At 67.3% G+C, this 113413-nt stretch carries 104 protein-coding genes and 1 pseudogene (1 of these 105 cut by a window edge); 60 read left to right on the top strand and 45 right to left on the bottom strand.

From position 1 onward, the window contains the following. Nucleotides 1-260, bottom strand: a 260-nt coding sequence (gene vgrG / locus ASE30_RS29485) for a type VI secretion system tip protein VgrG (protein WP_369819312.1), incomplete at its 3' end; no start/stop codon positions are given. A gap of 29 nt (nucleotides 261-289) precedes the next feature. Continuing rightward, nucleotides 290-1426, bottom strand: a pseudogene (gene tssI / locus ASE30_RS09225) (type VI secretion system tip protein TssI/VgrG); the annotation flags it as partial. Between the two features lie 660 nt (nucleotides 1427-2086). Between tssI and ASE30_RS28940 the strand changes: the two are divergent. The 3 genes from ASE30_RS28940 to ASE30_RS09235 all read left to right on the top strand — a co-directional run bounded on the left by ASE30_RS28940 (nucleotide 2087) and on the right by ASE30_RS09235 (nucleotide 4362). Then, on the top strand, nucleotides 2087-2257 hold the full coding sequence (locus ASE30_RS28940; RefSeq protein ID WP_156407598.1) for a hypothetical protein: 171 nt from the start codon (nucleotides 2087-2089) through the stop codon (nucleotides 2255-2257). A gap of 104 nt (nucleotides 2258-2361) precedes the next feature. Further along, nucleotides 2362-2832, top strand: coding sequence for a tripartite tricarboxylate transporter TctB family protein (locus tag ASE30_RS09230; protein ID WP_057284015.1), 471 nt, complete (start codon nucleotides 2362-2364; stop codon nucleotides 2830-2832). A 3-nt stretch (nucleotides 2833-2835) separates the two neighbouring features. Then, on the top strand, nucleotides 2836-4362 hold the full coding sequence (locus tag ASE30_RS09235; RefSeq protein WP_057284016.1) for a tripartite tricarboxylate transporter permease: 1527 nt from the start codon (nucleotides 2836-2838) through the stop codon (nucleotides 4360-4362). 79 nt (nucleotides 4363-4441) lie between these two features. On the opposite strand, the gene ASE30_RS09240 is transcribed toward ASE30_RS09235, so the two are convergent. Next, nucleotides 4442-4762, bottom strand: coding sequence for a SelT/SelW/SelH family protein (locus ASE30_RS09240; protein ID WP_057284017.1), 321 nt, complete (start codon nucleotides 4760-4762; stop codon nucleotides 4442-4444). Between the two features lie 88 nt (nucleotides 4763-4850). Between ASE30_RS09240 and ASE30_RS09245 the strand changes: the two genes are divergently transcribed. Continuing rightward, nucleotides 4851-6053: a multidrug effflux MFS transporter gene (locus tag ASE30_RS09245; protein ID WP_057284018.1), complete on the top strand. Its 1203-nt coding sequence runs from the start codon at nucleotides 4851-4853 to the stop codon at nucleotides 6051-6053. Nucleotides 6054-6114: 61 nt separating this feature from the next. Here ASE30_RS09245 and chrA read toward each other — a convergent pair whose 3' ends face one another. Then, the gene (gene chrA, locus ASE30_RS09250; RefSeq protein WP_057284110.1) at nucleotides 6115-7371 is read right to left on the bottom strand and encodes a chromate efflux transporter; all 1257 of its coding nucleotides are present in this window, start codon (nucleotides 7369-7371) and stop codon (nucleotides 6115-6117) included. A 240-nt stretch (nucleotides 7372-7611) separates the two neighbouring features. Between chrA and ASE30_RS09255 the strand changes: the two genes are divergently transcribed. Then, nucleotides 7612-8091, top strand: coding sequence for a carboxymuconolactone decarboxylase family protein (locus tag ASE30_RS09255; RefSeq protein WP_057284019.1), 480 nt, complete (start codon nucleotides 7612-7614; stop codon nucleotides 8089-8091). A 30-nt stretch (nucleotides 8092-8121) separates the two neighbouring features. On the opposite strand, the gene ASE30_RS09260 is transcribed toward ASE30_RS09255, so the two are convergent. After that, entirely contained in the window at nucleotides 8122-9546 is a 1425-nt protein-coding gene (locus ASE30_RS09260) for a PLP-dependent aminotransferase family protein (protein ID WP_057284020.1), read from the bottom strand. Nucleotides 9547-9673: 127 nt separating this feature from the next. Between ASE30_RS09260 and ASE30_RS09265 the strand changes: the two genes are divergently transcribed. From ASE30_RS09265 to ASE30_RS09275, 3 genes are all read left to right on the top strand, one after another. Continuing rightward, nucleotides 9674-10120 (top strand): GNAT family N-acetyltransferase, encoded by a 447-nt coding sequence (locus ASE30_RS09265; protein ID WP_057284111.1) that lies wholly within the window; start codon nucleotides 9674-9676, stop codon nucleotides 10118-10120. Further along, nucleotides 10117-10761, top strand: coding sequence for an FMN-dependent NADH-azoreductase (locus ASE30_RS09270; RefSeq protein WP_057284021.1), 645 nt, complete (start codon nucleotides 10117-10119; stop codon nucleotides 10759-10761). Before ASE30_RS09265 ends, ASE30_RS09270 begins: the two co-directional genes overlap by 4 nt. Nucleotides 10762-11006: 245 nt before the next feature. Beyond that, nucleotides 11007-11519 carry a hypothetical protein gene (locus tag ASE30_RS09275; RefSeq protein WP_057284022.1) on the top strand — a complete coding sequence of 171 codons (513 nt, stop codon included), beginning with the start codon at nucleotides 11007-11009 and terminating at the stop codon, nucleotides 11517-11519. A gap of 14 nt (nucleotides 11520-11533) precedes the next feature. On the opposite strand, the gene ASE30_RS09280 is transcribed toward ASE30_RS09275, so the two are convergent. Further along, nucleotides 11534-13111 (bottom strand): TerC family protein, encoded by a 1578-nt coding sequence (locus tag ASE30_RS09280; protein ID WP_057284023.1) that lies wholly within the window; start codon nucleotides 13109-13111, stop codon nucleotides 11534-11536. Between the two features lie 463 nt (nucleotides 13112-13574). Here ASE30_RS09280 and ASE30_RS09290 point away from each other — a divergent pair, with 463 nt between their 5' ends. The 7 genes from ASE30_RS09290 (at nucleotide 13575) to ASE30_RS09320 (ending at nucleotide 21098) form a co-directional block, all read left to right on the top strand. Further along, nucleotides 13575-13976 carry a DUF2946 family protein gene (locus tag ASE30_RS09290; protein ID WP_057284112.1) on the top strand — a complete coding sequence of 134 codons (402 nt, stop codon included), beginning with the start codon at nucleotides 13575-13577 and terminating at the stop codon, nucleotides 13974-13976. A gap of 48 nt (nucleotides 13977-14024) precedes the next feature. Next, nucleotides 14025-16160, top strand: coding sequence for a TonB-dependent siderophore receptor (locus tag ASE30_RS09295; RefSeq protein ID WP_082601532.1), 2136 nt, complete (start codon nucleotides 14025-14027; stop codon nucleotides 16158-16160). A 98-nt stretch (nucleotides 16161-16258) separates the two neighbouring features. Then, a complete protein-coding gene (locus ASE30_RS09300) occupies nucleotides 16259-17023 on the top strand; it encodes an endonuclease/exonuclease/phosphatase family protein (protein ID WP_057284025.1) in 765 nt (254 codons plus the stop codon). Next, nucleotides 17020-18213: a cardiolipin synthase ClsB gene (gene clsB, locus ASE30_RS09305; RefSeq protein ID WP_057284026.1), complete on the top strand. Its 1194-nt coding sequence runs from the start codon at nucleotides 17020-17022 to the stop codon at nucleotides 18211-18213. The genes ASE30_RS09300 and clsB overlap by 4 nt, the downstream gene beginning before the upstream one ends. Then, nucleotides 18210-19220: a lysylphosphatidylglycerol synthase domain-containing protein gene (locus tag ASE30_RS09310; protein ID WP_082601533.1), complete on the top strand. Its 1011-nt coding sequence runs from the start codon at nucleotides 18210-18212 to the stop codon at nucleotides 19218-19220. The genes clsB and ASE30_RS09310 overlap by 4 nt, the downstream gene beginning before the upstream one ends. Before the next feature lie 8 nt (nucleotides 19221-19228). Next, nucleotides 19229-20353, top strand: coding sequence for a DUF3182 family protein (locus ASE30_RS09315; RefSeq protein WP_057284028.1), 1125 nt, complete (start codon nucleotides 19229-19231; stop codon nucleotides 20351-20353). Beyond that, a complete protein-coding gene (locus ASE30_RS09320) occupies nucleotides 20340-21098 on the top strand; it encodes a S9 family peptidase (protein WP_057284029.1) in 759 nt (252 codons plus the stop codon). The genes ASE30_RS09315 and ASE30_RS09320 overlap by 14 nt, the downstream gene beginning before the upstream one ends. A 6-nt stretch (nucleotides 21099-21104) precedes the next feature. On the opposite strand, the gene ASE30_RS09325 is transcribed toward ASE30_RS09320, so the two are convergent. From ASE30_RS09325 to ASE30_RS29750, 7 genes are all read right to left on the bottom strand, one after another. After that, complete coding sequence (locus ASE30_RS09325; protein ID WP_057284030.1) at nucleotides 21105-22217, bottom strand: DUF748 domain-containing protein; 1113 nt, start codon at nucleotides 22215-22217, stop codon at nucleotides 21105-21107. A gap of 202 nt (nucleotides 22218-22419) precedes the next feature. Next, nucleotides 22420-23112: a PIG-L family deacetylase gene (locus ASE30_RS09330; RefSeq protein WP_057284031.1), complete on the bottom strand. Its 693-nt coding sequence runs from the start codon at nucleotides 23110-23112 to the stop codon at nucleotides 22420-22422. Between the two features lie 16 nt (nucleotides 23113-23128). After that, nucleotides 23129-23557, bottom strand: a complete 429-nt coding sequence (locus ASE30_RS09335) for a PRC-barrel domain-containing protein (RefSeq protein WP_082601534.1) — start codon at nucleotides 23555-23557, stop codon at nucleotides 23129-23131. 210 nt (nucleotides 23558-23767) lie between these two features. Then, complete coding sequence (locus ASE30_RS09340) at nucleotides 23768-24106, bottom strand: YqjD family protein (RefSeq protein ID WP_057284033.1); 339 nt, start codon at nucleotides 24104-24106, stop codon at nucleotides 23768-23770. 51 nt (nucleotides 24107-24157) lie between these two features. Then, nucleotides 24158-24382: a hypothetical protein gene (locus tag ASE30_RS09345; protein WP_057284034.1), complete on the bottom strand. Its 225-nt coding sequence runs from the start codon at nucleotides 24380-24382 to the stop codon at nucleotides 24158-24160. Nucleotides 24383-24419: 37 nt separating this feature from the next. Next, complete coding sequence (locus ASE30_RS09350) at nucleotides 24420-26189, bottom strand: thiamine pyrophosphate-requiring protein (RefSeq protein ID WP_057284035.1); 1770 nt, start codon at nucleotides 26187-26189, stop codon at nucleotides 24420-24422. Between the two features lie 133 nt (nucleotides 26190-26322). Then, on the bottom strand, nucleotides 26323-26445 hold the full coding sequence (locus ASE30_RS29750) for a hypothetical protein (protein ID WP_255366936.1): 123 nt from the start codon (nucleotides 26443-26445) through the stop codon (nucleotides 26323-26325). 31 nt (nucleotides 26446-26476) lie between these two features. On the opposite strand from ASE30_RS29750, the gene glgA reads away from it, so the two are divergent. The 8 genes from glgA to treY are packed head-to-tail and all read left to right on the top strand — an operon-like array spanning nucleotide 26477 to nucleotide 45588. After that, nucleotides 26477-28042: a glycogen synthase GlgA gene (glgA, locus tag ASE30_RS09355; RefSeq protein ID WP_057284036.1), complete on the top strand. Its 1566-nt coding sequence runs from the start codon at nucleotides 26477-26479 to the stop codon at nucleotides 28040-28042. A 12-nt stretch (nucleotides 28043-28054) separates the two neighbouring features. After that, nucleotides 28055-31249, top strand: coding sequence for an alpha-1,4-glucan--maltose-1-phosphate maltosyltransferase (locus ASE30_RS09360; RefSeq protein WP_057284037.1), 3195 nt, complete (start codon nucleotides 28055-28057; stop codon nucleotides 31247-31249). 17 nt (nucleotides 31250-31266) lie between these two features. Next, a complete protein-coding gene (gene treS / locus ASE30_RS09365; protein ID WP_057284114.1) occupies nucleotides 31267-34623 on the top strand; it encodes a maltose alpha-D-glucosyltransferase in 3357 nt (1118 codons plus the stop codon). Next, complete coding sequence (glgB, locus tag ASE30_RS09370) at nucleotides 34620-36824, top strand: 1,4-alpha-glucan branching protein GlgB (protein WP_082601535.1); 2205 nt, start codon at nucleotides 34620-34622, stop codon at nucleotides 36822-36824. Before treS ends, glgB begins: the two co-directional genes overlap by 4 nt. Nucleotides 36825-36828: 4 nt before the next feature. Continuing rightward, nucleotides 36829-38940 (top strand): glycogen debranching protein GlgX, encoded by a 2112-nt coding sequence (glgX, locus tag ASE30_RS09375; RefSeq protein ID WP_057284038.1) that lies wholly within the window; start codon nucleotides 36829-36831, stop codon nucleotides 38938-38940. After that, nucleotides 38937-40724, top strand: a complete 1788-nt coding sequence (gene treZ, locus ASE30_RS09380; protein ID WP_057284039.1) for a malto-oligosyltrehalose trehalohydrolase — start codon at nucleotides 38937-38939, stop codon at nucleotides 40722-40724. The genes glgX and treZ overlap by 4 nt, the downstream gene beginning before the upstream one ends. Next, nucleotides 40721-42961: a 4-alpha-glucanotransferase gene (malQ, locus tag ASE30_RS09385; protein ID WP_057284040.1), complete on the top strand. Its 2241-nt coding sequence runs from the start codon at nucleotides 40721-40723 to the stop codon at nucleotides 42959-42961. Before treZ ends, malQ begins: the two co-directional genes overlap by 4 nt. Further along, nucleotides 42958-45588: a malto-oligosyltrehalose synthase gene (gene treY / locus ASE30_RS09390; RefSeq protein WP_057284041.1), complete on the top strand. Its 2631-nt coding sequence runs from the start codon at nucleotides 42958-42960 to the stop codon at nucleotides 45586-45588. Before malQ ends, treY begins: the two co-directional genes overlap by 4 nt. Before the next feature lie 121 nt (nucleotides 45589-45709). Here treY and ASE30_RS09395 read toward each other — a convergent pair whose 3' ends face one another. Then, entirely contained in the window at nucleotides 45710-45889 is a 180-nt protein-coding gene (locus ASE30_RS09395; protein WP_057284042.1) for a hypothetical protein, read from the bottom strand. Nucleotides 45890-46050: 161 nt separating this feature from the next. After that, on the bottom strand, nucleotides 46051-46965 hold the full coding sequence (locus tag ASE30_RS09400; RefSeq protein ID WP_057284043.1) for an EAL domain-containing protein: 915 nt from the start codon (nucleotides 46963-46965) through the stop codon (nucleotides 46051-46053). Between the two features lie 253 nt (nucleotides 46966-47218). Here ASE30_RS09400 and ASE30_RS09405 point away from each other — a divergent pair, with 253 nt between their 5' ends. Both ASE30_RS09405 and ASE30_RS09410 read left to right on the top strand, forming a co-directional pair. Continuing rightward, nucleotides 47219-49345, top strand: coding sequence for an FUSC family protein (locus ASE30_RS09405; RefSeq protein ID WP_235515237.1), 2127 nt, complete (start codon nucleotides 47219-47221; stop codon nucleotides 49343-49345). Between the two features lie 113 nt (nucleotides 49346-49458). Further along, nucleotides 49459-50295, top strand: coding sequence for a universal stress protein (locus tag ASE30_RS09410; protein ID WP_057284045.1), 837 nt, complete (start codon nucleotides 49459-49461; stop codon nucleotides 50293-50295). A gap of 20 nt (nucleotides 50296-50315) precedes the next feature. On the opposite strand, the gene ASE30_RS09415 is transcribed toward ASE30_RS09410, so the two are convergent. From ASE30_RS09415 to ASE30_RS29255, 3 genes are all read right to left on the bottom strand, one after another. Further along, nucleotides 50316-51272, bottom strand: a complete 957-nt coding sequence (locus ASE30_RS09415; RefSeq protein WP_057284046.1) for a 2-hydroxyacid dehydrogenase — start codon at nucleotides 51270-51272, stop codon at nucleotides 50316-50318. A 197-nt stretch (nucleotides 51273-51469) separates the two neighbouring features. Continuing rightward, nucleotides 51470-51622: a DUF3309 family protein gene (locus ASE30_RS28465; protein WP_008165865.1), complete on the bottom strand. Its 153-nt coding sequence runs from the start codon at nucleotides 51620-51622 to the stop codon at nucleotides 51470-51472. A gap of 49 nt (nucleotides 51623-51671) precedes the next feature. Beyond that, nucleotides 51672-51833 (bottom strand): hypothetical protein, encoded by a 162-nt coding sequence (locus ASE30_RS29255; RefSeq protein ID WP_171662524.1) that lies wholly within the window; start codon nucleotides 51831-51833, stop codon nucleotides 51672-51674. A 186-nt stretch (nucleotides 51834-52019) separates the two neighbouring features. Between ASE30_RS29255 and ASE30_RS09420 the strand changes: the two genes are divergently transcribed. Beyond that, nucleotides 52020-53084 (top strand): DNA topoisomerase IB, encoded by a 1065-nt coding sequence (locus ASE30_RS09420; protein WP_057284047.1) that lies wholly within the window; start codon nucleotides 52020-52022, stop codon nucleotides 53082-53084. On the opposite strand, the gene ASE30_RS09425 is transcribed toward ASE30_RS09420, so the two are convergent. After that, on the bottom strand, nucleotides 53073-53324 hold the full coding sequence (locus ASE30_RS09425) for a hypothetical protein (protein WP_057284048.1): 252 nt from the start codon (nucleotides 53322-53324) through the stop codon (nucleotides 53073-53075). The genes ASE30_RS09420 and ASE30_RS09425 overlap by 12 nt on opposite strands. Nucleotides 53325-53473: 149 nt before the next feature. Here ASE30_RS09425 and ASE30_RS09430 point away from each other — a divergent pair, with 149 nt between their 5' ends. Together ASE30_RS09430 and ASE30_RS09435 are read left to right on the top strand one after the other, a co-directional pair. Continuing rightward, entirely contained in the window at nucleotides 53474-53803 is a 330-nt protein-coding gene (locus tag ASE30_RS09430; protein WP_057284049.1) for a four-helix bundle copper-binding protein, read from the top strand. 75 nt (nucleotides 53804-53878) lie between these two features. Beyond that, nucleotides 53879-54220, top strand: a complete 342-nt coding sequence (locus ASE30_RS09435) for a YqjD family protein (protein ID WP_057284050.1) — start codon at nucleotides 53879-53881, stop codon at nucleotides 54218-54220. Nucleotides 54221-54247: 27 nt separating this feature from the next. Here ASE30_RS09435 and ASE30_RS09440 read toward each other — a convergent pair whose 3' ends face one another. Beyond that, complete coding sequence (locus tag ASE30_RS09440) at nucleotides 54248-54424, bottom strand: CsbD family protein (protein ID WP_057284051.1); 177 nt, start codon at nucleotides 54422-54424, stop codon at nucleotides 54248-54250. A 167-nt stretch (nucleotides 54425-54591) separates the two neighbouring features. Between ASE30_RS09440 and ASE30_RS09445 the strand changes: the two genes are divergently transcribed. Beyond that, entirely contained in the window at nucleotides 54592-55479 is an 888-nt protein-coding gene (locus ASE30_RS09445) for an SDR family oxidoreductase (protein WP_057284052.1), read from the top strand. Nucleotides 55480-55501: 22 nt separating this feature from the next. Here the strand turns inward: ASE30_RS09445 and ASE30_RS09450 are convergent, their stop codons facing one another. Both ASE30_RS09450 and ASE30_RS09455 read right to left on the bottom strand, forming a co-directional pair. After that, nucleotides 55502-56122 (bottom strand): DUF4142 domain-containing protein, encoded by a 621-nt coding sequence (locus ASE30_RS09450; RefSeq protein WP_057284053.1) that lies wholly within the window; start codon nucleotides 56120-56122, stop codon nucleotides 55502-55504. A gap of 32 nt (nucleotides 56123-56154) precedes the next feature. Then, entirely contained in the window at nucleotides 56155-56745 is a 591-nt protein-coding gene (locus ASE30_RS09455; protein WP_057284054.1) for a hypothetical protein, read from the bottom strand. A 147-nt stretch (nucleotides 56746-56892) separates the two neighbouring features. Here ASE30_RS09455 and ASE30_RS09460 point away from each other — a divergent pair, with 147 nt between their 5' ends. Both ASE30_RS09460 and ASE30_RS09465 read left to right on the top strand, forming a co-directional pair. Then, nucleotides 56893-57162 carry a hypothetical protein gene (locus ASE30_RS09460; protein WP_057284055.1) on the top strand — a complete coding sequence of 90 codons (270 nt, stop codon included), beginning with the start codon at nucleotides 56893-56895 and terminating at the stop codon, nucleotides 57160-57162. Beyond that, nucleotides 57152-57514 carry a DUF378 domain-containing protein gene (locus ASE30_RS09465; protein ID WP_235515238.1) on the top strand — a complete coding sequence of 121 codons (363 nt, stop codon included), beginning with the start codon at nucleotides 57152-57154 and terminating at the stop codon, nucleotides 57512-57514. The genes ASE30_RS09460 and ASE30_RS09465 overlap by 11 nt, the downstream gene beginning before the upstream one ends. Nucleotides 57515-57527: 13 nt before the next feature. On the opposite strand, the gene ASE30_RS09470 is transcribed toward ASE30_RS09465, so the two are convergent. Next, entirely contained in the window at nucleotides 57528-57743 is a 216-nt protein-coding gene (locus tag ASE30_RS09470; protein ID WP_057284057.1) for a hypothetical protein, read from the bottom strand. Between the two features lie 127 nt (nucleotides 57744-57870). Here ASE30_RS09470 and ASE30_RS09475 point away from each other — a divergent pair, with 127 nt between their 5' ends. Then, nucleotides 57871-58245 (top strand): hypothetical protein, encoded by a 375-nt coding sequence (locus ASE30_RS09475; RefSeq protein WP_057284058.1) that lies wholly within the window; start codon nucleotides 57871-57873, stop codon nucleotides 58243-58245. A 9-nt stretch (nucleotides 58246-58254) separates the two neighbouring features. On the opposite strand, the gene ASE30_RS09480 is transcribed toward ASE30_RS09475, so the two are convergent. Beyond that, on the bottom strand, nucleotides 58255-59640 hold the full coding sequence (locus tag ASE30_RS09480; RefSeq protein WP_057284059.1) for a sigma-54 dependent transcriptional regulator: 1386 nt from the start codon (nucleotides 59638-59640) through the stop codon (nucleotides 58255-58257). A 172-nt stretch (nucleotides 59641-59812) separates the two neighbouring features. Between ASE30_RS09480 and ASE30_RS09485 the strand changes: the two genes are divergently transcribed. Further along, nucleotides 59813-60817 carry a sigma-54-dependent Fis family transcriptional regulator gene (locus ASE30_RS09485; RefSeq protein ID WP_082601538.1) on the top strand — a complete coding sequence of 335 codons (1005 nt, stop codon included), beginning with the start codon at nucleotides 59813-59815 and terminating at the stop codon, nucleotides 60815-60817. Between the two features lie 104 nt (nucleotides 60818-60921). Beyond that, complete coding sequence (locus ASE30_RS09490) at nucleotides 60922-62415, top strand: RNA polymerase factor sigma-54 (protein WP_057284060.1); 1494 nt, start codon at nucleotides 60922-60924, stop codon at nucleotides 62413-62415. Between the two features lie 61 nt (nucleotides 62416-62476). Here ASE30_RS09490 and ASE30_RS09495 read toward each other — a convergent pair whose 3' ends face one another. The 3 genes from ASE30_RS09495 to ASE30_RS09505 form a co-directional block, all read right to left on the bottom strand. Beyond that, nucleotides 62477-62842, bottom strand: coding sequence for a hypothetical protein (locus ASE30_RS09495; RefSeq protein ID WP_057284061.1), 366 nt, complete (start codon nucleotides 62840-62842; stop codon nucleotides 62477-62479). Between the two features lie 126 nt (nucleotides 62843-62968). After that, nucleotides 62969-65965 carry a PAS domain S-box protein gene (locus tag ASE30_RS09500; RefSeq protein WP_057284062.1) on the bottom strand — a complete coding sequence of 999 codons (2997 nt, stop codon included), beginning with the start codon at nucleotides 65963-65965 and terminating at the stop codon, nucleotides 62969-62971. Nucleotides 65966-66097: 132 nt separating this feature from the next. After that, on the bottom strand, nucleotides 66098-67414 hold the full coding sequence (locus ASE30_RS09505) for an MFS transporter (protein ID WP_057284063.1): 1317 nt from the start codon (nucleotides 67412-67414) through the stop codon (nucleotides 66098-66100). A 105-nt stretch (nucleotides 67415-67519) separates the two neighbouring features. Here ASE30_RS09505 and ASE30_RS09510 point away from each other — a divergent pair, with 105 nt between their 5' ends. Together ASE30_RS09510 and ASE30_RS09515 are read left to right on the top strand one after the other, a co-directional pair. After that, nucleotides 67520-68419 (top strand): LysR substrate-binding domain-containing protein, encoded by a 900-nt coding sequence (locus ASE30_RS09510; protein ID WP_057284064.1) that lies wholly within the window; start codon nucleotides 67520-67522, stop codon nucleotides 68417-68419. Nucleotides 68420-68572: 153 nt separating this feature from the next. Beyond that, nucleotides 68573-70228 (top strand): mucoidy inhibitor MuiA family protein, encoded by a 1656-nt coding sequence (locus tag ASE30_RS09515; RefSeq protein ID WP_057284065.1) that lies wholly within the window; start codon nucleotides 68573-68575, stop codon nucleotides 70226-70228. Nucleotides 70229-70285: 57 nt separating this feature from the next. Here ASE30_RS09515 and ASE30_RS09520 read toward each other — a convergent pair whose 3' ends face one another. After that, entirely contained in the window at nucleotides 70286-71515 is a 1230-nt protein-coding gene (locus tag ASE30_RS09520; protein WP_057284066.1) for an EAL domain-containing protein, read from the bottom strand. A 237-nt stretch (nucleotides 71516-71752) separates the two neighbouring features. On the opposite strand from ASE30_RS09520, the gene ASE30_RS09525 reads away from it, so the two are divergent. Next, nucleotides 71753-72883, top strand: a complete 1131-nt coding sequence (locus ASE30_RS09525; RefSeq protein ID WP_057284067.1) for a 3-deoxy-7-phosphoheptulonate synthase — start codon at nucleotides 71753-71755, stop codon at nucleotides 72881-72883. 17 nt (nucleotides 72884-72900) lie between these two features. Here the strand turns inward: ASE30_RS09525 and ASE30_RS09530 are convergent, their stop codons facing one another. After that, nucleotides 72901-74136 (bottom strand): FAD-binding oxidoreductase, encoded by a 1236-nt coding sequence (locus tag ASE30_RS09530; protein WP_057284117.1) that lies wholly within the window; start codon nucleotides 74134-74136, stop codon nucleotides 72901-72903. A gap of 85 nt (nucleotides 74137-74221) precedes the next feature. Here ASE30_RS09530 and ASE30_RS09535 point away from each other — a divergent pair, with 85 nt between their 5' ends. The 8 genes from ASE30_RS09535 (at nucleotide 74222) to ASE30_RS09570 (ending at nucleotide 82920) form a co-directional block, all read left to right on the top strand. After that, nucleotides 74222-74821: a GNAT family N-acetyltransferase gene (locus tag ASE30_RS09535; protein WP_057284068.1), complete on the top strand. Its 600-nt coding sequence runs from the start codon at nucleotides 74222-74224 to the stop codon at nucleotides 74819-74821. 68 nt (nucleotides 74822-74889) lie between these two features. Continuing rightward, nucleotides 74890-75384 carry a hypothetical protein gene (locus ASE30_RS09540; RefSeq protein WP_057284069.1) on the top strand — a complete coding sequence of 165 codons (495 nt, stop codon included), beginning with the start codon at nucleotides 74890-74892 and terminating at the stop codon, nucleotides 75382-75384. Between the two features lie 348 nt (nucleotides 75385-75732). Further along, on the top strand, nucleotides 75733-76455 hold the full coding sequence (locus ASE30_RS09545) for a response regulator transcription factor (RefSeq protein WP_057284070.1): 723 nt from the start codon (nucleotides 75733-75735) through the stop codon (nucleotides 76453-76455). A 13-nt stretch (nucleotides 76456-76468) separates the two neighbouring features. Continuing rightward, on the top strand, nucleotides 76469-77338 hold the full coding sequence (locus ASE30_RS09550) for a CoA ester lyase (RefSeq protein ID WP_057284071.1): 870 nt from the start codon (nucleotides 76469-76471) through the stop codon (nucleotides 77336-77338). Between the two features lie 227 nt (nucleotides 77339-77565). Continuing rightward, nucleotides 77566-79197, top strand: coding sequence for an ATP-binding cassette domain-containing protein (locus ASE30_RS09555; RefSeq protein WP_057284072.1), 1632 nt, complete (start codon nucleotides 77566-77568; stop codon nucleotides 79195-79197). Nucleotides 79198-79330: 133 nt separating this feature from the next. Further along, a complete protein-coding gene (asd, locus tag ASE30_RS09560) occupies nucleotides 79331-80200 on the top strand; it encodes an archaetidylserine decarboxylase (RefSeq protein ID WP_057284073.1) in 870 nt (289 codons plus the stop codon). A gap of 231 nt (nucleotides 80201-80431) precedes the next feature. Further along, nucleotides 80432-81652 (top strand): alpha-hydroxy acid oxidase, encoded by a 1221-nt coding sequence (locus tag ASE30_RS09565; RefSeq protein WP_057284074.1) that lies wholly within the window; start codon nucleotides 80432-80434, stop codon nucleotides 81650-81652. A gap of 98 nt (nucleotides 81653-81750) precedes the next feature. After that, nucleotides 81751-82920, top strand: a complete 1170-nt coding sequence (locus ASE30_RS09570) for a metallophosphoesterase (RefSeq protein ID WP_057284075.1) — start codon at nucleotides 81751-81753, stop codon at nucleotides 82918-82920. 73 nt (nucleotides 82921-82993) lie between these two features. Here ASE30_RS09570 and ASE30_RS09575 read toward each other — a convergent pair whose 3' ends face one another. Together ASE30_RS09575 and ASE30_RS09580 are read right to left on the bottom strand one after the other, a co-directional pair. Further along, entirely contained in the window at nucleotides 82994-83449 is a 456-nt protein-coding gene (locus tag ASE30_RS09575) for an Lrp/AsnC family transcriptional regulator (RefSeq protein WP_057284076.1), read from the bottom strand. A 242-nt stretch (nucleotides 83450-83691) separates the two neighbouring features. Further along, complete coding sequence (locus ASE30_RS09580; protein WP_057284118.1) at nucleotides 83692-84513, bottom strand: MetQ/NlpA family ABC transporter substrate-binding protein; 822 nt, start codon at nucleotides 84511-84513, stop codon at nucleotides 83692-83694. 163 nt (nucleotides 84514-84676) lie between these two features. Between ASE30_RS09580 and rocD the strand changes: the two genes are divergently transcribed. Next, a complete protein-coding gene (rocD, locus tag ASE30_RS09585) occupies nucleotides 84677-85912 on the top strand; it encodes an ornithine--oxo-acid transaminase (protein ID WP_057284077.1) in 1236 nt (411 codons plus the stop codon). Nucleotides 85913-85973: 61 nt separating this feature from the next. After that, nucleotides 85974-86897, top strand: a complete 924-nt coding sequence (gene rocF / locus ASE30_RS09590) for an arginase (RefSeq protein ID WP_057284119.1) — start codon at nucleotides 85974-85976, stop codon at nucleotides 86895-86897. On the opposite strand, the gene ASE30_RS09595 is transcribed toward rocF, so the two are convergent. Beyond that, nucleotides 86894-87640 carry an IclR family transcriptional regulator gene (locus tag ASE30_RS09595; RefSeq protein WP_057284078.1) on the bottom strand — a complete coding sequence of 249 codons (747 nt, stop codon included), beginning with the start codon at nucleotides 87638-87640 and terminating at the stop codon, nucleotides 86894-86896. The two genes, rocF and ASE30_RS09595, sit on opposite strands and share 4 nt — an antisense overlap. A 222-nt stretch (nucleotides 87641-87862) precedes the next feature. Between ASE30_RS09595 and ASE30_RS09600 the strand changes: the two genes are divergently transcribed. Together ASE30_RS09600 and ASE30_RS09605 are read left to right on the top strand one after the other, a co-directional pair. Then, complete coding sequence (locus ASE30_RS09600) at nucleotides 87863-89071, top strand: ABC transporter substrate-binding protein (RefSeq protein ID WP_057284079.1); 1209 nt, start codon at nucleotides 87863-87865, stop codon at nucleotides 89069-89071. Nucleotides 89072-89127: 56 nt separating this feature from the next. Then, entirely contained in the window at nucleotides 89128-90189 is a 1062-nt protein-coding gene (locus tag ASE30_RS09605) for an alcohol dehydrogenase (RefSeq protein WP_057284080.1), read from the top strand. A gap of 5 nt (nucleotides 90190-90194) precedes the next feature. Here the strand turns inward: ASE30_RS09605 and ASE30_RS09610 are convergent, their stop codons facing one another. Continuing rightward, on the bottom strand, nucleotides 90195-90707 hold the full coding sequence (locus ASE30_RS09610) for an RES family NAD+ phosphorylase (protein WP_057284081.1): 513 nt from the start codon (nucleotides 90705-90707) through the stop codon (nucleotides 90195-90197). Continuing rightward, complete coding sequence (locus ASE30_RS09615) at nucleotides 90704-91189, bottom strand: antitoxin Xre/MbcA/ParS toxin-binding domain-containing protein (RefSeq protein ID WP_057284082.1); 486 nt, start codon at nucleotides 91187-91189, stop codon at nucleotides 90704-90706. The genes ASE30_RS09610 and ASE30_RS09615 overlap by 4 nt, the downstream gene beginning before the upstream one ends. A 210-nt stretch (nucleotides 91190-91399) precedes the next feature. On the opposite strand from ASE30_RS09615, the gene ASE30_RS09620 reads away from it, so the two are divergent. Beyond that, nucleotides 91400-91777, top strand: coding sequence for a DUF423 domain-containing protein (locus ASE30_RS09620; protein ID WP_057284083.1), 378 nt, complete (start codon nucleotides 91400-91402; stop codon nucleotides 91775-91777). 62 nt (nucleotides 91778-91839) lie between these two features. Then, the gene (locus ASE30_RS09625; RefSeq protein ID WP_057284084.1) at nucleotides 91840-92748 is read left to right on the top strand and encodes a DMT family transporter; all 909 of its coding nucleotides are present in this window, start codon (nucleotides 91840-91842) and stop codon (nucleotides 92746-92748) included. A gap of 22 nt (nucleotides 92749-92770) precedes the next feature. Here the strand turns inward: ASE30_RS09625 and ASE30_RS09630 are convergent, their stop codons facing one another. Together ASE30_RS09630 and ASE30_RS09635 are read right to left on the bottom strand one after the other, a co-directional pair. Then, the gene (locus tag ASE30_RS09630) at nucleotides 92771-93409 is read right to left on the bottom strand and encodes a glutathione S-transferase family protein (protein ID WP_057284120.1); all 639 of its coding nucleotides are present in this window, start codon (nucleotides 93407-93409) and stop codon (nucleotides 92771-92773) included. 5 nt (nucleotides 93410-93414) lie between these two features. Next, on the bottom strand, nucleotides 93415-94590 hold the full coding sequence (locus ASE30_RS09635; RefSeq protein ID WP_057284085.1) for a PQQ-dependent sugar dehydrogenase: 1176 nt from the start codon (nucleotides 94588-94590) through the stop codon (nucleotides 93415-93417). Between the two features lie 136 nt (nucleotides 94591-94726). On the opposite strand from ASE30_RS09635, the gene ASE30_RS09640 reads away from it, so the two are divergent. Further along, nucleotides 94727-95338 carry a glutathione S-transferase family protein gene (locus tag ASE30_RS09640; RefSeq protein ID WP_057284086.1) on the top strand — a complete coding sequence of 204 codons (612 nt, stop codon included), beginning with the start codon at nucleotides 94727-94729 and terminating at the stop codon, nucleotides 95336-95338. Nucleotides 95339-95415: 77 nt separating this feature from the next. On the opposite strand, the gene ASE30_RS09645 is transcribed toward ASE30_RS09640, so the two are convergent. Then, complete coding sequence (locus ASE30_RS09645; protein ID WP_057284087.1) at nucleotides 95416-96381, bottom strand: LysR family transcriptional regulator; 966 nt, start codon at nucleotides 96379-96381, stop codon at nucleotides 95416-95418. A 118-nt stretch (nucleotides 96382-96499) separates the two neighbouring features. Between ASE30_RS09645 and ASE30_RS09650 the strand changes: the two genes are divergently transcribed. The 3 genes from ASE30_RS09650 to ASE30_RS09660 are packed head-to-tail and all read left to right on the top strand — an operon-like array spanning nucleotide 96500 to nucleotide 99695. Further along, nucleotides 96500-97477 carry a tripartite tricarboxylate transporter substrate binding protein gene (locus tag ASE30_RS09650; protein WP_057284088.1) on the top strand — a complete coding sequence of 326 codons (978 nt, stop codon included), beginning with the start codon at nucleotides 96500-96502 and terminating at the stop codon, nucleotides 97475-97477. An 8-nt stretch (nucleotides 97478-97485) separates the two neighbouring features. Continuing rightward, a complete protein-coding gene (locus ASE30_RS09655) occupies nucleotides 97486-98955 on the top strand; it encodes an amidohydrolase family protein (protein ID WP_057284089.1) in 1470 nt (489 codons plus the stop codon). Continuing rightward, a complete protein-coding gene (locus tag ASE30_RS09660) occupies nucleotides 98952-99695 on the top strand; it encodes an aspartate/glutamate racemase family protein (protein WP_057284090.1) in 744 nt (247 codons plus the stop codon). Before ASE30_RS09655 ends, ASE30_RS09660 begins: the two co-directional genes overlap by 4 nt. Before the next feature lie 241 nt (nucleotides 99696-99936). Here the strand turns inward: ASE30_RS09660 and ASE30_RS09665 are convergent, their stop codons facing one another. The 7 genes from ASE30_RS09665 to proC form a co-directional block, all read right to left on the bottom strand. Then, a complete protein-coding gene (locus ASE30_RS09665) occupies nucleotides 99937-100638 on the bottom strand; it encodes an ABC transporter ATP-binding protein (RefSeq protein WP_057284091.1) in 702 nt (233 codons plus the stop codon). Continuing rightward, nucleotides 100638-101405, bottom strand: a complete 768-nt coding sequence (gene livG / locus ASE30_RS09670; RefSeq protein WP_057284092.1) for a high-affinity branched-chain amino acid ABC transporter ATP-binding protein LivG — start codon at nucleotides 101403-101405, stop codon at nucleotides 100638-100640. The genes ASE30_RS09665 and livG overlap by 1 nt, the downstream gene beginning before the upstream one ends. After that, complete coding sequence (locus ASE30_RS09675) at nucleotides 101402-102637, bottom strand: high-affinity branched-chain amino acid ABC transporter permease LivM (RefSeq protein ID WP_057284093.1); 1236 nt, start codon at nucleotides 102635-102637, stop codon at nucleotides 101402-101404. Before ASE30_RS09675 ends, livG begins: the two co-directional genes overlap by 4 nt. After that, the gene (livH, locus tag ASE30_RS09680) at nucleotides 102637-103563 is read right to left on the bottom strand and encodes a high-affinity branched-chain amino acid ABC transporter permease LivH (protein WP_057284094.1); all 927 of its coding nucleotides are present in this window, start codon (nucleotides 103561-103563) and stop codon (nucleotides 102637-102639) included. The genes ASE30_RS09675 and livH overlap by 1 nt, the downstream gene beginning before the upstream one ends. A gap of 191 nt (nucleotides 103564-103754) precedes the next feature. Beyond that, entirely contained in the window at nucleotides 103755-104870 is a 1116-nt protein-coding gene (locus tag ASE30_RS09685; RefSeq protein WP_057284095.1) for a high-affinity branched-chain amino acid ABC transporter substrate-binding protein, read from the bottom strand. A gap of 394 nt (nucleotides 104871-105264) precedes the next feature. Further along, the gene (locus ASE30_RS09690; RefSeq protein WP_057284096.1) at nucleotides 105265-105819 is read right to left on the bottom strand and encodes a queuosine precursor transporter; all 555 of its coding nucleotides are present in this window, start codon (nucleotides 105817-105819) and stop codon (nucleotides 105265-105267) included. Then, nucleotides 105816-106649, bottom strand: a complete 834-nt coding sequence (gene proC, locus ASE30_RS09695) for a pyrroline-5-carboxylate reductase (RefSeq protein ID WP_057284097.1) — start codon at nucleotides 106647-106649, stop codon at nucleotides 105816-105818. The genes ASE30_RS09690 and proC overlap by 4 nt, the downstream gene beginning before the upstream one ends. Before the next feature lie 193 nt (nucleotides 106650-106842). On the opposite strand from proC, the gene ugpB reads away from it, so the two are divergent. From ugpB to ASE30_RS09715, 4 genes are all read left to right on the top strand, one after another. Then, nucleotides 106843-108156 carry a sn-glycerol-3-phosphate ABC transporter substrate-binding protein UgpB gene (gene ugpB / locus ASE30_RS09700; protein WP_057284098.1) on the top strand — a complete coding sequence of 438 codons (1314 nt, stop codon included), beginning with the start codon at nucleotides 106843-106845 and terminating at the stop codon, nucleotides 108154-108156. Nucleotides 108157-108405: 249 nt separating this feature from the next. Next, nucleotides 108406-109287 (top strand): sn-glycerol-3-phosphate ABC transporter permease UgpA, encoded by an 882-nt coding sequence (gene ugpA / locus ASE30_RS09705; protein ID WP_057284099.1) that lies wholly within the window; start codon nucleotides 108406-108408, stop codon nucleotides 109285-109287. Between the two features lie 21 nt (nucleotides 109288-109308). Beyond that, complete coding sequence (ugpE, locus tag ASE30_RS09710) at nucleotides 109309-110160, top strand: sn-glycerol-3-phosphate ABC transporter permease UgpE (protein WP_057284100.1); 852 nt, start codon at nucleotides 109309-109311, stop codon at nucleotides 110158-110160. A 49-nt stretch (nucleotides 110161-110209) separates the two neighbouring features. Next, nucleotides 110210-111298 carry a sn-glycerol-3-phosphate import ATP-binding protein UgpC gene (locus tag ASE30_RS09715; protein ID WP_057284101.1) on the top strand — a complete coding sequence of 363 codons (1089 nt, stop codon included), beginning with the start codon at nucleotides 110210-110212 and terminating at the stop codon, nucleotides 111296-111298. A 124-nt stretch (nucleotides 111299-111422) separates the two neighbouring features. Here the strand turns inward: ASE30_RS09715 and ASE30_RS09720 are convergent, their stop codons facing one another. After that, nucleotides 111423-112550, bottom strand: a complete 1128-nt coding sequence (locus ASE30_RS09720) for a branched-chain amino acid ABC transporter substrate-binding protein (protein WP_057284102.1) — start codon at nucleotides 112548-112550, stop codon at nucleotides 111423-111425. 268 nt (nucleotides 112551-112818) lie between these two features. On the opposite strand from ASE30_RS09720, the gene ASE30_RS09725 reads away from it, so the two are divergent. Then, on the top strand, nucleotides 112819-113413 hold the 5' portion of the coding sequence (locus ASE30_RS09725; RefSeq protein WP_057284103.1) for an alpha/beta hydrolase. 11 nt of this gene lie beyond the right edge of the window; only the first 595 of its 606 coding nucleotides appear in the window; the start codon lies at nucleotides 112819-112821; its stop codon lies off the right edge, out of view.

The raw sequence follows: 113413 nt of genomic DNA on the forward strand, positions 1-113413 counted from the left end.
TTGACGATCACTTCCTGCCCGATGCGCGGGATCGCCATGTGGCCCCAGGCCGCGCCCGCCCAGTTCTGCGACACGCGGATCCAGCACGAGCTGTGTTCGTCGTGCTGGCCCAGCCGGTCCCAGGGAAACTGGACCTTTACGCGTCCGTAATCGTCGCAATAGATCTCTTCGTTGGCCGGGCCCACCACTGAAGCGATCTGCGGGCCGTCGATGCGCGGCTTGGCGGCGGGTTCGGGCTTCCAGTCCACGCGGTCGGGCACGATGTCGGCGGTGTAGCGGTATTGCGTGNCGGGCCCACCACTGAAGCGATCTGCGGGCCGTCGATGCGCGGCTTGGCGGCGGGTTCGGGCTTCCAGTCCACGCGGTCGGGCACGATGTCGGCGGTGTAGCGGTATTGCGTGCCCTGCGAGGCATCGGCCGCTTCCTCTTGCTGACTCGTGTGCTGCACGCCATGGTGCCGCATGCGCACAGGGCGCCAGCCGTGGTTCCAGTCCTCGCGGGGATGGCCCGTCAGGTCGAAGGCTACGCCGGGAACGAGGCGCGCATCGTCGCCTTCGACTCGCGCCATGCGAGCGTCGCGGCGCAGTCCCAGCAAACGGCTCTGCGTGAATGGTTTGCCCGCCTCGTCGCGCTTGTAGCGGCCGGGGTAGTCATAGCGCTCGTATCGCGGGTTCTGATGATCCAGGTCTGTCGCGACCGGTGAATGCTCCTGGTCGTATTGCGGGTGTGTATAGGTGTAGTCGCGCTGCGTCTGGCGCGCCGTGCGGACCTGTTCTGCGTAGGTGAACCGACGCAGCGCGGGCGCCGGCTGGTCGCCGCCGGGCGACGGGTTGTATTCAACCGGCCCGCCTTCGATCGCGCCGTGGACATATATCCGGTCGCCGTGGATCAAGCGATGTCCCTTCTCCGTGTGCGCAAAGCGGTGGAAGAATCCCTCTTCGGCGGCCAGGCGGGCCAGAAACGCGAGATCGGTTTCTCCAGCCTGCACGCAGTACTCGCGCGGCAGGTGCGGGTTGGTCGTGACCTGTTCGTAATCCGTGATGCCGTGCGACTTGATGATCTGCTCAAGGATCTCGGGAACCGATTGCTGCTGGAAGATGCGCCAATCCGAGCACAATTCAGCGCGTGCCAACGCGGGTTCCACCACGGCCCGGTAGCGCGTTCTTCTGAAGCCTGTGTCGCCCTGCTCGAAGCTGGAGACAACGCCATGGACATGTCGCACGGGCATATCCCCGCGCCAGATCGTGAACAGCGCCGGTTGATCCAGCATCGCACCAAAATCCACCGCCGGATCGAAGCTCGATAATTCCACGCGCAGGACGAAGGTCTCGGACAAGGCTTCATCGAGCGTGAACTCAAGCACCTCGAAGTCCGCGCCCGCGGCGGACGGCACAAAGGTAAACCGCACATCGGATAAACGGGGCATATCCACATCCTGAACAACCGGAACAACGGAANAGCACCTCGAAGTCCGCGCCCGCGGCGGACGGCACAAAGGTAAACCGCACATCGGATAAACGGGGCATATCCACATCCTGAACAACCGGAACAACGGAAGAAGGCGTTTCGGCTGCATGGGAAAGACAAGCGGCCACGGCGAATGACGTTTCGCGGCGGCAAGTATCTGCTAACGCTGCCGCTTTCGATTTAATATTTATTCGAAAAATCAGATTTGAAGGTGTGATTATCTTTAGTCTGTCGGCCGCGCTCTTCTTAATTTCCAGGCGAGTGTATTCAGAACTTTTTCACTTCCATAGGTCGAATATGGAATGACGGTATAGGTTGAATGCATACCCGCGACGACGGGATTTAAATCAACAGGCAGTGGAGGTATCTTTTACGTCCGAGTACGAAAGCGTAAAGGCGTGCCGTTCACCGCGGAGCGGCAAGAGAAATTCTGAAGCGCTGGATGGCACAATCCGCGGCCTGCATCAGGTCAAGCAGAACAAGAGCGGGAGCCTTGCCATGAAGGCGTTGTTTGTTCCAATAGCCAGTTTTGCGGAATTTTCGACGGCAAAATCTGGCGGCGATGGGCGAGGCTCGTCCATAAGATGCTCGATGGCTTCGCAAAGAGCTGCCGTGGGGCATGCGCACCAAACCCACCCAAGATTTCGAACCCTTGAGCGTCAGTACTGACCATCAGCCGCCTAAGCCCGATGAGCTGTCGTTTGCCTGGCGCATTGATCAAAATTCCCTAGGGATTTCCCCCGGTTTAGGCATTAAAAACGCAGCCTTGCGCAATTTCCGCTTGCCTTGAAAGGTGAACGGAAGTTTGGATTTTTAGACTCCCGCATTCATTGCAATGTCAGCTTTTTTTCAGACGCCAGTCAGATGAAAGCACAACAACGGGAGGACAAGACCATGCAATCAAAACGCAGTGCCGCCAGACGCGAGGCGTGGGCCGCGGGCACGATGATCGTGCTGGGCCTGGGCGCCATCGCGCAGGCATCCACATACACCTTGGGCAGCCTGGCGCGCATGGGGCCGGGCATGTTTCCGGCGATCCTTGGCGCGCTGCTGGTCATGCTGGGCCTGGTCATCGCGAAGATGGCGGCTTCGCCCGCCGTGGCCGAGGAAGACGCCGAAGAGGTGGCGCCGCCCGAATGGCGCGGCTGGGGCTGCATCATCGGCGGGCTGCTGGCGTTCATCCTGGTCGGCAAGTTCGGCGGCCTGGTGCCCGCCACCTTCGTGCTGGTCTTCATCTCCGCCATGGGCGACCGCCAGCACACGTGGCGCACCGCGGCCTTGCTGGCGGTGGGCGTAACGATCCTGGGCGTGGCCGTTTTCTCCTGGGCGCTGCAGTTGCAGTTTCCGCTGTTCCGCTGGGGCTGATCCATGGAAATCTTCAATAACCTGATGCACGGATTCTCTGTCGCCTTCGCGCTGGACAATCTGATGTGGGCCGTGTTCGGCGTGTTCATGGGCAACCTGATCGGCGTGCTGCCGGGCATGGGCGTGCTGGCCGCCATTTCCATTCTGCTGCCGCTGACCTACACCATGACGCCCACGGCGGCGCTGGTGATGCTGTCCGGCATCTACTACGGTTCGCAGTATGGCGGCGGCATTACGTCGATCATGCTGAATCTGCCCGGGACCGCGTCGCACGCGGTGGCGTGCCTGGACGGCAATCCGCTGGCCCGCAACGGCAAGGCCGGTTCCGCGTTGTTCATGCTGATGTTCTCGTCGTTCTGCGGCGCATCCGTGGGCATTCTGGCGATGATCCTGTTTTCGCCGCTGCTGGTGGACGTGGCCTTCAAGTTCGGGCCGGCCGAGTATTTCTCGATGATGATGCTGGGCCTGCTGGCTGGGGCGACGCTGGCCAAGGGTTCCGCGATCAAGGGCGTGGCGATGGTGGTGGTCGGCCTGCTGCTCGGCGTGGTGGGCACCGACGTCAACACCGGCACGATGCGCTTTCACTTCGGCATCCTGGAGCTCTCTGACGGGCTGCAGATCGTGGCGCTGGCGATGGGCCTGTTCGGCGTGGCGGACTTCCTGAAGAACATCAACCGCATCGGCGGCGACAGCAAGGTCACCACCGCGAAGGTCAGCATGAAGTCGATGCGTCCGGAAGCGGGCGACATCAAGCAGTCGCGCGGCGCGCTCGTGCGCGGCACGGCGATCGGCGCGGCGTTCGGCATCCTGCCGGGCACGGGTCCGACGATCGCGTCGTTCATTTCGTATGCCGTGGAAAAGAAGGTCGCGCGCGAACCGCGCCGCTTCGGACGCGGCGCCATCGAAGGCATCGCGGGGCCGGAGGCGGCGACCAGCGCGTCGACGCAGACCAGCTTCATCCCGACCATGAGCCTGGGCATCCCGGGAGATCCGGTGATGGCGCTGATGCTGGGCGCGCTGATCATCCACGGCATCCAGCCGGGGCCGCAGATGATGATCGAACACGCCGACATGTTCTGGGGGCTGATTGCCAGCTTCTGGGTGGGCAACGTGCTGCTGTTGCTGCTGAACCTGCCGTTGATCGGCATGTGGGTGCGCATGCTCACCGTGCCGTTCCGCTACCTGTTCCCGGCGGCGCTGTTCTTTGTGTGCGTTGGCGTCTACAGCACCAACAACAACCTGTTCGACGTGGGGATGGTGACCTTGTTCGGCGCCGCGGGCTATGCGCTGATCCGCCTGCGCTTCGAGCCCGCGCCGCTGTTGCTCGGCTTTGTGCTGGGGCCCATGGTGGAAGAGAACTTCCGCCGCGCCCTGCTGCTGTCGCGAGGCGAGCTGTCGATCTTTGTGTCGCGGCCCATCAGCCTGGGTTTCATCCTGGCATGCGTGGCGCTGATCGCGCTGCTGGCGGTGTCGGCGCTGCGGCAGCGCAAGGCGCGGGAAGCCCTGCGCCACTCGGAATCCGCGGCGTAGCCGGGCAATCCGTATCGGGGTAGTGCTGCTTTGGCCGGTCTCTCGGGACCGGCCTTTTTTTCGTCCGGGCCAGACGGCGTCAGAGATCCGGCGCGGTCCCTGGTCCGACCGAATGGCCGTCGATATGCCCCAGCGGCCTGCCCGGGTCCAGGCGGTCGCGCACGCGCTGCTTGAGGACCTTGGCCTCGGGGAATCCGCCGTCGCGCTTGCGGTCCCAGATCAGGTCGCCGTTATAGGTGATCTGAAAAATGCCGCCGGTGCCCGGCTGGAGCACCACTTCGCCGAGGTCGGTTGAAAAAGTGGACAGCAGTTCCTGGGCCATCCAGCCGGCGCGCAGCAGCCACTGGCACTGGGTGCAATAGAGAATGACGATACGAGGACGCAAGGCGGGCGGGTTCATGGGGAAAATATTCTACGCCAGCCCGAAGCCGGTCGATCATGGATAATGTCGGGTTTTCCCGGGCTCGCAATGAGCCCCGAGCCTGCCCATGAAGTCTGCTTTAACTCCCCGGGGCCAGCGCTGGCTGATCGGTCTCTTGATGGGGCTGGTCACGCTTACGCCGATGGCCATCGACATCTATCTGCCTTCCCTGCCCGCCATGGCCCATGGCTTTGGCGAGCCCGTCAGCGCGCTGCAAGCCAGCATCACGCTGTTCATCTTCGCGGTTGGCGTGGGCCAGATGCTGATCGGTCCGCTGGCCGACCGCTATGGCCGCCGGCCGGTCGCGCTGTGCGGCGTCCTGGCCTATCTGGTGGGATCGGCGCTGGGCGCGGCCGCCTCGTCGCTTGAAGCGTTCTACGTGGCGCGCATTGTCCAGGGATTGGGCGCATGCTCCGCGTCGCTGGTGGCGTTTGCCGCGGTGCGGGATTGCTTCAGCCCGGCCGTCGGCGCTCGCGTGTACAGCTACCTGAACGGCGCGCTTTGCACGGTGCCGGCGTTGGCGCCAATGCTGGGCGGCGTGCTGGCGCTGCAGGCGGGCTGGCGCAGCACCTTTGTATTCATGGCAGTGTTTTCGCTGGCGCTTGCCGCGCTGCTGGCGGCCCGCTTCGAAGAAACGCGGGCCAGGCCTACGCAGCCCCATGGCGCTCTTTACAGCCTGCGCCGCTATGCGCCCATCGTCGCGAGCGGGCGCTTTCTTTATTTCGCGATGTTCGGCATGGCGGGCATGGCCATGATCCTGGTGTTCGTGTCCGCCGCGCCCGTGGTGCTGGTGCAGCAGCTCGGGTATTCCGAACTGGGATTCTCCGCGTGGTTCGGCGGCAATGCCGCGATCAACATCGCGGCCTTCTTTCTTGCGCCCGCCTTCATTTCGCGCTTTGGCCGCCACACGATGGTGCGCGTCGGCATGGCGGCGCTGCTGCTGGCGTCTGCCATGCATGTCTGCGCCTGGCTGTGGGCGCCCTTGTCGGCCTGGATCTTCATGCTGCCGGTGGCCGTGCTGACCGTGGGGTTTTCGCTGGCGCTGGGGTCGGGGTTGAGCCTGGCGCTGGAACCCTTCGCCGAGCGCGCCGGCACCGCCGCCGCGGTTTACGGCCTGTTCCAGATGAGCGGTTCGGCCGTTGTCGCGACCCTGCTGCTGGACAGCGGCATGGCGCCGCAGGCGGCGATGGCGTTGATCGGCGCGGTCATCGTGGCGCCGCTGATGTGCCTGTCGCCGGCCATCGCGCGGGGTCTTGGCCGCAGCGCGTGATCCGCAGGGCATGAGGCGCAGCGCGTGATCCGCCCTGCGGCGAACACCTTTGCCCAGTGTTCTAGACGAGCCAGCCCAGCGTCCACCCGCCCGCCGCCGCCAGCAATACCACCCAGACGGGCGACCAGCGCGCATAGACCAGCAGCGCGAACAGCAGCAGGGCCAGGCCGAAATCGGCCTTGCTGAGGATGGCGCTGGTCCAGACGGGGTCATACAGGGCGGCGAGCAGGATGCCGACGACGCTGGCGTTGACGCCGGCGACCAGGTTGCGCACGCCGGGCCGGCGGCGCAGGTTTTCCCAGAAAGGCAGCGCCGCCACCACCAGCAAGGCGCCCGGCAGGAAGATGGCGGCGAGCAGCGTCAGGCCGCCCGCCCAGCCCGACACCGGCCCGGAGGACAGCGCGCCCAGGAACGCCGCGAAGGCGAACAAAGGCCCTGGCATGGCCTGCGCGGCGCCGTAACCCGCCAGGAAGTCGGTGCTGGACACCATGCCGGACGATACCGATGCCGTTTCGAGCAGGGGCAGCACCACGTGCCCGCCGCCGAACACCAGGGCGCCCGCGCGGTAGAACCCGGCGATCTGGCCCGCCAGCGCGCTATCCGAGACCAGGGCCCAGGCAGGCAGCCCCGCCATCAGCGCGACGAAGATGCCCAGGCTGATCAGGCCGACGGCGCTGGGGACACGCGATGGGGAATTGGCCAGTACCGGCCGCGCAGGCACCTGCAGGAGGGCCGCGCCCACCATGGCGCCCAGCAGGACGGCCCCCAGTTGGGCAAGCGCGGTGGGCAGGACCACCGTGATCAGGGCCGCGGCGACCGCCAGCGCGGCGCGGGGCCGATCCGGACAGAGCGACCGCCCCATGCCCCAGACCGCTTGCGCGACGATGGCGACGGCGGCCACTTTCAGACCGTGGATGGCCGCGGACCCCGCCAGCCACCCGAAATGGGCCAAGCCCAGCGCGAAGCCGATCAGCACAAGCGCGGAAGGAAGGGTGAATGCCACCCAGGCGGCCAGCATGCCGGCCCACCCCGCGCGCTGCAGGCCGATCGCCATGCCCACCTGGCTGCTGGCCGGTCCGGGCAGGAATTGGCACATCGCGACCAGATCCGAATAGGCGTAGTCGTCCAGCCAGCGGCGGCGGTCCACGAATTCGGTGCGGAAATACGCCAGATGCGCGACCGGACCGCCGAACGACGTCAGGCCCAGGCGCAGGAAAACCAGGAACACTTCCAGCCAGGACCCCCGTCCGGCCTGCGCGCGCGCATCGGCGGCGGGAGTGCTGGCGACGTGTTCGTCATGCGGTGAAGGGTGCGGCATGGGTTTCAGCTTCGTGGCGGCGGGGCGCGGGATTTCAGGCCCTTGCACCAAGCTTATAGCCGGGCCGCGCTGGCGATTCAATCGGATTAACGACAAAAACCGGTCTTCGCGCCGCAGGTTGGCACCCAAATCATGGCCCATACCAAAATGACATCCATGGCACTTTTGGTGTGAGCCAATAGGCCGCATGCTTCGTACTCGTGACTTACCCGAAACCGCAACCCTTAGAAAGGCAAATCCATGAGCCAGCGTTTGAATTATTTCCAGGTCTCCGAAGCCCTGTCCAAGAAGTACCTCGACTACAGCATGGCGGTGAAGCGGTCCCCCGTGGTCCAGGAATTCGGCCATCTGGTCGACATCCGCGCGTCGCAGATCAACGGTTGCGGCTTCTGCCTGGACATGCACGTCAAAGAGGCAACCATCCATGGCGAACGCGCGCTGCGCCTGCACCACGTCGCCATCTGGCGCGAATCTCCCTTATTCTCGCCGCGCGAACGCGCCGCGCTGGAATGGACCGAGGCGCTGACCACCCTGTCGCCGCAGGGCGTGTCCGATGCGGTGTATGAATCCGTGCGCGCGGAACTGTCGGAAAGCGAGATCTCCGACCTGACCTTTCTCGTTGTCGGCATCAATGGCTGGAATCGGCTCAACGTGGCGTTTCGCACCGTGCCGGGTTCGGCCGACCAGGCCTATGGGCTGGACAAGGCCGGCCTGAACTGAGTCCGCTTGTCCCGCCGCCCCGCCGGGGCGTCACATCATCCGCAGGATCCGGTGGGCGTATTGCTCGGCCTGTTCGGCGGATGCGATGTTCGTGAAGCTCATCAAGAGGCCGGATTGCGCGTCCGGCGCGTCCGACCAATGCGACAAGGCGTGCGCGTACAGGCCGTCTTCGAACATGCGCGCCGCCACCGCCCGATCGGTCTGGTAGCCCTCCATGCGCGCCACCAGATGCATGCCGCCGGGCTGTGGCTCGATGCGCAGGCGCGCGCCCAGCACGGCGCTCAGGCCGGCCGCCGTCGCGTCGCGGCGGACGCTGTAGAGGCGGCGCATGCGCTGGATGTGGCGGCCGAAATGCCCCTCGTTGATGAAGGACGCCAAGATGCCCTGCGTCAGCGCGGGCGCGCCGCCCGCGAGCAGCATGCACAGGCGGCGGAAACGGGATGCCTGTTCTTCCGGCACCACCAGGTAAGCCAGCCGCATGCCGGGAAACAGCACCTTGCTGAACGTGCCGGCATACAGCACCCGCCCCTGCCGATCCAGGCTCTTCAAGGCGGGCAGCGGCCTGCCGACGTAGCGGTATTCGCCGTCGTAGTCATCTTCGACGATCCAGGCGTTGCTGCGCTCGGCCCAGTCCAGCAGCGCCTGCCGGCGCGGCAGCGACAGCGACAGGCAGAGCGGGCTCTGATGCGCGGGCGTGACCACGGCCGCGCGGGCGCGCGGTTCGGCGGCAAGGCCCGCGTCCACCACCATCCCCTCTTCGTCCACGCGCACGGGCACGGCCTGCATGCCCGCTTGCGCCAGCAGCGCGCGCGTGGGCGGATAGCCGGGGTCCTCCACCCATACCGAGTCTCCCGGCTTGAACAGCGCATGCAGGACGAGTTGCATCGTGTTGTTGTAGCCCGACGTAATGAACACCTGAGATGCGGTGCATTGGATGCCGCGCGCCACCTGCAGGTAGGCCGCGGTGGCGGTCCGCAGCGATAGCAGGCCGGCGGGGTCGGGATAGGCCAGGTCCGGCGGGTGCATCCCGCGCAGGTGGCGCGCGCCCAAGCGCGCCCAGATCTTGCGCGGGAAGGCGTCGAGCGCGGGCAGCCCCATCTGGAAAGGCAGCGGCGCGGGCGGACGCAGCCAGGTGTCGTCCGGTTTCTCGACGGCTTTGGGCGCGGACGCGCGAGCGCCCAGGGACTGCGGTTGCAGGTTCGGGGCGACGATGGTGCCGGCCTGCCCGCGCGCGAGTATGTAGCCTTCGGCGGCCAGCAGCGAATAGGCGACCTCGATGGTGCCCCGCGCCACGCCGATGTCCTTGGCGAGCGCGCGCGCGGACGGGATGCGGTCGCCGGGCTTCAGGGTGCCCTCGGCGATGGCGCCACGGAACCGTTCGTACACCTGCCGGTATAGCGGTTCGCCACTGGCGTCGGAAAGGGTCAGCAGGCCATCGGGGCGGGCAGGAATCATGGCATAGTCCGGAACAGCATTCTTGGTCCTTCAAATTATGGCATGTGCTTTCTAAGATGCGTACTGACGTAGGAGCGGAACATTCGCGGCCGCCCCGCTTTCAGATACTGACCGAATGGACACAACCATGACAGAAACGGCTTTGCGCCACCTAGAGACGACGGAAGAACTGCGCGCCTGCCTGCCGCTGATGCGCCAGCTTCGTCCCCACCTGGACCAGGAAGACGACTTCCTCGAGCGCATCGCCCGCATGCGGCATGAACGCTATCGCCTCCTTGCCGCGATGCACGGCGACGAGGCGGTCGCCCTGGCGGGCTACCGCTACCAGGAGAACCTGATCTACGGGCGCTTCATTTATGTGGACGATCTGGTGGTGGCCGATGGGCGCCGCGGCGAGCGCTGGGGGGCAAAGCTGCTGGAATATCTGGACGGCGCTGCCCACGCCGCCGGTTGCAAGCGGCTGGTGCTGGATACCGGCCTGTCCAACGCGCTGGCTCAACGTTTCTATTTCAGGTTTGGCCTGCTGACCAGCGCCATCCGTTTCTGCAAGGCCCCGGGAGACATCCAGGCATGAATATTCTGCGTATCAATTGCAGCCCGAGGGGCCGCGCATCCGAAAGCTACCGCCTGTCGCAACGGCTGGTCGACCGCCTGGCCCGGGCGGCCGGTGTGCCGGAACCCCGCATCACCGAGGTCGACGCCACCGCCCTGCCCCACGTGGACGACGATTACGCTGCCGCCCTGAGCGCGCGGGTCGACCCGGACGGCGACACGCTTGGCCGTGGCGCGCTGCGCCAGTCGACGGAGCTCATCGAAAGCCTGCGCAACGCCAGCCACATCATCATTGCGACACCCATGCACAACTTCACGGTGCCCTCGTCGCTGAAGGTCTGGATCGATCATGTGGTGCGGGTGCGCAGCACGTTCGAGATCACGCCCCAAGGCAAGGTGGGGACGCTGGCGGACCGTCCGGTCTACGTGGCGATCTCATCGGGCGGAGAGTTCTCGGGCGAGGCCGCGCGGCAGTCCGACTTTCTGACGCCGTATCTGGGCTACCTGTTGGGAACGATCGGACTGCACGACGTGAATTTCTTTTCGGTGCAGGGAACGGCGCGGGGCGCAGAGGCGCTGGAAGCGGCGCGGGCCCGCGCCGAGGCGCAGATCGCGGCGCATGTCTTTACCGGGTTCGCGCGCAAGGAGCCCGCGCTGGCCTGAGCCGGCAGTCCGATCCCGCTTGATGTGTTTGGAACGTTGCGGGGTTACCAGCCCCGCCCCGCGAACGGTTCGAACGCACCGAGCCGCCAACACCAGTCTTGGAACACGGGCGCGGCGCGCCCGTTTTTCAATTATCCGGACCGCATTGACACCGCGGAATGCAGGGCACTACGCTAGCCCGCAAACCAGACCTGTCACACAAACGGAGTATTTTCCGATCCGCATCCTGGTGCCGGAGGCGTGTAATGACACTGCATAGACCAGGCGTGTTCGCCGCCGCTGTTTTTGTCGTCATCAGCCTGTCCACGTCCAATGCCGACGCGGCATGCAGCGAAAAGAAGATCGTCGCCATGGCAAAGGAGGGACGGTCGATCAAATCGATCGCCAAGTCCTGCAACATGCCGGCCGCCAAGGTGCGGGAAGCGGCCGGAGACGCCGGCGCCGAGCCATCCAAGCCGCAGGCCGCGACGCAGAACCCGCCGCAATCCTCGCCCCAAACTCCGTCCCAAACGCCGCCGCAAGCCCCGGCGCAAACCCCGGCCAAGGGCAAACCCAAGGCCGTTGCTCCGCCCGAGCCCGAGCCGGCGCCGGGCCTGCCCTCGGGTGCCGGGCTCGCAAGCTGCGACTGCAAGGGTTCCGTGCCGTATGGCAAGCGGGCGCCCGAGCTTCGCTGCCAGAGCGGCATGTCCATCGCCACGCCCTGCCCCGGATACTGTTCACCCCATGGCATAGCGCCCTGGCGCCGGATCTGCAGCTGAGCGCAGGCCGCCCGTCAACCGGGCTGGGGCGACGCCTGCCCGATCGGGCGCGCATGCACCTGGTCGATCCGCAGCCCGTCGCGGCGGGTGACTTCGAACCCCCAGTCGCGCAGCAGGACGGTGTCGCCGGTGTCGGGAATGCGGCCGCCGGCGCGCAGCAGGCAGCCGGCCAGCGTGGCGTCGGGGTAGTCGTCGGCCAGGGCCGGCGCGTCCAGCAGACGCGCCGCTTCGTCGACGGACAGGCGGCCTTCCAGCAGCCAGGAACCGTCTGAAAGCTGCAGCGCCTCGGGCTGGTCTTCGCGGTGTTCGGGCAGATCGCCGCCCACCGCCGTCAGCACGTCGAGCGGCGTCACCAGGCCTTCGCACACGCCGTGCTCGTCCACGACGATCAGCATGTGGTCGCGCGAGGCACGGAGTTCCTCCAGCACCTTGAGCACCGGCGTGGTTTCCAGGACATAGCGCGGCTCGCGGGCAAGCTCCACGAGGTCGATGGGACCGGGGTTTTGCAACAGCGGCAGCACATCCTTGAAGTGCAGCACGCCCAGCACGTTGGCCGGATCACCCGCGCAAAGCGGCAGGCGCGAGTGGCCGGTGGCGAACTTGCGGACGATGGCGTCCGGCGTGTCGGCCACGTCCAGCCAGGTCATGTCGCCGCGAGGCACCATGATGGACCGCACGTCGCGGCCGCCGATGGACAGTACGCGCTCGATCATGGAGCTTTCCTCGGGCGCGAAGGCGGGTTCGTCGCCCGCGCCGTCGACCAGCGCCACCACGTCGTCCACCTGCTGCCCCGGCTGGCCGGCGCGGCCGCCGCGCAGCAGCCGCAGCACCGCCTGCGCCGTGCGCTGGCGGCGCCCCAGGGCATGGGTGCCGCGCGCGCGGTTGCGGCGGGCAAGCTGGTTGCAGAGCTCGATCAGGATCGAGAAGCCGATGGCGGCGTACAGGTAGCCCTTGGGCACATGGAAGCCCAGGCCTTCGGCCACCAGGCTGAAGCCGATCATCAGCAACAGGCCCAGGCACAGGATCACGACCGTGGGGTGGCGGCCCACGAAAGCCATCAGCGGACGGCTGGCCAGCATCATGACGGCCATTGCCAGCACCACGGCGATCATCATGATGCTCAGGTCCTGCACCATGCCCACGGCGGTGATGACGGAGTCCAGCGAGAACACGGCGTCGAGCACCACGATCTGCAGGATCACCTGCCAGAACACCGCATGCTGCGGCTTCTGGCCCTGGTCGTGGCTGGCGCTGCCTTCCACGCGCTCATGCAGTTCCATCGTGCCCTTGAAGAGCAGGAACATGCCGCCCAGGATCAGGATGAGGTCCCGTCCTGAAATCTCCGCGCCCAGCACGGTGAACAGGGGCGCGGTCAGGGTCACCACCCAGGCGATGCTGGCCAGCAGGCCCAGCCGCATCACCAGCGCGAGCGTCAGGCCGATCAGGCGCGCGCGGTTGCGCTGGTCGGGCGGCAGTTTGTCCGCCAGGATGGCGATGAACACCAGGTTGTCGATACCCAGCACAATCTCGAGCACAACCAGGGTCGCCAGGCCAAGCCAGGCGGTGGGGTCGGACATCCAATCGAAAATCATCAGGTTTCCACGGAAAGCGTGAGCGGGCGCGCGCGGGCGCCGCATAGGTGGGAAGGGAATGCGTGGGGCGCGCCGGCAAGGCATTGCGGAGGCGCGCGGTGCAGCCGGGCGGCCGGCGGCGGAGCGCGGCAGCCCAGGCGCGGCGTGGCCGCGATGGCGCTGAGGGAAGTGGCGGGCAGGCGCAAGGCCTCTGCCACGGCAATACTGGGAGGGGGCATCGGGCGCCGGCGAGGTTGCGGCGCCCTGCTAGAGGGTGGGTCTTCGGTCATAGTTGGCGGAAGGCTCCGGCTGCGCGGGGCAGCATGGGTCGGAGGGTCCGCCGTGCTCTCTTTCTTACTGGAAACTGAATAATACCTGAAACTGGCGGACGGTCGATTGGGGCGTACCCGCGATGACGCAGCGCAAATGGGCGCATCGCGCAGGGGGACGCATCACCGCAAACCTTATAGAATGGGCGCCGACCATGCGCAGTCCGCCTTCCCTGCCCCGCAACGCCGCGAGCCTTTGGCTGGTGCTGGTTCTGTTCGTGCTGAAGGCGATGGTGCCGCAGGGCTTCATGCCCGCCACGCAGCAAAGCGGCACCCTGATCCAATTGTGCTCGGCGGCCGGCCCCATCTGGGTGGCGGGCCCCGCCAAGTCCGACGACGCACCTGACCAGCGGCACGCGGCGCAGGCCGCGAGCTGCCCGATGGGCGCGGCGTTCGCTTCGGTGCCGCTGCCACCTTCGCCCGTCCTGGTGGCCGTGGCCGCGTCCGTCATGGCGCATCCGCTGGCGGCCCGGGCGCCGCCCCGCGCCGCCAACGGCTCGGTTTCCGGGGCGCCGCTGGGCGCCCGCGCCCCGCCTGCCTACTCGGTATTTCGCTAACCATCGCGCCGCCGCCGTGCGGCAATTCTTAGCTTACCGAGAGTACCCATGTCTTCCATTTCCGCCAGGACGCATCGCGTCCTGAAGCGGCGCGCGGCCATCTGGACCGCGCTCGCCTTCACGCCCGCGCTGTATGCGCAACCGGCGCCTGTCGCCACCCTGCCCAGCATTTCCGTGTCCGGCGACACGCCGCCCCTTACGCTGCTGGAAACCGCCGCCACCGGCACCCTGCTGGGACTGACGCCCTTCGAAACGCCGGCCAGCATCGAGATCATCAGCAACGAGCAATTGCGCGAACGGGGCGCCGTGACCGTCACCGACGCCATCATCCAGGCGGCCGGCATCACCGCCATGCGCCACCCCGGCAACGGCGGCTCGTCGCTGTCGGCGCGCGGCTTCACCGATTCCAATTCCATCGCACAGCTCTACGACGGTGTGCGCCAGTACGGCGGCGTCGGCCAGACTTTTATCTATGACCCCTGGGCCGTGGACCGCATCGAAGTGCTGCGCGGGCCCGCTTCGGTGCTGTATGGCGAAGGCGCCATCGGCGGCGTGGTCAACGTGATCCCCAAAAAACCCACGCGCGGACCGATTGAAAACGAGATCCAGGCCACGGTGGGCACGCACGATACCCAACGCCTGGGCATTGGCAGCGGCGGCGCGCTGGATGAAAAATGGTCGTACCGCCTGGACGTCAGCGGCAACCATACCGATTCGGGCATCAGCCTGGGCGATTCGCGCGACGCCGCCATCACCGCGGCGCTGCGGCTGGACGTGTCGCCCGAGCTGAACTTCACCCTGACGCAAGCCCTGGCCTGGCAGGAACCCACACGCTACTTCGGCACGCCGCTGCGCGACGGGACGATGGACTACGGCCTGCGCCACCAGAACTACAACGTGGCCGACAGCAAGATCATCTACCGCGACAGCCGCAGCGAGCTGAAAGCCGAGTGGTCGCCCAATGCCGCCACGCTGGTGAGAAGCCGCGTGTACTACCTGGGCAGTGACCGCGACTATCGCAACGCCGAAAATTACGCGTGGACGCCCGCGGCGATGATCGAACGCACCGGCTACACCGACATCCGCCACGACCAGGAACAGACCGGCATGATCACGGACGCCACGTTCGATGGCCGCCTGCTGGGCCTGGCAAACAAGGTGGCGGTGGGCTTCGAGGTGAACCGCTCCTCGCTCAAGCACACCAACAATTCCCCCTACTCCGGGACCTCGCTGGTCGATCCCTGGGAGCCGGATCACGGACGCTTCATCAACGTGGCCGGCACCACGCCGCGCTACCGCAACACGGCCAGCCAGTACGCGCTGTTCGCCGAAGACCGCCTGATGCTGACGTCGCGCTGGTCCCTGCTGGGCGGCCTGCGCTACGACCATATCGACTTGACGCGGCGTGACCTGGTGGCCGGCCAGACCGCCTACCGGACCACGTTCAACAACGTGGGCTGGCGCGTCGGCACGGTTTACGACGTGCTGCCGACCCTGTCCGTCTATGGGCAGTACGCCGAAGCCGCGGACCCGGTCGCCAGCCTGCTCCTGCTGTCCCCGGCCAACAAGAACTTCGACCTGTCCAAGGGCAAGCAGATCGAGGTGGGCGTGAAACAGACCTTCTGGGATAACAAGGGCCAGTGGACGCTCGCGGCGTATCACATCCAGAAGGACAATCTGGTGACGCGCGATCCGAACGACCCGGCGCTGCGCATCCAGGTGGGCGAGCAGTCCTCGCGCGGCGTGGAGGCCACCCTGAGCGTGGAACTGACGCCCGCGTGGCGCGTGGACCTGAACGCCGTGGCGCTGCGCGCGCGCTATGACGACTTCAACGAATCGGTCAACGGCGTCAGCGTGTCGCGCAACGGCAACGTGCCGTCGGACGTGCCGGAACGCGTGGCCAACGCCTGGGTAAGCTGGAAGTTCGCGCCGCAGTGGACCGCCAGCGCGGGCGTGCGCTATGTGGGCAAACGCTATGCGGATTCCGCCAACCGGATCGAGATGGCGGGCTACACGACCACCAACCTGGCCCTGCAATGGGAGGCGCGCCGCGATCTGAGCCTGGCGCTGCGCGCTTTCAATGTGTTCGACCGGCAGTATGCGGAAACCGCCTACTACAACCAGACGCAATGGCTGCTGGGCGAAGGCCGGCGCGTGGAGCTGAGCGCCAACTACCGCTTCTAGAAATCGCAGGACCCGCGCCGCTCCCGTGGACTGACGTTTTGTTACGCCGCGGGAACGGCGCTTGCTTGGGCGGACAGGCCATCCATACCGGAGCTTTCATGCCCTCGCACTATATCGACGCCACGACGCTGACGGTGTTGACCGTGAATACCCACAAGGGCTTCACCAGTTTCAACCGCCGGTTCATGTTGCACGAATTGCGGGAAGCGCTGCGCACGGCGGCCCCCGACGTGGTTTTTCTACAAGAAGTGCTGGGCGAGCATCAGGCCCACGCCGGACGCCACGAATCGTGGCCGGCCCAATCCCAGTACGAATTCCTGGCGGACACCCTGTGGACGGACTTTGCCTATGGCCGCAACGCCGTCTATCCCGAAGGCCACCACGGCAACGCGATCCTGTCGCGCTATCCGATCGAACGGCACGATAACCATGATGTCAGCGTCGACGGCCATGAGGGCCGCGGCCTGCTGCACTGCGTGCTGCGCCCGCCTTCCCTGCGCGCCCCGGTCCATGCGATCTGCGTGCATCTGGGGCTGCTGGAGCGCCACCGCAGCCAGCAACTGCGCCGCTTGTGCGACCTGGTGGCGCACGAGGTGCCCCCGGACGAGCCGCTGCTGATCGCGGGCGACTTCAACGATTGGCGCCTGCGCGCCGAGCGCCTGATGAGCCGTTGCGGGACGCGCGAGGTATTCACGTCGCGCCTGGGCCGGCCCGCCAGGACCTTTCCCGCGCGCTGGCCCTTGCTGCGCCTGGATCGCATCTATGTGCGCAGCGTGCGCGACTGGCAGCCTGTGCCCCTCGCCTCGCGGGTGTGGTCACGGCTGTCCGACCACGTGCCGATCTGCGCGGAGATCGCGCTATGAACCTGGGCTGGCGCGAACACAACCGGTACACGCTGCTTGAAAACGGCACGGAATACTTTCCCGCCGTGATCAAGGCCATCGAGGCCGCGCAGAGCGAAGTGCTGGTGGAGACCTTCATTCTTTTTGACGACGCGGTGGGCCAGGACATACAACGCGCCCTGATCGCGGCGGCGCGGCGTGGCGTCAGCGTGGATCTGACGGTGGACGGCTACGGATCCGACGAGCTGGGAGACGCCTTCGTGGGAGCCATGACGGAAAGCGGCATCCGCTTCCACGTGTTCGACCCCCGTCCCCGCCTGTTGGGCGTGCGCACCAATGTGTTCCGGCGCATGCACCGCAAGATCGTGGCGGTGGACCGGAAGCTCGCGTTCGTCGGCGGCATCAATTTTTCCGCGGACCACCTGCCCGAGTTCGGCCCCGAGGCCAAGCAGGACTACGCCGTGGTGCTGGAGGGGCCGCTGGCCGAGGACATTGCGGATTTTGCTCGGGCCGCGTTGAACGGCGGCGGGCCGCGGCGGCAGCGCCGGCGCCCTGCCCGCCTGGACCCCTTGCCGGACGGCGACGGCGGCGGCCGCCTGGTGGTGCGCGACAACGTCGGCCACCAGAATGACATCGAACGCTATTACCGGGCGGGCGTGCGCTCGGCCCGCCAGGACGTGCTGATCGCCAACGCCTACTTCTTTCCCGGCTACCACCTGCTGCGCGACCTGGCCAACGCGGCGCGCCGCGGGGTGCGCGTCAGGTTGTTGCTGCAGGGCGAGCCGGATGTGCTGGTGGCCCGCCTGGCCGCCACCATGCTGTATGACTACCTGATCGACGCCGGGGTGGAGATCCACGAATACTGCAAGCGGCCGCTGCACGGCAAGGTGGCCTGCTTTGATGACGACTGGTCGACGATAGGCTCCAGCAATCTGGACCCGCTGAGCCTGGCGCTGAACCTGGAGGCCAACGTGGTGGCACGGGACGCATCGCTGAATGCGGCGCTGCGGCGCAGCCTGGACCGACTGATCGCGCAGGATTGCCGCCCGGTGGAACTGCCCAAGAACTCCAAGCGCCGCCTGCGCCGCTTGTGGATCGGGGTGGTGGTGTTTCACTTCCTGCGGCGCTTCCCGGCCTGGGCCGGCAGCCTGCCCGCGCACAAGCCCCGGCTGCACTCCGTGGCTGCCGAACCTGGCGGGGACACCGCATGAGAATCTTCCGCACTTCGTGGATGCGGGCCGTGCGGCACCGCTGGCCCCGCATCAAGCGCATTCTGCCCATCCTCGTCCTGCTGGTGGTGGGCGGGCTGCTGTATTACTTCGGCCGCTCGGTGGACTGGCCCCAGGTCTGGATCGCCATGCGCAAGATTCCCGCCGAGCGGATCGCGGTGGCGGCGGGATTGGTGCTGGCGGGCTATCTGGCTTACGGCAGCCTGGATCTGTTGGGAAAACGGTATACGCACCATACCCTGGCGGCCCCCAAGGCCCTGGGCGTCGCCATCGTCAGCTACGCGTTGAATCTGAACCTGGGCGTGCTGGTGGGCGGCCTGGGCGCACGGCTGCGGCTGTATACGCGGCTGGGGTGCCGCAAGTCCGTCGCGACGCGCGTAGCCCTGTTTTCCGCGGCGTCGAACTGGATCGGCTACGGCTGGCTGGCGGGCGCGCTGTTCGTGTGGGGCGTCGTGCCCGTGCCCGCCGGGTGGGAAATCGGTTCGGGCATGCTGCGCTTGCTGGGCGTGGGACTGCTCGCGCTGGCTGGCGCTTATGTGCTGACCTGCGCGAAATCCCGCCGGCGCAATTGGACCTGGATGGGGCAGCGCGTGACCCTGCCCGGCGCGGGCATGGCCTTGGCCCAGAGCGCCGTGGCCGCGCTGTCCTGGGCGATCATGGGCGGCATCATCTATGTATTGCTGCAAGGCAAGGCGGACTACCCCGCGGTGCTGGGCATCCTGCTCTGCACCAGTTTCGCGGCGGTCATCACCCGCGTGCCGGGCGGGCTGGGTACGACCGAGGCTATTTTCGTGGCCGCGCTGGCGCCGCAGATCCCGGCCGCCGAAGTCCTGGGCGCGGCGCTCGCCTACCGCGCGCTCTACGCCCTGGCGCCCCTTTGCCTGGCGCTGGCGGCCTTTCCCCTGATCGAACTTCGGCTGGGACTGCGCCGCCGCAAAACGCCCGCGCCGCCCGCCCCGCCTGGTGGCGCGGCACGCCGCTTGCTGTAAGGCCGCCCATGAACCGTCCCCTTGCACCCCACACCGTCGCCGCCTATCCACGGCGCGCGGGCGCGTCCGAACATGAAATCGCTTCGCAGGAAGCGCTGGCGCTACGGCTGGCCGCCCTGCTGGGGCTGCGATTCGTGCCCGGGTTCCGGCCCAGCCGCCACCGCGGCGAACCTCCACCCTACTACGTGCCCGACCGCAGCATTACCAGTCTGGCGCGCGCCGCCAAACTGGGCATCTCGCGGGCGGCGGATCTGTACGGCGGCGTGACGCCGCACGCCTTCGTCGCGTCGAAGTCCATCACCCATGGTGTGTTCGATGCGCGGGCCAAGGCGCCCGAGGGCTGGGTGCGCAACCTGGCCGAGGAGCTGCGCGAGGTGGTGCTCAAGGGATATTCCGCCTTTACGCTGGAGGACGCGCAGCGCGCCGGAGAACGCATGCTGCGCGATGGAGCACTGCGCATCAAGCCGGCGGACGCCAATGCGGGCCGTGGGCAGATAGTCGTACGCACGCCGGAAGAACTGCGCAAGGGGCTAGCCCTGCAGCATGCCGCGTCCGTGCGCCGGCTGGGGCTGGTGCTGGAGGAAGACCTGGCGGAAATCTCCACCTACAGCGTGGGCTGGACCCGCGTGGGCAAGCTGGAAACCTCGTATGTGGGCACGCAGCGCCTGACGCCGGACAACGACGGGGTGTCGGTCTATGGCGGTTCGACGCTCTGCTTTGCCCGGGGCGGCTTCGACGAGTTGCGGGCGCTGGACCTGTCCGACGAAGAGCGGCTCGCCGTCGATATGGCCTGCCGCTACGACACGGCGGTGTCCACCGCCTACCCTGATTTCTTTGCTTCGCGCCGCAACTACGACGTCGCCATCGGGCGCACGGCGGCGGGCGAACCGCGATCCGGCGTGCTGGAACAGTCCTGGCGCGCGGGCGGCGCGAGCATTGCCGAGCTTGCGGCGCTGCAGGCATTCCTGCTGTCGCCCTCGTTGAAGACGGTGCTTGCCGCCACCCGCGAACGCTATGGCCACGACGAACCCCTGCCGACGCCGCAGCGCTGCGTCTACCGGGGCGAGGATTCCGCCGTGGGTATGATTACCAAGTCGGGTGGCATTCTGGAGGAGGACAATGGCGGCGTTTAGCGATCCCATCGACATCGAGGTGGCGGACCAGCGCCTGGCGGGCACCTTCCTCACCCCCGAGAACAAGGTGCCCGGGGTCCTCTTCATCCACGGCTGGGGCGGCGACCAGGCGTTCGACCTGGCGCGCGCCAAGGGGATTGCGGCGCTGGGCTGCGTCTGCCTGACCTTCGATCTGCGCGGGCATGCGGCCACGCAGGCGCAGCAGATGCAGGTGTCGCGCGACGACAATCTGCGCGACGTGATGGCCGCGTATGACCGGCTGGCGTCCCATCCGTCGCTGGACAGCGGTTCGGTCGCGGTCGTGGGCAGCAGCTACGGCGGCTACCTGGCCGCCATCCTGAGCGGGCTGCGGCGGGTGCGGTGGCTGGCGCTGCACGTGCCCGCCCTGTACCGGGACGACGAGTGGATGCTGCCCAAGAACCAGCTCAATCGCGACACGCTGCGCGCCTACCGCAACAGCCATGTGGAACCCGAAAGCAACCGGGCCCTGTCCGCGTGCGCGGAATTTCCGGGCGACGTGCTGATCGTCGAAGCCGAGCACGACCTTTATATTCCGCACTCCACCATCATGAGCTACCGCTCGGCATTCCGGCGTTCGCATTCGCTGACGCACCGCATCCTCGACGGGGCGGACCACGGGCTGAGCGACAAGGCCTCGCAGCAGGCCTATACGTCGATCCTGGTGAATTGGGTCACGGAGATGGTCATGGGCGCGCGGATCGGCCGGGCCCGGCCCGCGCCGTGATCGGCCTCAGGGCTTGCCGGGGCTGAGCAGATCCGACAGCGCGTTGCCCAGTTCCTTGACCGCGCCGGAGACGCCCTCGGCGGCACCTTCCGCGCCGACACCGATGGCGTGACCAAAGCCTTGCGCCACCTGGGCCGAGAAGCCGCGCGTCACGGAAAATTTGGGATTGTCCAGCCGGCCAGCCAGCGCGAAATCAAAGCGGATCGTGCCGCTCTTGTCCTTCAGCGCGGCCAGCACGGCCTTGCGCGGCAGCGAGAACAGGTTGCCGTCTCCGCCGAACTTCAGGCCGTGCAGCGCCACGGCGCCGGAGGCGCGCAATTCCCGGCCCTTGATGGCGGTTTTCATGTCGAGGTCCATAGACCCTGCCGTCAGCGAGCCCGCGCCATTGTCCGATAGATACGGCGCCGCATAGCGGATGTCCATGTTGCGCACGGCGACCGTCATGTCGGCGTCCGTGCCGCCGACGACCACCTTGCCTTGCGCCCGCACCGTCGATTCGCCATTACGGTTTTCTTCGACCTTGCCGCTGAATTCCATGTCGCTGGCGGTGCCGTCGCCCGGGATCATCACGGGATGCAGGCGCGCCTGGACGTCGGTGAACGGAATCCGGTGCGGCGGCTTCGCCACCTCGCCATCCAAATATTGCAGGCGGCCATCGCGCAGCACCAGGTCCGCGACGCGGATGGGCTCGTTTCGACGAGACTTGCCGTCGCCGCCGTCGCCGGCCCGCAGCGCGGCTTGCACGGCCGGCGATATCTGCATGGCGCCGTCCGCGCCCCGGACGACGGCGAAATCGAAATCTTCGATCGTGATGCGCTTGAAGACGGCCTCGTGCCGCAGGAAGGCGGACCATTCCGGTTCGAGCACGATGCGGCGCGCCCGCGCGCCTGGCTGACCCGAGGCGCCGGGCACGGCGACGTCGGTCAGGACCACCTGCCTGAACCCGACCTGCACGTTGCCCACCTGGCTGCGCGGCCCCAGCATGCTTGCGATGCGCTGTTCGGCGATGCGGGTGGCCGCCAGCGCAAGCACGCCGGCGATCGCCGCGATCAGAAGCAGGATGGCCAGGACGTTGCCCCAGCCCGACCGGCCTCGCCGGGCGTCTGCGTTCAAGCTCATTGTGTTTCCCGAAGTCTGGAGTGGCGATGGCGCCTTGCGCGCCGCATTCCTTTCACCATAGCGAGGCGCGGCGCCCTGTGCAACCCGAGCATCGTCCTGGATGCGCAATCGTTCATCAATGGTCAAAAAGGATGAGGCCACTCACGAACGAGGCTTGCGCCAGCGCGGCAAGCAAGCGGCGTGCCCAGCCGGAGGACGCGCGTCAACGGAACCTGTCGCGCTTCCAGGACAGGCGCCAATAGCGCTCCATCTGCTCGTCCTCGAAGGGCGAGCCATATCCGGAGCCCTCGGCCCCGGCCAGGCTGGCATGGGCAGCCGCCGCGCGCTGCCTGGCGCCATCGGCGTCGCCTTCCGCGAGGCGGATCGGGGTCGCGACGATATGCTGATGCAGCAGGAAGGCAAGCCGCTCCTGCACGGCCCCCGGGCGGCCTCGGTCCGAGGCTTCCTCGTAGGCCACCCAGCTCACTCGGCGAAACAGGCCGCGGATCGTCAGCGCCGCGTCGCAGACCCGCACATGGGCCGAATGGAACAGCCCCAAGGGCATGAGGATGATGCGGGGACGCAGGGTGGAGAGCGCGGCGGCCAGCGCGCCGGTCAGGCGCCCCTCTTCGCCGACGTCCAGATATTGTTCGTCCAGCAGGTCCATCTGTACGCCTTGCACGCCCAGCAGGGCCAGCGCCCGATCGCTTTGCGCGTGCCGGACCAGGACCGCCTGCCTGCCGTCCTTGAAGCCGCTGCGGCGGTCCCTGTCGCTCAGTTGGCCCGCGCCGAGCGGCATGCCGGAAAAAACGGTGAGGACGGTGCTGTCCGGGCGTCCCGCGAGCAAGCTCCCGCAACTGACGACGGCGTCGTTGAAGTACGGGGAGATCGCAATCAGTCTGCCTTCGGCCAGCATACCGTCCTCTCCGGGGCTACCAGTACGGCGGCTGGTTGTAGTACTGGTGAATGCCGCGCGCCCAGGTCTCGTCCGCCATGCTCGGCCAATTGTCCTTATCGAAGCCTTCGGCATTCTTGAGCGTGTCCTTGTCCACGTTCAGGACGAAGCACTTGCGATCGGTATCCAGCGTCAGCGCGCCCCAGGGAATGGCATACAGCTTGTCGCCGATACCCAGGATGCCGCCGCGCGACAGCACCGCGTAGGCGATACGGCCGTGGGGCACATCCAGCATGATGTCCTGGATGCTGCCCAGCGATTCGCCCGCGGGGTTGTAGACGTCGTTGCCTTCCAGCGTGCCCGCCGCCATCACTTGCGGACCGGGTCCGCTGGGGTCGCTTTTTGGCCCGCCCACGATGTTGGTCTGGCTTTGCGCCTGTCCGGCGCCTGTCAATGGTTGGTTCATCGTTTTCTCCATGGATGGAATGTGCCGCGAGGCTAACGGTTCGCCCCGCGGCCTTCCCTACGCAAGCGATGTGCCGCACGGCTTAGCCGGGGCCGCGAGCACGGAAAGCCGGCCGAGGGCGGCATTTTTTACACGCAAGGCCGATAAAGCCGGGACCGGCCCCGCGTGCTGCTAGGCCCGGCCCCGCCGGCGTGCGTGGTGCGCACGGCATCAACGCCGGCGATGGTCCGACATCATGCAGATGCCGGCCAGCACGCCGATCAACGCGGCGCCCGCCACGCTCTTCCAGGCGTTCTCATGCACATATTCGTCGGTGGCGTGCGAGACCTCCCGGGCCCGGTCCCACGCGGCGCGCTCCCAGCCCTTGGCCTGCTCCCGCGCCGCGTCCAACTGATGCTTGAGCTTGTCGCGCGCGGCTTCGATCTCGGACCCGCTATAGCTGGCGGTGCTGCGCAGCAGGTCCTCCGTGCCGGTTATCAGGTCGCGCACGGTGCGCGTTGAACTGTCCGACGGTTGAAACATATTGCGCAGCCTCTCTTGCTTGTTCATGTGCTCTCCTTGGTAAGTGGGGATCATGCTTGCGGCATGGCCTGGACGGACTCAGCCGCAAGCGGCATGCCGTCCGCCCAGCCGGTCGATGCCGGGCGTCTGTTGCGGGTCTACGCCCGGCATGGGGTTGGGAATGCTGTCGGGCGGCCACCGCCCCTTCTCGTCCTTCTCATGGCCGGACGAATCCGGCTTGGGTTGTTCGGCGGGCGCCTGTTCGGGCGCGGGGCGCCCGCCCTGCCCGGGCTTGGGGGAATTGGTTGCGCCTGCATTGCTCATGTTGTGCTCCTGACATCGTGAAATCCGGCGGCGGCGGTCAAGCCCACCACTGTTTGATCGTGGCGCGGAGGGCCGCGCCGCCCGCCTCGCCGTTTTCCTTGCGCAGGGCCTGAAAGTACGCGCCGATCTGCTTGGCGGGGATATGCGGGGGTAATGGCGGCATCTCCGGGTCGGTCACCATTTCAAGGACCACGGGACGCGTCGCCGATAGCGCGCGATCCCACGCGGGGCCCACCGCTTCCGGGCTGTCGACGCGGATGCCTTCCAGCCCCAACAGCCGGCCGTAGTCGGCATACGAGAACTCCGGCAACCATTGCGAGTCCGCGAAGCGCGGGTCGCCGCCCATCACGCGCTGCTCCCAGGTGACCAGGTTCAGGTCGCCGTTATTGAGCACCATCACGACCAGCGTGGGATTTGCCCAGTCTTTCCAGCGATGGGCGATGGTGATCAGTTCGTTGATGCCCAGCATCTGCATGGCGCCATCGCCCACCAGCGCGATCACGGGGCGGTCGGGATAGGCCAGCTTGGCCGCCAAGGCATAAGGCACGCCGCAACCCATGGTGGCCAGCCCGCCCGACACCGAGCCCATCATTCCTTCCCGCAAGTCGATGTCGCGCGCGTACCAGTTCGCGGCGGACCCGGAATCGCAGGCGATGATGGTTTGCGGTGGCAGGCGCCTGGACAGTTCAAGAAACGGCCGCTGCGGGTTCAGCGGCTTGGCGTCCACCATGGCGCGCGCATGCACCGTGTCGCGCCAGTTGGCCACCTGCTTTTCGATACGCTCGCGCCAGCGCCGCGCTTTCTTGTGCTCCAGCAGCGGGATCAGGGCCTGCAGGGTCAGCCTGCTGTCTCCGACCAGGCCCACCTCGACGGGGTAGCGCAGGCTGAGCTTGCGCCCGTCGCGGTCGATCTGCACCCCGCGCGCCTGCCCTTCCTTGGGCAGGAATTCGGCGTAGGGAAACGAGGTTCCCACCATCAGCAGCGTGTCGCACTCGTTCATCATTTCCCAACTGGGCTGGGTGCCCAGCAGCCCGATGGCGCCGGTGACATACGGCAGGCTGTCGGGCAGGACGGCCTTGCCCAGCAGCGCCTTGGCCACCCCGGCGCCCAACAGTTCGGCGACCTGGCTGACCTCCGGGCCCGCCTCCAGCGCGCCCGCGCCCACCAGCATCGCGACCCGCTCTCCCCGGTTCAGGATGTCGGCGGCATTTCGCAGCGCATCCGCGCCGGGCACGCTGGCGTGCGAGGTCAGCCCGATGCCGGTATGAACCGTGCCGTGCTCGCGCGGCGGAACCTCCACCGCGGGCAGATCCTGCACATCGTTGGGAAATATCAGGCAGGTGACGCTGCGGCGTTCCATGGCGATGCGCACGGCGCGGTCCACCATGTGGCGCGCCTGCTCGGCGGTAGTGGCCATATGCACGAAATCGTGCGCCACGTCCTTGAACAGGCTGACGAGGTCAACCTCTTGCTGGTAATCGCCGCCCAGCGCGCTGCGGGCCTGCTGCCCCACCAGCGCGACCACGGGCTGGTGGTCCAGCTTGGCGTCATACAAGCCATTGAGCAAGTGGATGGCGCCGGGGCCGGACGTGGCCAGGCATACACCCACCTGGCCGGTGAATTTGGCGTGGGCGCAGGCCATGAACGCCGCGCTTTCCTCGTGCCGGGCCTGAATGAATTCCAGCGGCTCCTGCGTGCGGCCGAAGGCGCCGATCAACCCGTTTATCCCGTCGCCAGGGTAGCCAAAGACCCGTCTGACACCCCATTGCGACAGCCGCTTCAACACGAAGTCGGACACTGATTCCATACGTTTCTCCCGCGTTCGTCACTGAAAGCAAGTGCAGGCAGCAATCGCCGTTCCTGCCCGCAAAGGGAAATCGGGCGCATGCGGGGCACAAAAATTACAAAGCGGGCGCCGGGCGGCGCCTACACCTTCCGTCCTAGCCGTCTTTCGGAGGAAAGCGCGGGCGGATTTTCTGCTGCACTGCGGCATTTTCTTGGCCGCGCTCGGGTTTGGGCACACCGCTTGCGTATACGCAGGCTTCGGCGGGATCGCGGTTCATGTCCGTGGCCTGCCACCCACCTGGAGCAAGCATGGCGAAGACGAGAACCCTGATCGTGGCGGGGGAAGCGTTCCCCCTGGCCAAAACGGGCGGCCTGGGCGATGCCATCACGGGCATGGCTCGCGCATTGAGCGAGGCGCGGGTGCCACTGACCGTGATGCTGCCGGCGTACCGGGGCGTAACCGCCAAACTCAAGCGCGTCCACACCGTCGCGACGCTGACGGACATGCCGGGCGGCGACGCCTCGCTTCTGGCCGGCACATGTCCGCAATCCGGACTGGACTATCTGCTGGTGCAGAACGATGCCCTGTACGACCGCGCGGGCATCTATGCCGACGAAAGCGGCGCCGAGCATCCCGACAACGGTACGCGCTACGCGGCCCTGGCGCATGCGGCGGTGCGCGTGGCGGCCGGCCTGCCCGGCGTACTCCGCCCCACGCTGGTGCACGCCCACGACTGGCACGCCGGACTGGTGCCGCTACTGCTGCGCGCGGCCCGCCTGCATGACGTGAAGAGCGTGATGACCATACACAACCTGGCATTCCAGGGCTTGTTCCCCATGGAATGCGCGGACCTGTACGGCGTGCCCGATTGGGCGCGCAACGACGACGGCGCCCAGGCTTGGGGCAAGCTGAACTTCCTGAAGGCCGGCATCCGCTACGCGGACCGCGTCACGACAGTCAGCCACACCTATTCCCGCGAGATCATGACGCCCGCCTTCGGCTGCGGGCTGGATGAATTGCTGAGAAGCCGCGCGGGCGATCTGCTGCCGATTCCGAACGGCATCGACGACGTGCTCTGGAATCCCGCGCGGGATCCCTATCTGCGCAGCCACCGCTACTCGGTCCGCGACCTGGCGAACAAGGCCTATTGCAAGGCGGCCCTGCAGCGTGAATTCGGGCTGCGTCCGGATCTGGGCGCCACCCTGATGGCCATGGGCAACCGCCTGACCGAGCAGAAAATGGTGGATGTGGCCGTGCAGGCGCTGCCCGAGGCGCTGGACCGGCATCCCGGGCTGCAGATCGCGATCCTGGGCCAGGGCGACCACCGTCTGGAACAGGCCCTGCTGGAGATTGTCGACCGGTATCCGGGTCGTTGCGCGGCCCACATTGGCTACGACGAGGGTATCGCCCACCGGCTGCACGCGGGCGCGGACATCCTGCTGCACGCCAGCCGCTTCGAGCCCTTTGGCCTGACCCCGCTCTATGCCATGCGTTATGGCGCGTTGCCGATCGGTTCGCGCGTGGGCGGCATGGCCGACACGATCGAAGATCCCGGTCCGCGCGCGCCGCTGTCCGCGATGGCATCGGCCAACGGGCTGCTGTTCGATGGCGACGCTCCGCAAGCCATGAGCGCCGCCATCGAACGGGCGGTGAATCTGCGTGGGCACCACTTGTTGTGGCGGATCATGCAGCGCAACGCCATGACAGCCGACTTCGGCTGGCGGTCTGCGGTCGGACTCTATGCGAGCCTGTACCGCTCGCTGGTCGAGCCGGAATCCGCCAACGCGCCCGCTGCGCCCGCCGGTCAACAGGTCGGGCGCGGCGCCGTCGCCCGCCTTCCCCGTTCCGGCGGCGCCATGCCGGCGACCATCTAAGGAGAACGCCCGGTGCCTACACCCAGCGCCGTTCCGCACCCCCGCACGCCTTTGCGCCTGTACCACGCCCGCCATGGCCTGGACGCCGGCCCCGCGGGCGGCGCGCCAGGCCTGTATGCCAGGCTGGAGCAGCGCGGGTTCAATGCCGTCATGATTCCCGCCCCATGGCTCGTGTCTCCCGACGGCGGTTCCGGCGCCCCACTGGATGCCGACACCGCCGTGATGGATGGCGTGGAGGTTCCCCTTACCCACTGGTACGCGCAGGCGGCCAGGCAGCTATCCGCGCACCGGCTAGGTCTGTACGTGGATGTGATCCTGGACCGCTGCGCCCGCGATGCGGTCGCGGCCACCGCGGCGCCGGGCTGGTACCAGTCGCGCCATGACGATCCGGCGCGCGATCCCCGTCTGTCCGCCGAGGCGCGCAGCGTACTGCATTTGCAAGACGGGCCCTTGCCGCCCGGCTTTCTGGCGGCGTGGACCGAAAGGCTGTCACGCTGGCTCAGCCATGGCGTCGACGGCGTGGTCTTCCAGGCGCCGCATCGCCTGCCCGCTTCGGCCTGGCGCGATCTGTTCGCGGCATTGCGCCGGCAGCGCCCCGACGTGCGGCTGCTGGCATGGACCCCGGGTCTCGCGCCCGAGAGCCTGGCGGCCTTGCGCGACGCGGGCTTTGACGCCTCTTTCTCTTCCCTGCCCTGGTGGGATTTCAAGTCCGCCTGGCTGGCCGACGAAGACGCCAGGCTGCGGGCCATGGGCGGCGTGATCGCATCGCCGCCCCAAGTCGGCGCGGCGCGGCCCAAGGTCGATGGCAAGCGCGCGCTGTGGAGCGCGGCCGTATCGGGCGACGGCTTGATGTTCAACGACGATGACGAACGCCTGCTGCCCGGTGTCGCCATGGTGAACCGCTGGTTCGCCGACACCCGCCTGCAGGGCCCGTTGCGCCTGCTGGGCGGCCGCGATGGCGGCTGCAGCGTGCTGTTGCGCGGCACGGAGGATGGCGCGTCAGCCGCGCTGGCCATCAATCCGTCGGATGCCCGCGAGGCGGACCTGGACTGGGATGCGCTTGCGCCCCTGCTGCCCCCCGCCGACCTGGTGCCGCACACGCCGCCCGAGGGGCTGCAGGCGGACGGCAATGCGCTGGCGCCGGGCGAATGCGCTCTGCTGATGCTGGCCCCCACGGAACCGGTGCGCGATGTCGCGCGCCACCAGAGGACTCGCGCCGACGACGCGGCGAACCTGCGTATCGCGCTGGAAAACGTCAGCCCCGCGGTCGATGGAGGCGCCTTCCCGGTCAAGAGCATTCCGCATGCGAGCATCGCCGTGCAGGCGGACATCTTCATGGACGGCCACGACCAGCTTGCCGCCGAGCTGCGCTGGCGGGCCAAGGACGAGCCCCGCTGGCGCACGGTGCCGATGGAGCGCGGCCTGAACGACCGCTGGGAGGCCGCGTTTCGGCCGCGGCGCGTGGGCGCGCACGAATTCGCCGTCGCCGCCTGGTTCGACGCCTGGCACACCTTTCGCCACGACATCGAGTTGAAGCATCAGGCCGGCCGCGACCTGAGCCTGGAGGTGCACGAGGGCCTGGCGCTGTTGCGCGACGCCCTGGCGCGCGCGCAAGCCGGATCGCCGGGTGACGCCGCGCCCGTGCAGCGTGCTCTGGACGCTTTCGCGGACGCCGACCTGGCGCGGCCGGCCCCGCCCACGCTCGAACAGGTGGTCGCGCTGCTGGATCCGGAACTGGCGCGCGCCATGCGTGACCTGGACGATCATCCGTTCGAAGCCGTCAGCCCCCTGGCCTATCCCGTCTGGGTGGACCGCAGCCAGGCCTGCCATTCAAGCTGGTATGAACTGTTCCCGCGATCCCAGGCCGCCGAGCCGGGCCGGCACGGCACCTTCGACGATGTGATCGCCCGGCTGCCGGACGTGCGCGAGATGGGCTTCGACGTGCTGTACCTGCCCCCCATCCATCCGATCGGCCAGCGCAACCGCAAGGGGCGCAACAACAGCCTGCGTGCCGAGCCGGACGATGTCGGCAGCCCCTACGCCATCGGCGCGGCCAGCGGCGGCCATGACGCCATCGAACCCCAGCTTGGCACCCTGCCCGATTTCCTGCGGCTGGTGGACGCCGCGGCCCGGCAGGGCATGGAGATCGCGCTGGACTTCGCCATCCAGTGTTCGCCCGACCATCCGTGGCTGGCGCAGCATCCCGACTGGTTCTCGTGGCGGCCCGACGGCTCGCTGCGATACGCCGAGAATCCGCCCAAGAAGTATGAGGACATCGTCAACGTCGCCTTCTACGGCGCGCCGGCGCGGCGCGCGCGCAAGCTGGGCCTGTGGCGGGCGCTGCGCGACATCGTGCTGTTCTGGGTCGGGCACGGCGTGCGCATCTTTCGCGTGGACAACCCGCATACCAAGCCGCTGCCCTTCTGGCAGTGGATGATCGGGGAAGTGCATGCGCAGCATCCCGACGTGATATTCCTGTCCGAGGCGTTCACGCGGCCAAAAATGATGTACCGCCTGGCGAAGATCGGCTTCACGCAGTCGTATACCTACTTCACCTGGCGCAACGAAAAAGCGGAGCTTGCGGCCTACCTGGAAGAAATATCGTCGCCGCCCGCGGCCGACTTCTTCCGGCCGCATTTCTTCGTGAACACGCCCGACATCAACCCCTTCTTCCTGCAGACATCGGGCCGCCCCGGTTTCCTGATACGCGCCGCGCTGGCGGCGTTGGGGTCCGGATTGTGGGGCGTCTACAGCGGCTTCGAGCTGTGCGAGGGCGCCGCCTTGCCGGGCAAGGAGGAATACCTGGACTCCGAGAAGTACGAACTGCGGCAACGCGACTGGCATCGCCCCGGCAACATCCGCGCCGAGATCACCCGCCTGAACCAGATCCGCCGCGCCAATCCCGCGCTGCAGACCCACGCGGGGCTGACGCTTGCGGCCAGCGGCAACGACCGCGTGCTGGCGTTCTACAAGTCCACGCCGGGCCACGGCAATGTGGTGCTGGTGGCCATCAGCCTGGACCCGTTCCTGCCCCAGTCCGCCCGCATCGAAGCGCCCTTCTGGCTGTTTGGCGAGGCCGATAGTGGACAACTGGCCGCCGAAGACCTCCTGACCGAAAGCCGCGAGACCTGGCATACGAAGACCCGCGCGCTGACGCTGTCGCCCGATCAACCCTATCGCGTGTGGCGCCTGTCGCTGCATGGATGACGCCCACGCCCCTTGCCATGATCAGTGAAATCCAAACCATTCAAGACGATGCGCTCTGGTACAAGGATGCCGTCATCTACCAGTTGCATGTGAAGTCGTTCTTCGACTCGAACGGGGATGGCGTCGGCGACCTGCCAGGCCTGATCTCCAAGCTGGACTACATCGCCAGCCTGGGCGTCAACACCATCTGGCTGCTGCCCTTCTACCCCTCTCCCCGGCGGGACGACGGCTACGACATCGCGGACTATCGCGGCGTGCATTCCGACTACGGCACGATTGCCGACGTGCGCAAGCTGATCCGCTCGGCGCATGCCCGCGGACTGCGCGTCATCACGGAACTGGTCGTGAACCATACGTCGGACCAGCACCCGTGGTTCCAGCGGGCGCGCGCCGCCAAACCCGGGTCCGCCGCCCGCAATTTCTACGTGTGGTCGGACAACGACAAGGCCTACGCGGGCACGCGCATCATCTTTTGCGACACCGAGAAATCGAACTGGACCTGGGATCCGGTCGCGAACGCGTACTTCTGGCACCGCTTCTATTCGCACCAGCCCGACCTGAATTACGACAATCCGCAAGTCCTGAAGGAAGTGCTGTCCGTGATGCGCTACTGGCTGGACATGGGCGTGGATGGCCTGAGACTGGACGCTGTGCCCTATCTGGTCGAGCGCGAAGGCACCAACAACGAGAACCTGCCCGAGACGCACCAGGTGCTCAAGGAGATCCGCGCCGTGATCGAGGCCGAGTATCCCGGCCGCCTGCTCCTGGCCGAGGCCAACCAATGGCCCGAAGACGCGCAGGAATATTTTGGCGCGGGCGACGAATGCCATATGTCGTTTCACTTCCCGCTGATGCCGCGCATGTACATGGCGATCGCCCAGGAAGACCGCTTCCCGATCACCGACATCATCCGGCAGACGCCGGATATTCCCGCCACCTGCCAGTGGGCCATCTTCCTGCGCAACCATGACGAACTTACGCTGGAGATGGTGACCAGCCGCGAGCGCGACTACCTCTGGAATGTGTACGCGGCCGAGCCGCGCGCCCGCATCAACCTGGGCATCCGCCGCCGGCTGGCGCCGCTGCTCGAACGCGACCGCCGCCGTGTCGAACTGATGAACAGCCTGCTGCTGTCCATGCCAGGCACGCCGGTGCTGTACTACGGCGACGAACTCGGCATGGGTGACAACGTCCACCTGGGCGACCGCGACGGCGTGCGCACGCCGATGCAATGGTCGCCGGACCGCAACGGCGGATTCTCGCGCGCCGATCCCGAGCGGCTGCCGCTGCCGGTGCTGATGGGCCCGCTGTACGGCTATGAGGCGGTGAACGTCGAAGCGCAGCAGCGCGATCCGCATTCGCTGTTGAACTGGACCCGCCGCCTGCTGGCCCAGCGCCGTCAAAGCCATGCCTTCGGGCGCGGCACGCTGCGCTTCATCTTTACCGGCAACCGCAAGATCCTGGCGTATCTGCGCCAATGGCAGGACACGACCATCCTGTGCGTCGCCAACCTGTCCAATGCCGCGCAGCCGGTGGAACTGCACATGCAGGAGTTCGCCGGCCGGGTGCCGGTGGAGATGCTGGGGGGCACGCCCTTCCCCGCCATCGGCGAACTGCCCTATCTGCTGACGCTGCCGCCCTACGCGTTCTACTGGATGGACCTGAGCGTGGACGCCGCGCCGCCGGGATGGCATGCCACGGCCCCCGCGCAGATGCCCGAGCTGGTCACGCTGGTGCTCAGGTCGCGCGGCGGCGCCGCCCTGACGGATGGCTCGCGCGCCACACTGGAAAACGAAATCCTGCCCCAGTACCTGGCCCGTCAGCGCTGGTATCCGGGCACCGAGCCGCCCTCGCGCGCGCGGCTGGCCTATGCCACGCCGTTCGCGTCGGCGGACGGCGAATACTACTGGGCCGAGGTCGAACCGCAGGACGGCGTGGAGGGCATGCGGGCGCAAGCGCCGTTCGTGCTGGTCTGGGATGAAACCGCCGTCATCCAATACGCCATCGCCCGGGTGCGGCGCGGCCCGGAGGTCGGCATCCTGGCCGACGCCTTCCTGCAGCCGGGCTTCGTCACGGGCACCCTGAAGGCCATGCAGGCCGGCGCCGAACTGGACGGCCGCAGCGCCGGCAAGCCCGGCGACAAGCCGGGCATCATCCGCTTCATTCCGGAAGCGGGCCTGGTCGAAATGGCGCTGGCCGACAACCCCGAACTGCAATGGCTGACGGCCGAGCAGTCGAACAGCTCGGTCATCGTTGACGGCCAGCTGATATTGAAGCTGATCCGCAGCGTGCAGCCTGGCGTTTCGCCCGAAGCCGAGATGACGCGCTATCTGACGCGCGCCGGCTACACCAATATTCCCGCCCTGTTGGGCGAGGTGCAGCGCGTGGACGCGGAAGGCGTGATCCACACGCTGGCCGTCGCCCACCGCTATGTCGTCAACGAGGGCGACGCCTGGAGCTGGACGCTGGACTATCTGAAGCGCACGCTGGCCAACGCGCTGCTGGTGGGCAACAGCCCCGAGGAATTCGAGGAGAGCCTGCAGGGCTACGCCGTCATGGCCGCCACCATCGGCGAGCGCCTGGCGCAGATGCACGCGCTGCTGGCCGCGCCCACGGACGATCCGGACTTCCAGCCGCGGCTCGCCAGCCAGGCGGATTCCGATGCGCGCGCGGAGCATATCCGCGGGCTGCTGGACCGCGCGGAACAAGCTTTGCGCGCCCAGTTCGACAAGCTTGAAGCGCCGTCGCGGGCGTGCGCCGAATGGTTCTTCGACCATCATGCCCGCCTGTCGGACCGGGTCGCCACCATGGCGCAGGCCGAAATCGGCACAACGTGCCTGCGCGTGCATGGCGACTTCCATCTGGGACAGGTTCTGGTGGCGCAGACTGACGCCTACCTGATCGACTTCGAAGGTGAACCCATCAGCAGCCTGCAAGCGCGCCGGGCCCTGGCCTCGCCCTACAAGGACGTGGCCGGCATGCTCCGGTCGTTCGACTATGCGGCCGCCTCCATCGCGCGGACCGACCTGATGGGCGGCGCGCACATGGACGCCAATGCCGGCGCGGACGACAGCCCGGCCGCGTCCGTCGCGCCCGCCGAACAACGCGACGCGCTGCTGACGCGCTTCAGGCACCAGGCCTCTGACGCCTTCCTGCGAGGCTATCGCGGCGCCCGAGGCGAGGCATTGACGCCAGCGGGCGGCGAAGAAGGCACGCTGCTGTCGCTCGCCCAGCTTGAAAAGGCAGCCTATGAAGTCGGCTACGAGGCGGCCCACCGCCCCGACTGGATCTCGATTCCCCTATGCGCGTTGACCGAATTGGCGCGAAACGTCCTGCTGTCGGCGGCGATAGACGCCGAAGGAAAAGCGCCATGACCGAAGTGTTCACCCCCCACGCCCCGGCCGCCGCGGACGGCGGCCGTATCGACGCCATGGAGCTGACGGCCCTGGCTTGCGGCCTGCATGACAATCCCTTCGCGGTCCTGGGACCGCATCACGGCTGGCTGCGGGTATTCGTGCCTGGGGCCCTGGCCGTCGACGTGCTGGACCAGGACGGCGAGCGCACCCCGCTGCGCGAGCAGGGGCAAGGGCTGTATATCGGCCAGGCGGCCGGGGTGCGGCCCGGCGACGGCGCCTCGTACCGGCTGGCCATTCAATGGCCCGGCGCCGAGCAGATCACCGCGGATCCCTATGCCTTCGGCGCCTTGCTGGACGAAGCCACGCTGCGCCGGTTGGCGCAGGGTTCATGGCGCGACGCGGCCGATGCCCTGGGCGCGTGCCTGATGGAAGTGGACGGCGTGGCGGGATTGCGGTGCGCGGTCTGGGCGCCCAATGCAAGACGCGTCGCCGTGATCGGCGATTTCAATGGCTGGGACGGGCGGCGGCACGGCATGCGCCTGCGGCATGCCGCGGGCGTCTGGGAGATCTTCATCCCTGGCGTGCGGCCGGGTGAACGCTACAAATTTTCCATCACCGATCAAGCCGGCGTCCAGATCCCGAAGGCCGATCCCATGGCGCGCCGCTGCGAAGAAGCGCCGGCCACCGCGTCCGTCGTGGACGACCCCGCGCCCTACGCTTGGAACGACGCGGCATGGATGCAGGAGCGCGCAGGCCGCCAATCCCCCGCCGCGCCGCTGTCGATCTATGAAGTGCATGTCGGGTCGTGGGCCAGGCTGGACCAGGGCCCCTGCGCGTGGGACCAGCTTGCGGACAAGTTGCCGGCCTACGCGCGCGCCATGGGATTCACGCATCTGGAGCTGATGCCCATCATGGAGCACCCGTTCGGCGGTTCGTGGGGCTACCAGCCCTTGGGCATGTTCGCGCCCACGGCCCGCTATGGCCCGCCCGCCGCCTTCGCGCGATTTGTCGACCGCTGCCACGAGGCCGGCGTCGGCGTCATCCTGGACTGGGTGCCGGCGCACTTTCCCGACGACGCGCATGGGCTGGTCCGCTTCGACGGCACGTCCCTCTACGAGTACGACGACCCGCGCGAGGGCTATCACCCCGACTGGCACACCATGGTCTACAACCTGGGCCGCAACGAAGTCAAGGCCTTCATGATCGCCAGCGCCATCCACTGGCTGCGGCGCTTTCATATCGACGGCCTGCGCGTGGACGCGGTGGCGTCGATGCTGTACCGCGACTACAGCCGCCAGCCCGGCGAATGGATACCGAACCGATACGGCGGCCGCGAAAACCTGGAAGCCGTTCAGTTCCTGCAGGAGCTCAACGGCACAGTACGCGCGGAGTTCCCGGACACCATCATGGTGGCCGAGGAATCGACCGCCTGGCCGGGCGTGACGGCCCCGGTGACGGAAAACGGACTGGGCTTCCACTACAAATGGAACATGGGCTGGATGCACGACACCCTGCGCTACCTGGAGCAGGATCCCATCCACCGCCGCCACCATCATCACGACATCACGTTCAGCATGGTGTATGCGTACAGCGAGCGTTTCATCCTGCCGCTGTCCCACGACGAGGTCGTGCACGGCAAGGGCTCGCTGCTGGGCAAGATGCCCGGTGACGGGGCCGCCCGTCTGGCCAACCTGCGCGCCTACCTGGGGTTCATGTGGGCGCATCCCGGCAAGAAGCTGCTGTTCATGGGCGGCGAGCTGGCCCAGCCCGCGGAATGGAACCACGACGGCACGCTGGACTGGAATCTGCTGGACCATCCGGGCCACCAGGGCATGCAGCGCCTGGTCGCCGACCTGAACCGGCTGTATTGCCGGCAGCCCGCGCTGCACGCGCTGGATGCGGATCCCGCGGGCTTTGCCTGGACGATCCTGGACGACCAGGACAACAGCGTGGTGGCGTTTGTCCGCAGCGACGGCCAGGGGCACATGCTGGCGGTGTCGAACTTCACACCCGTGACCCGCCACGGCTACCGCGTCGGCGTTCCGCGCGCCGGCAGGTGGATCGAAATGCTTAACACCGACGCTTCGCACTACGGCGGCTCCGGCCAGGGCAACCAAGGCGGAGCCAGCACTGGCGACATGGCGGCCCACGGGCAGCCTCAGGCCCTGTCGCTGACGCTGCCCCCGCTGTCCACCCTCTATCTGCTACACGAAGGCTGAATCCATGGATCCGTCCCAATTGACACGAATCAGCGGTGGGCAGCCCCATCCGCTGGGCGCCACCAGCGATGGGCTGGGCGTGAATTTCGCGGTCTTTTCCGCGAACGCCACACGCATCGAACTGTGCCTGTTCGACATGCGGGGCCGCAAGGAGCTTCGCCGCTTCGACCTGCCGGAGTGCACGGACGAGGTCTGGCATGGCTATCTGCCGGACGCGCAGCCCGGCCTGGTCTATGGCTATCGGGCGCACGGCCCATACGACCCGCAGAACGGCCATCGCTTCAATCCGCACAAGCTGCTGCTGGATCCCTACGCCCGCCAGCTGACCGGCCCCGTGCATTGGAGCAACGCGCTGTTCGGCTATCGCATGAACCATTCGCGCGAGGACCTGAGTTTCGACCGCCGGGATAGCGCACCGGCCATGCCCAAGGCCATCGTTGCCGACGAAGCCCCGTTCAACTGGGGCAACAGCAAGGCGCCGGCCACGGCCTGGAACGACACCACCCTCTACGAGGTCCATGTGCGCGGCGTGTCGATGCAGCGCGAAGACCTGCGCCAGCCCCTGCGCGGCACCTGCGCCGCGCTGGCCGATCCACGATTCATCGAACACCTGCAGCGGCTGGGCGTGACCGCCGTGGAGCTGCTGCCGGTGTACGCGTTCCTGCAGGACCATTTCCTGACGGAACGCGGGCTGCGCAACTACTGGGGCTACAGCACGCTGTCCTACTTCGCGCCAGAACCCTCGTATCTGATGCAGGATCCCAACGACCTGCGTCAGGCGGTGCGCCGCCTGCACGCGGCCGGCATCGAGGTCATCCTCGACGTGGTCTACAACCACACCTGCGAGGGCAACGAAATGGGGCCGACGCTGTCGTGGCGCGGGCTGGACAACGCCAGCTATTACCGACTGGTGCCCGGCGAGGAACGCCGCTACATCAACGATACCGGTTGCGGCAACACGGTGAACATGTCGCATCCCCGCGTGCTGCAGATGGTGACGGACTCATTGCGCTATTGGGCTACCTCGTATGGCGTGGACGGGTTCCGCTTCGACCTGGGCGTGACGCTGGGACGCGAGGGCAACGGCTACGACCCGGGCGCGGGATTCTTCGACGTGATCCTGCAGGATCCGGTGCTGTCCCGGCTGAAGCTGATTTCCGAACCCTGGGACATCGGGCCCGACGGCTACCAGCTTGGCAACCATCCGCCCGGGTTCGCGGAATGGAACGACAAGTTCCGCGATACGACCCGCCGGTTCTGGCGCGGCGACGAAGGCATGCGGGGCGACATGGCCGCGCGGCTGTGCGGTTCGCGCGATCTCTTCGACCGCCGCCACCGGCGGCCCTGGTCCAGCGTCAACTACGTGGCGTCGCACGATGGCTTCACCCTGGCGGACATCGTCAGCTACGACGGCAGCCACAACGAGGCCAACGGCGAAGGCGGCAACGACGGCCATTCCGAAAACTACAGCCATAACTGGGGCGAGGAAGGCCCGACCGAGGACGCGGAAATCCTGGAGACCCGCGGGCGGGTCCAGCGCGCGCAGTTGGCGAGCGTGCTGCTTTCGGACGGCACGCCGATGATCCTGGCGGGCGATGAATTCGGCAACAGCCAGGACGGCAACAACAACGCCTACTGCCAGGACAACGCCGTGTCGTGGCTGGATTGGACGCAGGCGCAGAGCGACACGGGGCGCGAGTTGAGCCGCTACGTGGCGCGGCTGATTGCCTTGCGCCGGGCCCATCCCAGCGTGCGTAGCGCCCGCTATGGCGATGCCGGCCAGGAACTGTCGCCGGGGGTGGCCGCCATCTCTTGGTTCGACGCCGCCGGCGCGCCCCTGGACGGACCTGCCTGGGAAAACACGCAGGAACGCGTGATGGGCTTGCGGCGCGCCGCCATGCTGGAGGATGGCGGCGTGGATGTGACCCTGCTGCTGATGAATCCCACGGCGGATCCCGTGCCGTTCGGCCTGGCCGAACCCGCCATGGCCTGGACCCTGGAGCTGGACTCCGCCACGCAGGCGCCGTCCGCGCCCCTGGACGGCGCCGAGGTGACGGTGGCGCCGCACAGCATCGTCCTGCTGACGGCGGCGCGCAAACCGGGAGACACCCCATGACACCTCCGTTCTCCTTCGGCGCCATCCCGCTGGAAAGCGGCGTGACGCGATTCCGGCTATGGGCGCCCAGCGCACCGGAAGGCCTGGCGCTGGAGGTGGAGGGCCATCCGCCCATCGCCCTGCGCCCGGGCGCCGACGGTTACGCGCAAGCCGACGTCGATTGCCCCCCCGGGGCCCGCTACCACTACCGGCTGGACGCGGACACCATCGTCCCCGATCCGGCCTCCCGCCTGCAGGATGGCGACGTGCATGGCGACAGCATCGTCGTCGCGCCCGGCGGCTACGAATGGCGCCATCCCGAATGGTCCGGCCGTCCCTGGGAAGAGACCGTGCTGTACGAAGTCCACGCCGGCCTGGCGGGCGGCTACGCGGGGCTGCTTGCCCGCCTTCCCGAACTGGCCGCCATGGGCATCACCATGCTGGAGCTCATGCCCATCGCGGATTTTCCCGGCGAGCGCAATTGGGGCTACGACGGCGTGCTGCCCTATGCGCCCGACACCGCCTATGGCACGCCCGACGCGCTGAAGCGCTTGGTCGACGGTGCGCACGGGCTTGGCATGAGCGTGATGCTGGATGTGGTCTACAACCATTTCGGGCCGGACGGCAACTATCTGTCCGGTTACGCGGCGCCCTTTTTCAGGTCCGACATCGATACGCCGTGGGGCGACGCGATCGACTTCCGCGAAGCCGCCGTCAGCCAGTTCTTCAAGGAGAACGCCCTGTATTGGCTGACCGAATACCGCTTCGACGGGCTGCGCCTCGACGCCGTGCATGCGATCGCCGGGCATGAATGGCTGCACGAACTGGCGCAGTTTGTGCGGGAAGGCGTGTCGGCCGAGCGCAACGTGCATCTGGTGGTGGAAAACGACGACAACCGCGCCAGCCTGCTTCAGGGCGATTTCGATGCGCAATGGAACGATGACGCGCACCACGTGCTGCATCATCTGCTGACAGGCGAGACCCGGGGCTATTACGCCGACTACTGCGACGCGCCCGCGCAGGCGCTGGCGCGGTGCCTGGCGGAAGGCTGGCTCTACCAGGGGCAGCCCTCCCCCTACCGCGGCGGACAGCCGCGCGGCGAACCCAGCGCCGCCTTGCCCCCTTCGGCCTTCGTGCTGTTCCTGCAAAACCACGACCAGACGGGCAACCGCGCGCGCGGCGAGCGGCTGATCAGCCTGGTGGACAGCGGTCAGCGCCTGCGCGCGGCAGTGGCGCTGCAGTTGCTGGCGCCGCAGATACCCTTGATTTTCATGGGTGAGGAACGCGGCGCCCGCGCGCCGTTTCTGTATTTCACAAGCCACACGGACCCCCTGCTCGCGCAGGCCGTGCGCGATGGCAGGCGGCGCGAATTCGCGGCCTTCCCCGAGTTCGCGGGCGATGCGCCCACGGCGCAATTGCCCGACCCGAACGATCCGGCGAGCTACCACGCCAGCAGTCCGTGGACGGACGGCGAAGACGCCGGCGAATGGATGCGGGATTACGCCGCCTTGCTTCAGTTACGGGCCCGCCTGATCTCGCCCCGGCTCGCGGGCGCGGTCAGCCTGGGCGCCAGCGGCATTGGCGAACGCAGCGTGTTCGCCCGCTGGGAACTGGCCGATGGCGCGCGCCTGACCGTCTACACGAATCTGGGGCCCGCGCATCAAGCCGTGCCCGCCCCGCTGATGCCCGGTCCGGACGTGTATGCCACCCTGCTGTTCGAATCGCTGGCCGGCGGCCGGGATGCGCTCGCCCGCGGCGAGCTTTGCCCGGACAGTACGGTCTGGTTGCTCGAGGAGCCCGCATGACCGCCGACGAAGCCCCGGATGGCGAACTGTCCGCCCTGGCCGCCGCGGCGGGCATCTTCGAGCACTGGACGGACGCCCGCCAGCGGTCCCGCCGCGTCGCGCCCGCCACGCTGCGCGCCCTGCTGGACGCGCTGGACTTGCCCGCCGACAGCCCGCAAGCCATCCGCGACAGCCGCCAACGCGTGGCGGCGCAAGCCGCGGACGCCTTGCCGCCCGTGATCGTGACCCGCATCGATGAGACGGCGCCGTTGCCGCGCGCCGCGCGCGGCCCTTACCGGATCGTCTGCGAGTCGGGGCGCATCGTGGAAGGCGAGATCCGCATCGACCGCGACGGCCAGCCTTGTCTGTCTGCCCCGGACGAGCCCGGATACCATCGGCTGTCGCTGGCGTCGGGCGACGCGACCCTGGCCGTCGCGCCCCGGCAGGCGCCCGGCCTGGCCGACCTGACCGGCGTCGGCAACCCGCGCTGCTGGGGAATCAGCGCACAGGTCTACAGCCTGCGGCAGGACGCATGCGCGGCGTTGCCGCGCACCCATGGCTTCGGGGACTTCGGCGCGCTGCGCGAGCTGGCCGTGGCCGCCGCCGAGCAAGGCGCCGATGTGCTGGCCATCAGCCCGGTGCATGCCATGTTTGCCGCGCAGCCCGAGCGCTGCAGCCCCTACTCGCCCTCCAGCCGCCTCTTCCTGAATGTCCTGTATGCCGCGCCCGCCGGGGTGCTGGGCCAGGATGCGCTGGCCCGCGCGCTGGCCGGGACCGAGCCCGCAGATCTGAGCGCACTGGACGGGCTGGACCTGATCGACTGGCCCGCCGCCGCCGCGCAACGCCTGCATTTGCTGCGCGCGCTGCACGGCCAGTTCGCAAGCAGCGGGCCGGCGGGGCCGCGTCAGCGCTATGCGCAATTCTGTGCGGCGGGCGGGCAAGCCCTGCGCGACCATGCGGTGTTCGAGTCGTTGCATGCGACGCGACGGGCCCCGGACGGCGCGGTGCTGCCGTGGCGGCTATGGCCCGCGGGGCTGCGCGATCCGGCATCGGCCGAGGTCAGGCGCTTTGCGCAAGATCATCCGATGGAGGTGGACTTCCATCAGTTCGCGCAGTGGCTGGCCGCCGAAAATCTCGCGGCGGCGCAGGCGGCCGGCCGCGAGGCCGGAATGCGGCTCGGCCTGCTTGCCGACCTTGCCGTGGGCGACAGCCCCGACGGCAGCCATGCGTGGAGCCGGCAGGCCGACCTGATGCCGCGCATGTCGATCGGCGCGCCGCCCGACATCTACAACCCCCTTGGGCAGAATTGGGGCTTGACCGCGTTTTCCCCGCGCGCGCTGCACGCCAATGGTTACGCGGCATTCATCGATATGCTGCGCGCCAGCCTGGCGCACACCGGCGGCGTGCGCATCGACCACATCCTGGGCATGGCGCGGCTATGGCTGGTGCCCGACGGCGCCACGCCCGGCGAAGGCGCCTATCTGCGCTATCCGCTGGACACCCTGCTGGCGCTGACGGCGCTGGAAGCCTGGCGGCACCGGGCCTTCGCGATCGGCGAAAACCTGGGCACCGTGCCCGAGGGCTTCGACCAGCGCCTCAAAGACAACGGGCTGCTGGGCATGAACGTGCTCTGGTTCATGCGGCAAGCGCCGGACGCCGCGCCGGGACCGGATGCGCCGGCGGGCTTCACGGACCCCGCGCAATGGCCGCCCGATGCCGCCGCGATGACCACCACGCACGACCTCCCCACCCTGCGCGGCTGGTGGAAGGAGCGCGATATCGACTGGCGCGTGAAGCTGAACCTGCTGGGCGCGGACGACGACGAAGCCACACTGCGGCGCGGCCGCGCCATCGACCGCGAGTTGCTTGCGCGGGCGCTGGATGCCGCAACCGGAGCGCCAGCCGCTGGAGCATCAGCCGCCGCGTCGGCGGCCGCCAAGGCATCAGGCGCTGGGGCATCAGCCGCCGAGGCATCAGCCGCCATAACATCACCCGCCAAAGCATCGCCCGCCGGAACCGCGCCCGCCGAAGCCCCGCTTCCAGCGCTGCTGCGCTTCGTGTCCTCCAGCCAGTGTCCGCTGCTGCTCGTGCCCATGGAGGACGTGGCCGGCCTGCTGGACCAGCCCAACCTGCCGGGCACCATCGATACCCATCCGAACTGGCGCCAGCGCTTGCCGCTGAGCATCCGCGCCACCTTCGCCGACCCCGCCGCGCAGCAACGCCTGGATGCCGCGCGCACCGGAAGGAGCCGCCCGTGAGCGCGCCGCAAGCCACCGCCCGTCTGCAGTTGCACGCGGGTTTCACGCTGGACGACGCGTGCGCCCAGGTGGACTATTACGCCGACCTGGGCGTCAGCCATCTGTACTTGTCGCCCATCACCCGCGCGCGGGCCGGGTCCACGCATGGTTACGACGTCATCGACCATGCCTGCGTCAATCCCGAACTGGGCGGTGAATCCGCCCTGCTCCGCCTGGCGCGGGCTGCCAGGGCGCGCGGGCTGGGCCTGATCGCGGACATCGTGCCCAACCACATGGCCGCGCACCCCTCCAATGCGTGGTGGCGCGATGTGCTGGCCCACGGCCCGGCCAGCGCCTGGTCGCGGCATTTCGACATCGACTGGGATCCGCCAGCGCCCACGCTCAAGGGCAAGGTGCTGTTGCCGGTGCTGGCCGACCCCTACGGCGTGTCGCTGGAGCGCGGCGCGATCACGCTGCGCGGCGGCGCCGGCGGCGAAGTGGAACTGGACGTGTCGGGGCAGCGCTATCCGCTAGCCGTCGCATCGGCGCCGCGCGCCGACACGGCCGCCTGGCTGCGCGAGCACGACCCCGCGCATCCCGCAGGCCGCCAGCGCCTGCATGAACTGCTGGAACGCCAGCACTACCGCCTGGCGTGGTGGCGCACGGCGCCGGACCTCATCAACTGGCGGCGGTTCTTCGAGATCAGCGAGCTCGTGGGGGTTCGCGTCGAGGACGACGCGGTGTTCGACGACGTCCACGCGATGGTCCTGCGTTTGTATGCGCAGGGCGTCCTGGACGGGCTGCGGGTGGATCATATCGACGGGCTGGCGTCGCCGGGCGCCTACCTGCGGCGCCTGTCCCGCTGCCTGGCCGACGCCGGCGCCAGCCGTCCAGAGGCTTGCCGGCAGGAGCAGCCGTATTTGGTGGTCGAGAAGATCCTGGCGCAGGATGAAACGCTGGATCCGCGCTGGCTGACGGACGGCACGACCGGCTACGACTTCATGGATCAGGTGGGCGCGTTGCTGCACGCGCCGCAAGGCGAAGCGCCGTTGCGCGCGTTCTGGGAAACGTTGGCCGGCGACGCGCGAGCGCCCCGGGAACAACTGCGGGCCGCGCGCGAACGGATGCTGGCCCGGCATTTTCCGGCCGAACGGCAGGCGCTGGTGCGCAGCCTCGAGGCCATTGCCGCGCAGGACGAACGCACGCGCGACTGGAGCGCCACCGCGATCGACCGGGTCCTGACTGCCTGGCTGGCCGCGTTTCCCGTCTATCGCACCTATGCCGAGGACGATGCGGGCACCGCCGCCGACGCGCATTGGCGCGAACTGGCCGCCCGCGAGGCCGCCGCAACGCTGAACGCGCGCGAGGACACCGCCGACGCCTCGCTGCTGGCCCGGATCGGCCAATGGCTGGACGGCGCATCCCCCGCCGCCGGCCATCAGGCCGCCCTGCGCCGGTTTCAGCAGTTGACGCCGCCGCTGGCCGCGAAGGCGCTTGAAGACACGCTGTTCTACCGTTACGGGCCGCTGCTGTCGCGCAATGAGGTCGGCGCGTCGCCGGACGGTTTCTCTTTGTCGGCCGACGGCTTCCACGCCGTGAGCGCAAGCCGCGCCCGCACGCATCCGCGAGCCATGCTGGCCACGGCCACGCACGATCACAAGCGCGGCGAGGACACCCGGGCGCGGCTGGCCGTCCTGACCGAAATGCCGGAGCGCTGGACGCAGGCCGCCAGCGGCTGGATCGATGCGCTGCCCCCCGGCCCGTCCCGCGCCGACCGCTACATGCTGCTCCAGACTTTGGTCGGCGCGTGGCCGCCCGAGTGGGACGTGGGCGTGATCGAGCGCGACCCCGACGCGCTGCGCGCGTGGACCGCCCGCATTGGCCAGTGGCAGGAGAAGGCCCTGCGAGAGGCCAAGCTGCACACGAGCTGGACCGATCCCGACCCGGCGTATGAAGCCGCCGCGCAGGAAGCCCTGGCCTTCCTGGTGGACGACGGCCGTGGCCGCGAGCTGCTCGCCGATATCGCCGCGTTCGCCTTGCACATCGCGCCCGCAGGCATGGTCAATAGCTTCACGCAGACGCTGCTGCGCAACACCTTGCCTGGCGTGCCCGATCTGTACCAGGGCACCGAGCTGTGGGACTTCAGCCTGGTCGATCCCGACAACCGCCGTCCCGTCGACTACGCGTTGCGCGCGTCCCTGCTTGCGCAGTCGTCGGGGGATGTCGCCATGGACCTGTCGGCGCAGGCATGGCGGTCGGGCGCGGTGAAGCAGGCCTTGATCCACCGCCTGCTGGCCGCCCGTCAGCGGCTGCCGGGGCCGTTCGCCAGCGGTGACCTGGTGCGCGTTCATGCCGAGGGCGCGCAGGCGATGCATGTGCTCGCCTTCCTGCGCCGTCACGACGGGCAGAATGCACTGATCGTCTCGTCCCGGGGGTGCGCGTTGCAGTTGGCCGGTTATGCCAGCGGTGGCAGCGAGGCCGGCCGCGAATTCTGGGCCGCCACGGCGCTGAGGCTGCCCGAGGGCAGCACGGGCCTGGCGCTGCATGACGCGCTTACGGGACGGCGCCTGCGCGCCGCCGCCAACGGCCTGCTGCCGCTTGCCGAGGTGCTGCGCGACGGTCCCGCGGGGCTGTGTCTGTCAGTGTAGCCGCAAGGCCCGCCTGACATGAAACGGCCCCCTCCGCGCCACGGAGGGAGCACGGAGGGGGCCATCGTGTACTACGCGCCGGCCATGCGGGGGGGCCGCGCGGCCAGCTCAAGAAGCGCGGTTAGCGCTGGGCCTTGTTTTGATCGGCAGGGCTTTGGCCCGGCTGATTCCGGTCCTTATCCATTTGCTGGCCGGATTGACCGGGCTGCTGTTGTCCCGGCTGGTTGCGGTCCTTCGGGTTTTCCTGGGACTGCTGCTTTTGCGGCTGCTTTTGCTGGTCGGGTTGGTTCTGATTGGCCATTACAAGTCTCCTAGTAGGCGGAAACATTCCGCTGAACCCTATAGAGCAACTGGCGTGCCCGGCAAGCCCGCGGCGCGCCCGGCAATCAAGGGTTCAGGGGGTCCGACCCGGACTTGGCAAATCCCGCTTCATCGGTAAAAACTGCACATGCGCGGCCCGCGCTACAGCGTCGCCATCCGGCGCCCGGCCTGCCCCGGCTCGGCGTCCTTCGTGCCGCCGTCGAACGCCTCGATCCATGACGATGCATAGCTGGCGGGCGCAGACAGGGGCTCGCCGCCATCGCGCTGCGTGCGCAGGCGGACCATCAGTTCGTCCAGCGGCATGGGGCGGCCCAGCGAGAAACCCTGTCCATAGCGGCACCCGGCCGCCCGCAGCGCGGGGATATCCGCCACGTTCTCGACCCCTTCCGCCACCACGCGCCATCCCAGGCGGGTCGCCAGTTCCGCGGCGCTGCGCAGGACTTCGAAGGCCACCGCGCTGCGGCGCATCCGCGTCACGAAATATTGGTCGATTTTGACTTCCGACAGCGGAATCGCCGACAGCAGCTTCAGCGACGCATAGCCCGTGCCGAAATCGTCCAGGCTGACTTCGCAACCCGCGTCTTCCAGCCGCAGCAGCGACGCCCGCAGCACGTCCAGATCGCGGATCGGCTGGTCTTCGGTCAGCTCCACGCGCACCAGCGACGGCGGCAGTTCGGCGGCGTAGACGCGATCGAGCAGGAATTCCACCGAGCGCTGGTCCGACAGCGTGGTGGCCGGCGCGTTGATCGCCACCGGCACCGCGACGCCCGCGCGCCGCATCGTCAGCAGCGCGTCGATGACTCGCAGGCAGACGCGTTCAAAAAGCGCCTTGTCGAGTCCGAGGCGGTTGACCGCCGGAATGAACGCCGCGGGCATGATGGTCCCCAGGCGCGGATGTTGCCATCGGGCCAGTGCCTCGGCAGACACGATTCTGCCGGTAAGCAGGTCCACCTGTGGCTGCAGCAGCACGCGCAGGCCATCCCTGCCCGTGACCATGGCGGCGATTTCCGCGTCGTTCACCACCGGGTCCGGGCCTAGCTGTGTGTTCGGCGTCATGTCTGCGCTCCTGTGGCGCCTCTGGTTATGGCCCGCGCGGTCCGGCCATAGTAAAGGCGCTTCGATTCGCCATTCTGCGCCCTCGATGCCGTAAAGTCACACATATGTAACCATCGGTATTAAGGTGCGGAAAAACATGTGTACGCACCCCGTGGACGCCCGCCCCCGTGACGGCAAGAACGCCTTGTCGACATGGTAGGGTTTGCGTCTTTCGCCCCCCATGGGGCGCAACCCCCTGCCCACCCTTCCCCGCGTGACGACTCTGCTTTCCCGCTGGCGCGCCTCAGTGCGCAATGTGCTGTGGCTAGACGCCCTGCAAGCCGCCGCCATCAGCGCGGCTCCCGTGATACTGGCCGTGCTTGCGCACGAACCCCGTCTGGGGTGGACGGCCATCGCCGCATTCTGGGCCTGCTTCGGCGATCCTGGCGGCCCCTTGCGACAGCGCGCGGGTTCCATGCTTGCGCTGGGCCTGATCGGCGCCCTCTTCTGCTTCCTGGCCAGCGCCAGCGCCGCGTACCTGTGGCTGCTGCTGCCATTGACCTTCGTCTGCTGCACCTTCGGCGGGCTGCTGCGCGTGCTGGGGCCCGCCGCGGCCATTGTGGGCACCCTGCTGTCGGCCGGCTTTGTCGTGGCGGCCGAACTGCCCGCCCCCACCTGGCGGGAAAGCCTGTCGTACACGCTGTTCTTCCTGGCGGGCGCCGGGTGGGCCATCCTCATGACGGCGCTGGTGTGGCGCCGCCGCCCCTGGAAGGACGCGACGCATGCCGTCGCGCACTGCTATCGCGGCCTGGCGGACTTTGCCGACGCGTTGTCCGGCCTGTATTCAGGCCTGACGGCCGCCGGCGGCCCGCAGGCCTGGAGCGCCGTCAGCCGGTCTCAACGCGGCGCGCTGCGCGCCGCGCTGGAGGCGGCCCGAGGCCGGATCCGCGAGGTCCAGGACGCGCGCCCGTCGCGCCGCGCCCGCGCGCATCAGTTGCTGTATCTGCTGGATAGCGCCGAAGACAGCTTCATCGCCCTGGTGGCCGTCGCCGACCTGCTGGAATCGAATGCGCCTCGCTGGCTTGGCCGCAGCGCCGGCGCGCACCTGTCGCACGCGATGCACCGTTACGCCAGCGTATGCAACGCCATCGCCAGCACGTCCGACGTCAGCGATGCCAAGCAGGCGCTATGCCTGCGTGAGCGGCTGACGCACTACGCCGCGGGCCTGCACGACCTGCGCGGCGGGGCGACGGCCTACGCGCCCGATCTCGCCACCGTGGTGCCGGTGCTGGACCGCCTGCTGCATACCGCCCAGGCCGTCATGCAGTCCCTGTTCGACGAGGCCGTCACCCCCGCCGCGCCCGCGCAGCGCCCGCGCGGTCCGGGCCGCGCGCGGCAGGCCTGGCGCACCCTGCGCCAGAACCTGCGCTTCGAATCCGACGCGTTCCGCCATGCGCTGCGGGTGGGCGTGGGCGCGACCATCGCCGTCGCGCTGTCCAAGACCTTCGCTGTGAACCACGGATACTGGATGTCGCTGACGCTGGTGTTCATCCTTCAGCCGTATTTCGCGACGACCTGGCAGCGCACCGTGGAACGCGTGGCCGGCAGCGTGGCGGGCGCCATCGGCGCCTCCTTGCTGGGCCTGCTTCTGAGCAGCCCCTTGTCGGTGGCCCTGGCGGTGCTGCCCATCGCGCTGGGCACCTTCGCGGCCCGCACCATCCACTACGCGCTGTTCACCTTCTTTCTGACCTCGCAGTTCGTGCTGGTCAGCCATATCCAGCAGCCCGAGATCTACGAGCCCATGCTGGCCGCGCTGCGCGCCTTCAACAGCGTGCTGGGCGGCATTCTTGCGCTGCTGGTGGGGTTTCTGGTCTGGCCCGAGAAGGAACCCCGGCAACTGGCCGGCGCGCTGACGCGGGCGCTGGAGCGCCACGCCGACTACGCGCTGGCGCTGGTTCGGGAGAAAAGCGGCGGCGACGGCGCGCACCAGGACATCGTGGGCCTGCGCCGCCTGGCCTGCCTGTCCGCGGACAACGCCGAGGCCTCGCTGCAGCGGCTGCAGCAGAACCCGGTGCATCGCGAACGCAATGTGGACACCGCCGTGAACCTGCTCAACGCCCTGCGCCGCATCACCGCCGCCGGCACCGTGCTGGAGATACAGGCGGCGCTGCCCCCCGGATCGGCGGCCGCGCCCGCGCTGCGGGAATACGGCACGGTCTTGGCCCAGGCGCTGCACCCGCGGGCTTCCGAACCCGCGCAGAGCACGCGCGCGCTTGGCGTCCCCCCTGCCGTCAGCGCGGCGGATCCCGCGCTGGCCGCCCCGCTGGACCGCATCGCGCTGCAGGCTCGCCAGATCAGGCAGCTCCGCGAGCGCGTGCAGCGGGAACAGCCGGCGCAATAGCGGCCTGCTTGCGCGATCCCGGCCAAACTGGGGCCGGTTTGACACGCATCAATGGCCCGGCCCCCGTAATGCGCAACCATAGGGCTCAGGACGCTTACACACAAGGAGCCGCTATGTACCGCCGTATTTCCGTACACCTGGACCACGGGTTCGACTGCAAGCGCCGCACCGAGCTGGCCCTGGGGCTGGCCAAGCGCCACAAGGCCGAACTGGTCGGCATCTACGCCAGTTCCGCCCCGCCGCAGTACTACTACGGCGAATCGGTGATGATGTCCCGCACGCTCAGCGTCATGAAGGATTTGCAGGCGCAGAATCGCGGGGCGGTCCAGAACGCTTTCCTGGATGCCGCGGCCGCCGCCGATGTGCCGGCGATCGTCCGCGCCGGCGAGTCCTCGCCCAGCGCCACCGTCGCGCTGTATGGCCGCGCCAGCGACATGATCATCGTCAGCCAGCAGAACCGCGACGACGTCGAAGCCGCCCATGAAAACGAGTTCGTCGAGCAAACCCTGCTATCCGCCGGCCGCCCGGTCATGGTGCTGCCGTCCAGTGGGCACTTCCCCGCCGTGGGCGAGCGCGTCATGCTGTGCTGGGACGGCAGCCGAGAGGCCGCCCGCGCGCTGGCCGATGCGGCGCCGCTGTTGCGCGGCGCCTCCCACCTGGTCGTGCTGACCATGGACGAAGGCGCAGCCACCCGCAACGTCGAAGCGATACCCTTCGAAGATCTGGTCACGTACTGCGTCGCGCATGGCATGCCCGCGCCGGACCACGTGCGCCGCGACATCAAGGGCGTGGGAGTGGGCAGCACCATCCTCAACGCGGCCGCCGACCACAGCGCCGACCTGATCGTCATGGGCGCCTACGGCCACAGCAAGTTCCGCGAATGGGCCATGGGCGGCGCGACCGCGTCCATCCTCAAGAGCATGACCGTACCGATCATGTTCTCGCACTGAGGCGGCTGCGCCGTGCGGCCTCAGGCCGCCACGGCGTGCGCGTCCCGCACCGGCGTCAGCACCGGATTGCCGGAAAAATGCGCCGTGGCGTTGTCCAGGAACAGCGCGACCGTCGCGGCCACGGCTTCGGGCGAACGGCCGGCGCTGTGCGGGGTAAGCACCACGTTGTCCAGCGCGATGAGGGCGTCCGGAATGCAGGGCTCGCCGTCGACCACGTCCAGGGCGGCCCCGGCGATCCGGCGTTGCGCCAGCGCGGCGATCAGGGCCTGCGTGTCGACCACGCTGCCGCGCGCGATATTCACCAGATAGCCGTCGGGGCCCAGGGCGTCCAGCACGCCCGCATCCACCAGGTGGCGAGTGGCGGCGCCGCCGGGCGTGGCCACCACCAGGAAATCGGACGCGGCGGCCAGCGCGCGCGGGGTATCGAAATAGGCGTAGCCGGACTCGGGACGCTCGCGCCGGTTGTAGTAGCCGACGCTCATGCCGAAACCGTTCGCGCCGCGGCGGGCAATCTCCATGCCTATCGTGCCCAGGCCCAGGATGCCCAGGCGCTTGCCGCTGACCTGCGGCCCCATGAACCCGCTCCAATGTCCCTGGCGCACCCACGCGTCGGCCTGGGGCAGCCGGCGCGCCGCGCCCAGCAGCAATGCCATGGCGTGGTCCGCGACCGAAACGGCGTTGGCGCCAGGCCCGTTGGTCACCACGATGCCGCGCGCGGCGGCGGCCGCCAGATCGATGTTCTCGTACCCCACGCCCAGCGAACAGATCAATTCCAGCCGCGGCAGCGCGGCGATTTCATCGGCGCGCAGGCCGGTGGCGCCGCGCGTGAGCACGACGCGGATCTCGCTGGCATGGTCTTGTATGGCTTGGGCCCGCGCTTCGTCGGTGGGCGCGAAAACCGTGCGAAAGCCTCGGTCTTCGATGGCGGGCAGATAGTCCTGAACGCTGTCGATCAGAATCAGTAAGGGAATGCTCATGTCGGGCTGGGGGTTTTTTTTAGGATTGGCTACGAAAAAACCCGCAAATCTTACGCCTGAGCGCGGCGACGCACCACCGCCGCGGCCATGGGCCGATCACCGGATCACCGGATCACCCCGATCGCCCGGAACGGCCGGAACGGCCGGAACGGCCGGCTGCCCGGCGGCCGCGTGGCCACCGGGCAGCCGGCGGACCGCTATAGGCGTCCCATCAGCAGCAGCACGATGAGAACAATGACGACGATGCCCAGCAGGCCGCTGGGGTAATAGCCCCAGCCCTTGCTGTGGGGCCAGGCCGGCACGGCGCCGATGAGCAACAGGATCAGAATGATCAGCAGGATGGTCGACATGGTGACTCCTAGTCTTTATTGGTATGAATTATTCGGCGGCAAACATCCATCAATGCTCGGGCGGCACGATTTCCTTTACAGGCGGCGACAACGGCGGCAGGTCCACGTCCGGCTCGTCCGTATCCGGATCCACCGGCAAATCTCCGGGCGGCGAGCCGGGCGGTATGGGGTCCGGCTTGGGCGGCACGTGTAGTTGCAGGACGGTTTGCATTGCACTCTCCTCTTAAGATCCTGGCCAGGCCGGTGAAACCGGCCCGCAACGATCAGTTCGACAACGTTTGTTGCTGGCAGGGGCACCAGCAAGCCGCGTTCCCGGACCGCAAGGCGCCTGGCGTGGCGCGGGTCCGGGCACGCCGCATGCTGTGCGCGCCCGGCCGCAAGCGCACTTGGAGACCCGATGGACACCCGAACGCACAGAGAACCGGCGTCGCCTGCCTTGGGGGACGCCACGCTGGTCTATGTCGAGGACTCGCAGCCTGGGTACGCCCGGGTGCGGGTCAACGGCAGCACCTTTCATTACCTGGACGCCCAGGGCAAGCGCATCAGCGATGAAGCGGAAATCCAGCGCATCGATGCGCTGGCCATTCCCCCGGCTTACGAGAGCGTGTGGATCTGCGCCCTGGCCCAGGGGCACCTGCAGGCCACCGGCCGCGACGCGCGCGGGCGCAAGCAGTATCGATACCATGCCGCCTGGACGGCCGTGCGCGACGCCGGCAAATACCAGAACCTGCTGACGTTCGGGCTGGCGCTGCCCCGTATCCGGCGGCGGGTGGAACGCGACATGAAGACGTCCGGACTGACGCAGGACAAGGTGATCGCAGTCCTGGTGCGTCTGCTGGAGATCACGCTGATCCGGATTGGCGCGCGCGAGTACGCCCGCGCCAACAAATCCTATGGCCTGACCACGCTCAAGCGGCGCCACACCACCGTGGCCGGCAGCCGGTTGCGCTTCCGGTTCCAGGGCAAGAGCGGCGTGCCCCACGATGTGACCGTCACCGACCGCCGCGTTGCGCGCATCATCCGGCGCTGCCTGGACATTCCGGGGCAGCAGCTCTTCCAGTACCTGGATGAAGACGGCGGCAAGCATGGCGTGGATTCTGGCGCGGTGAACGCCTATCTGCGCGAGGCGGGCGGCGGAGACTTCACCGCCAAGCACTACCGGACCTGGGCCGGTTCGGTGCTGGCCTATGCCGCGCTCCAGGCGCGGTCCCATGCGGATGAACGCCAGACCAAGCAAGAGGCGGCCGACGTGATCAAGCAGGTGGCGCTGCGGCTGGCGAACACGCCGGCGGTCTGCCGGGCGTGCTATGTGCATCCCGCCATCCTGGACGCCTACTTCGCGGGAACACTGCCGCCGCGCGGCGCGGCGCCCGCCGGTCCGCGCGGCCTGAATGCCGACGAACGGCGCCTATTGGCGTTCCTGCATCAGCAGGCGGCGCCCGCGACGGACTCAAAGAATTGATGAGCGCGCGTTCTTCGCGCGCGGCTGGGGCGCGGAGCCGTCGGCCCAATTGGACTCGGTCTTGGTGTCGGCCACGGCGCGCTTGTCGCGCTTTGCCTCATCGGGTGTCCCGGCATCGGGTTTATCCGGTAGCGCGGGCACGTCGACGGGACCGCTGGGCGGCAGTATCTTAGCGTTGTCCGGCGATTGCTTGCCGGAATGCCCGGACACGACGGGCTTCGGTGCGGATGGGGATTTCATTGGTATCTCCTGCCACGGTTCAAGCCTTCATCCTACGGCCTCCAGGCCACCGGAAAAACCGTCAAGACCTTCAAATTGCAAGCGGATGTGCCTGTGGCCGCCTCGCGCGCGCGTTGCCGATCGGCATAGGCTACTCACAAGGAGATGCAATGCGAGACCCAAACTTCGAGCAATGTGTGCAAGCCTGCTATGAATGCGCGGTCGCATGCGATCTGTGCGCTGCCGCTTGCCTGGAGGAAAACGCGACGCGCATGAAGGGCTGCATCAGCCTGTGCACGGATTGCGCGGCGGTCTGCCGCCTGTGCGCCGCGATGCTGGCGCGCGATGGTGAGTTTTCCAACGCGTTATGCACCTTGTGCGCGCTGGTCTGCGACGCTTGCGCGCGCCTGTGCTCCGCGCATGAAGCCGAGCACTGCCAGAGTTGCGCGGCGGCCTGTCTGGGCTGCACGCTGGCATGCAGGGACATGGTCGAGGCCTGACGCCCCGGCCCGCCTCGCGGCCGTCCGGGCCGGTCCGCGTTGGCGCATTTTTCGCCCGAAGTTCAGGAGCTTTCGATGGCCACGACGAATACCCCTATGCCTTCCGATTTTCCCGAGAACGGCCCCGACAATCGTGGCGCCTACCGGCGCTCGCGTCACCCCGAGAGCTGGATCGACGAACTGGAAGCCACGCTGAGCGACACCGGCGCAACGGATCTGGAAGCCTTGAAGGCGCGCTTGTCGGATCAGTTGCAGGCCACGCGGCAAAGCCTAAGAGATGCGTCCGACAACGCCAGTGATCTGATGCGCGAAACGCTGGACTGCACCGAGGAGTACATTCATGCCCGCCCATGGCAGGCGGTAGGTCTGGTGGCCGGCGCGGCCTTTCTGCTTGGCGTCATTGTTGGACGCCAGTAGCCGCGCCGGGGCGTCAAGCGCCGGGCGTCAGCCCGGCTTTTGCGCCTTGTCTTTCGCGTCGCCGTAAGCCGCCTGCGTTTTGCCGGCGACCTTCTGCGCCGTCCCCTTCACTTCGGTGGACGCGCTGCCCGTCGCCTTGCCGGCCACTTCCTTCACCTTTCCGGCGGCTTCGTTGACCCTGCCCTTCACCTGGTCCTTGTTCATGGCTTTCTCCCTTACCGTGCGTTGATGGATCGCGCGCGCCGCCTGGGCGCGGCCGGGCTCTGCAGCAAACATCGTGCCCGCCCTGCGCGGGCACCCCACCGCCGGGAACGGCGTTTGCTTGATCCTGACGCAAAGGCGCACCCCGCGCCGTCCCACGGGAGATTCGCATGAGCAAACCCAAGAGCGCCCAGACCGGCGACCGTCCCCACCCCACGCCACCCATGCCCGGCCAGCATCTGGAAAAGCCGGGCAACGAGGCCGACATGGTGCAGAAGCCCCAGTATTCCGCGCCGGGCTATCAAGGCAGCGGCAAGCTGCGGGATATGGTCGCCATCGTTACCGGCGGAGACTCCGGCATTGGCCGGGCCGTCAGCGTGCTGTTCGCGCGCGAAGGCGCGGACGTGGCGATCGTCTATCTGAACGAACATGAAGACGCAAAGGAAACCAGCCGCGCCGTGCAGGCCGAGGGACGGCAATGCCTGCTGATCCCGGGCGACGTGCAGGATGCCGCATTCTGCAAAGAAGCCGTGGCGCAGGCGGTGAAGCATTTTGGAAAGCTGGACGTGCTGGTCAATAACGCCGCCTACCAGCAGCATACGGACACCTTGCCCGAGATCACCGACGAAAAGTGGGACAAGACCCTGCGCACCAACATCACCGCCTACTTCTACATGGCGCGCGCATCGCTGCCACATCTGAAAGCCGGTGCATCCATCATCAATACCGGGTCGGTGACCGGCCTGCGTGGCAGCGCCAAGCTGCTGGACTATTCATCGACCAAGGGCGCCATCCATGCCTTCACGCGATCACTCGCCGCCAATCTGGCCGAACAAGGCATCCGGGTCAACGCCGTGGCGCCGGGCCCGGTATGGACACCGCTCAATCCCGCCGACCAGAGCGCCGAGGCCATCAAGGCCTTCGGCAAGCATACCGATCTGGGCCGCCCCGCCCAGCCCGAGGAAATATCGCCCGCCTACGTGTTCCTGGCATCGCCGGCGTGCGCAAGCTACATCACGGGCATCGTGCTGCCCATCACGGGCAGCGCGGGGGACTGAACGCCCTGCCCCGGCGTCCGCGCTACTTGGCCGGCACGATCGACGCCGGCGCCTCGCGCGATGCCGGCGACACGGCGGGCGCCTCGCCCTTCACGGCGGGCTGGATCTTTTCGCCGTTGGCGGCCGGCTCGCGCTTGAGCGCGCGGCTCATCGAGTAATGATCCGCCAGCATGGGCAAGGCGCGCGCGGCGAACTCGCGGATCTGCGGATCCTCGGACTCCTTGGCGGCGGTCCCGAACAGGCGATTGGCCATCGCATGCGCATCGAGCGCCGCCTTGTCCACATACAGCTGGTCGAACGCGGCGCCGGTCTTGCCTTGCAGGGCTTCGAGGGTCGCGCGGTCCGGTTCGTCGGGCTCGGCGGGCAGCGCCACCTTCTTGGTGGCCGCCAGGGTTTTCAGCTCCGCATTCAGCGCACGGTGCTGCTCCAGCATCTTCGCCGCGAAGGCTTTGACCTCGGTATTTTCCGCCCGCTTTCCGGCCAGTTCGGCCGCCTTCACCTCGAACATGCCCGCACTGGCGGCGGCCTGCAGGAAGCGGGCATCGGACTCGGCCAGGTCGGCGGCGTAAGAGGCTGCCTGCGCACCTAGCAGCATGGACATGGCGGCCAGCACCGCGAGCATGGGATTGCGTATCTTCTTCATTGTCCTGTCTCCTTGCGTGAGCCGGAACGGCCTCAGTTGGGCGTCGTGGGCGCCTCGACATGCCTGGGCGGGGTCAGGGGATCGAAATCCTGCCACCTGCCCTCCAGCCACCGCCCCTGGGCGCGTTCGATATCGCTGCCGCCGGCCTCGCGCAGCACCTGCCTGGCGAGCGACTCGCGCTGCGGTTCGACATGCAACGCCAGCATGACGCCCGCCGGCCTCACCGCAGGATGCTCGGTCCGGTCGTCCGGCACCGCCCGGCTCCTGCGCTTGCCCCGGCCCACCACCCACAGGGCGCCGGCCAGCGCGCCCAGATACGCGCCCACGCCCGCCGCCGCAACGATGATCAGCACCGGCGCGCCGAGGCGCGCGGCGATCAGCCCGCCCAGCAACGCAAACACCAGCCCCAGGAGCGACGCGCCCGCCACCGCCCCGACATGCCCGCCCTTGGCGTCGGGATCCGCCAGACGGTCTCCGCCCAGCGGGTAACGCGCGTGTTCCCCCGCCGGGCTGACGTAGAACGTATGGATGTCGTCCTCGGTGTAGCCCTCGGCAAACAGCTTCTGCGCCGCCAGAGCGGCCTGATCGAACGTCTGGAACCGTGCTGCGACTATCAAGGACATGGCGGTCTCCTGGTTGATGAACGGCCGACTCGGCAGCAACTTCCATACCCGGCGGCTGCGGCACGGCGCTTGCTGTATCGGCCGCAGCGGCACCGATGCGTAGCCGCGTTCCCCGAGCGCGCCGCGAAGTCCTCCCAGGAGACCGTTATGCCCCGCCCTATGAACCCCGATTTTCCCGATGAAGACAACAGCGGCCGCCCCGACCTGGGGCCCAGCGACTCGTCGGATTCCGCCAGCGACCTGCCCCCGGGCCGGGCGCACACCGACAGCGATTCCCAAGCCACCGGCGAACGCGAGAGCGTGGATCGTGACGAGCGCGACGACGACGGTGCGGATATCGCGCCGGATCGCGTCACGGATGCCGACGACGCCGGCCTTTCCCGCGATGCCCCCGACCCGGTGCGAAATGGCGGATGACCCGCGGATGGCCGCGCCGGATTACGGCGGCCCCGTGCCGGTGGCAGTCCCAGGGCAACGGGTTCTGGAGATGGACATCAGCGGCGGCGAAGACGGTTTCCCCGTGGCGGAGGAAGACGCGCCGGACCTCGCCGCGCCGCCCGCCGCGCGCGGACTTTCCACCCTGGACTGGGCGGCGCTCATCGCCGTGGTGGCCGGAGGGCTGAACTGCGGCCTGATCGCCGCCGTCAACCTGGACGTCTTCGCCAGAATGCTGCCTTATGCGGTGGCCCGGGCCGCCTACGGCCTCATCGGGCTCGCCGCGCTGTACTGCGTGGTGCTGCTGTTCCGCCTGGGCCAAGAGCCCGACTGACAGCGCCACGCGGCTATTTGCCGCCGGGCTGCTTGCCCGGGTACTGGCCACCCTCTTCAAATTCGGCCCCCTTGCGGTTAGGCGTCTTGTCCGACTCGCGCCGGGGCGCCTGCTCGCCGGCATCCGGCTTGTCAGCGCCAAACTGCCCGCTTTGACGGGCGGCCTGCGCGTCATCCTTGGGCACATTGGCCTTGGGTTCTGCCGGTTTGTGATCGCGTTGCGTGCTCATGGTGGTCTCCCGTTGAATAGTCCCGCTTTGCCCGCGCAAGCCCCGTTCCCGGGGAGGCCGGGAACAGCGCTTGCTTAGGCTTCTTCGGGTCCGCCCTATATCGGACCACTACCCAAAGGAGTCAGTCATGAAGCTGTCCAGAACGATTTGCCCCGCTTTTGCCCTGTGCCTGTCCGCCCTGGCGTTTCAGGCATCCGCTCAGGTCGGCACCGGCGCCGTGCGCAGCGACGACCAGATCGACAATCAATACAAGATGGACAAGAAGCAGTGCGACGGCATGAAGGGCAACGCCAAGGACGTCTGCCAAGAGCAGGCCGAGGCTACCCGCGACAAGGCCCGGGCGGATGCCAAGGCAGGCAAGGAAAAGGCTGAAAGCTCGCACGACGCGGCCAAGGCGCGCAATGAGGCCGACTACAAGGTCGGCAAGGAAAAGTGCGACGGCATGTCTGGAAATGCCAAGGACGCCTGCATGGCGAACCTGAAGACCCGCTACGGTAAATAAGCAGCGACTTCAGGCGGATCCCCGGGAGGCGTTTTCGGCCTGGGGATCCTCGCCCGGCAGCACATATCCCGCCGCGGCATATTCCTCGAGGCGGTTGTATAGCGTCTTGGGACTGATGCCCAGCACCGCAGCGGTCTGTTTCTTCACGCCATTGCAACGTTCCAGGGTCGCGAGGATCAGGCGCCGGTCCGCTTCGGCCAGCGTTTCGCCGACGGGCACGCTCACCTGCCCGCTCGCCGCCTCGCCGCTCGGCGACACATGCGGCGCAAGCATGTCGAGGTCCAGGGTGTCGCCGTCGGCCATGATGAACGCGCGCCGGACGAAGTTCTTCAGTTCCCGCACGTTGCCGGGCCATTCGTACTGGGCCAGCGCCGCGCCCGCTTCGGGCGAAAAGTCCTTGGTCTTGCCCGACTCCTGGTTGAGCGCCTGCAGGAACCGCTGCGCCAGGAACAAAATGTCGCTGCCTCGCTCACGCAACGGCGGAAGTTCGACCGGAAAGACGCTCAGCCGGTAATACAGATCCTCGCGCAGCTTGCCGTCCTGGACCGCCTGTTCCGGATTGCGGTTGGTCGCGGCGACGATGCGTATGTCGCAGGCAATCTCGCGGTTGGTGCCGACGCGCATGAACTGCCCCGTTTCCAGCACGCGCAGCAGCTTGACCTGCAGATCCAGCGGCATTTCCGTGACTTCGTCCAGGAACAGCGTGCCGCCGTCTGCCCGTTCGAAGTAGCCCTTGTGCTGGCGGTCGGCGCCAGTGAAGCTGCCGCGTTCGTGGCCGAACATCTCGCTTTCGATCAGGTTGGGGGAAATCGCCCCGCAATTGACGGCGATGAATGGCCGCTGCCGGCGCGGACTGAGTTCGTGGATGGCGTGCGCGGCCAGTTCCTTGCCGGTGCCGCTTTCGCCGATCAGCAAGGTGGTGACGTTGGTCGGCGCCACGCGCCCGATCTGGCGGTACAGTTCCAGCATGCGCTCGGATTTGCCGTACAGCTTGCCGAAGCGCCCCGGTTCTTCGAAGGGCGTGCCGGGCGCGTCGCCGCCGGCGGCCGTCAGGATGCGCCCCAGGATCTCGTTCAGGCGCTCCATGCAGATGGGCTTGACCAGGTAGTCGGTCGCGCCCAGCCGCAGGGCCTGAACCGCGCTGTCGACCGAGCCGTGGCCGGTCATCACCACGACCTCGGCGCTGCTGATCGCCACGTTCTTGAAAATATCCATGCCGCTGCCGCCAGGCAAACGCACGTCCGTCAGCACCAGATCTGGCGCCTGGCGTTCAAGCTGAATCAACGCGTCCCTGACGCTTGCGGCCAACGCCACGGAAAAACCGCTTTCGCGTCCAATTTCCGCCAGCGTTTCGCGAATCGCGTCATCGTCGTCGACGATTAACAGGTGGGGCATGCTTTCTCCGGTATCCCGTCTCAGCACTCAGAATAGTCACTCTGGCCGCATCCGGTGCAAATATTCGACGGATTCCACGAAAGTTTTCGATTGCTTTCAACTGGTCGCAGTCCGTATGCCGCCGGGCATCTACCATGGGCTCATCGGCCCCCTCCCGGGCCAAGGAATCAGCATGGCCAATCGCAACACCGCCGGCCGCGAGGGCGCCCCGCCGTCCCCCGCCGGATTCACCGATGGCAACGGCGTGTCCCCGCAAATGCGTAAGCTGGGCGCCCAGATCAGCCTGGCCGCGGCCACCGACGCCAGCGTGTTCATCATCGGCGAAAGCGGCTCGGGCAAGGAAATCGTCGCGCGCGCCATCCATGACGGCAGCGAACGCCGCGGGCAGCCCTTCGTGGCGGTGAACTGCGGCGCCATCAGCGGCACGCTTGCGCATGCCGAGCTATTCGGCCACGAAAAAGGCAGCTTCACGGGCGCCGTATCGCAGAACGCCGGGTACTTCGAATACGCCAGCGGCGGCACGCTGTTCCTGGACGAAGTCACCGAAATGCCGCCGGACATGCAGGTCCACTTCCTGCGCGTGCTCGAAGCCGGCACGTATCAACGGGTGGGCGGCTCAGACCTGCTGCGCGCCAACGTGCGCATCATCTGCGCCAGCAATCGCGACCCGGCCGCGTCGGTGGCCGACGGACGCCTGCGCCAGGATTTCCTGCATCGCCTGCTCGTGATACCGCTGCGTGTGCCGCCCCTGCGCGAGCGCGGCGATGACGTGCTCTTGCTGGCGCACCAGTTCCTGGACACCCTCAACGCCCAGCACGGCACCCAGAAGACATTTTCCGCCCATATGCTGGACGCCATGGCGCGGCATGACTGGCCAGGCAATGTGCGCGAGCTGCGCAATGTGGTTCAACGGGCGTACATCCTGTCGGACGTTCAGGTAGACGCCGATCTGCTGATCCGCGCCCGGGGCGCGCACCACGCCGAGGTTCGCGATGGCGCCTTGAATTTTCCGGTGGGTATGCCGCTGGGGCGGGCGCAGCGCGAGTTCATCCTGGCCACGCTGGCGCACCATGCCGGCGACAAGCGCCTTGCCGCTGAAACGCTGGGCGTCAGCCTGAAGACCCTGTACAACCGGCTGGAAGTTTACGAAAAGAACGAGCCGGGCACGGCGGCCTGAGCAGTTCTTACCGCCATCTTGTAATCCTGCGTCAGCACGCGCCATGCCCAGGGCCTGTTTGGCCCGCTCGCAAACCTGGCACGATCTTTGCATGTACCTACTGGATGCGTCGCCTTTCGGCGGCCGGCCTCCAGGAGACTCAATTGGGCCATCCCATGCAAGAACTGCGCCTGCGTCAGCAAATGACGCTGGCGCCTCGCCTGCAGCAATCCGTCAAGCTGCTGCAGATGTCCGCGCTGGAGTTCACCACGGCAGTGGAACACGCACTCGCCACGAATCCCTTTCTGGAAGACGCCGACGAACAGGAACCGGAAGCGGCGCCCGCCGCGCCGGGGGTTCGCAACGAGGCGCCGACTGACGACGGCGAGCCTGCGCCCGAGCCGGTGGCCGTGCCCGAGGGCGCCGGCGCCGAAGACACGCCGCCCGACGCGCCGGCCTATTCCGGCGACTACCCGACCCATTCCTCCAGCGGCGGCGAAAGCGACCTGGGCCAATGGGCGTGCGCCAGCGTATCGATGCGCGAGCGCCTGTCGGCGGACCTGGGCAACTATCACCTGGAACCGCGCGACCGCCTGATGGCGGAGTTCATCATCGATGCGCTCGACGACGACGGCTATCTTCGGGTGCCGCTGGCGGGCCTGTGCAGCGCCGCGCATCCCGACTTCGCCCCGGCCCCCGAAGAAAGCGAATGGATGGCCGCGCTGCGCCTGGTGCAGCAGTTGGACGCGCCGGGCCTGGCCGCGCGCGACCTGCGGGAATGCCTGAGCTTGCAGCTGGCGGCCGCGCATGATGCCGACGAGCAGACCCGCGTCCTGGCGCTGCGCATCGTGCAGGAACATCTGGACCGGCTGGCCAAAAACGACTGCACGGGACTGCGCCGCCTGCTGGACTGCTCCGACGACGCGCTGCGCGAGGCCTGCGCACTCATCCGCACCCTGGATCCCAAGCCGGGCAGCCGCTACAGCGGCGACGCGCCGGTCTACGTCGTGCCCGATGTGTTCGTGGACAAATGGCACGGACGCTGGCGCGTGCTGCCGAATCGCAGCGCCATGCCCCGCGCCCGCCTGCACAGCACCTATGCGGATCTTTTCCGGCGCGCGCGCCTGGACGACCGCAGTCCCATGGCGCAAGAGCTTCAAGAGGCGCGGTGGCTGGTGCGCAACGTGGAGCAGCGCTACACCACCATCCAGCGCGTAGCCGAGGCGATCGTCAAGCGCCAGCAGACCTTCTTCGAATACGGCGAAGTGGCGCTGCGCCCGCTCATGCTGCGCGAAGTGGCGGACGACCTGAACATGCACGAGTCCACCGTGTCGCGCGCCACCGTCAGCAAGTACATGACCACCCCCCGGGGCGTATTCGAGTTCCGCCATTTCTTTTCGCGCGAACTGGCGACCGAATCCGGCGGGTCCTGCTCGGCCGCCGCGGTGCGTGCGCTGATCAAGGAAATGGTGGATGCCGAGGATCCGGCGATGCCGCTGTCCGATGTGGCGCTGACGCAGCACCTGGCTTCGAACGGCATCCTGCTGGCCCGCCGCACGGTGTCCAAGTACCGCGGCCAGCTACGGGTACCGCCCGCGGAATTGCGCAGGCAGCACTAGCCCCCCGCCGGATTTTCGCGAGGGGTATGTAAAAAAGGCTTCCCTGGGGAAGCCTTTTCATTTACTTGCTGCCGCCGGTGTTGGGATACCCCGGAGGCGGGGTGGCGCCGCTGGCCGGCGTACGCGGCACATTATCGTTGGCCTCGCGAGCACGGTTCGGCATATCGGACGAACGCTTGTCCGACTTCATCGAGTTGTTATGGTTGACGTTCGGAGGCGTGCTGTGCGTATTCGGCGCCGCGTTGGGCGCGGGCGGAATCTGCCCCGGCGGCACGGGCGTGTTAGGCGGCACGGCGGTGCCGTCGTTCGGCGTGGTCGATGGCGACGAGGCAGGCGCGGCGCGCCCGGACGACTGTGCCATCGCCCCGCCAGCCGAAGCCAGTCCGGCCAGCAGTGCAACCGCGCATGTGAGGGAACGATATTTCATGGCTAAGCTCCTTGGTTGGAAAGCAATAGCCATGTCGCAAGCCCCGTGCCCGCCCGGAAGTCCTAAGCCTGGCGGCCCAGGCATTGCCCTGGGGGTATTTTTTACCTGCCATTGCAACACCTGACCCTAAGCGGCGCGAGGGGGCCCCACGCTCGCCTCCACCATGCGCTTGACGCGTTCGCCCAGCACCTCCAGCGAAAAGGGCTTCACAATCAATTCCATGCCGTCCTTCACGAAACCCTGGTCGATGGCGGCGCTTTCGGCGTAGCCGGTCATCATCAGAACACGCAGCCCGGGGTGCGCGGCGCGCGCGGCATCCGCCAGTTGGCGTCCGTTCAAGCCGGGCAGGCCTACGTCGGTCACCAGCAGATTCATGTCGGACGTGGACATCACCAGGTCCAGCCCGGCCTCGCCGTTGGCCGCCGTCAGGACGCGCATGCCCAATTCGTCCAGGCATTCGCGCACCATTTCGCGCACGTTGGTGTCGTCTTCCACCACGACCACGACCGCCTGGGTGGCCACGCCCGCTTCCGGCCCGGCTATCGGCATCCGCTCTTGCGCCGGGTGGGGCGCGCCATCGTACCGGGGCAGATGCAGCCTGACCGACGTGCCCACCCCCACCGCGCTCTCCAGCGTCGCGGCGCCGCCCGCCTGCTTGGCGAAGCCGTAGATCATCGACAGCCCCAGGCCGGTCCCCTCGCCCAGCGGCTTGGTCGTAAAGAAGGGATCGAACGCATGCGCGAGCACATCGGGCGTCATGCCGCAGCCCACATCCGAGACGGAAACCTCGACAAAATCCCCAGGGCTCACGCCGGGAATCTGGCGCAGCGAAGAAGCATCCAGCCGCGCATTCAGCGCGGCGACGGTGAGCACGCCGCCGCTGGGCATCGAGTCGCAGGCATTGATCACCAGGTTGAGCATGGCGTTCTCGAACTGGTTCTTGTCGCACCTTACCGTCCACAGGTCCGGCTCCAGGTCGAACACCAGCGTGACCCGCTCGCCGGTATAGCGATGGAACAGCGACGCCATGGATTGCAGCGCGGACTGGACGCCGAACGGCTTGGGATCGATGGGCTGGCGGCGCGAAAAGGTCAGCAGGCGCTGCGTCAGATGCGCCGCCCGGTTCGCGGAATCCATGGCGACATTGACGAAACGCTCCGCCTGTTCCGGCTTGCCGCCCGCCACCTTGCGCTGGATCAGATAGAGCGCGCCCGTGATGCCCTGCAGCATGTTGTTGAAGTCATGCGCGATGCCGCCGGTCAGCCGGCCCACGGCCTCCATTTTCTGCGATTGGCGCAGCGCGTTTTCGGTCTCGAGCAGCACTTCGCTCTGGGCCTTCAGGTCCGTGTCGTCGCGCCCCGCTACGTACAGATTGTCTTGCGACCACGACATGCTCCAGGTGATCCAGCTATAGCCGCCTTCGCGCTTGAGCACGCGGGTCTCCAGATGCCTGACCGGCTGCGCCGCGCCCATCTGCAAGGCGGGCGACCACGCGGCGCGCGTTTTTGCGTGGTCGTCGGGATGGATCAGCTCGGTCATTCCCATCGACAGGAACTGGTCCGGCGTCCAGCCCAGGATCGTCCGCACCGCCGGATTCACGCTGACAAAGCGCCCTTGCGCGTCGATCACGGCCAGCAGTTCGGGAGAAAGGCGCCAGATGCGGTCGCGTTCGGCGATGGCGTTTTCAACGCGCTGCTCCAGCATGCGGGAATACTGCGAACGCTCGACGGCATCGCACATCCGTTCGGCGACTTCCTCGATGAAGGCCAGGTCGCCGGCCTTGAGCCGGCTGCTGGACAAGGGCCTGACGATAAGCGCCCCGCCCTGCCGGGCCCAGCGGCGCATCGGCACCACGATCGCCGACGGACGGATGTCGCCGTCCGCTTCCGCCAGCAAGGGTTGCAGGTACGCCGTGCGGCCCTTGCGCAGCGCGGCGTAGAACTCTTCGCCGAACTGCGCCGGCTCCAGCGCGGCAAGACCGGCGCGGTCCGCCTCGGAGCGCCAGCAGGTCGACACCACGGGCGTGGCGCCTTCGCCGGCCCAATCCAGCACCGCGACCATTCCCAGCGCCAGATGCTGGCCCAGGCCTTCGCAGGCGGTCTGCTCGATGACCGTCTGATGATGCAGCTCGCGCATCCGGTCGCCCAACGCCAGCAGGAAGTTCTTGCGATGCTGGCCTTCCCACAGTTCGGTCTCGGCGGCCTTGCGCGCCGTGACGTCGAGAAACATCGCCATCAACCGGTCGGTGCCGTCCTTGCGCGCCCGCGCTTCGTACCAGGCGTCCCTGGGCGCGGGAACGGCGAACTCGAATTGCGTGGACTCGCCGGTTTCGACGACCTGGACGAAGGTGTCCATGATCTGGCCCGGCACGCCGGGGATCATTTCGCGCAGGGTGTGCCCCAGTGTGTCGCCTTCCTTCATGCCGCTCTGCCGTTCGAACGCGGGATTGACTTCCAGAAAGCGGAAATCGATGATGCGTTCGTCGTCGTCGCGCAGGGCCTCGGCCAGAAAGAAGGCCTCTTGCATGCCATCGAACATCGCCCGCCAGCGCTCGCCGCTGCGCCGCAGCGCGGCGTCGAGCAAATGCCGCTCTATCGCCAGCGCCGCGCTGCGCGTGACCAGCGCGATCGCGTCGATATCGTGTGCCGAGGGCAGGCGCGCCGTGCCGTAGTAGTTAGAGAACACGCCCAGCAGGCGCCCGTCCGGCGCCTTGATCGGCGTGGACCAGCAGGCTCTGAGGCCGTGCGCCAGGGCCAGGTCGCGCCAGGGCGCCCAGGCCGGATGCGTGGCGATGTCTTCCGCATAGACCGCGTTGCCCGAATGCGCCGCGGCGCCCCACGACCCCACCAACGGACCAATCGGCGCACGGTCGACCGCGGCGTTGAAGACGTCCGGCAGGCTCGGCGCCGTGCCGTGCAGCAGCAGCGTTCCGGTGTCGTCGACCAGCGCGATGGATGCACGCAGCGGGACGCTGGATTGGGCCTCGATGGCGTGCAGCATATGTTGCAGCACCTGTGGCAAGGGCACGCCGGCGGCGATCCGCTCCAGCATGATGCGTTCGTCTTCCAGACGGGCTAGCGTGTCGGTCCATGGCAGGGACACGCGGTCGTGCTTGGTCAGCATGGCTTCCCCTATTCCAATACAGAATGTATTGCGGGGGGTGCGCACAAGCCGAAACCCTAGGTAACGCGACGCTACGTTTCATCCCGGCAGCCATGCGCGCGCACTGCTTGGCCCGCCGGCGGCGGGCTACGCCTAGCCGCCCCGCACCGCCGTATTCCCTCGCGCGTGGGCCACCGGCGCCTGCGCGCGGCGCGATCCGCTCGTGCGCCAGGCCAGGCCCGTGCTGATCACCAGCGCCAGCGCCAACGATCCGCCCGCCATCGCCGCCACGCCCTGCCATTGGCCGACCGTCCAGAAATGACCGCCCAGCGACCCCAGCACGCTGGAGCCCACGTAGTACACCAGCAGGTACAGCGAGGCGGCCAGCGCCTTGTAGCCGCGCGCCATCTGCCCGACCCAGCCGCTGGCCACGGCGTGGGCCGCGAAAAAGCCAAAGGTGAACACGACGATGCCCGCGATCAGGATGGGCAGCGCGTCCGACAGGGTCAGCAGCAGCCCCGCCAGCGCCAGGCCGGTCGAGGCCGACAGCATCATGCCGCGGCCGTGGCGGTCGGCCAGGCGGCCGAAGTACGTGGACGCGAAGATTCCGACCAGGTAGACCAGAAAGATGAAGCCGATGAAGGTCTGGCTCAGCGAAAACGGCGGCAGCAGCAGGCGGAAACCCACGTAGTTGTAGACCGCGACGAAGGCGCCCATGAGCAGGCCGCCCATCGCGAACAGCCCGCACAAGGGGCCATTCTTCAGGTGCGCGCCCGCGCCGGCCCGGACATCGCCCAGCACGCCCGACCACCCCTGCCCGCGCCGGGGCGCGAATCGGCGCGACGCCGGCAGCAGCCACATGAAGGCCACGGCGGCCAGGATGCCCAACAGCCCCAGCGTGCCCATGGCCGCCCGCCATCCGAAATGGTCGGAGACCAGGCCGGTGATGACACGGCCAGACAGCCCGCCGAAGGCGCTGCCGCTGATGTACAGGCCCATCGCGAAACCCAGCGTGCCGGGTTCGACCTCTTCGGCCAGATAGGCCATGGCGACGGCCGGCACGCCGCCCATGGCCACCCCTTGCAGCGCGCGCAGCGCCAGCAGGCTGTGCCAATCGGGCGCCACGGCGGCAATCGTGCCCAGGACGGCCGAGGCGAACAGCGACAGGGCCATGATGCGCTTGCGCGGCAGGGCCTGCGAAAACAGGCCCACGAAGAAAATCGCGATCGCCAGCAGGCCCGTGCACAGCGACAGCGCCAGGCTGCTCTGGGCGGGCGACACATTGAAGGCGCTGGTGAACAGCGGCATCAACGGCTGCACGCAATACAGCAGTGAAAACGTGGAAAACCCGGCGGCGAACAAGGCCCATTGCGCCCGGCGCAGTCCGGGCATGCCTCGGGTCAGGTAGCCGGATGCCGACGCCGGGGCGGCATCGGGTTCGGGTGAGGAGCTTGCAGAGGGGGTAGACATCGTGATTCTCGAATGACAACGGGCCGCGAGCCCGTGAAGACAAGGTAGACTTTTCATCTTCATATGTCCAATATATGAAACCAACCCCGTTCATATTTAAAAAAGATGGAACTGCGTCACCTGCGTTACTTCACCGCCGTGGCCGAAGAACTGCATTTCACGCGGGCGGCGGCGCGCCTGGGCATCGGCCAGCCGCCCCTGAGCCAGCAGATCCAGCAGCTGGAACGCGAGATCGGCACGCCGCTTTTCCTGCGCCTGCCCCGGGGCATCGCCTTGACCGAAGCAGGCGCCCAGTTTCTGGAGGACGCCCGCGCCATCCTGGCCAGCGCCGACCGCGCCGTCGACCTGGCCCGCCGCCTGGGGCGCGGCGAACGCGGCGCGATCACCGTGGGCTTTACGGCATCGGCCGTGTTCCATCCCTACCTGCCGCGCGCCATCCGCGCGTACCGGGACCGCTATCCGGACGTGCGCGTCACGTTGACCGAGAGCAACACCGTGACGCTGCTGCGCGGACTGCGGTCAGGTGACGTGGACGTGGCGTTCGTGCGCCCGCCGTATGTGCTGGACGCGGAGTTCGAATCCGAACGCGTCCTCGATGAGCCCATGCTGGTCGCCCTGCCGCCCGACCACCCCCTCAGCCGCAAGCGCGGCGTTCCCATCGCGGCGCTGGCCAACGAGGACTTCGTGCTGTATCCACGCCCCATCGGCGCCGGCCTGTACGACGCGATCCAGTCTGCCTGCCTGCGCGCCGGCTTTGCGCCGCGCGTCATCCAGGAAGCCCCGCAGATGGCGTCCATCGTGAGCCTGGTGGCGGCCGGCGTGGGCATCTCCATCGTGCCCGCCGCCATGCGCCACATGGGCGCGCAGGGCATCGAATACCGTCCCATCAAGGGCGACGCGCCGCACGCCCTGCTCGACATCGCCTATCGGCGCCACGACCGCTCGATCGCGGCGGAAAATGCCGTCGCCATGCTGCGCCGTCTGGCGCACCCGGAACTCGCATAGACCCCGAGCAAGGCCGACCGGTATCGCCCTGTCGCGTTTGTCATCTTCTGTAAACCTCGGCGCGCGGCCGCACGTTAAATTCTCGCGCTGTCGCCGATGCGTCCCCCACCCAGGGCGGCATCCGGCCGCGATCAACCTTTTAGAGGTGTCCCCTTGCGACGTACCCTCCTGGCCCTGGCCATTGCAACGCTTCCCGGCCTTGGCGCCGCCGCCGGATTGGCGTCCTCCATCGGCGCGGTGACCGTCTATCAAGACCGCGCCGTCGTGACCCGAGCGGCCAGCAGCCAACTGCCCGCCGGCGAACACGAGCTGGTGCTGGAAAAGCTGCCTGCCTCGCTGCAGGAGAATTCGCTGCAGGTGTCGGCAAAGAGCACCGGCCAGGCCACCTTGCTGGACGTGAAGGTGCGGGACGCCTATCAGGCCGATGCGGCCAACGAGCGCGTCAGGAAGCTGGACGAGCAGATCCGCAAGCTCGAAACGCAGCAGGCCGCGCTGGACGACGAAGCCGCGGTGCTGGACAACCAGCGCGAGCTGGTGCTGATGATGCAGCGCGGCGCGACGGAACCGGCCAAGGACGGCGCGCGCCTCACGCTGGACGAACTGAAGGCGATACAGACGCTGAGCGCGGACTCGCTTGCCAGGACGCTGGCGGGCCTGCGCCGCGTCGCCGAACAGAAGGATGCGCTGGACCGCGAGCTGGCCGCGCTGCGCAGCCAGCTCGCCCAGGAGCGCGGCGAACTCGGCCGGCGCAGCAAGACCGTCACGTTGCGCGTCAACCTGGCGCAGGCGGGCAAGCTGGACCTGGCCGTTTCCTATGCCGTCGCGGGCGCGCGCTGGACGCCGTCGTATGACGCGCGCCTGCGTCCCGCGGACCGTAACGTGGACCTGGGCTACTTTGGCGTCATCCGCCAGAACACGGGCGAAGACTGGAACAACGTCAAGCTGACCCTGTCCACCGCCAGGCCGTCACTGGGCGGCGGCGCGCCGACCCTGCAGCCGTGGATCATCGATGTGGCAGCCCCGCCGCCGCCTCCCCGTCCCGCAGCCCTTATCGCGCCCGCCCCGCCGATGGCGGCGATGGAAATGCAGGCCAAGCGCGCGCCGCGCGGCAAGGCCATGGAAGACGCCGCGGCCCCCATGCCGGAACCCGATATGGAAGCCATGGACGTGTCCGCGGCCCAGGTCCAGAACGCCCCGACCAGCGCATCGTTCCAGATCAAGAGCCCGGCAACCCTGCCGTCCGACAACTCCACGCAGCGCGTCGCGATCGCCTCGTCCACGCTGCCCGCCACGCTGCAGTATCAGTCCACGCCCGCGCTGCGCGAAGCCGTCTTCCTGACGGCGCAGGCCAGCAACACCACCGACATTCCCTTCCTGGCCGGTCCGCTGAATACGTTCCTGGACGACGCGTTCGTCGCGTCCAGCGCCATGAAGGCAGTGATGCCCGGCGAGAAGCTCGAACTGGCGCTGGGCGCCGACGACGGCATCTCCATCAAGCGCCAGCTCGTCAACCGGTACACGGAAAGCACGGGTTTTTCGGGCAGCGGCAAGCGCGTGACCTATGAATACAAGATCACCGTGAAGAACAACAAGGCCACCAAGGAACAGGTGTCTTTCAAAGACCGCCTGCCCATCTCGCGCAACGAGAAGATCGTGGTCAAGCTGCTTTCGCCCGCCGATCGGGACATCAAGCGCGAAGACGACGGCAAGCTGGTGTGGGACTGGGAACTGGAACCGGGCAAGTCGCGTGACACGGTGCTGAAGTTCTCGGTCGACTATCCGGGCGATATCGACGTATCCGGCATCTGAGGCAGCACGCCCGCCGCGCCGGCATCGCGCGGCGGCATTGCGCGCTTTCCGCAGCTTTCATTGCCGCCGGCAGAACTCGACGAAGGCCTCGGGTTCCAACGGCACCGAAATGCCATAGCCCTGGGCCACGTCGCAACCCAGTTCGCGCAGCAGTTGCACGTCGCGCTCCTGTTCGACGCCCTCGGCCACCACGCGCCGGCCCAGCACCCGCCCCATTTCGATGGCCGCCGCCACCACCGCGCGCGAGGCCGGCTCGCTGTGCATGTGCACGATGAAGTCGCGGTCTATCTTCAATTCGGTGAAAGGCATCGCCGAAAACAGCCGCATCGACGCGATGCCCGCGCCGAAGTCGTCCATCGCCAGCTCGAAGCCGCGTACCCGCAGCAGGTTCAGGCTGGACGACAGCGCCAGCCAGTCGGTCACGGGCTCGTCTTCGGTCAGCTCCACCTTGATCAGCCGGGCCGGCAGCCCCGCCTGCCCGACGCGCTGCTCCAGCAGGCCTGGCAGGTCGCGAGAGCACAGCGTGGACGCGGATGCATTGATGGAGATGGGCACGGCGATGTCCTCGTCATGCATCTGGCGCAGCACTTCAAGAACCCGGTCGGTGACGCGGCCGAACAGCATGCGGTCCAGGCCCAGCCGGTGCGCGGCGGGCACGAAGTCGGCCGCTGAAATCACGCCGAGTTCCGGGTGGACCCAGCGCGACAAGGCCTCGGCGGCCACCACGCGGCCGGTGGACAGGCTCATCTGCGGCTGCAGCACCACGCTCATGCCCGCGCCGGACACCAGCGCCTGCCCGAGCGCCGCTTCCATCACGTCGCGCCGCACCGACTTCTGCCGATGCGGCGAGGCCGGATCGCCGTCGTCGATGCTGTGCAGCGCTGTCTTGATGGCCTGCTGCATGGCGCTGCGCCCCACCGGCTTGGACAGCGCCTGGGCAGAGGGGCAGCCCGCCTGCAAGGCCAGGCGCACATGGGATTGGAGCAGCTCGTCGCTCAGGCTGCTGATCCAGATGATCGGGGGCATGCTTTTCAGCCGCCCCGCATCCACCAGCCGGCGCAGATCGTTGGGCAGGCGCGTGCCGTCGCCCTCGCCCATCACGATGTCGCTGATCAGCACGTCATAGTATTGGCGTGTCAGCGCGCTGACCGCTTCGATGCTGCTGCCCAACCCCGCCACGCGGCGAAACCCCAACGCCAGCAGCATGTTCTGCAGGTAAGCGCGCTCGACGGGGTGGTCTTCGACGAGAAGAATCCGTCGGGTCGCTCCAGCATCGGATTTTGGCATTGCTGACCGTCCTAATCTGCATAGGGCGGGCCTTTGCAGGCGACCGCTTGGATAACGTGGATCAATGCTACGGCATCCGCGCGGAACGTGTCTTGATTGCTAACGGGTTAATGCAATTTCATCTCCGATAGGCGTAGGCGGGCCTTGATCCGACGGACGGACGCAGCCCTCGGTCACGCCCGTTTGGCGCCGGTGCGATAATGATGGACTTTCCCGCATCTAGGCACGGAGCTTCCCTTGACCCGCATTGACGACCCCCTGCACGACCGCGAGGTCGGCGCGGCCGACGCCACCCAGGACAACACGCGCACCGACGACACCCGCATCAGCGCGGTGCGTCCGCTGATTTCACCCGCGCTGCTGCAGGACGAGCTGCCGGTTTCCGCCGCCATCCAGACGCTGGTCGAGCAAAGCCGCGCCGGCATCGCCGACGTGCTGCACGGCCGCGACGACCGCCTGGTGCTGGTGGTTGGCCCCTGCTCCATCCACGACCATGGCCAGGCCATGGAATACGCGCGGCGCTTGCGCGACGCCGCCGAACAGCACAAGAAAGAACTGCTGATCGTCATGCGCGTGTACTTTGAAAAGCCCCGCACCACCGTCGGCTGGAAGGGCTATATCAACGATCCGCGCCTGGACGGCAGCTTCCGCATCAACGAGGGCTTGCGCCGCGCGCGTGAGTTGCTGCTGGACATCAGCGGCCTGGGCCTGCCCATCGCCACGGAGTTCCTGGATCTGCTCAGCCCGCAGTACATCGCGGACCTGATCGCCTGGGGCGCCATCGGCGCGCGCACCACCGAAAGCCCCAGCCACCGCCAGCTCAGCTCGGGCCTGAGCTGCCCGCTTGGCTTCAAGAACGGCACCGACGGCGGCGTGCAGATCGCCGCCGACGCCATGGTGGCGGCCAGCGCCAGCCACGCCTTCATGGGCATGACCAAGATGGGCATGGCCGCCATCTTCGAAACCCGCGGCAACCAGGACACCCACGTCATCCTGCGCGGCGGCAAGCAAGGCCCGAACTACGACGCCGCCAGCGTGGACGCCTGTTGCGCCGCGCTGCGCGCCGCCGGCCAGCGTGAACAGGTCATGATCGACTGCTCGCACGCCAATTCCAACAAGTCGCACCTGCGCCAGGTCGACGTAGCCAACGACATCGCCGCCCAGCTCGCCCAGGGCGACACGCGCATCACGGGCGTGATGATAGAAAGCCACCTGGAAGAAGGCCGCCAGGACCTGAAGCCGGGCCAACCCCTGCGCCACGGCGTGTCCATCACCGACGCCTGCCTGGGCTGGAGCCAGACCGAGCCGGTGCTTGCCGCCCTGGCGCTTGCGGTGCGCCAGCGCCGCGAAAAAAAAGCCGGGAACTGATCCCGGCCGCGCGCCGGTCAGCGCCGAAGCCCGTACGGCGCCGGATCGAATTCCGGCGCCTGTCCCGTCATCAGGGCCGCCAGCAGCTTGCCGGTCACCGGCCCCAGCGTAAAGCCGTGGTGCGCGTGCCCGAACGCCATCCACAAGCCCGGATGGTTGGGCGCGGCGCCGATCACGGGCCGCATATCCGGCATGCAGGGACGGCACCCCATCCACGGCTCGCGTTCCACCGCCTGGCCCAGCGGCAGCAACTGGCCCGCCAGAGCGCGGGTGCGCTGGATCTGAACGGGCGACGGCGGCGCATCCCTGGGCGCGAATTCCGCGCCCGTCGTCAGCCGCACGCCCAGCGTCATGGGCGTCACCACGAAACCGCTTTCGATATCCGCCACGGGACGCGACAGGCTTGCCCCGCCCTCCAGCGCAAAGTGCTGGTGATAGCCGCGCTTGACGGCCATGGGGATGCGGTAACCCAGCGGACGCAAGACGTCCGGCGACCACGGCCCCAGCGCCACGACCACGTCGCTCGCCTCGATCAGGCCCAGTACGCCCTGCACCCGCCAGCCCTTGCCCGCGGCCTGCAGGCTGCGCGCGTCGCCGCGCGCCAACTGCCCGCCGCGCCGCTGGAACAAGGCGGCATAGCCCCGCGTCACCGCGCCCGGGTCCGACACGCTGACCGGATCCCGCCAATGCACGGCGCCCGCCATCACGGAACTCAACGACGGTTCCAGGGCGGCCAGCGCCCGGCGGTCCAGCACCTGGTGGTTCAAGCCGTAGGGCGCGAGCGCCTCGGCGTGGGCGATCACGCGCGCCAGGCCGGCCTCGGTGCGCGCGCCGTCGATCCAGCCATCGCGGCGGAACAGGTGGGAGATCCCGGCATCGTCCTTCAAGGCGTCGTGCTCGGCCACGCTGCGTTCGATCAGGGGCAGCATCGCCGCGGCCGCTCGCGCCAGGCGCTCTGGCGACGAATGCCACCAATAGCGCAGCAGCCACGGCGCGACCCGCGGCAGAAAACGCGGGTGATAGCTGACGTCCGGCGTGTTGTTGCGCGCATACCGCCAGAGCTTGCGCCACTCGCGCGGAAAGGCGTAGGGAATGACGCTTGCCCGCTCGATCAGCCCGGCATTGCCATAGCTGGTTTCCTCGCCCGGTCCGCGCCGGTCGAGCAAAATCACGGAGCGGCCTCGGGCCTGTAGATGCAGGGCTGTGCTCACGCCCACGATGCCCGCGCCAAGGACCACCACATCGGTTTTCATGCGCCGCATTCTGCGCCCGGCGCCGATGTTCGGCAAGGCCGCCGAAGCGTAGAATTCTTCGCTTCCGCCGTCCGAGGATTCCGCCATGACCTTGCCCGCTCCGCAGCCCGTCACGCTCACTGGCGACATCGTGCGGCTCGAGCCGCTGGCCGCGCACCACGCCGAGGCGCTCGCGCGCATCGGCCTGCATCCGGATCTCTGGCGCCTGCAGCCGGAACCCGTCGCCACCCTCGAAGACATGCAGCGCTATGTGGACCGCGCGCTGGCGGACCAGCGATCCGGCACCTGCCTGCCCTTTGTCATCGTGCAGCAAAGCACGGGACAGATCATTGGCGCCACGCGCTACATGGATATCGCGCTTGCCCACCGACGGCTCGAAATCGGCGCCACCTGGCTGACGCCGGCCAGCCAGCGGTCCGGGGCGAACACGGAAGCCAAATTTCTGCTGTTACAGCACGCTTTTGAAACAATTGGTATCATGCGGGTCGTGTTCAAGACGGAGTTGAGCAATACGCAATCGCGGCAAGCGATACTCCGGATCGGCGGCGTCGAAGAAGGTGTCTTTCGCAAGCACCTCATCGCGCAATCGGGACGCACCCGCGACATGGTCTATTTCGCCATCCTCGACGAGGACTGGCCGACGGTGAAGGCGCGCCTGCTGGCGCGCATGCGCCATCCCCGATAGACCGGCGCGGTTTGTTCTTTACGCAGTCCCCCGGGCCCCGCGCCCTTTCCGCATTTTCCCAGTCAGGTATGGATCGTTCTCGCACCGTCCCGGCCGCGCCGGCTTCCTTCTCCAGCGCCCGCCACAGCATTTTTATCTACACAGAAGAACAGCGCGGCAACCAGATGGTCGAATCGCTGGTGCTCGGCATGATGTCGGATGTCTCCGGCTCCGAGAAACTCATCGTCGTGCAGGATCCGTTCAGCAGCGTCAAGTTCATCTACCGCATCGACCACGAAAGCAGCAACCTTGACGCGGCCGCGATCACCGAGCACGACGAGGCCGCATTCAACGGCAAGAACTCCGTGGAAATCAACGCCATGTCCTATCGCCTGGGCACCGCGGAGAACGCCATGAAGCTGTTGCGCGGCAAGACCCACTGGATTCAGGACAAGGGGTCGGTGCTGTCGGTGCTGCTGCAGAATGCTGCTGCGCGCAAGACGCGCTTCGCGCCGGCACGCATAGAACGCGACCGCATGCGCAAAGTGCCCCAGGGCGTGCCCGTGGAACTGCTGCCTACATAAAACGGACAGTATCCACAGGCTTTTTCTTATCCACAATTTCTGTGGATAAGAAAAAGCCAAACGCACGGCTGATGGCCTTTCGGGCGACGCCGGACGGCCTGCTCAATTTTTGACCATCCCTGTCTGTGTCCCTGCGCGGATGGCATCCCGGATTCATGCCGCGCCGCCGCATCGGTGATGATGATATTCTGCGCTGGCGCCGACGACACGACACATCGCGCGCCCCCAACCTGCCGTGCGCACCGCGCGGGCAGAGTTTCCTCCTAGAAGAAGCCGTAGCATGATTAGAGCGGAAAGCATGATTGTCCTTGGAGCGCCTCCCGCGGAACCGCGGGCGCACGTGGCGCCGTGACGATCATCGTCGTCGATGACCACGGGGATTGGCGCGACACCATTGCCGAATACATCCACGATCTCGGCCTGGACAAAGCCATACTCACCGCCGGGTCGCTGGCCGAGCTGGACCAGCTTTTGCTGACCGTGACGCCGGGCATCCTCGTTCTTGACGCGATGCTGCCGGACGGCGACGGCCTGGCCCGCGTCTCTCATCTGCGCACGACCTATCCCTCGATGGGCATCATCATGCTCACCGGCCGCTTGCTGAGCGAGGACAAGGTATCCGGCCTGAGCCTCGGCGCGGACCACTACCTGACCAAGCCCGTGAACCTGGCCGAGCTGGGCGCCACGCTGGTGTCGCTATCGCGCCGCCTGCGCGTCGTGCCTCCGGCGGACACCGAAGACGAGGAGTCCGACGCGTGGCGCTTCGACCCCGCGCGCCGCACCCTCGTGTCCCCGAAGCAGGTCTGCGTGGACATCACCGACACCGAAAGCCGCCTCATCGGCGCGCTGATCCAGGCCGCGCCGCTGCCCTTGTCGCGAGGCCGCCTGGTCGAGGCGCTGGGCGCCAGCGCCGAAGCCTACGACACCCACCGGCTGGACGCGCACATGCACCGGCTGCGCCGCAAATTGCGGGCGCAGGCGGGCGGCGACATGGGCATACGCACCGTGTACGGCGTAGGCTATGTCTGCACCACACCCGTGACCATCGTCGGCGGTCTTCCCAAGCCCTGAAAGAAACGTCCCCATGAACGCTCCCATCCGCCCCCGCCGTTCCGTCCTGTACATGCCCGGCGCCAACGCGCGCGCGCTGGACAAGGCCCGCAGCTTGGACGCAGACGCCCTGATCCTGGACCTGGAAGACGCCGTCGCGCCCGACGCCAAGCAACAGGCCCGCGTCCAGGTCGCCGCGGCCCTGCGCGAAGGCGGCTACGGCCGCCGCGAGTGCATCGTCCGCATCAACGCGCTGGACACCGGCTGGGGCCTGGAAGACGTGCGCGCCATTGCGCGCGCCGGCGCCCACGCCGTGCTGCTGCCGAAGGTGCAGTCGGCCGCGCAGCTGGCCGAGCTGGCGCAAGCCCTGGACGCGGCGGGCGCCCCGCCGGACCTGCCGCTGTGGGCCATGGCCGAGACGCCCTTGGGCTTTCTGCGACTGGATGCCATCGCCGGCGGCCATCCCCGGCTGGCGGCCATCGTCGTCGGCACCTCGGACCTGGTGAAGGACCTGCACGCACGCCACACGCCGTCGCGCGAGGAAACGCTGCTGGCCCGCTCGCTGGCCGTGATGGCGGCGCGCGCGCATGGACTTGCCGCGCTGGATGGCGTGCACCTGGACCTGAACGACGGCGCCGGCCTGGCCGCCGCCTGCCAGCAGGGGCGCGACCAGGGCTTCGATGGCAAGACGCTGATCCACCCCAGCCAGATCGCGGCGGCCAACGCCGCGTTCGCCCCAAGCGCCGACGAACTGGCCAGCGCGCGCAGGCGCCTGGATGCCTGGCGGGCCGCGCAGGCCGCGGGCATGGGCGTGGCCGTGGTTGACGGCGCGCTGGTCGAGAACCTGCACGCGCAAGAGGCCGAACGCGTGCTGGCGCTGGCTGCCGCCATCGGCGAGCAATAACGCGGTTTCGCGCGGCATCCTGCCCCCGATCCGGGCTACCGCTGCGCAGCCGCGCCCGGCCCGGTACAATACGGCCCACGAGCGGTCGGCTTGCCCGCCCGTTCAGCCCTTCGCGCCTGGCGTCTTTTCACTCGCGCGCGATCCCGCCCCGGTTCCCTTTTTTCGCGCCGCCTCTTGTGGCGGGAGCCTTGCCGCGCGCCTGCCGCGCCCCCCCTGCCCCTAGATTCATGATCCGCTTCCAACAAGTTTCACTCATGCGTGGCGTCAAGCCCTTGCTCGACAAGGTCGACCTGCTGCTGAACCCCGGCGACAAGATCGGTCTGATCGGCGCCAATGGCGCCGGCAAGTCCAGCCTTTTCGGGCTGCTGCGCGGCACGCTGCACGCCGACCAGGGCGACCTCGACTACCCCGCGAGCTGGCGCATGGCCTATGTCGCGCAGGAGACCCCCGCGCTGGACCGGCCCGCCATCGAATACGCCATCGACGGCGACGTGACGTTGCGACGCCTCGAAGCGGAACTGGCCGCGCTCGAAGCCGAGCCCGAGAGTGCCGAGAATGGCCTGCGGATGGGCGATATCTACGCCGCGCTGGCCGATGCCGACGCCTACACGGTGCACTCGCGCGCCGAACAACTCCTGACTGGCCTGGGCTTCACCCAGGCGCAGATGCACCTGCCGCTGACCAGCTTCTCCGGCGGCTGGCGCATGCGCCTGAACCTGGCGCAGGCGCTGATGTGCCCGTCCGACCTGCTGCTGCTGGACGAGCCCACCAACCACTTGGACCTGGACGCGATCATCTGGCTGGAAGATTGGCTCAAGCGCTATCCCGGCACGCTGATCGTCATCTCGCACGACCGCGACTTCCTGGACGGCGTGGTCAACGTCATCGTCCACATCGACGAGCGCAAGCTCAAGCGCTATTCGGGCAACTATTCGTCCTTTGAACGCCAGCGCGCCGCGCAACTGGAACTGGCGCAAGGCATGATGGAAAAGCAGATGCGCCAACGCACGCACCTGCAATCCTTCATCGACCGCTTCAAGGCGCAGGCCAGCAAGGCCCGCCAGGCCCAGAGCCGGATCAAGGCCCTGGCCCGCATGGAAGAGATGGCGCCCCTGCGCGCCGCCGCCGAATTCTCGTTCGAATTCCGCGAGCCGCTGCGCGCGCCGAATCCCTTGCTGACCATGGATACCGTCAGCGCCGGGTATCGCATCGAGGACGAAGAGACCCAGGCCGTTTCCGACAAGATCATCGTGTCGGGCATCAACTTTTCCCTGCAGGCAGGCCAGCGCATCGGCTTGCTGGGGATCAATGGCGCGGGCAAGTCCACGTTCATCAAGACGATCGCGGGCGAACTGGACACGCTGGCCGGCGACACGCAGTTCAACAAGGGCCTGTCCATCGGCTACTTCGCCCAGCATCAGGTCGAGATGCTGCGGCACGACGAATCGCCGCTGTGGCACATGGCCAAGCTCGCGCCCACCGTGCGCGAACAGGAGCTGCGCAATTTCCTGGGCAGCTTCAACTTCAACGGCAACATGGCCACCAGTTCGATCGCCCCGTTCTCGGGCGGTGAAAAGGCCCGCCTGGCGCTGGCGCTCATCGTCTGGCAACGCCCCAACCTGCTGCTGCTGGACGAACCCACCAACCACCTGGACCTGGAAACGCGAGAAGCGCTGACGACCGCGCTGGCGCAGTTCGAAGGCACGCTGGTGCTGGTATCGCACGACCGCCACCTGCTGCGCGCGACCACCGACCAGTTCATCATCGTCGCCGACGGCAACGTCAGCCCGTTTGATGGCGACCTGGACGACTACAAGGACTGGCTCTACAAGACCAAGCTGGCCGCCAAGGCCGCCTGATCGGATCTGGCACGCAGGCGGGGCCGGACGCGTTACAATCCCGCGCATTACGCGCGTCCGTCATCATCAGGCCTGCGCGGCAGCCTCCAACCACGTCCCGCTGTACGCGGGACGCGTTTTTTAGCGCTCTTAGATGCCGATCAAAGACCAACTATTTCTTGCCAGCCAGTATCTTGCGCCCCACCACCTGGTGTCGCGGTTCTTTGGATACGCATCCGACTGCCGCGAGCCCGCGGTCAAGAACTGGATGATCTCGCGCTTCGTCCGCAAGTACGGCGTGGACATGAGCGAGGCCTTGCAGGAAGACGCATTGGCCTATGACTGCTTCAATGACTTCTTCACCCGCGAACTGAAGGCCGATGCGCGGCCGCTGGACGACGAGCCCGGCTCGGTGCTCTGTCCGGCCGACGGCGCCATCAGCCAGATGGGCGCGATCGAACAGGGCCGCATCTTTCAGGCCAAGGGCCACAGCTACGGCCTGACCGACCTGCTGGGCGGCGACGCCGAACGCGCCGCGCCGTTCCAGGGCGGCCAGTTTGCCACCGTCTATCTGTCGCCCAAGGACTATCACCGCGTCCACATGCCCGCCGCCGGCACGCTGCGCGAAATGGTGCATGTGCCGGGCCGCCTGTTCTCGGTGAACCCCCTGACCGCCCGCAACGTGCCGCGCCTGTTCGCGCGCAACGAGCGCGTCGTCTGCATCTTCGATACCGAACACGGCCCGATGGCCGTCGTGCTGGTCGGCGCCATGATCGTGGCCTCGATCGAAACGGTCTGGGCGGGGCTGGTCACGCCCCACAAGCGCCGCGTGAAGTCCACCCGCTACGACGCCACCGCCCGCGCGCCCATCCACCTTGAAAAAGGCGCCGAGATGGGCCGCTTCAAGCTTGGCTCCACCGCCATCGTGCTGTTCGGCCCGGACAAGATCCGCTGGGCGGACACGCCCTCGGTGCTTGGCCCCGTGCGCATGGGCGAATTGCTGGCGCTGCCTGCCCACGCCTGAACCGGGGTTCTGCGGGACGCGGCTTGCCACACGCGTGAGCCGGGCTTGCGCAGGACGCGGCCTGCCACCGTGTGGGCCAGGCTTGCGCAGGACGCAGCGCACGGTCGCCGTGCGCCGGGCCTCGTTCTCCCGCCTGCCGCTATTTCGCCAGAAGCGAAAAAGCCTTTCCGTATTTATTCGCTTTATGCGATGAAACGGCGTTGCTAGATTACGGGCTTTTGCCGGCCCGCCATGACTTCCACTGCCCTTCCCGCCGCTCCCTCCCGCGCAAGCGCACGCCCCTTGCCGCGGGCGCTTGGCCGCATGCTGTCCCTGGACGATTTCGAAGGCCTGGCCAGGCGGCGGCTGCCGCGTCCGATCTTCGGCTACGTCGCGGGCGCGGCGGAGGACAACCAGTCCCTGCAGGGCAACCGCCAGGCCTTCGCCCACTACGCGTTCACGCCGCGCGTGCTGGTGGATGTGTCCCGGCGCACGCAGCAGACCGAGCTCTTCGGCCGCGCCTACGCGTCGCCATTCGGTATCGCGCCCATGGGCATCAGCGCGCTGTCGGCCTATCGCGGCGATATCGTCCTGGCTCGCGCCGCGCGCGAGCAGAACGTTCCGGCCATCCTCAGCGGCACGTCACTGATTCCGCTTGAAGACGTCATCCGCGAGGCGCCCGGCACCTGGTTCCAGGCATATCTTCCCGGCGACCCGGCGAAGATCGACGCGCTGGTGGAGCGCGCGCGCCGCGCGGGCTACGAAACGCTGGTGCTGACCGTGGATATTCCCGTGTCCGCCAACCGCGAGAACAATGTCCGCACCGGCTTTTCCACGCCGCTGAAACCCAGCCTGCGGCTGGCCTGGGACGGGCTGACCCGCCCGCGCTGGCTGGCCGGGACGTTTCTGCGCACCTTGCTGGCCCACGGCATGCCGCACTTCGAGAACTCCTTTGCCACGCGCGGCGCGCCCATCGTGTCGGCGTCGGTGTTGCGCGACTTCACCGCCCGCGATCACCTCAGTTGGGATCATGTGGCGCGGATACGCCGGCAATGGCCCGGCACGTTGATCATCAAGGGCATCCTGCATCCGCGGGACGCGGCGCTGGCCCGCCGGCATGGGGTGGACGGCATCATCGTGTCCAACCATGGAGGGCGCCAGCTCGACGGCGCGGTCTCGCCCCTGCGCGCCTTGCCGGGCGTCGTCGCCCAGGCCGGCTCGATGACGGTGATGATGGACAGCGGCGTGCGGCGCGGCAGCGACGTACTGAAGGCGCTGGCGCTGGGCGCGCGCTGCGTATTCGTCGGACGCCCGTTCAATTACGCGGCGGCCGTGGGCGGCCAGGCGGGCGTGGAGCACGCGATCGGCCTGCTGCGTGCCGAAGTGGACCGCAACATGGCGATGCTGGGCATCAACCGCGTCCGCGAGATGGACGCCAGCTTCCTCTGCCCCGAAGGCGCGCAGCCGGGCTGAAGCGATCCCGGCGCTGCGCGGCGGCCGCGCGGGCATAGAATGGCGATTCCCTTGCTATCCACGCGCCGGCCGATCGGCCAGGCGCAACCCCGCGCCCAGTGTCCCTACGCCAATCCTCGTTTTTCCTGCGCTTTCTGACCCTGGGCGCATTGGCCCACGTCTACGTGGGCGCCCGCCTGATTCCCGATGCCCTGCTGGGCGGCGAAGGTTCCGCCGCCGCCATTCTTGCGCTGGCGCTGTCCTGCGTCCTGATACCCCTGGGCATGCTGGGACGCTCTTCCGTCCATCCGCCATGGGGCGACCGCATCGCGTGGGTCGGCCTGTTGGCGATGGGTCTGTTTTCTTCCTTGTTCGTGCTGACCGTGCTGCGCGACGCGCTGCTGCTGGTGGCATGGCTGGCCAATCTGCCGATAGGCGCCAGCCTGCCCTGGACGGCATGGCGCCGCGCAAGCGCATGGGCCGTGGCGGGACTGGCCTTGGCGGGTACGCTGGCGGGGTTGTACAACGCCCGCCGCCGCGCGCGCGTGGTGAACGTGGACGTGCCCATCACGGGCCTGCCGCAAGACCTGGACGGCTTCACCATCGTGCAGATCAGCGACATCCACGTCGGGCCCACGATCAAGAAGCGCTACGTGCAAGCCATCGTCGACGCCGTTAACGAACAGCTCCCGGACATGATCGCCGTCACCGGCGACGTGGTCGACGGCAGCGTTGAACACCTTGCCTCCCAGGCCAGTCCGCTCGGGGAATTGCGCGCTCCATACGGCGTCTATCTGGTCACCGGCAACCATGAATATTATTCAGGCGCCGCCCCCTGGATTGCCGAGTTCCGCCGCCTGGGCCTGCGGGTGCTGCTGAACGAGCACGCGGTCATTCATCCCTCGGGCCTGCCCGTGGTGGTGGCCGGCGTCACCGACTACAGCGCCGGTTCTTTCGACCCGCAGCAGCGCAGCAGCCCCAAGGCCGCGCTGGCGGGCGCCCCTGCCGACGCGATGCCCAAGATCCTGCTGGCGCACCAGCCCCGCAGCGCGGCGGCCGCCGAGCCGCTGGGCTACACGCTGCAGCTATCGGGCCATACGCATGGCGGGCAGTTCTTCCCGTGGGGGTTCTTCGTGCGCTTCCAGCAGCCCTACACGGCGGGCTTGCACCGGATGGGCAAGATGTGGATCTATACCAGCCGCGGCACCGGCTACTGGGGCCCGCCCAAGCGGCTGGGCGCGCCTTCCGAGATCACCCGCCTGCGCCTGCGCGCCGCACCCGCCCGCTGATCCCGGCTCTGCGCCGCCTGCTGATCCGGCCTCGGCTCCGCCCGCCGCCGCTTGCGGCGCGGCCGGCGCGGATTCAGGCCTCGTCGGGCAGCGGTCCGCGCTCCAGATAGCTGGTCAGGGCGATGTCGCTGGTCGTGTTGGTGATGCCCTCGATCTGGTGAATGCGCGCCAGCAACAGCTCCAGCGCCTGCGTGTCGCGCACGCGCACCTTGAGCAGCATGGCGCTCTTGCCCGTGATGGTGTGGATCTCTTCCACCTCGGTCAGCTCGGCCAGCCCCAGGACCTGCTGCGTGATGGTCCAGTTGTTCGTATCGACATGCACGAAGGCGAGCAGCGGCCGGCCGATCTTCGCGCCGTCCAGCTTGGCGGCGATGCCCTTGATCAGCCCATCGCGCTTGAGGCGCTTGACCCGTTCATGCACGGCGGGGGCCGACAGGTTCAACACCTTGCCCAGTTCCGCGTAACTGGGAGAGGCGTCATCCGCCAGCAGCGTCAATAATTTTCGGTCGCGGTCGTCTAGGTCTGACATTGGAATCACATGCTGCCGAACGGCATTCGAACTTTTATGGGATAAGGGGCGATCAGCGTTAACCCTTATTTTATTCCAATAAAACCGTTGGACGCCGCGACGGAGCCCCCCACGGCGGGGCGCTCGTGCCCATATGATTGAAAACGTTTGACCCACGCGCCTCGGCCACGCCCAGCGCCGCGGCGTTGGGTTTGCCCCGGCGCCTGAACGGGCACCGGGCGGGCGCCAGCCCGATCCCGGGCTTACCAGGGGAAGGTGATCAGGTCCCCGTAAAGCCGCTTCAGCGTGCGCTTCACTTCCGGGGAGTTCTGGTAGATGGCGATGAACTTCAGCAAGCGCGGATCCTGAGCCTTTTCCGGCGTGGTCACCCAGCGGATGGCGTAGCGGCGGATGCTGTCCGGGTCGGTGTTGTCGAACGCCAGGCCGTCCTTTTCATTCAGTCCCGCTTGCTTGGCGAAGGTGGTGTAGGTTACCGAGGCCGTCACGTCGTCGAACGTGCGCGCCGACTGCGAACCTTCGATCTGGACAAACTTCAGGTTCCTGGGATTCGACACCACGTCCTGCAGGGTCGCCTGATGCGCCACGCCCGGCTTGAGCTTGATCAGCCCGATCGATTCCAGCAGCAGCAAGGCTCGGCCCGTGTTGACCGGGTCGTTCGGCACCGCGATGGTGGCGCCGTCGGGCACCGCTTCGCCCTTCTTCAGCTTCTTGGAGAACAGGCCGATCGTGGTGGAATACCCATAGGCGATCGGGGTCAGGTTGGCGCCGCGCCGCTGGTTGAACAGTTGCAGAAAGGGCTCGTGCTGGAAGAAGTTCGCGTCCACCGAGCCGTCGGCGACGGCGATGTTGGGCAGCACCCAATCGTTGAACTCCACCAGCTTGACCTCCAGCCCCTCATTCCTGGCCTGGGCGATCGCCTGCTCGGTGGCTTCGTTGGCCACGCTGGGAATCACGCCGATCCGCAGGGGCTTTTCCTGCGCCATCGCGGTCGCGCCAGCGGCCAGCCCCAGCGCGGCCACGGCCGCGCCGCGCGTCAGTGTCAAAAGTAGTCGGTGCAAAAGCATGTAGGCCATCCAGGGATAACGGAACGCCGGACGACGGCCGGCACAGGCGCTATTGTGCAGCAGCCCGGCGCCGCCCCGCCGAAAAGCCTTTGTCACGCAATGGCAATGCCATGGCCGCGCCAGCGGCGCTAAGATGGCTGCATCACGCCCTAGGGAGATGCTCATGAGCGCGGTTCTGACCACCCTGCCCGGCGCGCGGTCCGCTGCCCGCCACCGCGACCAGGTCGAAGACCAGCTTGGCGCGCACAACTACCATCCGCTGGATGTCGTGATCGCGCGCGGAAGCGGCGTCTGGCTGTATGACGTGGAAGGCCGCAAATACCTGGATTGCCTGGCGGCCTATTCGGCGGTCAACCAGGGCCACTGCCATCCGCGCATCCTGGCCGCGATGACCGAACAGGCGCAAAAACTGACGCTGACGTCGCGCGCGTTTCGCCATGACCAGATGGCGGGCTTCTACGAAGACCTGGCCCGCCTGACCGGCGCGCACAAGATCCTGCCGATGAACAGCGGCGCCGAGGCGGTGGAAACCGCCATCAAGGCCGTGCGCAAATGGGGTTACGAGGTCCGCGGCGTGCCCGAGGGCCAGGCCGAGGTCATCGTCTGCGCCAACAACTTCCATGGACGCACGCTGGGTATCGTCGGCTTTTCCACCGACCCCGACGCCTATGGCAGCTATGGCCCGTTCGCGCCCGGATTCAAGGTGGTTCCGTTTGGCGACTACGCCGCCTTCGACGCCGCCATCACCCCCAACACCGTCGCCTTCCTGGTCGAACCCATACAGGGCGAAGCCGGCGTCGTGATACCGCCCGCGGGCTATTTCACCAAGGTCCGGCAGCGCTGCACCGAACAGGGCATCACCTTGATCCTGGACGAAATCCAGACCGGCCTGGGACGCACGGGCAAGCTGCTGGCCGAAGAGCACGAGGGCATCGAAGCGGACGTCACCCTCATCGGCAAGGCGCTCTCGGGCGGCTTCTATCCCGTATCCGCGGTGCTCTCCAACGCCGACGTGCTGGGCGTGTTCCAGCCCGGGCAGCACGGCAGCACCTTCGGCGGCAATCCACTGGCCTGCGCCATCGCTCGCGCGGCGCTGCGCGTGCTGACCGAGGAAGGCATGATCGATAACGCGGCGCAGGTCGGCGCCTATTTCCTGGAACGCCTGCGCGCGTTGCCGGGCCCCGTCCGCGAAGCGCGCGGGCGCGGACTGATGTTGGCGGTCGAACTGGAACCCGACGCGGGCGGTGCGCGCCTGTGGTCCGAACGCCTGCTGGCACGGGGCATGCTGGTCAAGGACACGCACGGCCACACGCTGCGGCTGTCGCCGCCGCTGATCGTGACGCGCGAGCAGGTCGACTGGGCCTGCGACCAGCTGTCCGCGGTACTGTCCGCCCACTAAAGCCCCTGCGCCCACGCACGGGCGTTTGCCCCTTTCGGAGTATCACTTGCAGAACAAAGCCATGCTGCCCGCCCAGATCACCCTGATCGGCGCGCCCACGGATATCGGTGCAGGCGCCCGAGGCGCATCGATGGGACCGGAAGCCTTGCGCGTGGCGGGCCTGGGCCCGGTCATCGAAGCCCTGGGTTTTCACGTAACGGATCTGGGCAACCTGCCCGGCCCCGCCAATCCCTGGCTGCCTCCGGTGGATGGCTATCGCCACCTGGAGGAAGTAGCCGCGTGGAACCAGGCGGTGCACGACGCCGTGCACGACGAGCTGGCGTTGGGCCGCCTGCCCGTGCTGCTGGGCGGCGACCACTGCCTGGGCATCGGCTCGATCAGCGCCGTGGCGCGCCACTGCCGCGCGGCCGGCAAGAAGCTGCGCGTGCTGTGGCTGGACGCCCACGCCGACTTCAATACCAATGCGCTGACCCCCACCGGCAACATCCACGGCATGCCGGTGGCCTGCCTGTGCGGCTACGGGCCCGCGCCGATCACGGGCATGTCGGGCCAGACGCCCGACATCGATCCGGCCTGCATCCGCCAGATCGGCATCCGCAGCGTGGATCCGGGCGAAAAACGCCTGGTGCACGAGGCCGGGCTGGAAGTCTTCGACATGCGCTACCTGGACGAGATGGGCATGCGCGCCACGATGGAGGCCGCGCTGGCGGATCTGGACGCGGGCACCCACCTGCACGTCAGCTTCGACGTGGACTTTCTGGATCCCGAGATCGCTCCGGGCGTGGGCACGACGGTGCGCGGCGGCCCCACCTATCGCGAGGCCCAGCTCTGCATGGAGATGATCGCCGACACCGGCCTCATGCGTTCGCTGGACGTGGTGGAACTGAATCCCGCCTTCGACGTGCGCAACAAGACCGCGGAACTGGCGGTGGACCTGATCGAAAGCCTGTTCGGCAAATCCACGCTGGTGCGCCGCGGCGCCTAGCTGAAACCCTCGCGGTCCCGCCGGATCGCGTCGGCGGCCTGGCGCAGGTGATGCAGGTTTTCTTCCCGGCGTTCCCAGACACGCGGCGTCGGTCCGGCCATGCATAGCGCATACCATTCGCCCCCCAGGTCCAGCGCCACCGCCAGCCCCGTCAGGTCAGCCACGCTTTCTCCTACGTTCGAGGCCCAGCCCTGGCCCGCCGCGCGCTCCACATCGGCCAGCAGCGCATCGCGCGTGACCAGGGTGTTGTCCGTATAACGGATGTATTGCGCGGCGGCCAGCACGTGTTCGCGGGCGGCGGGCGGCAAACGCGCCAGGATGGCCTTGGCCACCGAACTGGTGTGCAGGGGCCGGCGTTCGCCAGGCCGCGCGGCATAGTGCACGGGTTGCGTGGACTCCACCACATCCAGGAACAGCACGCCGCCGTCCTGGATCTTGCCCAGCATCACCGTTTCATTGGCCGCGTCGCGCAAGGCCGCAAGCCGTGGACGCACCTGCTGCAGCCAGGGATCGCCCGCCAGGATCTGCGTGCTCAGGCCGTGCAGCTTGGCTGTCGGGTAGTAGCCGCCCCGGCGCCGCACCTCGTACAGATAGCCCCGCGCCACCAGCGTTCGCACCAGCGCCAGGCAACTGGACATGGGCGCGCGCAGACCCTGCGCCAGTTCCGTCAGGGGCATCGGCCGCCGCGTCTGCGCAAACAGCTCGATCAGTTCCAGCGTGCGGACGACGAGTTTCACTTCCATGGCGGCGATCCTTTCCGGCGTTCCCGGCCAGTCCTGCTGTCGGCCTAGGTCATCCACTATGTTGACTTTTCCAGCCCCGGTACATAAATTCTTGCACAGGAATTTACATTCACCAATAAGAAATAGATTTCAGCCGGCTGGAGAACCGGCGCCCCAGCCCGAGGTTCCGCGTCATCGACAACATTCAATAATCGGCCCGCGAACGGGCTGGGAGACAGACAGATGCGTATCAAACCCGTGTTGGCGGCGTTGGCCGCCGCCCTGGCCGCCACCGCGGCCCATGCCCAGTCCGACGTGGTGCGCCTGGGGGTGTCGAACGACAGGTCCGGCATCTATTCGGACCTGGGCGGAATGGGATCCGAAATGGCCGTGCGCATGGCTGTCGAGGACTTTGGCGGCAAGGTGGCCGGCAAGACCGTCGAGGTCATCGGCGCCGACAACCAGAACAAGGCCGACGTCGCCTCAGCGCTGGTGCGCCGCTGGTTCGACACACAGGGGCTGGTGGCGGTGGTGGACGGCGGCGCCAGCTCGGCCGGCCTGGCCGCGCAGGGCGTGGCGCGCGAAAAAGGCGGCACCGCCCTGATCAGCGGCGGCTTTGCCGGCGATTTCAGCGGCAAGCAATGCAGCCCCCTGAGCACGCAATGGGCGCCCGACACCTACGCCCTGGCCAACGCGGTCGTCAAGAGCGTGGTGGAAGGCGGCGGCAAATCCTGGTATTTCATCACCACCGATTACGTCTTCGGCAAGTCTCTGGAAAGCAACGCCACGCGCTTCGTGCAAAGCGCCGGCGGCCAGGTCATAGGCAGCACGCGCCATCCGCTCGGCGCCCTGGACTTCGCCTCTTTCCTGGTGCAGGCGCAATCGTCCAAGGCCGATGTCGTGGGCCTGGCCAGCGCCGGCGGCGACCTGGTCAACCTGATCAAGCAGGCGCAGGAGTTCGGGCTGGCCGGCGGCAAGCAGCGCATGCTGACCTTCCTGACCTTCATCAACGACGTGCAGGCGATGGGCCTGCCCGTCGCCCAGGGCCTGGCCTTCCCCACCGGCTTCTATTGGGACGCCGACGAGGACACGCGCGCCTGGACCCAACGCTGGCAGAAAAAGATGGGCGTGACGCGCGCGCCGTCGATCGTGCAGGCGCTGAGCTACGTGTCCACCACGCACTATCTGCAGGCCGCGCAGGCGGCCGGCACCTTCGAAGGCGCGGCGGTCAACCAGAAGATGCGCGAATTGCCCATCACGACCAAATTGATCAAGAATGCCCGGGTGCGTCCCGAAGATGGCCGCGTCATCATGGACCTGTACCTGGTTGAAGTGAAAAAGCCCGCCGAATCCAAATACCCGGGCGACTTCTACCGCATCCTGTCCACGGTGCCGGGCGAAAAGGTATTCGTATCCCTGGCCGACAGCGAATGCCCGCTGGTCAAGAAGTGAATGCCGCGCGCCGCGCCCGGCGGCGCGGCGGATAGAACAATCCAAGGAGACATCCCATGAAGTGCTATTGCGTCGTCAATTTCCGCGAACCCCTCCAGGAAATGGACCAGCCCACGCCCACGCCGCAAGGGTCGCAGGTGCTGCTGAAGGTCCGCGCGGCCGGCGTATGCCACAGCGATATCCACTTGTGGGAAGGCGGCTACGACCTCGGCCAGGGACGCACGCTGGCGCTGAAAGACCGCGGCGTGTCGCTGCCGCTGACCATGGGCCATGAAACCGTGGGTGCGGTGATCTCGGCGGGCCCCGACGCCCAGGGGCTCTCTTCAGCCAGCAATTATCTGGTCTATCCGTGGATCGGCTGCGGCAAATGCGCGTCCTGCGCATCGGGCATGGAAAACCACTGCACCGCGCCCGCCTGCCTGGGCGTGCATCGCGCGGGCGGCTATGCCGATCACATCCTGGTGCCGCACCCGCGCTACCTCATCGACATCGGCGACCTGGATCCGGCGCAGATCGCGCCCTACGCTTGTTCGGGGCTCACCACCTATTCGGCGCTGAAGAAGATCGGCGCCGACATCTATCGAGAACATCCCGTCGTGATCTTCGGCGCGGGCGGCCTCGGGCTGATGAGCCTGACCTTGATCAAGGCCCTGGGCGGCGCGGGCGCGATCGTGGTCGACATCGATCCGGCCAAGCGCCAGGCGGCGATGGACGCCGGGGCGCTGGCCGCCATCGACGGTGCGGCGCCCGACGCCGCGCAGCAGATCATCAAGGCCGCGGGCGGCAAGCCGGTGCAGGCCGCGATCGACCTGGTCGGTGCGCCCGCCACCACCTCGCTGGCGTTCGACTTCCTGACCAAGGGCGGCAAACTGATCATCGTGGGCCTGTTCGGCGGCGCGTCGTCATGGCCGATCGCGCTGATCCCGATGAAGGCGATGTCCATCATCGGCAGCTACGTCGGCAACCTGGCCGAATTGCAGGAACTGATGGAACTGGTGCGGGCGGGCAAGGTGCCGCCGATGCCGGTGCATCGGCATGCCTTGGCCGAGGCCGACAGCGTGCTCGCATCGCTCAGGGCCGGCAAGGTCGTGGGCCGCGCGGTGCTGACGGCGGACTAGCGCCCTTACCCCGGCCCAAGCCGGGGATCGTAGACAAACCGTTCGCGCCGGACCACGACGATATGTTCCGCGTCCGGATGCGCCGGATTGATCAGGAAGTTGCAGTCCGGCACGCCGCGATACGGCACGATGGCGCTGGGCAGTTCCAACAGCGCCGACACGCCCGATTCCACCCAGTTGTCGCCCACCGCCTGCGAGGCCTCGGCGAAAGGCACGGCTTCCCAGAAGGGATAGTTGTCCTGCAGATGGGTCAAGGTCAGGACCTGCCGGGCCTCGTGCACCGAGCTGGGCACGGCCAGCTCGATCAGGTAGCGGTTGGCCTGTTGCGATGCGCGCGCGGCAAAATGCACCACGGTTTCCAGCACCGCCAGCGCCACGCTGGACGAGGCATAGACCACGGGCGTGCCGGGGCTGTTGTAGCGCCCGCCCACCGCCGCGGCGCCCGCTCCGCTCAGGTCGTCCGCCCGGTACTTGCCCGCCGTTGTGCCGATGCGCCACAACGAGACGAAATCCGTCATGCGTAGACGCCGGCCGCGGCGCGGGCCAGGGTGTCTTCGACGATGCGGCTGCTGGCGTCGGAAGTCAGCAGCGACAGGGGCTTGACGTTGCCCAGCGCGGGCACGGGCGTGTTCAGCCACAGCACCGCCTCTTCGTCGCTGCCCAGAACCTGGCGGGCCACGCGCGCCACCCGGGCCACGCGCGCGAGGCGGTCGGACTCGCCCAGCGGCAGCATCTGCCCCTCTCGGGTCCAGCGCGACAGGGACGCGGCCTTGACCTCGGTGATGGCCATGATTTCCGACTTGGACACCTGCAGGTAGTCGGCCGCGGCGTCCACCATCTGGGCGGGCAGGCCCCGGCGCACATCGCGCGCCATGTCCGTCAAGGGGCTGTCGATCAGCCCGCGAAACAACTGCTTGGCCCGCGCCGCGGCATGGCGCGGCGGCCGCTTGGCGCTTGCGCCGGGCTTGGAAGGGGATTTGTCGGCAAGGGCGATGGTCATGGCCTGACTCCTGGGGCCGCCCCGGCACGCGCCGAAGGCAGCCGATATTTCCAAAGTGAATTTATAATATCCCATTTGGAAATCCATCCGCAAGGCTCCCGCCCGCGACGAACGGGCCCGGCGCCCCGTAGGCTGCCCCGCAAGCGGCACCGGATTTGGGCCTATCATAGGCGGTTACAAAACCTCTCGGCACACTCACAAGGACTGGCAATGACGGACCGGCAGCTCACGATACTCGCGGCACTGAACCTGATGGTGGCGGTTGGCGCGGGCGCCTTCGGCGCGCATGGGCTCAAGCGCATGCTGACGCCGGAACTGCTGGCCGTCTGGCAGACTGGCGTGATGTACCACCTGATCCACGCGCTGGGCCTGTTCGTGATCGCGCTGCTGGGCGCTCGTTTCGGATCGCCGCTACTGTCCGCGGCCGGCCTGGTCATGTTCGTCGGCATCGTGCTGTTTTCCGGCAGCCTCTATGTGTTGTCGCTGACCGGCACGCACTGGCTGGGCGCCGTCACGCCATTCGGCGGCGCGGCCTTCCTGGCGGCGTGGGCCATGGTGGCGCTGGCGGCCTATCGCGCCCAAGGGTAGCGCTTCCGCCTTCCCCTCCCCGGCGGCAGGAACCGCCGAATCCGCAGGTTTCAGAGTTTCAGATGTCCACCTCGACCGTACTACCCGCCGCCCGTGAACGCTCCGCCGCCGCAGGCATCGCCTGCGTGGTGGGCGGCATTTTCTTCCTGACGCTGAGCGACGCCAATGCCAAATGGCTGGGCGCGCATTACAACCCGCTGCAGATCCTTTTCCTGCGCGCGCTGATCGCGCTGCCCTTCGTGACGGCGCTGGCGGTCGGCCTGGGCGGACGCCGCGTGCTGCGCACCACCCATCCCGGCCTGCACCTGACGCGCGGGGCCATCAACGTGGTGTCCGCCTGTTGCTTCTACCTGGGCCTGCGCGCGCTGCCCCTGGCCGAGGCCACCGCGATCGCGTTCGCCGCGCCGCTGTTCGTCACGGCGCTCTCCGTGCTGATCCTGAAGGAACGCGTCGACGGCAAGCGCTGGGTGGCGGTGCTGGCGGGCTTTGCCGGCGTGCTGATCGTGGTGCGCCCCGGCACGCAAGCGTTCCAGGCGGCCACCCTGCTGCCGCTGACGACCGCCCTGCTCTACGCGGTCATGATGATCACGGCGCGCGGCATCAGCCGCGCCGAAGGCATGCTGACCACCACGTTCTATATCGTGCTGGGCCAATTGGTGTGCAGCGCCGTCGGTCTGCCCTGGGTCTGGCGGGAGCCCGCCATGGCAGACCTGCCGTACTTCGGCGCGGTGGCGCTCTTCAGCACGCTGGGGCTGGCGCTGATCACGCAGGGATTCCGCATCGGCCCCGCATCGGTGGTTGCGCCGTTCGACTACACCGGCCTGATCTGGGCCACGATACTGGGCTGGATATTCTGGCGCGAGGCGCCGGACGCCTATGCCTACCTGGGCGCGGTGTTCATCGCGGGCAGCGGCGTCTACATCGCCGTGCGCGAAGCGCGGGCCAAGTCGCGCCGCCGGGTCGAGGCCTGAGCCCGGCCGTCCATCGATCGCATTATTCGCTGGGCGGCGGAAAGTGCCGCAGCAGCACGCGCCCCACGTTGGGTTCCAGCGCCGCTTCGCGCGCCACCGCCGTCAAGGCCGGACATACCGTGCCGAACCAGGACGGCCCCGGGCGCCAGTGCGTCATGACCGTCACATAAAGATCCAGCGCCGAGAAGCGCCGCCCCAGCATGTGCGGCGTGCCGGCCTGGCGTTCCAGTTCCTGCCAAAGATCGGCCCGGCGCATATGCACGCGCTCGCGCAGCAGATCGGCCGGCGGCCCCGCGGTGGTCCATTGGGGCGGATCGTCGCCGTAGGTGAAGGTGGGGTACACCGCCGCCACCAGGCGCACCAGCAGATTCAGGAACCGCACCCGCTCCGGCTTGTCGGGCCCGGGCGCCAGACCGGCCTGGGGCGCCACATCGTTAAGGTGCAGGATCATGGCCGCGCTCTCGGTCATGACGTCGCCGTCGGGAGTGACCAGCGTGGGCACCTGGCCCAGCGGGTTCAGCCGCAGCAGGCGGTCGCGATCCGGACCGGGTTTCAGGTACGGCACGTCGGTCAGCGTATGCGGCACGTTGGCCAGCACAAGCGCCATCTCGACGATGGCGGAGCCGCAGCCCGCGGACCCGATCAGCTCGTAGGATTTCATGGCAATCACCCTCCCGATTCCGCGGGGGCCAGCCGTAGCAGTTCGCCCGGCGAAGCATCCGTCAGCACATACACATAACCGTCCGGCCCCTGCCGCACGTCGCGTATCCGGCTCTTGCGGTCAACCAGCAGCCGCTCCTGGGCGACCACGCGGTTGCCGTCCAATGTCAGGCGGATCAGGTTCTGGTTGGCCAGCGCGCCGATGAACACCGATTGGCGCCAGGCCGGGAAACGGTCCGCGTCGTAGAAGGCCATGCCGCTGATGGCCGGAGACTTGGGCCACCAATACAGAGGGGGCTCCATGCCGGGCAGGCTTTCGCCCTTGGCCTCGGGAATCGCCAGGCCCGAGTAGTTGATGCCGTGCGTGGCCAGCGGCCAGCCATAGTTCTTGCCCGGCTGCACCAGGTTGATCTCGTCGCCGCCGCGGGGACCGTGCTCGTTTTCCCAGAGTTCGCCCGACCACGGGTTCAGCGCCATGCCTTGCGGATTGCGATGGCCATACGACCAGATTTCAGGCCGGGCGCCCGTCTTGCCCACAAAGGGATTGTCCGCCGGCACCGTGCCGTCGGTCTTGAGCCGTACCACCTTGCCTTGCAGCTTGTCCAGGTCCTGCGCGGTGGGCCGCTGGTTGTTTTCGCCCAGCGCGATGAACAGATATCCCTTGCCGTCGAACACCAGGCGCGATCCAAAGTGCAGTCCGGACGACAGCTTGGGCTCTTGGCGGAACAGCACGCGAAAGTCCAGCAGGCCGCTGGCGTCGTCGGACAGGCGGCCTCGGCCGACCACGGTACCGCTGTTCGACCCGTCCGACTCCGCGTAGGACAGGTACACGTAGCGGTCCGTCGCGAAGTCCGGCGACAGCGCCACGTCCAGCAGGCCGCCCTGCCCCCGCGCCGCCACCTTGGGCACGCCGGACAGCGGTTTGGACAGGCCGCCAGGCGTGCGCAGCAGACGCAGCTTGCCGGGGCGCTCAGTGATCAGCACGCCGCCGTCGGGCAGAAAGGCCATGGACCAGGGATGATCCAGCCCGCCCACCACCGCCGTGACCCGGGCGGCCACCGAAGGCGGTTCCTGCGCGGCGCGCGCCATCGGAGACGCTGCGACGGCCGCAACGGCCAGCAGGGTCAGGGACAACAGCGGGGGGAGTAGCGCGCGCGTGCTCGCGGCGGTGCGTGACTGCATGGACATCTCCGGCGGCGACAGGTTGGATGACGGGCGCGAAGGCATGCCAGGGAGACGGGATGAGTCCCATGGTTGGCGTACCATAGCGCCCTGGGACGGGTGGTCTCCCGTCCTTCCTCTCAGGAGACTCCATCACATGAAACTGTACTACATGCCCGGCGCGTGCTCGCTCGCATCCCACATCGTCCTGGAGTGGATCGGCAAGCCCTACGAAACGCACAAGCTCAGCCGTGACGAACTCAAGGGTCCGGAGTTTCTGCAGATCAACCCGCTGGGCGCCGTGCCCGCGCTGACAGACGGCGGCTGGACCATCACCCAGAACATCGCCATTCTCGAATTCCTGGCCGAACAGGCCCCGCAAAGCCCGTTGCTTGGCGACGGCACCGGGCGCTCGCGCGCCGAAGTGCGCCGCTGGCTGGGCTTCATCAACTCCGACATCCACAAGACGTTCTCGATGCTCTTTGGCGCGCAACGCTTCGTGGCGGAAGAAGACGCGCAGAAGCAACTGGCCGCTTCCGCTTCCAAGCTGTTGACCAAGCTGTTTGCCCAACTGGACACGCAACTGGCCGCCAAGCCCTATCTGGCCGGCAGCGCCGCGTCGGTCGCCGACGCCTACCTGTACGTCGTGCTGCGCTGGGCCCACGCCAAGGAAGTGGACCTGTCCGGCCTGGACAATCTGTCTGACTTCTTCAAGCGCATGGAAGCAGACGCCGGCGTGCAGGCCGCCCTGAAGGCCGAAGGGCTGTAGGGCTGTGGGGTCGTGGGGCTGTAGGGCTGTAGGACCATCCGGCTTGCGGCGCGCCGCCCGCAATCCGGCGCCGCGCCCTATCCGGCCGATCCCGGCCCCGTCCCTGGCAGCGCCTGGCCTTCAAGCGTCTTTTTCACGGCAGCCAGAAAGCGCCGCGCCAACAGGGGCGGCGCGCTCAGATTCGAATGCGTGGCCCAGATGTCCACGCTGGCCTCGGGCGCGATGGGCCGCAGCGCCATGTGCGCGGCCTGATCGGGCGTGACGCACCAGGCGTCCACCAGCGCCGGTCCCAGGCCCTGCTGCACGAACGAACAGGCGGTCACGGGGGAATGCACTTCCACCGCCGCCGCGCAGCGCGGCCCCTCGCCGAAGAAGGGGGCAAGCGCCCGCCCCAGCGGCGTGTCGCGGGGATAGCCGATCCACGCCGCCGACGAGAAATCCTCGGGCAGCACCACGTCGTGGCTGGCCAGCGGATGCCCGGGGGGCAGGACACAGATCACGGGCACCCGCGCCAGCCTGACCGAGGTCAGGTTGGGATGGTCGGGCGGTTGCATGGAAATGCCGATGTCCGCCTGTCCGGACAGAAAGTACGCCGCCAGCTCATCGAACGTCACGCTGCGGTAGTCCACCCGCGCGTCGGCATGGCGGGCGCGAAAACGCTCCAGCGCCATCGGAATCAGGCGCTGGCCGAAGCTGGCGCTGGCCACGATCTTCAGCATCCCCGCGCCCGACTGCCCCAGGCTGGCGGCCAGGTCGTTGACCCGCTGGATGCCGCCATACACCTGCTCGACCTCAGCGTACAGGCGCCGCGCTTCGGCCGTGGGAGACAGCCGGCTCTTGACCCTTTCGAACAGCCGATAGCCCAGCCGGCTTTCCGTCAGCGCCAGCACCCGGCTCACCGCCGGCTGCGACACATGCAGCACGCGCCCCGCGCCGCTGATCGAACCGGCCATCATGATGGCGCGGAACACCTCGATCTGGCGCAGGTTCAAGGGCCGTCCGCCGGTGGGTCCGGCCTCGTCGGCATATACATCCGCATCCATTTTCTTCCCCTCGATCGATAACGGCGGATTATAGGTTTTAGACATTTTTCGATGACGCGGTGCCGCAAACACGGGTGTAACCTGCCCGCTCAACACAACAAAACAGGGGAAATCCACCATGCGCAGCAAGCTCTTACACCGTCTTTCCGTCGCGGCGCTAAGCGTCGCCCTGGCCGGCACGGCCGCGGCCGCCGGCTATCCGGACAAGCCCATCACCTTCGTGGTGCCGTCCGCCGCGGGCGGATCGCCCGACGTGCTGTCGCGCCTGATCACGACGCAGATCGCCCGCGACACCGGCGCCACCGTGGTCATCGAGAACCGCCCCGGCGCCGCCGGCAACATCGGCATCGCGCTGATCAAGCGCGCCGCGGCCGACGGCTACACCGTGGGCTACGGCAACATCAACACGCTGGCCGTCAACCGCTCGCTGTTCAAGCGCCTGCCGTACGACGTCGACCAGGACCTGACCCCGGTCGCCCATATGTTCGACCTGTACAACGCGCTGATCGTGCCGGCCGACTCCCCCGTCAAAAGCGTGCAGGACCTGATCGACCGCGCCCGCAAGGAGCCCGGCCGCCTGTCCTACGGCGCCTCCGGCGTGGGCACCACCGGCCACATGGGCGGCGAACTGTTCAAGAGCATGGCCAAGCTGGACGTCATGTTCATCCCCTACAACGGCGGCCCTGCCGCCATCCAGGACTTGCTGGGCGGCCGCCTGGACTACTTGTTCGTCAACACCTCGGAAGCCACCCCGCTGGTCAAAAGCGGCAAGGTCCGCGCCATCGGCGTAAGCAGCCTGAAGCGCCTGCCGCTGATGCCCGACGTGCCCACCCTGGACGAAGCCGGCTTGAAGGGCTATGAAACCGTAGCGTGGGGCGGCGTCGTCGCTCCCAAGGGCACGCCGCCGGACGTCGTGGCCACGCTGAATGCCGCCATCCAGAAAGCGCTGCAGGCGCCGGAAGTGCGCACCGGCCTCGCCATGCTGGGCGCCGAACCCGCCACCGGCTCGCCCGCCGAGTTCAAGCAACTGATCGATCGTGAAACCGCCAAGTGGCAGCAGATCATCGACAACGCCGGCATCGAAAAGCTCGACTAGGCATATCCATGACGGCAGACACCTTGCAGGCTGACTTCATCGTGGCGGGCGCCATGCTTATCGACGGCTCGGGCGGGCCCGCCCGCCAGGGCGACCTGGCCGTGCGCGGCGGACGCATCGCGGCGGTGGGCAGCTTTGCCCATCCCGCGGGCGTGCCCGTCATCGATGGCGGCGGCCAGGTGCTGGCGCCGGGCTTCATCGACTCGCATACCCACGATGACGGCTACCTGCTGGCGCATCCCGACATGCTGCCCAAGGTGTCCCAAGGCATCACCACGGTGGTCACCGGCAACTGCGGGATCAGCCTGGCGCCGCTGTCGCGGACGGACATTCCGCAGCCGCTGGACCTGCTGGGTCCGGCGGAACTGTTCCGCTTCGGCACCTTCCGCGCCTGGATGGACGCCTTGCGCGCCACGCCGGCCGCGGTCAACGTGATTCCGCTGGTGGGCCACACGACCTTGCGCGTGGCCGTCATGGACGACACGTCCCGGCCCGCCGACGGCCCGGAACGCGCCGCCATGCGCGCCCTGATGCAGGAAGCGCTGGACGCCGGCGCGTTCGGCGTGTCCACCGGCACCTTCTACCCGCCGGCCAGCGCGGCGCCCACCGATGAGATCATCGACGTGTGCATGCCGCTGCAAGGCCGGTCCGGCATCTACGCCACCCATCTGCGCGACGAAGCCGACCACATCGTGCCGGCCATGGAAGAGGCGCTGCACATCGGCCGCGAACTCGATTGCCGGGTGGTGTTCTCGCACCACAAGCTGGCGGGCGAACGCAACCACGGCCGCACCCGCGAAACGCTGGACATCATCAGCCGCGCCGCGGCTGCTCAGCCCGTCTGCCTGGACTGCCATCCCTACCCCGCCACGTCGACCATGCTGCGGCTGGACCGCGCGCGCCTCGCCAGCCGCACCATGATCACCTGGTCCAAAGGCTATCCGGAAGCCACGGGCCGCGATTTCAGCGACGTCATGGCCGAACTGGGCCTGGACGACGAGGCCGCCGTTGCGCGCCTGGCGCCGGCGGGCGCCATCTACTTCCTCATGGATCCGGCGGACGTCAACCGGATCTTCGCGCACCCGCTGACCATGGTGGGATCGGACGGACTGCCCTTCGACCCGCATCCACACCCGCGCCAATGGGGCACCTTCACCAATGTGCTGCGCACGATGGTGCGCGAACAGAACCTGCTGTCGCTCGAAGCCGCCGTCCACAAAATGACCGGGCTGGCGGCCAGCCAGTACGGCGTGACAGAGCGCGGACTGCTGCGCGAGGGGTATCATGCTGACCTGGTGCTGTTCGATCCCGCCACCGTGACAGACGTGGCCACTTTTTCAGCTCCCATTCAGGCAAGCCAGGGTATCCACGCGGTGTGGGTCAATGGCAAGCGGGTCTGGGACGGGGAACGAACCGGCGCCGAACGCCCGGGCCAGGTGCTGACGCCCGGTGATGCATTTTCGGAGTCCATAAAGTGAAGACGTTTTCCCAGGACTGCTACCTGGGTGTATTGGGCGGGATGGGTCCCATGGCCGGCGCGGCCTTTGCCCTCCGCCTGGCGGCGCTGACGCCCGCCGCGATCGACCAGCATCACATCCCCACGCTGCTGCGCAATGATCCCCGCATTCCCGACCGGTCCAGCGCCTATATGTCCGGCGGCGAGAACCCCCTGCCCTACATGGTGGAAGGCGTGCGCTTCCTGGAACAGGCGGGCGCGCGCATCATCGCCATTCCCTGCAATACCGCCCATCTGTGGTTTGACGAGATCGCGGCGTCCACGCCGCTGCCCGTGCTGCACATCATCGAGGCCGTCATCGAAGACCTGCGCCGCCTGGGCCTGCCCAGCGGCCGGATCGGCCTGATGGGCACCGCCGCCACGCTCAAGCTGGGCCTCTACCAGCGGCACCTGGAAGCCCAGGGCTACGAGTGCATCGTGCCCGACGACGACGAAGTCGAACGCTACTGCATGGGTTCGATCCGCGCCGTGAAGGGCAACCGGCTCGAAGACGCTTTCGCGCCCGCCGCCGAATGCATCGCCCGCCTGAAGGCGCGCGGCGCCGACGCCGTGGTGCTGGGCTGCACGGAACTGCCCCTGGCCGTGCCGCACGCCCTGCGTCCCAGCCTGGGCGTGACGCTGACGGACTCCATCGACGCCCTCGCCCGCGCAGCCATCGCGCACTACCAGGCCAACCAGCCCGAACAATTGATCGCGGCTTGAAGTAGGCCCCCACGCTGCGCACACTTCGTGTGCTTGCTGCCCCCCGAGGGGGCTGCCCCGCCTTGGGGCGGCCCGGCGGCGGGGCGGGCCCCCACGCTGCGCACACTTCGTGTGCTTGCTGCCCCCCAAGGGGGCTGCCCCGCCTTGGGGCGGCCCGGCGGCGGGGCGGGCCCCCACGCTGCGTGCTTGCCAAAAAAAAGGCGCACCTTGCGATGCGCCCGTTCCCTTCGCGGGGAATATCTCAACCGCCCAGGTAGGCCTTGCGCACCTTGTCGTTGACCAGCAGGTTCGCGCCCGTGTCCTGCAGCACGACACGGCCGTTTTCCAGCACGTAGCCGCGGTCCGCGACGCCCAGCGCCTTGTTCGCGTTCTGCTCCACCAGGAACACGGTCACGCCCTGTTCGCGGATCTCGCGGATGATGTCGAAGATCTGGGCGATCACCAGCGGCGCCAGCCCCAGCGTCGGTTCGTCCAGCAGCAAGAGGCGCGGACGCGTCATCAGCGCGCGGCCGATCGCCAGCATCTGCTGCTCGCCGCCCGACATCAGGCCGGCGCGCTGCGCCGCGCGTTCCTTCAGGCGCGGGAACAGGCCGTAGACATGGTCGATGCCGGCCTGGATCTCTTCGCGCTTCGAAAAGAACCCGCCCATCATCAGGTTCTCGGCCACGGTCAGGTCCTTGAACACGCGCCGCCCCTCGGGCGAAATGGCGATGCCACTGCGCATGATGTGGTGCGTTTCCTTCTGGGTGATGTCCTCGCCCTCGAACGTGATCTTGCCTTCGCGCGCCCTGGGATTGCCGCAGACCGTCATCAGCAGCGTCGTCTTGCCCGCGCCGTTGGCGCCGATCAGCGTGACGATCTCGCCCTGATTGACTTCCACCGACACGCCGTTCAACGCCTGGATGGCGCCGTAGTACGTGTGTATGTTTTCCAGCTTAAGCATCATTCCTCCCCCAGGTACGCTTTGATGACGCGTTCGTCGTTGCGCACCTGCTCGGGGGTGCCGGTCGTGATGGGCTTGCCGTGTTCCATGACGAGGATGCGGTCCGAAATGCCCATGATCAGGCTCATGTCGTGCTCGATCAGCAGCACGGCGACACCGAACTCGCGCCGAAGCTGGTCGATCAGCGATTGCAGGTCGCGCTTTTCCTGGGGATTCAGGCCCGCCGCCGGTTCGTCCAGCATCAGCAGCCGCGGCTTGGTGATCATGCAGCGCGCGATCTCAAGGCGGCGCTGGTGGCCGTAGGCCAGGTTGCCGGCTTCGCGGTTGGCGAATTCACGCAGACCCATGAAGTCCAGCCATTGCGCGGCGCGCGACAGCGCGTCGGCTTCGGACTGGCGGTAGCTCTTCAGTTTCAGCAGGCCGGGCAGCAGCCGCGCTTCCACCTGCGTATGCTGCGCCACCAGCAGGTTCTCCAGCACGGTCAACTGCTTGAACAGCCGCACGTTCTGGAAGGTGCGCACCAGGCCGTGGCGCGCCACCTTGTGGCTGGGCAGGCCGGTGATCGACTTGCCGTCCATGACGATGTCGCCCGCGGTCGGCGCATAGAACCCGCCCACGCAGTTGAAGACCGTGGTCTTGCCCGCCCCGTTGGGGCCGATGATGGCGAACACCTCGTCGGACTTGACTTCAAACGCCACGCTGTCGACGGCCAGCAGGCCCCCGAACCGCATGGTGAGTCCGGATACTTTCAGCAATGCCTCGCTCATTTAGACAGCTCCACGTGGGGACGCTTCATGGGCAACAATCCCTGCGGACGCCACATCATCATCAATACCATCACCAGGCCAAACATCAGCATCCGGTACTCGGCGAATTCGCGCGCAAGCTCCGGCAGGACCGTCAGCAGGATGGCCGCGAGTATCACGCCCACCTGCGAGCCCATGCCGCCCAGCACCACGATGGCGAGGATCAGCGCGGATTCGATGAAGGTGAAGGATTCCGGGTTCACCATGCCCTGGCGCGCCGCGAAGAAGGCGCCGCCGAAGCCCGCGAACATCGCGCCCAGCGTGAAGGCGGACAACTTGATGCGCGTGGGATTCAGCCCCAGGGAACGGCAAGCGATCTCGTCCTCGCGCAGCGCTTCCCAGGCGCGGCCGACCGGCATGCGGATCAGGCGCGTCGAAACGAACAGCGTGGCCAGCGCCAGCAGCAGCGCCATCATGTACAGATAGATCACCATGTCCTGGTTCTGGAACGTCAGCCCGAAGAACTCATGGAACGTCGTGCCGCCTTCCGCGCTGGGCCGGCGTGTCATTTCCAGGCCGAAGACCGTGGGCTTGGGTATGCCCGAGATGCCGTCCGGACCGCCGGTCAGGGTGTTCAGGTTGATCAGCAGCAGGCGGATCATTTCACCGAAACCGAGCGTCACGATGGCCAGGTAGTCGCCCCGCAGCCGCAGCACCGGAAAGCCCAGCACGAAGCCGAACAGCGCGGCCATCGCGCCCGAGAACGGCAGCGCTTCCCAGAAGCTCCAGCCGCCCCAGTGGTACAGCAAGGCGTAGGTGTAGGCGCCCACCGCGTAAAAGCCCACGAAGCCCAGGTCCAGCAGCCCCGCGAAACCGACCACGATGTTCAGGCCCAGGCCCAGCATCACGTAGATCAGCACCAGCGTGGCGATGTCCACCGAGCTGCGGCCCGCGAAGAACGGCCAGACCACGGCGATGGCCAGAATCAGCAGCAGCAGCGCCTTGTTGTTCTTGGCGGGCGCCGAAGGCAGGACCGGCAGGCTCGTCTTGAGCTTGCGGAAAGGAATCGCGATCCAGGGCCGCAGCATCTGGAACGCGAACACCACCGCCGCGGCCAGCGCCACCAGCGACCAGTTCGACTCCATCGACGTGCGCGCGCCCTGCCGGATCAGTTGCAGGCCGAACACCGGGGTGACGATGACCGCCGTCAGCACGGCCGCCATCGTGGCGTTTTTCAGATTGTTTTTCGACATCAGACTTTTTCCACCTCAGGTTTGCCCAGCAGCCCGGTGGGACGGAACAGCAGAATCAGGACCAGCAGCGAAAACGCCACGATGTCCTTGTACTGCGACGATATATAGGCAGCCGCGAAGGTCTCGGCCAGGCCCAGCAGCACGCCGCCCAGCATGGCGCCGGGGATGCTGCCGATACCGCCCAGCACCGCCGCCGTGAAGGCCTTGATGCCAGCGAGAAAGCCGATGAAGGGATTCAACTTGCCGATGGTGATGGCGATCAGCACGCCGCCCACCGCCGCCAGGATCGCGCCCATCACGAACGTGAACGAGATCACGCGGTTGGTGTCAATGCCCAGCAGGTTGGCCATGTGCATGTCCTGCGAGCAGGCGCGCGAGGCGCGGCCCATGCGGGAATACTTGATGAACAGCGTCAGGGCGACCATCAGCACCACCGTGACCACGATGATCATGATGCGCGAGTACGGAATCGTGACGTCGAAGTCGGATCCCATGTGGAACTGCACGGCGCCCGACACCAGCGAGGGCACGGCCATGTCGCGCGCGCCCTGGCCCAGGGCCACCCAGTTCTGCAGGAAGATGGACATACCGATGGCCGAGATCAGCGCCACCAGCCGGGGGCTGCTGCGCACCGGCCGGTAGGCCACGCGCTCGACGGAAAAGCCGTAGACGCCGGTGACCGCGATGGCCACGAGCAGCATGGAAGCGATGATGAACGGCATCGGCAGACCACTGTTGGTGCCGATGGAAGTGAGCGTGACCAGGCCGACGTAGGCGCCGATCATATAGATTTCGCCGTGGGCGAAGTTGATCATACCGATGATGCCGTAGACCATTGTGTAGCCGATGGCGATCAACGCATAGATCGCGCCCAGAGACAATCCGTTGAAGAATTGCTGGGTAAGTTGGGGTATGAGGTCGGACATTGTTTCTCTTGCTCCAAATAGTTCCGGCTCCGGTAGAGAGACCCGGAGCCGGAAACCTGGGCGTATTTTATAAGGGCCTGTGGCCACCGCCTGCCGGCCGCACAGCGCTTTTGGCGCATCGCTACGCGGATTACGGCACAACGAAGACGACAGGCCCTACACGCCGGCGGCATGCCGGCGGGATCGCGAGTTTACAGCTGGGTCTTCTTTCCGTCCTTGTCCCACTTATAGACGGCGAATTCGAAGTCTTTCAAATCGCCCTTGGCATCGTACTCAACCTTGCCGATACCGGTGTTGAACGTGGTCTTGTGCATGTAGTCGGCCACCTTGGCGGGATCTTCGCCCACGGCGTTGATGCTGTCGGCCAGGATCTGGACCGCGGCGTAGGCCGGCATCTGGAAGGCGCCGTCCGGATCGCGCTTGGCGTCCTTGAAGGCCTTGACGATGCTCTCGTTGCCCGGGAGCTTGGTGAAGTCCGCCGGCAGCGTGACCAGCAGGCCGTCGATGGCCGGGCCGGCGATGGCCACCAGATCCTGGTTGGCGGTGCCTTCCGGACCCATGAACTGGACCTTCAGGCCCTGTTCACGCGCCTGGCGCAGCAACAGGCCCAGTTCGGGGTGATAGCCGCCGAAATAGACCAGGTCCACGCCCGCCGACTTCAGCTTGGTGATGATGGCCGAGTAGTCGCTGTCGCCAACGTTGATGCCTTCGAACAGCGCGACGTTGACCTTTTCCTTGGCCAGGGCGTCCCTGACCTGGGTGGCCACGCCGGAGCCGTAGGTCTGCTTGTCGTGCAGGACGGCGACCTTCTTGGGCTTCAGGGTCTTGGCGATATAGCCGGCGGCGTACGGGCCTTGCTGGTCGTCGCGGCCGATGGTGCGGAAGAAGAAATGCGGCTTGATGGTGTCGGTGACCAGGGGCGACGTGGCGCCCGGGGTGATGCCGACAATGCCCTCTTCCTCGTAGACCTTTACGGCGGCGACCGTCACGCCCGAGCAGGCATGGGCCACGGCGAACTTGGCGCCGGAGTTGACCACGCGGTTGGCGGCGGGAACGGCCTGCTTGGGTTCGCAGCCGTCGTCGATCAGGATGGGTTCGAGCTTCTTGCCCTTGACGCCGCCCTTGGCGTTGATCGTTTCGATGGCGGTCAGCGCGCCGGCCTGGATCTGGTCGCCGTACTGCGTGTTGGGACCGGTCATGGGCTGGGGAATGCCAATCTTGATCGTGTCGGCGGCGTGCGCGGCGCCAGCCAAGGCAAGTGCCCCAAGCGCCATGGCTACCGGGGTAAGGCGATTCAGAAACTTCATGCGGAGTTCTCCAGCGAGGTTTTGAGCGGCTCTGTTCAATGCGGTTTATCGGGAGAGTGCCCCTTGATCCGCATTGCCCGTCGCCGGCTTCTTGGGCAAAAACACGGTGTGGGCGGTATTCTGGAAGCAAGCCGCCATACTGTCACTGCGTGTAATCCCCAATATTTACGGAGAACCGATTAATCGTGACACATCGGTGCCGCAAGCCGGTGAATTCACTGGATAAATCTCAAAAGCGCCTTAATCGGAAACTGGCGCCGCGCGGCCAAATATGCTTGGCCGTTTCGATGAAAATTCATTAATACGCTGTTTAAGCACGCATTTGAATACAGTACTTACGCAGGTCTTACAGATAATGCCAGCCGTATTAATAATGGCCTATTAAAAACCGGCGCTATGCGTTGGCCGGCTTGGCCAGATTCCACATCAGCGCCCGGAACGGCGCCAGCATGCTGACATTGACCGCCAGCTTGATGGCCAGGTCGCCCAGCATCCACGTGACCCACGGCGCACCGGTCGCGGCGAAGGCCACGCTGAAGAACACCACGGTGTCCAGCCCGGCTCCCAGCACGCCGGACGCCAGCGGCGCGCGCCACCAGCGCTGGTCGCGCAGGCGGTCGAACACCCGGATGTCCACGAGCTGCGCGCAGAGATACGCCAGGCCCGAGGCCAACGCGATACGGGGCGAAGCCACCCATACCGACACGGCCAGCGCGGCGGCGAAACCGAACCAGACGACGCGCCGGGCCGCCGCCGGGCCAAAGCGCCGGTTCAGGACGTCGGTCACCAGGAAGGCCACCGGATAAGACAGCCCGCCCCAGGTGAGCCAGTCGTTCAGCGGCACCTGGACCAGAATGTTCGAGCCCACCACTACGACCAGCATGCACAGCACGGCAATGCCGAACTGCAAACGCGTCATGGCCGGAAAGCGCGAAGCCGTGGCGATCATTTCCCGAACTCCTCGGCCAGCGCGCGCGACCGGCTGGCCGCGGCCGCCATGGCGTCCTCGACGATGCGGGTAAAGCCCGCCGCCCCGAAAGCGTCCAGCGCGGCGGCCGTGGTGCCGCCCTTGGAGGTGACGCGTTCGCGCAGCACGGACAGCGGCTCGGGCGATTCCGCGGCAAGCCGGGTGGCCCCGGCCAGGGTGCCCAGGGCAAGCTGCCTGGCCTGGTCGGCCGTCAGGCCCACCTTCACGCCGCCCGCCACCAGGGCTTCCAGGAACAGGAATACATAGGCCGGCCCGCTGCCCGACAAGGCCGTCACCGCATCGAGCGCGGCGTCGTCGTCCACCCACACCACCTGGCCCACGCTGGACAGCAGGCGGGCGGCCAGATCGCGGTCGGCCTGGTCCACGCCATCCAGCGCCGCCAGTCCGGTCATGCCCTCGCCCACCAGGGCGGGCGTATTGGGCATGCAGCGCACCAGGCGGCCAAAGGGCGCCTCGGGCGTGCCCAGCCACGCGGCCAGCGTGTCGGCGCGGATGCCGGCGGCCACGCTTACCACCAAGGTGTCGTCTTGCAGCCACTGACGCGTAGAAGCCACAACGTCTTTCATGTTCTGTGGCTTGACCGCGAACACCCACACCCGGCACCGCGCCAGGGCATCGCCGGGGGCCGTCGCCGTGGTCATGCCGCGGGCCTGCCAGGCGGCGTGCGCATCCTCGTTTATGTCAATGACATGGATGTTCCCGGCGGCGCATACTTTGCCGGCCAGTCCGGACGCCAGGGCAGCCGCCATGTTGCCCCCGCCAATGAACGCAATCGAAAGTTCGTTTTTCATAGGCCGCGATTGTAAACGGTCAAGTTCCTTGGAGAAAAAAAAGGAAATGTTCGTTCGCGCCTGAAACGCGCAATTTGACAGGCGTTTGGTCTGATGTGAAAGTCACGGTTTTGTCACAAACAATTCATAAGGTGTCGTGTTTCATGCGCCCGGACAACCCGGCCGCAACACGCCCAACTGGAGGAACCTCACTATGCGATCCCACCGTATTGCCTTGACCTTTGCCGCCATCATGACGGCTTTCGCGGGCGCTTCCGCGCATGCCGCCACCGAGATCCAGTTCTGGCACTCGATGGAAGGCGCCCTGGGCGACCGCGTGAACGGCCTGGTCGAAGAATTCAACAAGAAGAACCCCGACTACCAGGTGAAGGCTGTCTACAAGGGCAACTATGGTGAGTCCATGAACGCCGGCATCGCCGCGTTCCGCGCCGGCAACGCCCCGGACATCCTCCAGGTCTTCGAAGTCGGCACCGCCACCATGATGTACGCCAAGGGCGCCATCAAGCCGGTGCAGCAGATGTCCGAAGAAGCGGGCAACCCGATCGATCCGAAGGAATTCATCGGCGCCGTGGCCGGCTACTACTCGTCGCCCGAAGGCAAGCTGGTGTCGATGCCCTTCAATAGCTCGACCGTGGTCTTCTACTACAACAAGGACGCCTTCAAGAAGGCGGGCCTGGACGCCGACAATCCTCCCAAGACCTGGGAAGAGCTGGCCGCCGCCGGCCAGAAGCTGAAGGCCGCGGGCCAGGAATGCGGTTACACCACGTCCTGGCCGTCCTGGACCCAGCTCGAAACCTTCTCGGCCTGGCATAACGTGCCGTACGCCACCAAGGACAACGGTTTCGGCGGCCTGGACGCGCGCATCGCCATCAACACCCCGCTGCACGTGCGCCACCTGGAAAACCTGGCGAAGCTGGGCAAGGAAGGCATCTTCATGTACGGCGGCCGTGGCGACGAACCGAATTCGCTGTTCATCAGCGGCAAGTGCGCCATGATCACCGGCTCGTCCGGCCTGCGCGCCAACATCGCCAAGAACGCCAAGTTCGAGTTCGGCACGTCCACGCTGCCCTACTACGCCGACGTCAAGGGCGCACCGCAGAACACCATCATCGGCGGCGCTTCGCTGTGGGTCTTCGCCAACAAGAAGCCGGAAACCTACAAGGGCGTGACCGCGTTCTTCAAGTTCCTGGCCAGCCCGGAAATCGCCGCCCGCTGGCACCAGCAGACCGGCTACGTGCCCGTCACCAAGGCCGCGTACGAGCTGACCAAGAAGGACGGCTTCTATGAGAAGAACCCCGGCACCGAAGTGGGCGTGAAACAGCTCAACGTCGAGACCACCGCGCAGTCGCGCGGCCTGCGCCTGGGCTTCCTGCCGCAGATCCGCGAAATCGAAGACGCCGAAATCGAACGTATCGTCTCCGGCAAGGTTGCAGCCAAGGACGGCGCCGAGAACATCGTCAAGCGCGGCAATGAACTGCTGGAAAAGTTCGAGAAGAGTGTAAAGTAGCGCCCTTTCGCGCGACGATCCCGTCATCCTGTCAATCGGCATTTTCCATGTCGTGACAAGGACTTGGGGGTTTGAGCGCAAGGCTTGACTACGAGGCTTAAAGCCCTGGTTTTTTTAGGGCTTTAAGCCTATCGTGTTTTTATGAGTGCCGGAGCTTTCGGGTTCCGGGCGCCTCGCGCGATGCTGGCGAAGGCGGTTTCAGGCGGCGGTTACTCCAACCGCCGCTTTTCTGTACCTTGGGTTCCCCCTATGGAAAAACGCGTTGTATTCGGGCACAAGACCTTGCCCTATCTGCTGCTCCTGCCGCAGCTGATCATTACCGTGGTGTTCTTCTTCCTTCCCGCCGGACAAGCCATGTGGCAGTCCATGCGCCTTGAAGATCCCTTCGGTCTGTCCTCCCAGTTCGTCGGGCTGGACAACTTCATCGAACTGTTCTCGCAACAGGCCTATCTGGATTCCTTCCGCGTCACCGCGTTCTTCTCGGTCATGGTGGCGGGCATCGGCCTGGGCGTTTCGCTGGTGCTGGCCGTCATGGCCGACCGCGTCATCCGCGGCGCAGGCTTGTACAAGACGCTGCTCATCTGGCCGTATGCCGTGGCGCCCGCCGTCGTCGGCGTGCTGTGGCTGTTCCTGTTCTCGCCTTCCGTCGGCATCCTGGCCGTGGCCCTGCGCAAATCGGGCGTGGACTGGAATCCGCGCCTGGACGGCGGCCAGGCCATGACCCTGGTGATCATCGCGGCCGTCTGGAAGCAGGTGTCGTACAACTTCCTGTTCTTCCTGGCGGGCCTGCAATCGATTCCGCGCTCGCTCATCGAAGCCGCCGCGATCGACGGCGCCAGCCCCGCCCGCCGCTTCTGGACGATCGTGTTCCCGCTGCTGTCGCCCACCACGTTCTTCCTGCTCGTGGTCAACATCATCTACGCCTTCTTCGACACCTTCGCCGTGATCGATACGACCACGCAGGGCGGCCCCGGCACGGCCACCGCGATCCTCGTCTACAAGGTGTACAGCGACGGCTTCCGCGGCCTGGACCTCGGTTCGTCCGCCGCCCAATCCGTGGTGCTGATGTTCATTGTGGTTGCCTTGACGGTCGTGCAATTCCGCTACGTCGACCGCAAAGTGCAGTATTGATTTTGTTCGAGGCTCATAACAATGGTTGAACGCCGTCCCTGGCTGGATATTCTGGCCCACGTCATTCTGCTCTGCGGGGTGGCGCTGGTGGCATTTCCGCTTTACGTCACTTTCGTTGCGTCCACCCAGACCGCACAGGAAGTGGCGCAGGCGCCCATGTCGCTGATTCCCGGTCCGCACTTCGTGGACAACTACATGCAGGCCCTGTTCGGCGGCTCGTCGGGCGGCTCCTCGGGCGCGCCCGTGGGCCGCATGATGTACGTCAGCCTGATCATGGCGCTGGCGATTTCCATCGGCAAGATCGCGATCTCGCTGCTGTCGGCGTTCGCGGTGGTGTACTTCCGCTTCCCCGGCCGCATGTTCTTTTTCTGGATGATCTTCGTCACGCTCATGCTGCCCGTCGAAGTCCGGATCGCGCCCACCTACAAGGTGGTTGCCGACCTGGGGCTGCTCAACAGCTATGCCGGCCTGACCTTGCCGCTGATCGCATCGGCCACGGCCACCTTCCTGTTCCGCCAGTTCTTCCTGACGGTGCCGGACGAGCTGATCGAAGCCGCGCGCATCGACGGCGCCGGCCCCGTGCGCTTCTTCCGCGACGTGCTGCTGCCGCTGTCGAAGACCAGCATCGCCGCGCTCTTCGTGATCCAGTTCATCTATGGCTGGAACCAATACCTGTGGCCGCTGCTGGTGACCACGCAGGAAGACATGTACCCCGTCGTCATCGGCATCAAGCGGATGATCAGCGGCGGCGACAGCGTGACCGAATGGAACATCACCATGGCCACCGCCATGCTCGCGATGATCCCACCGGCGCTGGTCGTCATCCTGATGCAGAAATGGTTCGTCAAGGGTCTGGTCGACACTGAAAAGTGACGCTTGCCCGCCCTCGCCCACCCGAACACGACTCCGAACACGAATAAACATGGCTACTCTCAGCTTCCGTAACGTCAAGAAAACCTACGCCGGCAACGTGCCTGTCATCCATGGCATCGACATGGACGTCAAGGACGGCGAATTCATCGTCATCGTCGGCCCGTCCGGCTGCGGCAAATCCACGCTGATGCGCATGGTCGCGGGCCTGGAAACCGTCACCAGCGGCGACATCGTGATCGACGACAAGGTCGTCAACACCCTCGAGCCCGCCGAACGCGACATCGCGATGGTGTTCCAGAACTACGCGCTCTACCCGCACATGACCGTGTTTGAAAACATGGCCTACGGCTTGAAGATCCGCAAGTTCTCCAAGGACGAGATCAAGAAGCGCGTGGACATCGCCGCGCAGATCCTGGAACTCGGCCACCTGCTCGACCGCCGTCCGCGCGCCCTGTCGGGCGGCCAGCGCCAGCGCGTCGCCATGGGCCGCGCCATCGTGCGCGAACCCAAGGTGTTCCTGTTCGACGAACCCCTGTCGAACCTGGACGCCAAGCTGCGCGTGGCGATGCGCCTGGAAATCATGAAGCTGCACCGCCGCCTTGGCACCACCAGCCTGTACGTGACGCACGATCAGGTCGAGGCCATGACGCTGGCGCACCGCATGATCGTCATGTACCAGGGCGTGCCCGAGCAGATCGGCACCCCGATGGAGGTGTTCGAAAAGCCCGCCTCCACGTTCGTGGCCGGTTTCATCGGCTCGCCGCCGATGAACCTGATGGAAGTGGACGTGGCCGGCGACGGCACGGTCCAGACCACCGACCGCAATCACCTGGATATCTCGCCGCTGCAGGTGCCGTCGCAGGTGCGCGGCCGCAAGGTCATCATGGGCCTGCGCCCGGAACACATGCTGCTGAACACGCAGGGCGTCCCGGCTGAAGTGGAAATGGTCGAGACGCTGGGTTCCGAGCAGCTTGTCCACTGCCGCTGCGGCAAGAGCACGCTGGTCGTGCGCTGCACGACGCGCCAGCTGTCCGAGTCCTCGGCCAAGGTCGGCGACCGCGTCAATGTCGGCCCGGACGGCCGTCATCCGCTGCACTGGTTCGAGGCCGACACCGGCCGCCGCGTGCAGGGCCTGTAGGCCGCATCCGCCACGCGCGGCCGCCGCGCAAAAAAACCGGCCCGGAAGCCTTGTCGCTTCCGGGCCGGTTCCATTTCCGGCGCGGGCGGCGCCGCGCGCGCGGCCCGCCCGGCGATCCGCCGCTTTACTTGTAGACGGTCTTGGAACCGTCCTTGTGCCAGGTGAAGACGTCGAACTGGAAGTTCGTCAGGTCGCCCTGCTTGTTCCACGACACCTTGCCGATGGGCGTCTCGAAGGCGTTGGCATGCAGGTACTTGGCGACCTTGGTGGGGTCGTCGCTGCCCGCGCCCTTGATGCCGTCGGCGATGACCTGGGTGGCCGCGTAGGCGGTCATCTGGAACGCGCCGCTGGCGTTGCGCTTCTTGGCTTCGAATGCCTTCACGATGTCGGCGTTGGCGGCGTTCTGGGTGAAGTCGGCCGGCAGCGTCAGCAGCATGCCTTCGACGGCGTCGCCGGCGATGGCGTTGATGTCGGGGTTGCCCGTGCCTTCCGGACCCATCCACTTGGCCTTCACGCCCTGCTCGGCGGCCTGGCGCAGCAGCAGGCCCATTTCAGGGTGGTAGCCGCCGTAGTACACGAAGTCGACGCCTTGGGCCTTGAGCTTGGTGATGACGGCCGAGTAGTCGCTGTCGCCGGCGTTGATGCCTTCGAAGATCGCGACGGCCACGCCGCCCTTTTCGAGGTCGTTCTTGACCGCCGTGGCGATGCCCTGGCCGTACGACTGCTTGTCGTGCAGCACGGCGACCTTCTTCGGCTTGATCTTTTCCAGGATGAACTTGGCGGCGGCCGGGCCTTGCTGGTCGTCGCGGCCGATGGTGCGGAAGATGAACTCGTAATTCTTGCCGTCGGTCAGCGCCGGCGACGTGGCCGAAGGCGTGACCATGACGACGCCTTCGTTGTTGTAGATGTCGGCGGCGGCGATGGTGGCGCCCGAGCACACATGGCCCACGACGAAACCGATCTTGCTGTTGACGACACGGTTGGCGGCGACCGGCCCTTGCTTGGGTTCGCAGCCGTCGTCGATCACGACGGTTTCAAGCTTCTTGCCGTTGATGCCGCCGGCGGCGTTGATGCGTTCCACGGCCGTATCAACCCCTTCACGGACCATGTCGCCATACTGAGTGACCGCGCCGGTGGTGGGGCCTACGACGCCGATCTTAATGGTTTGCGCGTGGGCGGCCGCGCCAAACGTCAAACCAGCGGCGACCCCCAGCGCTGCGATGACCGGGGTCAGACGAAATACTGGCTTCATGAGTGGACTCCTCGAATGGCTTTTAATCGTTGGTACGTTGACGGGGCAGACGCCGGAAACCCTTATATGCCCGCCCTGTCACGGTGCATTTGCAGGGCAAGCATACACTGAAATATTGCCGTTTCCGGGGACTGCGCGGCCCGTTTTTGGCGCCGTTTTCTATTGCAGTGCGGCATCCGGATCACCACCGGCCTTATTCCAAACACCGTATATGCAAAAGACGATTTATTCGTTTGAGTTACTAAAGCCGCGCGGCATCATGCGCCTCATGAGACTCCAACCGATAATCGTCCCGGGCTGGAAAAACTCCGGCCCCGAACACTGGCAATCGCACTGGCAGGCGTTGCTGCCGCACGCCCAGCGTGTCGAGCAGCGCGACTGGGAGAATCCCCGCGCGGCGGATTGGATCGCCCGGCTGGCCGCCGATGTGGACGAGGCCCGCAGTCCGGTCCTCCTCATCGCCCACAGCCTGGGATGCCTGATCAGCGCCGCCCTGCCCGTGCCCCTGCGCGCCAAGGTCGCCGGCGCGCTGCTGGTGGCGCCGGCCGACGTCGAACGGCCGGACGCGCCCGAGTGCCTGCGCGGATTCGCGCCGGTTCCGCGCCAGCCCCTGCCGTTCCAGAGCGTGGTGGTCACCAGCGACGACGACCCCTATTGCGCGCTGGAACGCGCGCGCGCGTTCGCGTCGGACTGGGGCAGCCGCGTCATCGTGATGACCGGGGCCGGACACATCAATGCCGATAGCGGCCTGGGCGACTGGCCCCAGGGCCTGAAGCTGCTGGGCGCGCTGCGCCGCCGGGCATCCTGGCGCGTCTCGCCGCCGCCGGAGCGCATTTCCCCCATTCCGATCCGGCCGCTGTCGC

Source organism: Achromobacter sp. Root83, assembly GCF_001428845.1.
In the GTDB taxonomy this organism is placed as follows: domain Bacteria; phylum Pseudomonadota; class Gammaproteobacteria; order Burkholderiales; family Burkholderiaceae_B; genus Achromobacter.

Coding starts and splice junctions, on each gene's coding strand:
- ASE30_RS09420 (WP_057284047.1), top strand. CDS start 52,020: ATGGACACCCGAACGCACAGAGAACCGGCGTCGCCTGCCTTGGGGGAC.
- ASE30_RS09245 (WP_057284018.1), top strand. CDS start 4,851: ATGAAGTCTGCTTTAACTCCCCGGGGCCAGCGCTGGCTGATCGGTCTC.
- rocD (WP_057284077.1), top strand. CDS start 84,677: ATGAGCGCGGTTCTGACCACCCTGCCCGGCGCGCGGTCCGCTGCCCGC.
- ASE30_RS09265 (WP_057284111.1), top strand. CDS start 9,674: ATGACAGAAACGGCTTTGCGCCACCTAGAGACGACGGAAGAACTGCGC.
- ASE30_RS09270 (WP_057284021.1), top strand. CDS start 10,117: ATGAATATTCTGCGTATCAATTGCAGCCCGAGGGGCCGCGCATCCGAA.
- glgA (WP_057284036.1), top strand. CDS start 26,477: ATGGCGAAGACGAGAACCCTGATCGTGGCGGGGGAAGCGTTCCCCCTG.
- ASE30_RS09240 (WP_057284017.1), bottom strand. CDS start 4,762: ATGAACCCGCCCGCCTTGCGTCCTCGTATCGTCATTCTCTATTGCACC.
- ASE30_RS09310 (WP_082601533.1), top strand. CDS start 18,210: ATGAGAATCTTCCGCACTTCGTGGATGCGGGCCGTGCGGCACCGCTGG.
- ASE30_RS09340 (WP_057284033.1), bottom strand. CDS start 24,106: ATGAACAAGCAAGAGAGGCTGCGCAATATGTTTCAACCGTCGGACAGT.
- ASE30_RS09450 (WP_057284053.1), bottom strand. CDS start 56,122: ATGAAGAAGATACGCAATCCCATGCTCGCGGTGCTGGCCGCCATGTCC.
- ASE30_RS09510 (WP_057284064.1), top strand. CDS start 67,520: ATGGAACTGCGTCACCTGCGTTACTTCACCGCCGTGGCCGAAGAACTG.
- treZ (WP_057284039.1), top strand. CDS start 38,937: ATGACACCTCCGTTCTCCTTCGGCGCCATCCCGCTGGAAAGCGGCGTG.
- ASE30_RS09330 (WP_057284031.1), bottom strand. CDS start 23,112: ATGCTGGCCGAAGGCAGACTGATTGCGATCTCCCCGTACTTCAACGAC.
- ASE30_RS09675 (WP_057284093.1), bottom strand. CDS start 102,637: ATGTCGAAAAACAATCTGAAAAACGCCACGATGGCGGCCGTGCTGACG.
- ASE30_RS09635 (WP_057284085.1), bottom strand. CDS start 94,590: ATGCAGTCACGCACCGCCGCGAGCACGCGCGCGCTACTCCCCCCGCTG.
- ASE30_RS29255 (WP_171662524.1), bottom strand. CDS start 51,833: ATGCAAACCGTCCTGCAACTACACGTGCCGCCCAAGCCGGACCCCATA.
- ASE30_RS09280 (WP_057284023.1), bottom strand. CDS start 13,111: ATGATTTTCGATTGGATGTCCGACCCCACCGCCTGGCTTGGCCTGGCG.
- ASE30_RS09665 (WP_057284091.1), bottom strand. CDS start 100,638: ATGCTTAAGCTGGAAAACATACACACGTACTACGGCGCCATCCAGGCG.
- ASE30_RS09620 (WP_057284083.1), top strand. CDS start 91,400: ATGACGGACCGGCAGCTCACGATACTCGCGGCACTGAACCTGATGGTG.
- ASE30_RS09300 (WP_057284025.1), top strand. CDS start 16,259: ATGCCCTCGCACTATATCGACGCCACGACGCTGACGGTGTTGACCGTG.
- ASE30_RS28465 (WP_008165865.1), bottom strand. CDS start 51,622: ATGTCGACCATCCTGCTGATCATTCTGATCCTGTTGCTCATCGGCGCC.
- ASE30_RS09615 (WP_057284082.1), bottom strand. CDS start 91,189: ATGACCATCGCCCTTGCCGACAAATCCCCTTCCAAGCCCGGCGCAAGC.
- ugpB (WP_057284098.1), top strand. CDS start 106,843: ATGCGATCCCACCGTATTGCCTTGACCTTTGCCGCCATCATGACGGCT.
- ASE30_RS09435 (WP_057284050.1), top strand. CDS start 53,879: ATGGCCACGACGAATACCCCTATGCCTTCCGATTTTCCCGAGAACGGC.
- chrA (WP_057284110.1), bottom strand. CDS start 7,371: ATGCCGCACCCTTCACCGCATGACGAACACGTCGCCAGCACTCCCGCC.
- ASE30_RS28940 (WP_156407598.1), top strand. CDS start 2,087: ATGCGCACCAAACCCACCCAAGATTTCGAACCCTTGAGCGTCAGTACT.
- ASE30_RS09625 (WP_057284084.1), top strand. CDS start 91,840: ATGTCCACCTCGACCGTACTACCCGCCGCCCGTGAACGCTCCGCCGCC.
- malQ (WP_057284040.1), top strand. CDS start 40,721: ATGACCGCCGACGAAGCCCCGGATGGCGAACTGTCCGCCCTGGCCGCC.
- ASE30_RS09345 (WP_057284034.1), bottom strand. CDS start 24,382: ATGAGCAATGCAGGCGCAACCAATTCCCCCAAGCCCGGGCAGGGCGGG.
- proC (WP_057284097.1), bottom strand. CDS start 106,649: ATGAAAAACGAACTTTCGATTGCGTTCATTGGCGGGGGCAACATGGCG.
- ASE30_RS09440 (WP_057284051.1), bottom strand. CDS start 54,424: ATGAACAAGGACCAGGTGAAGGGCAGGGTCAACGAAGCCGCCGGAAAG.
- ASE30_RS09520 (WP_057284066.1), bottom strand. CDS start 71,515: ATGCCAAAATCCGATGCTGGAGCGACCCGACGGATTCTTCTCGTCGAA.
- ASE30_RS09565 (WP_057284074.1), top strand. CDS start 80,432: ATGACTTCCACTGCCCTTCCCGCCGCTCCCTCCCGCGCAAGCGCACGC.
- ugpA (WP_057284099.1), top strand. CDS start 108,406: ATGGAAAAACGCGTTGTATTCGGGCACAAGACCTTGCCCTATCTGCTG.
- ASE30_RS29750 (WP_255366936.1), bottom strand. CDS start 26,445: ATGAACCGCGATCCCGCCGAAGCCTGCGTATACGCAAGCGGTGTGCCC.
- ASE30_RS09460 (WP_057284055.1), top strand. CDS start 56,893: ATGCCCCGCCCTATGAACCCCGATTTTCCCGATGAAGACAACAGCGGC.
- ASE30_RS09650 (WP_057284088.1), top strand. CDS start 96,500: ATGCGCAGCAAGCTCTTACACCGTCTTTCCGTCGCGGCGCTAAGCGTC.
- ASE30_RS09535 (WP_057284068.1), top strand. CDS start 74,222: ATGACCTTGCCCGCTCCGCAGCCCGTCACGCTCACTGGCGACATCGTG.
- ASE30_RS09425 (WP_057284048.1), bottom strand. CDS start 53,324: ATGAAATCCCCATCCGCACCGAAGCCCGTCGTGTCCGGGCATTCCGGC.
- ASE30_RS09395 (WP_057284042.1), bottom strand. CDS start 45,889: ATGGCCAATCAGAACCAACCCGACCAGCAAAAGCAGCCGCAAAAGCAG.
- ASE30_RS09555 (WP_057284072.1), top strand. CDS start 77,566: ATGATCCGCTTCCAACAAGTTTCACTCATGCGTGGCGTCAAGCCCTTG.
- ASE30_RS09400 (WP_057284043.1), bottom strand. CDS start 46,965: ATGACGCCGAACACACAGCTAGGCCCGGACCCGGTGGTGAACGACGCG.
- ASE30_RS09320 (WP_057284029.1), top strand. CDS start 20,340: ATGGCGGCGTTTAGCGATCCCATCGACATCGAGGTGGCGGACCAGCGC.
- ASE30_RS09595 (WP_057284078.1), bottom strand. CDS start 87,640: ATGGAAGTGAAACTCGTCGTCCGCACGCTGGAACTGATCGAGCTGTTT.
- ASE30_RS09715 (WP_057284101.1), top strand. CDS start 110,210: ATGGCTACTCTCAGCTTCCGTAACGTCAAGAAAACCTACGCCGGCAAC.
- ASE30_RS09455 (WP_057284054.1), bottom strand. CDS start 56,745: ATGTCCTTGATAGTCGCAGCACGGTTCCAGACGTTCGATCAGGCCGCT.
- ASE30_RS09415 (WP_057284046.1), bottom strand. CDS start 51,272: ATGAGCATTCCCTTACTGATTCTGATCGACAGCGTTCAGGACTATCTG.
- ASE30_RS09235 (WP_057284016.1), top strand. CDS start 2,836: ATGGAAATCTTCAATAACCTGATGCACGGATTCTCTGTCGCCTTCGCG.
- ASE30_RS09605 (WP_057284080.1), top strand. CDS start 89,128: ATGAAGTGCTATTGCGTCGTCAATTTCCGCGAACCCCTCCAGGAAATG.
- ASE30_RS09685 (WP_057284095.1), bottom strand. CDS start 104,870: ATGAAGTTTCTGAATCGCCTTACCCCGGTAGCCATGGCGCTTGGGGCA.
- ASE30_RS09505 (WP_057284063.1), bottom strand. CDS start 67,414: ATGTCTACCCCCTCTGCAAGCTCCTCACCCGAACCCGATGCCGCCCCG.
- clsB (WP_057284026.1), top strand. CDS start 17,020: ATGAACCTGGGCTGGCGCGAACACAACCGGTACACGCTGCTTGAAAAC.
- ASE30_RS09410 (WP_057284045.1), top strand. CDS start 49,459: ATGTACCGCCGTATTTCCGTACACCTGGACCACGGGTTCGACTGCAAG.
- ASE30_RS09475 (WP_057284058.1), top strand. CDS start 57,871: ATGAAGCTGTCCAGAACGATTTGCCCCGCTTTTGCCCTGTGCCTGTCC.
- glgB (WP_082601535.1), top strand. CDS start 34,620: ATGACCGAAGTGTTCACCCCCCACGCCCCGGCCGCCGCGGACGGCGGC.
- ASE30_RS09430 (WP_057284049.1), top strand. CDS start 53,474: ATGCGAGACCCAAACTTCGAGCAATGTGTGCAAGCCTGCTATGAATGC.
- rocF (WP_057284119.1), top strand. CDS start 85,974: ATGCTGCCCGCCCAGATCACCCTGATCGGCGCGCCCACGGATATCGGT.
- ASE30_RS09465 (WP_235515238.1), top strand. CDS start 57,152: ATGGCGGATGACCCGCGGATGGCCGCGCCGGATTACGGCGGCCCCGTG.
- ASE30_RS09490 (WP_057284060.1), top strand. CDS start 60,922: ATGCGTCGCCTTTCGGCGGCCGGCCTCCAGGAGACTCAATTGGGCCAT.
- ASE30_RS09645 (WP_057284087.1), bottom strand. CDS start 96,381: ATGGATGCGGATGTATATGCCGACGAGGCCGGACCCACCGGCGGACGG.
- ASE30_RS09260 (WP_057284020.1), bottom strand. CDS start 9,546: ATGATTCCTGCCCGCCCCGATGGCCTGCTGACCCTTTCCGACGCCAGT.
- ASE30_RS09630 (WP_057284120.1), bottom strand. CDS start 93,409: ATGAAATCCTACGAGCTGATCGGGTCCGCGGGCTGCGGCTCCGCCATC.
- ASE30_RS09290 (WP_057284112.1), top strand. CDS start 13,575: ATGCGCAGTCCGCCTTCCCTGCCCCGCAACGCCGCGAGCCTTTGGCTG.
- ASE30_RS09275 (WP_057284022.1), top strand. CDS start 11,007: ATGACACTGCATAGACCAGGCGTGTTCGCCGCCGCTGTTTTTGTCGTC.
- ASE30_RS09500 (WP_057284062.1), bottom strand. CDS start 65,965: ATGCTGACCAAGCACGACCGCGTGTCCCTGCCATGGACCGACACGCTA.
- ASE30_RS09230 (WP_057284015.1), top strand. CDS start 2,362: ATGCAATCAAAACGCAGTGCCGCCAGACGCGAGGCGTGGGCCGCGGGC.
- ASE30_RS09485 (WP_082601538.1), top strand. CDS start 59,813: ATGGCCAATCGCAACACCGCCGGCCGCGAGGGCGCCCCGCCGTCCCCC.
- ASE30_RS09580 (WP_057284118.1), bottom strand. CDS start 84,513: ATGCTTTTGCACCGACTACTTTTGACACTGACGCGCGGCGCGGCCGTG.
- ASE30_RS09540 (WP_057284069.1), top strand. CDS start 74,890: ATGGATCGTTCTCGCACCGTCCCGGCCGCGCCGGCTTCCTTCTCCAGC.
- asd (WP_057284073.1), top strand. CDS start 79,331: ATGCCGATCAAAGACCAACTATTTCTTGCCAGCCAGTATCTTGCGCCC.
- livH (WP_057284094.1), bottom strand. CDS start 103,563: ATGTCCGACCTCATACCCCAACTTACCCAGCAATTCTTCAACGGATTG.
- ASE30_RS09255 (WP_057284019.1), top strand. CDS start 7,612: ATGAGCCAGCGTTTGAATTATTTCCAGGTCTCCGAAGCCCTGTCCAAG.
- ASE30_RS09610 (WP_057284081.1), bottom strand. CDS start 90,707: ATGACGGATTTCGTCTCGTTGTGGCGCATCGGCACAACGGCGGGCAAG.
- ASE30_RS09495 (WP_057284061.1), bottom strand. CDS start 62,842: ATGAAATATCGTTCCCTCACATGCGCGGTTGCACTGCTGGCCGGACTG.
- ASE30_RS09575 (WP_057284076.1), bottom strand. CDS start 83,449: ATGTCAGACCTAGACGACCGCGACCGAAAATTATTGACGCTGCTGGCG.
- ASE30_RS09335 (WP_082601534.1), bottom strand. CDS start 23,557: ATGAACCAACCATTGACAGGCGCCGGACAGGCGCAAAGCCAGACCAAC.
- ASE30_RS09690 (WP_057284096.1), bottom strand. CDS start 105,819: ATGATCGCCACGGCTTCGCGCTTTCCGGCCATGACGCGTTTGCAGTTC.
- glgX (WP_057284038.1), top strand. CDS start 36,829: ATGGATCCGTCCCAATTGACACGAATCAGCGGTGGGCAGCCCCATCCG.
- ASE30_RS09550 (WP_057284071.1), top strand. CDS start 76,469: ATGAACGCTCCCATCCGCCCCCGCCGTTCCGTCCTGTACATGCCCGGC.
- ASE30_RS09655 (WP_057284089.1), top strand. CDS start 97,486: ATGACGGCAGACACCTTGCAGGCTGACTTCATCGTGGCGGGCGCCATG.
- ASE30_RS09600 (WP_057284079.1), top strand. CDS start 87,863: ATGCGTATCAAACCCGTGTTGGCGGCGTTGGCCGCCGCCCTGGCCGCC.
- ASE30_RS09350 (WP_057284035.1), bottom strand. CDS start 26,189: ATGGAATCAGTGTCCGACTTCGTGTTGAAGCGGCTGTCGCAATGGGGT.
- ASE30_RS09315 (WP_057284028.1), top strand. CDS start 19,229: ATGAACCGTCCCCTTGCACCCCACACCGTCGCCGCCTATCCACGGCGC.
- ASE30_RS09470 (WP_057284057.1), bottom strand. CDS start 57,743: ATGAGCACGCAACGCGATCACAAACCGGCAGAACCCAAGGCCAATGTG.
- ASE30_RS09325 (WP_057284030.1), bottom strand. CDS start 22,217: ATGAGCTTGAACGCAGACGCCCGGCGAGGCCGGTCGGGCTGGGGCAAC.
- livG (WP_057284092.1), bottom strand. CDS start 101,405: ATGAGCGAGGCATTGCTGAAAGTATCCGGACTCACCATGCGGTTCGGG.
- treS (WP_057284114.1), top strand. CDS start 31,267: ATGATCAGTGAAATCCAAACCATTCAAGACGATGCGCTCTGGTACAAG.
- ASE30_RS09530 (WP_057284117.1), bottom strand. CDS start 74,136: ATGAAAACCGATGTGGTGGTCCTTGGCGCGGGCATCGTGGGCGTGAGC.
- ASE30_RS09720 (WP_057284102.1), bottom strand. CDS start 112,550: ATGAAGCCAGTATTTCGTCTGACCCCGGTCATCGCAGCGCTGGGGGTC.
- ASE30_RS09295 (WP_082601532.1), top strand. CDS start 14,025: ATGTCTTCCATTTCCGCCAGGACGCATCGCGTCCTGAAGCGGCGCGCG.
- ASE30_RS09480 (WP_057284059.1), bottom strand. CDS start 59,640: ATGCCCCACCTGTTAATCGTCGACGACGATGACGCGATTCGCGAAACG.
- ASE30_RS09640 (WP_057284086.1), top strand. CDS start 94,727: ATGAAACTGTACTACATGCCCGGCGCGTGCTCGCTCGCATCCCACATC.
- ASE30_RS09445 (WP_057284052.1), top strand. CDS start 54,592: ATGAGCAAACCCAAGAGCGCCCAGACCGGCGACCGTCCCCACCCCACG.
- ugpE (WP_057284100.1), top strand. CDS start 109,309: ATGGTTGAACGCCGTCCCTGGCTGGATATTCTGGCCCACGTCATTCTG.